Source organism: Micromonospora eburnea (assembly GCF_900090225.1).
Classification (GTDB): Bacteria; Actinomycetota; Actinomycetes; order Mycobacteriales; family Micromonosporaceae; genus Micromonospora; species Micromonospora eburnea.
The window spans coordinates 5,145,427-5,260,769 of record NZ_FMHY01000002.1; the positions used below are offsets into that span (position 1 = coordinate 5,145,427).

At 73.2% G+C, this 115,343-nt stretch carries 99 protein-coding genes, 1 tRNA gene and 1 pseudogene (2 of these 101 only partly in view); 36 read left to right on the forward strand and 65 right to left on the reverse strand.

What is annotated here, in order from left to right; genetic code table 11:
* Both GA0070604_RS22125 and pgl read left to right on the forward strand, forming a co-directional pair.
* On the forward strand, nt 1–617 hold the 3' portion of the coding sequence (locus tag GA0070604_RS22125; RefSeq protein WP_091121796.1) for a glucose-6-phosphate dehydrogenase assembly protein OpcA. Its footprint begins 400 nt before the window's first position; 617 of the gene's 1,017 nt are visible here — the last part of the coding sequence; the start codon falls outside the window, past its left edge; its stop codon occupies nt 615–617.
* Nucleotides 618–714: 97 nt separating this feature from the next.
* Nucleotides 715–1,488 (forward strand): 6-phosphogluconolactonase, encoded by a 774-nt coding sequence (pgl, locus tag GA0070604_RS22130; RefSeq protein WP_091121800.1) that lies wholly within the window; start codon nt 715–717, stop codon nt 1,486–1,488.
* An 83-nt stretch (nt 1,489–1,571) separates the two neighbouring features.
* On the opposite strand, the gene GA0070604_RS22135 is transcribed toward pgl, so the two are convergent.
* The 8 genes from GA0070604_RS22135 to rapZ form a co-directional block, all read right to left on the reverse strand.
* Entirely contained in the window at nt 1,572–1,916 is a 345-nt protein-coding gene (locus GA0070604_RS22135) for an RNA polymerase-binding protein RbpA (RefSeq protein ID WP_091121803.1), read from the reverse strand.
* A gap of 134 nt (nt 1,917–2,050) precedes the next feature.
* Complete coding sequence (gene secG, locus GA0070604_RS22140) at nt 2,051–2,311, reverse strand: preprotein translocase subunit SecG (protein WP_091121805.1); 261 nt, start codon at nt 2,309–2,311, stop codon at nt 2,051–2,053.
* A gap of 95 nt (nt 2,312–2,406) precedes the next feature.
* Nucleotides 2,407–3,198 carry a triose-phosphate isomerase gene (tpiA, locus tag GA0070604_RS22145; protein ID WP_091121810.1) on the reverse strand — a complete coding sequence of 264 codons (792 nt, stop codon included), beginning with the start codon at nt 3,196–3,198 and terminating at the stop codon, nt 2,407–2,409.
* Nucleotides 3,199–4,398 carry a phosphoglycerate kinase gene (locus tag GA0070604_RS22150; RefSeq protein ID WP_091121814.1) on the reverse strand — a complete coding sequence of 400 codons (1,200 nt, stop codon included), beginning with the start codon at nt 4,396–4,398 and terminating at the stop codon, nt 3,199–3,201.
* The gene (gene gap / locus GA0070604_RS22155; protein ID WP_091121817.1) at nt 4,395–5,399 is read right to left on the reverse strand and encodes a type I glyceraldehyde-3-phosphate dehydrogenase; all 1,005 of its coding nucleotides are present in this window, start codon (nt 5,397–5,399) and stop codon (nt 4,395–4,397) included. The genes GA0070604_RS22150 and gap overlap by 4 nt, the downstream gene beginning before the upstream one ends.
* 263 nt (nt 5,400–5,662) lie before the next feature.
* A complete protein-coding gene (gene whiA, locus GA0070604_RS22160; protein WP_091121822.1) occupies nt 5,663–6,643 on the reverse strand; it encodes a DNA-binding protein WhiA in 981 nt (326 codons plus the stop codon).
* A 54-nt stretch (nt 6,644–6,697) separates the two neighbouring features.
* The gene (locus GA0070604_RS22165; RefSeq protein ID WP_091121828.1) at nt 6,698–7,684 is read right to left on the reverse strand and encodes a gluconeogenesis factor YvcK family protein; all 987 of its coding nucleotides are present in this window, start codon (nt 7,682–7,684) and stop codon (nt 6,698–6,700) included.
* The gene (gene rapZ, locus GA0070604_RS22170; RefSeq protein ID WP_377592129.1) at nt 7,681–8,619 is read right to left on the reverse strand and encodes an RNase adapter RapZ; all 939 of its coding nucleotides are present in this window, start codon (nt 8,617–8,619) and stop codon (nt 7,681–7,683) included. Before rapZ ends, GA0070604_RS22165 begins: the two co-directional genes overlap by 4 nt.
* A 342-nt stretch (nt 8,620–8,961) precedes the next feature.
* Between rapZ and GA0070604_RS22175 the strand changes: the two genes are divergently transcribed.
* The 3 genes from GA0070604_RS22175 to recQ all read left to right on the forward strand — a co-directional run bounded on the left by GA0070604_RS22175 (nt 8,962) and on the right by recQ (nt 12,580).
* Entirely contained in the window at nt 8,962–9,369 is a 408-nt protein-coding gene (locus tag GA0070604_RS22175; protein WP_091127328.1) for a YciI family protein, read from the forward strand.
* A gap of 7 nt (nt 9,370–9,376) precedes the next feature.
* Nucleotides 9,377–10,528 carry an RNA polymerase sigma factor gene (locus GA0070604_RS22180; RefSeq protein WP_091121832.1) on the forward strand — a complete coding sequence of 384 codons (1,152 nt, stop codon included), beginning with the start codon at nt 9,377–9,379 and terminating at the stop codon, nt 10,526–10,528.
* A gap of 210 nt (nt 10,529–10,738) precedes the next feature.
* Nucleotides 10,739–12,580, forward strand: coding sequence for a DNA helicase RecQ (recQ, locus tag GA0070604_RS22185; protein WP_091121835.1), 1,842 nt, complete (start codon nt 10,739–10,741; stop codon nt 12,578–12,580).
* Nucleotides 12,581–12,640: 60 nt separating this feature from the next.
* Here the strand turns inward: recQ and GA0070604_RS22190 are convergent, their stop codons facing one another.
* The 5 genes from GA0070604_RS22190 to rsgA form a co-directional block, all read right to left on the reverse strand.
* A complete protein-coding gene (locus GA0070604_RS22190) occupies nt 12,641–13,291 on the reverse strand; it encodes a C39 family peptidase (protein WP_091121839.1) in 651 nt (216 codons plus the stop codon).
* A gap of 466 nt (nt 13,292–13,757) precedes the next feature.
* A complete protein-coding gene (gene uvrC / locus GA0070604_RS22195; protein WP_091121842.1) occupies nt 13,758–15,689 on the reverse strand; it encodes an excinuclease ABC subunit UvrC in 1,932 nt (643 codons plus the stop codon).
* Nucleotides 15,690–15,781: 92 nt separating this feature from the next.
* On the reverse strand, nt 15,782–16,273 hold the full coding sequence (locus tag GA0070604_RS22200) for a Rieske (2Fe-2S) protein (protein WP_091121845.1): 492 nt from the start codon (nt 16,271–16,273) through the stop codon (nt 15,782–15,784).
* Nucleotides 16,274–16,423: 150 nt separating this feature from the next.
* Entirely contained in the window at nt 16,424–19,369 is a 2,946-nt protein-coding gene (gene uvrA / locus GA0070604_RS22205; protein ID WP_091121848.1) for an excinuclease ABC subunit UvrA, read from the reverse strand.
* A gap of 204 nt (nt 19,370–19,573) precedes the next feature.
* Nucleotides 19,574–20,653 (reverse strand): ribosome small subunit-dependent GTPase A, encoded by a 1,080-nt coding sequence (gene rsgA, locus GA0070604_RS22210; RefSeq protein WP_091121852.1) that lies wholly within the window; start codon nt 20,651–20,653, stop codon nt 19,574–19,576.
* Between the two features lie 286 nt (nt 20,654–20,939).
* On the opposite strand from rsgA, the gene GA0070604_RS22215 reads away from it, so the two are divergent.
* Together GA0070604_RS22215 and GA0070604_RS22220 are read left to right on the forward strand one after the other, a co-directional pair.
* On the forward strand, nt 20,940–21,656 hold the full coding sequence (locus GA0070604_RS22215; protein WP_091121856.1) for a maleylpyruvate isomerase family mycothiol-dependent enzyme: 717 nt from the start codon (nt 20,940–20,942) through the stop codon (nt 21,654–21,656).
* Nucleotides 21,657–21,662: 6 nt separating this feature from the next.
* Nucleotides 21,663–22,316: an MBL fold metallo-hydrolase gene (locus GA0070604_RS22220; RefSeq protein WP_091121860.1), complete on the forward strand. Its 654-nt coding sequence runs from the start codon at nt 21,663–21,665 to the stop codon at nt 22,314–22,316.
* Between the two features lie 66 nt (nt 22,317–22,382).
* On the opposite strand, the gene GA0070604_RS22225 is transcribed toward GA0070604_RS22220, so the two are convergent.
* Nucleotides 22,383–23,006 (reverse strand): DedA family protein, encoded by a 624-nt coding sequence (locus tag GA0070604_RS22225; RefSeq protein ID WP_091121863.1) that lies wholly within the window; start codon nt 23,004–23,006, stop codon nt 22,383–22,385.
* Nucleotides 23,007–23,104: 98 nt separating this feature from the next.
* A complete protein-coding gene (locus tag GA0070604_RS22230; RefSeq protein ID WP_377592130.1) occupies nt 23,105–23,791 on the reverse strand; it encodes a class I SAM-dependent methyltransferase in 687 nt (228 codons plus the stop codon).
* 167 nt (nt 23,792–23,958) lie between these two features.
* Here GA0070604_RS22230 and GA0070604_RS22235 point away from each other — a divergent pair, with 167 nt between their 5' ends.
* Nucleotides 23,959–24,162, forward strand: a complete 204-nt coding sequence (locus tag GA0070604_RS22235; RefSeq protein ID WP_091121867.1) for a cold-shock protein — start codon at nt 23,959–23,961, stop codon at nt 24,160–24,162.
* Nucleotides 24,163–24,213: 51 nt separating this feature from the next.
* On the opposite strand, the gene GA0070604_RS22240 is transcribed toward GA0070604_RS22235, so the two are convergent.
* The 4 genes from GA0070604_RS22240 to GA0070604_RS22255 form a co-directional block, all read right to left on the reverse strand.
* Nucleotides 24,214–25,500, reverse strand: a complete 1,287-nt coding sequence (locus GA0070604_RS22240) for an MFS transporter (RefSeq protein ID WP_244162045.1) — start codon at nt 25,498–25,500, stop codon at nt 24,214–24,216.
* Nucleotides 25,497–26,072: an ArsR/SmtB family transcription factor gene (locus tag GA0070604_RS22245; RefSeq protein WP_091121871.1), complete on the reverse strand. Its 576-nt coding sequence runs from the start codon at nt 26,070–26,072 to the stop codon at nt 25,497–25,499. The genes GA0070604_RS22240 and GA0070604_RS22245 overlap by 4 nt, the downstream gene beginning before the upstream one ends.
* 134 nt (nt 26,073–26,206) lie before the next feature.
* On the reverse strand, nt 26,207–27,862 hold the full coding sequence (locus tag GA0070604_RS22250) for a CocE/NonD family hydrolase (RefSeq protein ID WP_091121875.1): 1,656 nt from the start codon (nt 27,860–27,862) through the stop codon (nt 26,207–26,209).
* A gap of 2 nt (nt 27,863–27,864) precedes the next feature.
* Nucleotides 27,865–28,356: a MarR family winged helix-turn-helix transcriptional regulator gene (locus GA0070604_RS22255; protein WP_208602332.1), complete on the reverse strand. Its 492-nt coding sequence runs from the start codon at nt 28,354–28,356 to the stop codon at nt 27,865–27,867.
* A 163-nt stretch (nt 28,357–28,519) separates the two neighbouring features.
* Here GA0070604_RS22255 and GA0070604_RS22260 point away from each other — a divergent pair, with 163 nt between their 5' ends.
* Complete coding sequence (locus tag GA0070604_RS22260) at nt 28,520–30,649, forward strand: MMPL family transporter (RefSeq protein WP_091121882.1); 2,130 nt, start codon at nt 28,520–28,522, stop codon at nt 30,647–30,649.
* Nucleotides 30,650–30,700: 51 nt separating this feature from the next.
* Here the strand turns inward: GA0070604_RS22260 and GA0070604_RS22265 are convergent, their stop codons facing one another.
* Nucleotides 30,701–31,585, reverse strand: coding sequence for a lytic transglycosylase domain-containing protein (locus GA0070604_RS22265; protein WP_091121886.1), 885 nt, complete (start codon nt 31,583–31,585; stop codon nt 30,701–30,703).
* Between the two features lie 32 nt (nt 31,586–31,617).
* Nucleotides 31,618–33,078 (reverse strand): DedA family protein, encoded by a 1,461-nt coding sequence (locus GA0070604_RS22270; RefSeq protein ID WP_091127331.1) that lies wholly within the window; start codon nt 33,076–33,078, stop codon nt 31,618–31,620.
* A gap of 129 nt (nt 33,079–33,207) precedes the next feature.
* Between GA0070604_RS22270 and typA the strand changes: the two genes are divergently transcribed.
* A complete protein-coding gene (typA, locus tag GA0070604_RS22275) occupies nt 33,208–35,076 on the forward strand; it encodes a translational GTPase TypA (RefSeq protein WP_091121889.1) in 1,869 nt (622 codons plus the stop codon).
* An 85-nt stretch (nt 35,077–35,161) separates the two neighbouring features.
* On the opposite strand, the gene GA0070604_RS22280 is transcribed toward typA, so the two are convergent.
* Entirely contained in the window at nt 35,162–35,830 is a 669-nt protein-coding gene (locus tag GA0070604_RS22280; RefSeq protein ID WP_091121892.1) for a class I SAM-dependent methyltransferase, read from the reverse strand.
* A gap of 73 nt (nt 35,831–35,903) precedes the next feature.
* On the opposite strand from GA0070604_RS22280, the gene GA0070604_RS22285 reads away from it, so the two are divergent.
* A complete protein-coding gene (locus tag GA0070604_RS22285; protein WP_091121895.1) occupies nt 35,904–36,767 on the forward strand; it encodes a serine hydrolase in 864 nt (287 codons plus the stop codon).
* Nucleotides 36,768–36,801: 34 nt separating this feature from the next.
* Here GA0070604_RS22285 and GA0070604_RS22290 read toward each other — a convergent pair whose 3' ends face one another.
* Complete coding sequence (locus GA0070604_RS22290) at nt 36,802–37,599, reverse strand: tyrosine-protein phosphatase (protein ID WP_091121899.1); 798 nt, start codon at nt 37,597–37,599, stop codon at nt 36,802–36,804.
* Nucleotides 37,600–37,643: 44 nt separating this feature from the next.
* On the opposite strand from GA0070604_RS22290, the gene GA0070604_RS22295 reads away from it, so the two are divergent.
* Entirely contained in the window at nt 37,644–38,741 is a 1,098-nt protein-coding gene (locus tag GA0070604_RS22295) for a mandelate racemase/muconate lactonizing enzyme family protein (protein ID WP_091121902.1), read from the forward strand.
* A 56-nt stretch (nt 38,742–38,797) separates the two neighbouring features.
* Nucleotides 38,798–39,715: a C40 family peptidase gene (locus tag GA0070604_RS22300; RefSeq protein ID WP_091121906.1), complete on the forward strand. Its 918-nt coding sequence runs from the start codon at nt 38,798–38,800 to the stop codon at nt 39,713–39,715.
* A 54-nt stretch (nt 39,716–39,769) separates the two neighbouring features.
* Here GA0070604_RS22300 and GA0070604_RS22305 read toward each other — a convergent pair whose 3' ends face one another.
* Nucleotides 39,770–40,768, reverse strand: coding sequence for a TerC family protein (locus GA0070604_RS22305; protein ID WP_091121910.1), 999 nt, complete (start codon nt 40,766–40,768; stop codon nt 39,770–39,772).
* 402 nt (nt 40,769–41,170) lie between these two features.
* On the opposite strand from GA0070604_RS22305, the gene GA0070604_RS22310 reads away from it, so the two are divergent.
* Complete coding sequence (locus GA0070604_RS22310; RefSeq protein WP_091121914.1) at nt 41,171–41,464, forward strand: antibiotic biosynthesis monooxygenase family protein; 294 nt, start codon at nt 41,171–41,173, stop codon at nt 41,462–41,464.
* 135 nt (nt 41,465–41,599) lie between these two features.
* On the forward strand, nt 41,600–42,358 hold the full coding sequence (locus GA0070604_RS22315; RefSeq protein ID WP_091121918.1) for an SDR family oxidoreductase: 759 nt from the start codon (nt 41,600–41,602) through the stop codon (nt 42,356–42,358).
* A gap of 57 nt (nt 42,359–42,415) precedes the next feature.
* Here GA0070604_RS22315 and GA0070604_RS22320 read toward each other — a convergent pair whose 3' ends face one another.
* Both GA0070604_RS22320 and uvrB read right to left on the reverse strand, forming a co-directional pair.
* A complete protein-coding gene (locus GA0070604_RS22320) occupies nt 42,416–43,390 on the reverse strand; it encodes a DUF5753 domain-containing protein (protein WP_091121923.1) in 975 nt (324 codons plus the stop codon).
* 185 nt (nt 43,391–43,575) lie between these two features.
* Nucleotides 43,576–45,684: an excinuclease ABC subunit UvrB gene (uvrB, locus tag GA0070604_RS22325; RefSeq protein ID WP_091127332.1), complete on the reverse strand. Its 2,109-nt coding sequence runs from the start codon at nt 45,682–45,684 to the stop codon at nt 43,576–43,578.
* A 298-nt stretch (nt 45,685–45,982) separates the two neighbouring features.
* Here uvrB and GA0070604_RS22330 point away from each other — a divergent pair, with 298 nt between their 5' ends.
* Nucleotides 45,983–47,983, forward strand: a complete 2,001-nt coding sequence (locus GA0070604_RS22330) for a hypothetical protein (RefSeq protein ID WP_091121927.1) — start codon at nt 45,983–45,985, stop codon at nt 47,981–47,983.
* A gap of 27 nt (nt 47,984–48,010) precedes the next feature.
* On the opposite strand, the gene coaE is transcribed toward GA0070604_RS22330, so the two are convergent.
* On the reverse strand, nt 48,011–49,189 hold the full coding sequence (gene coaE, locus GA0070604_RS22335; RefSeq protein WP_091127333.1) for a dephospho-CoA kinase: 1,179 nt from the start codon (nt 49,187–49,189) through the stop codon (nt 48,011–48,013).
* Between the two features lie 414 nt (nt 49,190–49,603).
* The gene (gene rpsA / locus GA0070604_RS22340; RefSeq protein ID WP_091121930.1) at nt 49,604–51,088 is read right to left on the reverse strand and encodes a 30S ribosomal protein S1; all 1,485 of its coding nucleotides are present in this window, start codon (nt 51,086–51,088) and stop codon (nt 49,604–49,606) included.
* A gap of 355 nt (nt 51,089–51,443) precedes the next feature.
* On the opposite strand from rpsA, the gene GA0070604_RS22345 reads away from it, so the two are divergent.
* From GA0070604_RS22345 to GA0070604_RS22365, 5 genes are all read left to right on the forward strand, one after another.
* Nucleotides 51,444–52,250, forward strand: a complete 807-nt coding sequence (locus GA0070604_RS22345; RefSeq protein ID WP_091121931.1) for a class I SAM-dependent methyltransferase — start codon at nt 51,444–51,446, stop codon at nt 52,248–52,250.
* A 39-nt stretch (nt 52,251–52,289) separates the two neighbouring features.
* Nucleotides 52,290–52,508, forward strand: a complete 219-nt coding sequence (locus GA0070604_RS22350; protein ID WP_091121935.1) for a hypervirulence associated TUDOR domain-containing protein — start codon at nt 52,290–52,292, stop codon at nt 52,506–52,508.
* Nucleotides 52,495–52,971, forward strand: coding sequence for a DUF3140 domain-containing protein (locus GA0070604_RS22355; RefSeq protein WP_091121938.1), 477 nt, complete (start codon nt 52,495–52,497; stop codon nt 52,969–52,971). Before GA0070604_RS22350 ends, GA0070604_RS22355 begins: the two co-directional genes overlap by 14 nt.
* Nucleotides 52,972–53,015: 44 nt before the next feature.
* Nucleotides 53,016–53,765 carry an SDR family NAD(P)-dependent oxidoreductase gene (locus tag GA0070604_RS22360; RefSeq protein ID WP_091121942.1) on the forward strand — a complete coding sequence of 250 codons (750 nt, stop codon included), beginning with the start codon at nt 53,016–53,018 and terminating at the stop codon, nt 53,763–53,765.
* Between the two features lie 87 nt (nt 53,766–53,852).
* On the forward strand, nt 53,853–54,227 hold the full coding sequence (locus GA0070604_RS22365; RefSeq protein ID WP_091121945.1) for a MerR family transcriptional regulator: 375 nt from the start codon (nt 53,853–53,855) through the stop codon (nt 54,225–54,227).
* A gap of 79 nt (nt 54,228–54,306) precedes the next feature.
* Here GA0070604_RS22365 and polA read toward each other — a convergent pair whose 3' ends face one another.
* The 11 genes from polA to GA0070604_RS22420 form a co-directional block, all read right to left on the reverse strand.
* Nucleotides 54,307–57,006 carry a DNA polymerase I gene (gene polA, locus GA0070604_RS22370; RefSeq protein ID WP_091121948.1) on the reverse strand — a complete coding sequence of 900 codons (2,700 nt, stop codon included), beginning with the start codon at nt 57,004–57,006 and terminating at the stop codon, nt 54,307–54,309.
* A gap of 138 nt (nt 57,007–57,144) precedes the next feature.
* Nucleotides 57,145–58,035, reverse strand: a complete 891-nt coding sequence (locus GA0070604_RS22375; protein ID WP_091121951.1) for an amino acid ABC transporter ATP-binding protein — start codon at nt 58,033–58,035, stop codon at nt 57,145–57,147.
* Complete coding sequence (locus GA0070604_RS22380) at nt 58,032–59,015, reverse strand: amino acid ABC transporter permease (RefSeq protein WP_091121954.1); 984 nt, start codon at nt 59,013–59,015, stop codon at nt 58,032–58,034. Before GA0070604_RS22380 ends, GA0070604_RS22375 begins: the two co-directional genes overlap by 4 nt.
* A gap of 6 nt (nt 59,016–59,021) precedes the next feature.
* On the reverse strand, nt 59,022–59,927 hold the full coding sequence (locus GA0070604_RS22385; RefSeq protein ID WP_091121957.1) for an ABC transporter substrate-binding protein: 906 nt from the start codon (nt 59,925–59,927) through the stop codon (nt 59,022–59,024).
* 30 nt (nt 59,928–59,957) lie between these two features.
* Nucleotides 59,958–60,668, reverse strand: a complete 711-nt coding sequence (locus GA0070604_RS22390) for an ABC transporter ATP-binding protein (RefSeq protein WP_091121961.1) — start codon at nt 60,666–60,668, stop codon at nt 59,958–59,960.
* Entirely contained in the window at nt 60,658–61,437 is a 780-nt protein-coding gene (locus GA0070604_RS22395; RefSeq protein ID WP_091127334.1) for an ABC transporter ATP-binding protein, read from the reverse strand. Before GA0070604_RS22395 ends, GA0070604_RS22390 begins: the two co-directional genes overlap by 11 nt.
* Nucleotides 61,438–61,537: 100 nt before the next feature.
* Nucleotides 61,538–62,593 (reverse strand): branched-chain amino acid ABC transporter permease, encoded by a 1,056-nt coding sequence (locus GA0070604_RS22400; RefSeq protein WP_208602334.1) that lies wholly within the window; start codon nt 62,591–62,593, stop codon nt 61,538–61,540.
* 103 nt (nt 62,594–62,696) lie between these two features.
* The gene (locus GA0070604_RS22405) at nt 62,697–63,647 is read right to left on the reverse strand and encodes a branched-chain amino acid ABC transporter permease (RefSeq protein WP_091121967.1); all 951 of its coding nucleotides are present in this window, start codon (nt 63,645–63,647) and stop codon (nt 62,697–62,699) included.
* A gap of 107 nt (nt 63,648–63,754) precedes the next feature.
* Nucleotides 63,755–64,915, reverse strand: a complete 1,161-nt coding sequence (locus GA0070604_RS22410) for a branched-chain amino acid ABC transporter substrate-binding protein (protein ID WP_091121970.1) — start codon at nt 64,913–64,915, stop codon at nt 63,755–63,757.
* 219 nt (nt 64,916–65,134) lie between these two features.
* Entirely contained in the window at nt 65,135–66,292 is a 1,158-nt protein-coding gene (locus GA0070604_RS22415) for a hypothetical protein (RefSeq protein WP_141721374.1), read from the reverse strand.
* A 57-nt stretch (nt 66,293–66,349) separates the two neighbouring features.
* Nucleotides 66,350–66,970 (reverse strand): ANTAR domain-containing response regulator, encoded by a 621-nt coding sequence (locus GA0070604_RS22420; RefSeq protein ID WP_091121977.1) that lies wholly within the window; start codon nt 66,968–66,970, stop codon nt 66,350–66,352.
* Between the two features lie 82 nt (nt 66,971–67,052).
* On the opposite strand from GA0070604_RS22420, the gene GA0070604_RS22425 reads away from it, so the two are divergent.
* Both GA0070604_RS22425 and GA0070604_RS22430 read left to right on the forward strand, forming a co-directional pair.
* A tRNA-Leu gene (locus tag GA0070604_RS22425) sits at nt 67,053–67,135 on the forward strand.
* 98 nt (nt 67,136–67,233) lie between these two features.
* Nucleotides 67,234–67,917 (forward strand): transcriptional regulator, encoded by a 684-nt coding sequence (locus GA0070604_RS22430; RefSeq protein WP_244162046.1) that lies wholly within the window; start codon nt 67,234–67,236, stop codon nt 67,915–67,917.
* Nucleotides 67,918–67,971: 54 nt separating this feature from the next.
* On the opposite strand, the gene GA0070604_RS22435 is transcribed toward GA0070604_RS22430, so the two are convergent.
* Entirely contained in the window at nt 67,972–69,129 is a 1,158-nt protein-coding gene (locus tag GA0070604_RS22435) for a trans-sulfuration enzyme family protein (RefSeq protein ID WP_091121983.1), read from the reverse strand.
* Between the two features lie 102 nt (nt 69,130–69,231).
* On the opposite strand from GA0070604_RS22435, the gene GA0070604_RS22440 reads away from it, so the two are divergent.
* Together GA0070604_RS22440 and GA0070604_RS22445 are read left to right on the forward strand one after the other, a co-directional pair.
* Entirely contained in the window at nt 69,232–69,711 is a 480-nt protein-coding gene (locus tag GA0070604_RS22440; RefSeq protein WP_091121986.1) for an Lrp/AsnC family transcriptional regulator, read from the forward strand.
* A 48-nt stretch (nt 69,712–69,759) separates the two neighbouring features.
* A complete protein-coding gene (locus tag GA0070604_RS22445; protein WP_244162047.1) occupies nt 69,760–70,770 on the forward strand; it encodes an LLM class flavin-dependent oxidoreductase in 1,011 nt (336 codons plus the stop codon).
* Nucleotides 70,771–70,946: 176 nt separating this feature from the next.
* Here GA0070604_RS22445 and GA0070604_RS22450 read toward each other — a convergent pair whose 3' ends face one another.
* Nucleotides 70,947–73,193 (reverse strand): rhamnogalacturonan lyase family protein, encoded by a 2,247-nt coding sequence (locus GA0070604_RS22450; RefSeq protein WP_091121993.1) that lies wholly within the window; start codon nt 73,191–73,193, stop codon nt 70,947–70,949.
* Nucleotides 73,194–73,408: 215 nt separating this feature from the next.
* Between GA0070604_RS22450 and GA0070604_RS22455 the strand changes: the two genes are divergently transcribed.
* The gene (locus GA0070604_RS22455; RefSeq protein WP_244162048.1) at nt 73,409–74,842 is read left to right on the forward strand and encodes a pyridoxal-dependent decarboxylase; all 1,434 of its coding nucleotides are present in this window, start codon (nt 73,409–73,411) and stop codon (nt 74,840–74,842) included.
* 188 nt (nt 74,843–75,030) lie between these two features.
* Here the strand turns inward: GA0070604_RS22455 and GA0070604_RS22460 are convergent, their stop codons facing one another.
* From GA0070604_RS22460 to GA0070604_RS22480, 5 genes are all read right to left on the reverse strand, one after another.
* On the reverse strand, nt 75,031–76,035 hold the full coding sequence (locus tag GA0070604_RS22460) for a sulfite exporter TauE/SafE family protein (protein ID WP_091122001.1): 1,005 nt from the start codon (nt 76,033–76,035) through the stop codon (nt 75,031–75,033).
* Between the two features lie 365 nt (nt 76,036–76,400).
* Nucleotides 76,401–76,886 (reverse strand): RrF2 family transcriptional regulator, encoded by a 486-nt coding sequence (locus GA0070604_RS22465; RefSeq protein WP_091122004.1) that lies wholly within the window; start codon nt 76,884–76,886, stop codon nt 76,401–76,403.
* A gap of 71 nt (nt 76,887–76,957) precedes the next feature.
* On the reverse strand, nt 76,958–77,842 hold the full coding sequence (locus GA0070604_RS22470; RefSeq protein ID WP_091122007.1) for an acyl-CoA thioesterase: 885 nt from the start codon (nt 77,840–77,842) through the stop codon (nt 76,958–76,960).
* Nucleotides 77,839–79,287: a pyruvate kinase gene (pyk, locus tag GA0070604_RS22475; protein ID WP_091122010.1), complete on the reverse strand. Its 1,449-nt coding sequence runs from the start codon at nt 79,285–79,287 to the stop codon at nt 77,839–77,841. Before pyk ends, GA0070604_RS22470 begins: the two co-directional genes overlap by 4 nt.
* A gap of 434 nt (nt 79,288–79,721) precedes the next feature.
* Nucleotides 79,722–80,087 carry a YciI family protein gene (locus GA0070604_RS22480; RefSeq protein ID WP_091122013.1) on the reverse strand — a complete coding sequence of 122 codons (366 nt, stop codon included), beginning with the start codon at nt 80,085–80,087 and terminating at the stop codon, nt 79,722–79,724.
* Nucleotides 80,088–80,339: 252 nt separating this feature from the next.
* On the opposite strand from GA0070604_RS22480, the gene GA0070604_RS22485 reads away from it, so the two are divergent.
* Complete coding sequence (locus tag GA0070604_RS22485) at nt 80,340–81,944, forward strand: GMC family oxidoreductase (RefSeq protein ID WP_091127335.1); 1,605 nt, start codon at nt 80,340–80,342, stop codon at nt 81,942–81,944.
* A 93-nt stretch (nt 81,945–82,037) separates the two neighbouring features.
* Here the strand turns inward: GA0070604_RS22485 and GA0070604_RS22490 are convergent, their stop codons facing one another.
* The 7 genes from GA0070604_RS22490 to gltB all read right to left on the reverse strand — a co-directional run bounded on the left by GA0070604_RS22490 (nt 82,038) and on the right by gltB (nt 94,953).
* The gene (locus tag GA0070604_RS22490) at nt 82,038–82,847 is read right to left on the reverse strand and encodes a lipase family alpha/beta hydrolase (RefSeq protein WP_091122016.1); all 810 of its coding nucleotides are present in this window, start codon (nt 82,845–82,847) and stop codon (nt 82,038–82,040) included.
* Between the two features lie 249 nt (nt 82,848–83,096).
* Nucleotides 83,097–83,360, reverse strand: a complete 264-nt coding sequence (locus tag GA0070604_RS22495) for a DUF6244 family protein (RefSeq protein ID WP_091122020.1) — start codon at nt 83,358–83,360, stop codon at nt 83,097–83,099.
* Nucleotides 83,361–83,553: 193 nt separating this feature from the next.
* Entirely contained in the window at nt 83,554–84,333 is a 780-nt protein-coding gene (locus GA0070604_RS22500; protein WP_091127336.1) for a hypothetical protein, read from the reverse strand.
* Nucleotides 84,330–86,858 carry an FtsK/SpoIIIE domain-containing protein gene (locus GA0070604_RS22505; RefSeq protein WP_091122023.1) on the reverse strand — a complete coding sequence of 843 codons (2,529 nt, stop codon included), beginning with the start codon at nt 86,856–86,858 and terminating at the stop codon, nt 84,330–84,332. Before GA0070604_RS22505 ends, GA0070604_RS22500 begins: the two co-directional genes overlap by 4 nt.
* A gap of 141 nt (nt 86,859–86,999) precedes the next feature.
* The gene (locus GA0070604_RS22510; RefSeq protein WP_091122027.1) at nt 87,000–88,523 is read right to left on the reverse strand and encodes an MFS transporter; all 1,524 of its coding nucleotides are present in this window, start codon (nt 88,521–88,523) and stop codon (nt 87,000–87,002) included.
* 210 nt (nt 88,524–88,733) lie between these two features.
* Entirely contained in the window at nt 88,734–90,245 is a 1,512-nt protein-coding gene (locus tag GA0070604_RS22515; RefSeq protein WP_091122030.1) for a glutamate synthase subunit beta, read from the reverse strand.
* On the reverse strand, nt 90,238–94,953 hold the full coding sequence (gltB, locus tag GA0070604_RS22520; RefSeq protein WP_091122034.1) for a glutamate synthase large subunit: 4,716 nt from the start codon (nt 94,951–94,953) through the stop codon (nt 90,238–90,240). Before gltB ends, GA0070604_RS22515 begins: the two co-directional genes overlap by 8 nt.
* 146 nt (nt 94,954–95,099) lie before the next feature.
* Here gltB and GA0070604_RS22525 point away from each other — a divergent pair, with 146 nt between their 5' ends.
* Complete coding sequence (locus tag GA0070604_RS22525; RefSeq protein ID WP_091122037.1) at nt 95,100–95,945, forward strand: GNAT family N-acetyltransferase; 846 nt, start codon at nt 95,100–95,102, stop codon at nt 95,943–95,945.
* A 16-nt stretch (nt 95,946–95,961) separates the two neighbouring features.
* Here the strand turns inward: GA0070604_RS22525 and GA0070604_RS22530 are convergent, their stop codons facing one another.
* On the reverse strand, nt 95,962–97,149 hold the full coding sequence (locus GA0070604_RS22530; RefSeq protein WP_091122040.1) for an FAD-dependent oxidoreductase: 1,188 nt from the start codon (nt 97,147–97,149) through the stop codon (nt 95,962–95,964).
* 11 nt (nt 97,150–97,160) lie between these two features.
* The gene (lgt, locus tag GA0070604_RS22535; protein ID WP_091122041.1) at nt 97,161–98,318 is read right to left on the reverse strand and encodes a prolipoprotein diacylglyceryl transferase; all 1,158 of its coding nucleotides are present in this window, start codon (nt 98,316–98,318) and stop codon (nt 97,161–97,163) included.
* A gap of 102 nt (nt 98,319–98,420) precedes the next feature.
* Here lgt and GA0070604_RS22540 point away from each other — a divergent pair, with 102 nt between their 5' ends.
* Nucleotides 98,421–99,014 (forward strand): NUDIX hydrolase, encoded by a 594-nt coding sequence (locus GA0070604_RS22540; protein WP_141721375.1) that lies wholly within the window; start codon nt 98,421–98,423, stop codon nt 99,012–99,014.
* Nucleotides 99,015–99,269: 255 nt separating this feature from the next.
* Here the strand turns inward: GA0070604_RS22540 and trpA are convergent, their stop codons facing one another.
* From trpA to trpC, 3 genes are all read right to left on the reverse strand, one after another.
* The gene (gene trpA, locus GA0070604_RS22545) at nt 99,270–100,073 is read right to left on the reverse strand and encodes a tryptophan synthase subunit alpha (RefSeq protein ID WP_091122044.1); all 804 of its coding nucleotides are present in this window, start codon (nt 100,071–100,073) and stop codon (nt 99,270–99,272) included.
* A gap of 153 nt (nt 100,074–100,226) precedes the next feature.
* Complete coding sequence (trpB, locus tag GA0070604_RS22550) at nt 100,227–101,453, reverse strand: tryptophan synthase subunit beta (protein WP_091122048.1); 1,227 nt, start codon at nt 101,451–101,453, stop codon at nt 100,227–100,229.
* Between the two features lie 36 nt (nt 101,454–101,489).
* Entirely contained in the window at nt 101,490–102,353 is an 864-nt protein-coding gene (trpC, locus tag GA0070604_RS22555; RefSeq protein ID WP_091122053.1) for an indole-3-glycerol phosphate synthase TrpC, read from the reverse strand.
* 427 nt (nt 102,354–102,780) lie between these two features.
* Between trpC and GA0070604_RS22560 the strand changes: the two genes are divergently transcribed.
* Nucleotides 102,781–103,053 carry a hypothetical protein gene (locus GA0070604_RS22560; RefSeq protein ID WP_091127337.1) on the forward strand — a complete coding sequence of 91 codons (273 nt, stop codon included), beginning with the start codon at nt 102,781–102,783 and terminating at the stop codon, nt 103,051–103,053.
* On the opposite strand, the gene GA0070604_RS22565 is transcribed toward GA0070604_RS22560, so the two are convergent.
* The 5 genes and pseudogenes from GA0070604_RS22565 to GA0070604_RS22580 form a co-directional block, all read right to left on the reverse strand.
* Nucleotides 103,046–103,618: a Trp biosynthesis-associated membrane protein gene (locus tag GA0070604_RS22565; RefSeq protein ID WP_091122057.1), complete on the reverse strand. Its 573-nt coding sequence runs from the start codon at nt 103,616–103,618 to the stop codon at nt 103,046–103,048. The two genes, GA0070604_RS22560 and GA0070604_RS22565, sit on opposite strands and share 8 nt — an antisense overlap.
* Before the next feature lie 124 nt (nt 103,619–103,742).
* Nucleotides 103,743–105,296, reverse strand: coding sequence for an anthranilate synthase component I (locus tag GA0070604_RS22570; protein WP_091122062.1), 1,554 nt, complete (start codon nt 105,294–105,296; stop codon nt 103,743–103,745).
* Nucleotides 105,293–105,727: a phosphoribosyl-AMP cyclohydrolase gene (gene hisI, locus GA0070604_RS33750; protein WP_091127338.1), complete on the reverse strand. Its 435-nt coding sequence runs from the start codon at nt 105,725–105,727 to the stop codon at nt 105,293–105,295. Before hisI ends, GA0070604_RS22570 begins: the two co-directional genes overlap by 4 nt.
* Before the next feature lie 186 nt (nt 105,728–105,913).
* Nucleotides 105,914–106,606 (reverse strand): annotated as a pseudogene (locus GA0070604_RS33755) (phosphoribosyl-AMP cyclohydrolase); the annotation flags it as partial.
* A gap of 221 nt (nt 106,607–106,827) precedes the next feature.
* Nucleotides 106,828–107,217 (reverse strand): MerR family transcriptional regulator, encoded by a 390-nt coding sequence (locus GA0070604_RS22580; protein ID WP_091122066.1) that lies wholly within the window; start codon nt 107,215–107,217, stop codon nt 106,828–106,830.
* A gap of 105 nt (nt 107,218–107,322) precedes the next feature.
* Here GA0070604_RS22580 and GA0070604_RS22585 point away from each other — a divergent pair, with 105 nt between their 5' ends.
* The 3 genes from GA0070604_RS22585 (at nt 107,323) to GA0070604_RS22595 (ending at nt 109,494) form a co-directional block, all read left to right on the forward strand.
* A complete protein-coding gene (locus tag GA0070604_RS22585) occupies nt 107,323–108,069 on the forward strand; it encodes an ABC transporter ATP-binding protein (RefSeq protein ID WP_091122070.1) in 747 nt (248 codons plus the stop codon).
* Complete coding sequence (locus GA0070604_RS22590) at nt 108,066–108,821, forward strand: ABC transporter permease (protein WP_091122075.1); 756 nt, start codon at nt 108,066–108,068, stop codon at nt 108,819–108,821. The genes GA0070604_RS22585 and GA0070604_RS22590 overlap by 4 nt, the downstream gene beginning before the upstream one ends.
* A gap of 67 nt (nt 108,822–108,888) precedes the next feature.
* Nucleotides 108,889–109,494 (forward strand): TetR/AcrR family transcriptional regulator, encoded by a 606-nt coding sequence (locus GA0070604_RS22595; protein WP_091122079.1) that lies wholly within the window; start codon nt 108,889–108,891, stop codon nt 109,492–109,494.
* A 73-nt stretch (nt 109,495–109,567) separates the two neighbouring features.
* Here GA0070604_RS22595 and GA0070604_RS22600 read toward each other — a convergent pair whose 3' ends face one another.
* Both GA0070604_RS22600 and GA0070604_RS22605 read right to left on the reverse strand, forming a co-directional pair.
* Nucleotides 109,568–111,343, reverse strand: a complete 1,776-nt coding sequence (locus GA0070604_RS22600) for an ABC transporter ATP-binding protein (RefSeq protein ID WP_091122083.1) — start codon at nt 111,341–111,343, stop codon at nt 109,568–109,570.
* A 133-nt stretch (nt 111,344–111,476) separates the two neighbouring features.
* A complete protein-coding gene (locus GA0070604_RS22605) occupies nt 111,477–113,354 on the reverse strand; it encodes an ABC transporter ATP-binding protein (RefSeq protein WP_091122087.1) in 1,878 nt (625 codons plus the stop codon).
* Nucleotides 113,355–113,485: 131 nt separating this feature from the next.
* On the opposite strand from GA0070604_RS22605, the gene GA0070604_RS22610 reads away from it, so the two are divergent.
* The 3 genes from GA0070604_RS22610 to GA0070604_RS22620 form a co-directional block, all read left to right on the forward strand.
* Nucleotides 113,486–114,115 carry a TIGR03085 family metal-binding protein gene (locus tag GA0070604_RS22610; RefSeq protein WP_091127339.1) on the forward strand — a complete coding sequence of 210 codons (630 nt, stop codon included), beginning with the start codon at nt 113,486–113,488 and terminating at the stop codon, nt 114,113–114,115.
* 129 nt (nt 114,116–114,244) lie between these two features.
* The gene (locus GA0070604_RS22615) at nt 114,245–115,195 is read left to right on the forward strand and encodes a terpene synthase family protein (protein WP_091122090.1); all 951 of its coding nucleotides are present in this window, start codon (nt 114,245–114,247) and stop codon (nt 115,193–115,195) included.
* Between the two features lie 125 nt (nt 115,196–115,320).
* On the forward strand, nt 115,321–115,343 hold the 5' portion of the coding sequence (locus GA0070604_RS22620) for an AMP-dependent synthetase/ligase (protein WP_091122093.1). Its footprint extends 1,804 nt past the window's final position; only the first 23 of its 1,827 coding nucleotides appear in the window; its start codon is at nt 115,321–115,323; its stop codon lies off the right edge, out of view.

The window sequence follows — 115,343 nt, forward strand, 5'->3', positions numbered from 1 at the left end:
TCCTCGGCGTGGTGGCGGACCGGCGGATCACCGACTCGGCGCAGGCCGCCGACCCGGTCGCCGCGCTGCGGCAGCGGGCCGTGGACTACGCCCCGGGCGACACCGACCTGGCCTGGACCCGGATCACCCCGTGGCGCACCCTGGTCGCCGGGGCGTTCGACACCGCCCAGTACGGGATCACCGAGGCGACGGTGGTGGCGCCGCGCCGCGACCCGACGGCGGCGCTGATGCGCGGCTGGCTCGCCGCCCGGCTGCACATCGACCCGGTCTGGGAGCCCACCGACGAGTACCCCCGGATGCGCGAGGTGGGGCTGCGCTGCGCCAACGGCGACGAGCTGGTCCTGACCCGGGAGGACAGCATGGCGACCTTCCGGCGTACCGGCCAGGAGGACCGCACCCTGCCGTTGGTCCGCCGCCCGCTCGGCGACGAGCTGGCCGAGGAGCTGCGCCGCCTCGACGCCGACCAGGTGTACGCGGAGGCGCTCGGCGCGGCCGCCGGCATCTCCGGGCTGGACCATCGCCCCGGCAAGCGGGTGCACGTGTGGAAGGATCCGGCGACCGCCCAGCGGGCCGAGGCCGGGGTGACCGCGCACGCCGGAACGACCGCCAACGGGTGAGCCGGCCCGCCGCCACGGCGGAGAGCATGGACCGCATGGCGGTCGGACAGCACAGGTTGACCGCCATGGGGCGGTCGGAACACGAGGGCAACCAGGGATGAGTGAGGCGAGTGTCGCCGTACACGCCGACCCCGACCTGCTGGCGCAGGCGGTGGCGGCCCGGTTGGTGGTGAAGCTGCTCGACGCGCAGGCGGATCGGGGCCAGGCCTCGGTGGTGCTGACCGGCGGGCGGATCGCCGCGGCGGTATACCGGGCCGTGGCGGAGCTGCCGGCCCGGGACGCGGTCGACTGGTCCCGGGTCGACGTCTGGTGGGGCGACGAGCGGTTCCTGCCGGCCGGCGACCCGGAACGCAACGAGACGCAGGCGCGGGCGGCCCTGCTGGCCGCGCTGCCGCTGGACCCGGCGCGGGTGCACCCGATGCCGGCCTCCGACGGACCGGCCGGCAACGACCCGGAGGCGGCCGCCGCCGGGTACGCCGAGGAACTCGCCCGGGCGGCCCGGCCGGGCAACGCCGCGCTGCCCCACTTCGACGTGCTGATGCTCGGCGTCGGCGAGGACGGGCACGTGGCGTCGGTCTTCCCGGAGCACCCGGTGCACCACGACAACCGGCCGGTCAGCGCGGTACGCGGCAGCCCGAAGCCGCCGCCGGTGCGGACCACCCTCACCCTGCCGGCGATCAACACCGCCGAGGAGGTCTGGCTGGTGGCCGCCGGCGCGGACAAGGCGCGGGCGGTGGGCATGGCCCTCGCCGCCGGGGCCGGGCCGGTGCAACTGCCGGCGGCCGGGGTGCACGGGGTGTCCCGTACCCTCTGGCTGCTCGACCGGGCGGCGGCGGCCGACGTGCCGCCCCGCTTCCGCAGCCTGCGCTGACCGGTAAGGAGGGGCCCCTTCTTAACGCCTGCGGTAGAGCAGGGGACCCTTCTCAACCGGCGACCTGGTGGCGACGCCGCGGCTCAGGCCCGGCCGCGACGGCGGGCCAGCGCGGCCAGTGCCTCGGCGAGAAGCGCCTCCGCCTGCTCCGGGGTGCGCCGCTCCTGCACGTACGCCAGGTGGGTCTTGTAGGGCTCCTGATGTCGGCCGCCCGGCGGGTTCCCCCGGTCCGGCCCGGCCGGCTGGCCGCAGCGCGGGCACTCCCACATCGGCGGGGTCTCCGCCTCGGCGGCGATGAGGAACTGGACCCGGTGGGCGTTGCGGCACCAGTAGGTGACCGGGCGGCGCGGGGCCGGCTCGGTGAGCCGGTCGAAGCGCTCGGGGGCAGATCCGATCCGGGTACCGCGGATGACGTTGCCACTCGGCACGGCTGCTGGCTCCTGTCGTCGGAGGGGACCGCCACGCGCGGGGGCGGGCGGCGGGCGACGCGGTGCAGCGCAAAAAAAATCTGCGCGCGGTCCGTGACGGACCGCGCGCAGATTGTACGACTCGACGGGCTGATTCAGGCGCCGCTGCTGAGCTGGAGGCGGAGCCAGAGCCCGATCCCGACGATGCACGCGAACCAGACGATCCCGACCAGAACCGTGTAGCGGTCAAGGTTCTTCTCGGCGACCGAGGAGCCGGCGAGGCTGGAGCTGACCCCGCCGCCGAACATGCTCGACAGGCCGCCACCCTTGCCACGGTGGAGCAGGATCAGCAGGGTGAGCAGGACGCTCGTGATGACCAGCAACACGATCATCGTGTAGGCGAACCAGATCGGCATGGCGGGGGTCAGTCCTCTCGTTGCGATCACTGCCCGTCCTAGTCGGGCACGGTGGCACCGACCGGTGGGCGGGCAGCGTCAAGGATAGCGAGCGATCAGCGAGTGATGTGCTCCGGGAACCGACAGATCTGCGCGAACTCCTCGGCGTCCAGGCTGGCACCACCGATCAGCGCCCCGTCCACGTCCGGCTGGGCCATGATCGAGGCGATGTTCGACGCCTTGACCGAGCCGCCGTAGAGGATCCGGACCTGCTGCGCGGTGGTCTCGTCGAAGGTCTCCGTCAGGCGCTTGCGCACCTCGCCGCAGACCTCCTGGGCGTCCTCCGGGGTCGCCGTCTTGCCGGTGCCGATCGCCCAGACCGGCTCGTACGCCACGACGACCTTCGTGACCTGCTCCGCGGTGAGGCCCCGGAGGGCGCCGTCGAGCTGGTCGCAGCAGTGCGGTACGTGCCGGAGCTGCTCCCGGACCTCCAGGCCCTCGCCGATGCACAGGATCGGGGTGAGCCCGTTGGCCAGCGCCGCGTTCACCTTGTCGTTGACCAGCGCGTCGTCCTCGTGGTGGTACTGCCGCCGCTCGGAGTGGCCGACCACCACATAGGTGCAGCCCAGCTTGGCGAGCATCTGCCCGGAGATGTCCCCGGTGTACGCGCCCGACTGGTACGGCGACAGATCCTGCGCGCCGTAGCCGATCAGCAGCTTGTCGCCGTCCACCGCGGTCTGCACGGTCCGCAGGTCGGTGAAGGGCGGCAGGACCACCGTCTCGACGTCGGTGAGCTGCTTCTCGGTGAGGCTCGCGGCCAGCTTCTGCACCAGCAGGTTGGCCTCGAGGTGGTTGAGGTTCATCTTCCAGTTGCCGGCCATCAGCGGCCGGCGGGGGTTGCTCGCCATTCAGCTCTCCAGGGCCGCGATGCCGGGGAGGGTCTTGCCCTCCAGGTATTCCAGGGAAGCGCCGCCACCGGTGGAAATGTGATTGAAGGCGGACTCGTCCAGGCCCAGCACCCGGACCGCGGCGGCGGAATCGCCGCCACCGACCACACTGAACGCGCCCGCCTTGGTGATCGCCTCGGCGACACCCCGGGTGCCGTTGGCGAAGGGAGCCATCTCGAACACGCCCATCGGGCCGTTCCAGAAGATGGTCTTCGCCTGGGACAGCGCGGCCGCGAAACCGGCCACCGTCTCCGGGCCGATGTCCAGGCCCAGCCGGTGGCTCGGAATGCCGTCGGCCGGCACGGTGTCGTGCGCGGCGTCCGGGGCGAAGGCGTCCGCGGCCACCACGTCGACCGGGAGCATGATCTTGCCGGGCGCGCGTTCCATGAGGTTGCGGCAGGTCTCGACCATCTCCTCCTCAAGGAGCGAGGAGCCCACCTCGTGACCCCGCGCCTTGAGGAAGGTGAAGCACATCCCGCCGCCGATGAGCAGCCGGTCGACCGTCGGCAGCAGCGCCTCGATCACGGCGAGCTTGTCGGAGACCTTGGAACCACCCAGCACCACCACGTACGGCCGGTCCGGGTCGCTGGTCAGCTTGCTGAGCACCTCCACCTCGCGCAGCACCAGCCGGCCGGCGACGTGCGGCAGCCGCGCCGGCACGTCGTAGACGCTGGCGTGCTTGCGGTGCACGGCGCCGAAGGCGTCGTCGACGTACGCCTCGCCGAAGGCGGCGAGCTGGTCGGCGAAGGCGCCCCGCTCGGCGTCGTCCTTGCTGGTCTCGCCCTTGTTGAAGCGGAGGTTCTCCAGCAGCGCGACCTGACCGTCGGCCAGCCCCTCCACGCAGGCGCGGGCGGAGTCGCCGACGGTGTCCTCGGCGAAGTGGACCGGGGCGCCGAGCAGCTCGCCGAGCCGGCCGGCGACCGGGCGCAGGCTGAACTGCGGGTCCGGCGTACCCTTCGGCCGGCCCAGGTGCGAGCAGACGACCACCTTGGCGCCGGCCTGGACCAGCGCGCTCAGCGTCGGCAGCACGGCCCGGATCCGACCGTCGTCCGTGATGTCCCCGCTCTGCTTGTCGAGCGGGACGTTCAGGTCGGCGCGCACCAGCACGCGCCGACCCGACACCCCCTCGGCGAGCAGGTCGTCGAGGTTGCGGATGCTCACAGCGAGCTACCCACCAGCTTGACCAGGTCCACCAGGCGGTTCGAGTAGCCCCACTCGTTGTCGTACCAGCCGACGACCTTGACCTGGTTGCCGATCACCTTGGTCAGCGGCGCGTCGTAGATGCACGACGCCGGGTCGGTGACGATGTCGGCGGAGACGATCGGGTCCTCGTTGTAGACCAGGATGCCCTTGAGCGGGCCCTCCGCGGCGGCCTTCATCGCGGCGTTGACCTCGTCCACGGTGGTCTCCCGACCGACCGTGACGGTCAGGTCGGTGGTGGAGCCGGTCGGGATCGGCACCCGCAGCGCGTAGCCGTCCAGCTTGCCCTTCAGCTCCGGCAGGACCAGACCGATCGCCTTCGCGGCGCCGGTCGAGGTCGGCACGATGTTGAGCGCGGCGGCGCGCGCCCGGCGCAGGTCCTTGTGCGGCGCGTCCTGCAGGTTCTGGTCCTGCGTGTACGCGTGGATGGTGGTCATCAGGCCCTGCTGGATGCCGAACGTGTCCTGCAGCACCTTCGCCATCGGGGCGAGGCAGTTGGTGGTGCAGGAGGCGTTCGAGATGATGGTGTGCTTGGCCGGGTCGTACTGGTCCTGGTTGACGCCCATGACCACGGTGACGTCCTCGTTCTTCGCCGGCGCGGAGATGATGACCTTCTTGGCCCCGCCGTCGACGTGCGCCTTCGCCTTGGTGGCGTCGGTGAAGAAGCCGGTGGACTCGATGACGACGTCGACGCCGAGCTCGCCCCACGGCAGCTTCGCCGGGTCCTTCTCGGCGTACGCCTTGATGGTGTGGCCGCCCACACTGATCTCGTCGTCGGTGGCCTTCACCTCGTGCGGGAGGCGGCCCAGGATGCTGTCGTACTTGACAAGGTGGGCGAGCGTCGCGTTGTCGGTCAGGTCGTTGACCGCAACGACCTCGATGTCAGCACCGGACGCCAGCACTGCCCGGAAGAAGTTGCGGCCGATGCGGCCGAAGCCGTTGATGCCAACCCGGATGGTCACAGGTCCCATCTCCTCGCGTTCTGGTCCGCCGGCGTCAGACCTGGGCCGGCGGAGGTGTGTGCGCCGACCGTTGGAGCCGGCCGTTGACGGTTCATCTCGGCCACCCCGCCGCGGTCCTGAGGACCTGACCGCCCGAGGCGGTGAGTACGGCGAGGAGTGCCTGTGCCGGCCCCCTTGCCGTACGCAGCGACCTTATCCGAGCGCGCGACGTCGCGCTCCGGCGGGTGGTGATCCCGCCGGCAGAACGACGCCCCACCGTCCTATCAGACCACGAGCATGTCGGGCGTGACGGCCGCTTCCGTATCCGGGATGCCCAGGTCCCTGGCCCGCTTGTCGGCCAGCGCGAGCAGCCGGCGGATCCGGCCCGCGATCGCGTCCTTGGTCAGCGGCGGCTCGGCGAGAGCGCCCAGCTCCTCCAGCGAGGCCTGCCGGTGCTCCAGACGCAGCCGCCCGGCCGAGGTGAGATGGTCGGGGGCGTCGTCGGCGAGGATCTCCAGCGCCCGGGTCACCCGGGCGGCGGCGGCCACCGCGGCCCGGGCCGACCGGCGCAGGTTGGCGTCGTCGAAGTTGGCCAGCCGGTTGGCGGTGGCCCGCACCTCGCGGCGCACCCGCCGCTCCTCCCAGGCCAGCACGCTGGAGTGGGCCCCGATACGGGTGAGCAGGGCGGCGATCGCGTCGCCGTCCTTCACCACCACCCGGTCCACGCCCCGCACCTCGCGGTTCTTGGCGGTGATCCCGATCCGCCGGGCCGCGCCGACCAGGGCGAGCGCCGACTCCGGCCCCGGGCAGGTGATCTCCAGCGCGCTGGAGCGGCCCGGCTCGGTCAGCGAGCCGTGCGCCATGAACGCTCCCCGCCAGGCGGAGACCGCGCAGCAGACGTTGGCGGCGACCACGTGCGGCGGCAGCCCGCGCACCGGACGACCACGCACGTCCAGCAGACCGGTCTGCCGCGCCAGCGCCTCGCCGTCCTTCACCACGCGTACGATGAAGTGGCTGCCCTTGCGCAGCCCGCCGGAGGCGAGCACGTGGATCTCGCTCGGATAGCCGTAGACCTCGGCGATCTCCCGACGGAGCCGCCGGGCGACCGCGCCGGTGTCCAGCTCCGCCTCGACCACCACGCGACCCGACACGATGTGCAGGCCACCCGCGAAGCGCAGCAGGGCGGCCATCTCCGCCCGCCGGCAACAGGGCTTGGGCACGTCGACCCGACTCAGCTCGTCCTTGACCGCAGCCGTCATCGCCATAGTGCGCCCCCTCACGGACCGGTACCGGCGTGTCGCCGGTGATTACGTACGTGTCTAACGATCGGCGCCCAGGACCGGCACCAGGGCGGCGCCGAGGGCGGCTGGATCATGGCGGGGCGTGCCGTCGCGGACGGCGATGGGGGCGAGGACCAGCCGGGCACCCAGCGATTCTGCCGCACCTTCGACCGCCACGGGGTCACCCACCGCCTTCGAGTCGGCCAGCACCATGTCCACCTTCAGCTCAGGCAGATAGCGCCGCAGGGTGTCCAGATGGTCGGCCAGGGAGAGCCCGAGGGTCTCCTTCTCCGCCACCAGGTTGAGCGTCACCAGCCGCCGCGCCCGGCTGGAGACGATCGCGTCGGCCAGCCCCGGCACCAGCAGGTGCGGCAGCACGCTGGTGTACCAGCTGCCCGGCCCGAAGATCAGCCAGTCGGCCTCGCGTACCGCGGCCACCGCCTCGGCGCAGGCGGCCGGCGCGACGGGGGTGAGCCGCAGCGCCTCGACCCGGCCGGTGGTGACCGCCACCTGGTGCTGGCCACGCACCGTGCGTACCTCGTCGGGGCGGTGCGGGTCGCCGCCGCGGACCCGGGCCTCGATGTCGACCGGCTGACGCGACATCGGCAGCACCCGGCCGACCGCGCCGAGCATCGCGCCGGCGTGGTCGAGCGCCGCCACCGGATCGCCGAGCACCTCCATCAACCCGTGCAGCACCAGGTTGCCGACCGCGTGCCCGATGAGCGCGTCGGCCGTCGCTCCGCCGTCGGCCGGGTCCGCCGCGGCGGCGAACCGGTGCTGGAACAGGCCGGCGGTGCGCCGGGTGGCCGGGTGGTCGCCGGCCAACGCGACCAGCGCCTGCCGGAGATCCCCCGGGGGCAGCCCGCCGCGCTCGGCCCGCAGCCGACCGCTGGAGCCGCCGTCGTCGCCGACGGTGACCACCGCGGTGATGTCCAGATCCAGTTCGGGTACGCAGTGCCGCAGCGCCCGCAGGGAAGCCGAGAGCCCGTGCCCGCCGCCGAAGGCGACCACCCTGGCCGCGCTCATTCCCGCCCCAGGTCCCGGTGCTGCGGGTTCGCGGCGATGCCGGACTGGCGCAGCCGGGCGGCCAGTTCCTCGGCGATCGCGACGCTGCGGTGCTTGCCACCGGTGCAGCCGACGGCGACGGTCAGGTAACGCTTGCCCTCCCGCTCGAAGCCGGCGGTGGTGGCGTTGACCAGGTCGGCGTACCCGGTCACGAAGGCCTCGGCGCCCTCCTGGCCCAGCACGTACGCGCTGACCGCCGCCTCGCGCCCGGTGTGCTCGCGCAGCTCCGGCACCCAGTACGGGTTGGGCAGGAACCGGGCGTCCATCACGAAGTCGGCGTCCGGGGGGAGGCCGTACTTGAAGCCGAACGAGAGCACGGTGATCCGCAGCCGGCGGGAGTCCTCCCCACCGAACAGCTCCTCGACCCGCCGCCGCAACTGGTTGACGTTGAGGTGGCTGGTGTCGATGATCACGTCGGCCTGCTCTCGGGCCTCCTCCAGCAGGGCACGCTCGACGGCGATCCCGTCGGCCAGCCGCCCCTCGCCCTGCAACGGGTGGGAGCGCCGGACGCTCTCGAACCGGCGGATCAGCACCTCGTCGTCGGCGTCGACGAAGACCACCCGGGGCTGGAAGCCGCGTTCGCGCAGCTCCCGGATCGCCCCGGCCAGGTCGGTGGAGAAGGCACGCGAACGCACGTCCAGCACCATCGCCGTACGCCGGGTCGCGCCGCCGGCCTTGAAGGCCAGCTCGGCCATGTCGAGCATGAGCGCCTGGGGCAGGTTGTCGACCACGTAGAAGCCGACGTTCTCCAGCGCCCGGGCGACCGTGCTCCGGCCGCCGCCGGAGAGGCCGGTGACCACCACCAGGGTGGTGTCCGCCTCGGCCGGCGCCGGCCGGCTCAGGGCTGTCTCCGTACCGGTCGGCACCAGGCCTCCCGCCGTCCGCGCCTCACTCACCTGATCCACCCCCCAAGCCGTGGCGCCGCGGCCGGTCGGCCGCGCGTGGTCAGTCAGCGACTCTAACGGCTGCGCGCCCGTACCGGATTCCACGGGTGACCACCGGAACAGCAGCTTGTCCGTTTTGCCGGCGCCTGGCCCCGCCCTGTCGCACTGCCGACACCGCATCCCCGCCACGGAGCGTCACGCCACCGCAGGGATACAGCAGTCGAACCGATTCATCTCTGCGGCATGAAAACGCAGAGCGAAAGTTCGGACGGTGATGTCGAGAACTGTTGACTGGCTCCGTCCCCGTGGTGAGCGTGACCAAGATGGGTCGCACCAGCACGGAGGAGAATGATCATGGCGAAGTACTTGCTGCTCAAGCACTACCGGGGCGCTCCGGCTTCGGTCAACGACGTACCCATGGACCAGTGGACGCCGGAGGAGATCTCGGCGCACATGCGGTACATGAACGACTTCGCGGCCCGACTTGAGGGAACCGGCGAGTTCGTCGACGGTCAGGCGCTCGCCCCCGAGGGGACGTTCGTCCGGTACGACGGCGAGGGGCGCCCACCGGTCACCGACGGCCCGTTCGCCGAGACCAAGGACCTCATCGCCGGCTGGATGGTGATCGACGTCGACAGCTACGAGCGTGCCATCGAGCTGGCCGGGGAGCTGTCGGCCGCCCCCGGGGCGGGCGGCAAGCCGATCCACGAGTGGCTCGAGCTGCGTCCCTTCCTGACCGCGTCGCCCACCATCACGGAGTGACCCGCAGATGAACGAGGCCCTGCTCCGGAGCCTCACGCCGAGCGTGCTCGGGATCCTCGGCCGCCGCGGAGCCGACTTCGCGGCGGCTGAGGACGCCGTCCAGGACGCGCTGGTCGAGGCGGTCCGGGTCTGGCCGGCCGACCCGCCGCGGGACCCGAAGGGCTGGCTGGTCACCGTGGCCTGGCGCAAGTTCCTCGACGCGACCCGGGCGGACGCCTCCCGCCGGCGGCGGGAGGACCTCATCGACGAGGAGCGCGCCCCCGAGCCCGCGCCCGCGGTGGACGACACGCTCCAGCTCTACTTCCTGTGCGCCCACCCGTCGCTGACGCCGTCGTCCGCGGTCGCGCTCACGCTGCGCGCCGTCGGCGGGCTGACCACCCGCCAGATCGCCCAGGCCTACCTCGTTCCCGAGGCGACCATGGCGCAGCGCATCAGCCGGGCCAAGCGCACGGTCTCCGGCGTACGGTTCGACCGGCCCGGCGACGTCGCCACCGTGCTGCGCACCCTCTACCTGGTCTTCAACGAGGGCTACTCCGGCGATGTCGACCTCGCCGCCGAGGCGATCCGCCTCACCCGGCAGCTCGCCGCCGCGATCGACCACCCCGAGGTGGCGGGGCTGCTCGCCCTCATGCTGCTCCACCACGCCCGGCGTGACACCCGGACCGCGCCCGACGGCAGCCTGGTGCCGCTCGCCGAGCAGGACCGCAGCCGATGGGACACCACGTCGATCGCCGAGGGCGTCGAGATCCTGCAGGCCGCCCTCGCCCGCGACCGGCTGGGCGAGTTCCAGGCCCAGGCCGCCATCGCGGCACTCCACGCCGACGCGCCCACCGCCGAGGAGACAGACTGGGTACAGATCGTCGAGTGGTACGACGAGCTCGCGCGCCTGACCGACAGCCCGATAGTCCGGCTCAACCGCACGGTGGCCGTCGGCGAGGCCGACGGACCGCGCGCCGGGCTGGCGGCGCTCTCGGCGCTGGACGACTCGCTGCCCCGCCACACGGCGGTAGCGGCGTATCTCCACGAACGCGACGGCGACCTGGCCACAGCGGCACGCCTGTACGCCGAGGCGGCCCACAAGGCCCCCAACCTCGCCGAGCGCGACCACCTGACGCGCCAGGCCGCCCGGCTCAACGCCCGCATCCGCTCATCGACGTGACCGGCTCGCCGATTCGGGGGTCCGTCGCACGCAAGGTCGCCGGCCGGCACCACCGGTGGACACGCAGTCAACGCCGCCGGCATCAGGGGGGCGGCCGGGCCGCCCGGCCCTGCGTCCACCGCGCGGCCGGCACGGCGGGCTCTGCTGGGGCGACGGGGACGGGACCGCGCCGTGACAGTGGGTGTCGGGGGCGGCTCGTAGACTGCGCGGATGGTCTCCCCCACCGATGAGCGGACCGAGGACGCCCTGCGGGTGCTGCGCCGGGTGTTCGGCTACGACGCCTTCCGCGGCTTCCAGCAGGAGGTCGTCGAGCACGTGGTGGCCGGCGGTGACGCGCTGGTGCTGATGCCGACCGGGGGCGGCAAGTCGCTGTGCTACCAGATCCCCGCGCTGGTCCGCGACGGCGTCGCGGTGGTGGTCTCCCCGCTGATCGCGCTCATGCAGGACCAGGTCGACGCGCTCACCGCGGTCGGCGTCCGCGCCGGGTTCCTCAACTCGACCCAGGATCTCACCGAACGGCGGCGGGTGGAGGCGGCCTTCCTCGCCGGGGAGCTGGACCTGCTCTACCTCGCCCCGGAGGCGCTCGCCGTCCGCTCCACCGTCGCCCTGCTGGAACGCGGGCGGATCGCGCTGTTCGCCATCGACGAGGCGCACTGCGTCTCCCAGTGGGGGCACGACTTCCGCCCCGACTACCTCAACCTCTCGATGCTGCACGAGCGGTGGCCGGGGGTGCCACGGATCGCGCTCACCGCCACCGCGACCAGGGCCACCCGCACCGAGATCGCCACCCGCCTCCAGCTCACCGACGCCCGCCACTTCGTGGCCAGCTTCGACCGGCCCAACATCCAGTACCGGATCGTGCCCAAGCGGGAGCCGCGCAAGCAGCTGCTGAGTCTGCTGCGCGACGAGCACCCCGGCGACGCCGGGATCGTCTACTGCCTGTCCCGCGCCTCGGTGGAGAAGACCGCCGAGTTCCTGGTGGCCAACGGCGTGCCGGCGCTGCCGTACCACGCCGGGCTGGACGCGGCCACCCGGGCGGCCAACCAGCAGCGCTTCCTGCGCGAGGACGGCCTGGTCATGGTCGCCACCATCGCGTTCGGCATGGGCATCGACAAGCCCGACGTACGCTTCGTCGCCCACCTGGACCTGCCCAAGTCGGTGGAGGGCTACTACCAGGAGACCGGCCGCGCCGGGCGCGACGGCCTGCCGTCGACCGCCTGGCTGGCGTACGGCCTCCAGGACGTGGTGCAGCAGCGCAAGATGATCGAGACCTCCGAGGGCGACCCGGCGCACCGGCGCAACCTGGCCGCCCACCTCGACGCGATGCTGGCCCTCTGCGAGACGGTCCGCTGCCGCCGCGCCCAGCTCCTCGAATACTTCGGCGAGACCGCCACCGAGGGCTGCGGCAACTGCGACACCTGCCTCGAACCACCCGAGTCCTGGGACGGCACGGTCGCCGCGCAGAAACTGCTCTCCACCGTCTACCGGCTGGACCGGGAACGCAACCAGCGGTTCGGCGCCGGGCACAGCATCGACATCCTGCTCGGCAGGCACACCGACAAGGTCGACCAGCACGGCCACCACTCGCTGAGCACGTTCGGCATCGGCAGCGAGCTGCGCGAGGCGGAGTGGCGGGGCGTGGTGCGGCAACTGCTCGCCGAGGGCCTGCTGGCGGTCGAGGGCGACTACGGCACGCTCGCGCTGACCGAGGCCAGCGCCGAGGTGCTGGGCCGCCGGCGTACGGTCACCATGCGGCGGGAGCCGGAGAAGCCGGCGGGCACCCGGTCGGCGAAGCCGCGGGGCGCGGCCACCGTCGTCGCCGAGCTCTCCCCCGACGCGGCGCCGGTCTTCGAGCGGCTGCGGGCCTGGCGGGCGGCCACCGCCAAGGAACAGGGCGTGCCCGCGTACGTCATCTTCCACGACGCGACCCTGCGGCAGATCGCCACCGAGGCGCCGGCCTCGCTGGCCGACCTGTCCCGGGTCAACGGCGTCGGCGAGAACAAGCTCGCCAAGTACGGCGAGGCGATCCTCGCCGTACTTGCCGAGGACTGACCGAAGACGCCGAAGGGCCCGACCCCGTTCGGGGTCGGGCCCTTCGACACCTGCCTCGGATCAGGAGCTGTAGCCGCGGCTGGCGATCCAGTGCGCCAGGGCGTCCACGTCCATCCGGTAGGAGGCCATGTTCGGGTCGGCCGAGTCGGCGATCGTCACGGTCTTCCCGCCGTCGCGGTAGCCCACCACGCTGATGTAGTGGCCACCCGCGAAGGAGTGGGTGTTGCCGTCGGTGTCGGTCGCGGTGCCGGCGATGTTGGCCACCACGGCCCGGCCGTCGTCCACGGCCTTCACGACGTCGGCGCGCAGCTTGTCGACGTGCTTGGCGTCGACCTTGTCAACCGGCAGCTCGGTGCTGTGGTACGCGTTGCGGCCGGTCTCCTTGTTCAGCACCGGGGTGATGTCGTTGATGCTGTCGGTGCCGTTCTCGGTGGTGCCCATCTCCTTGGCCATGGCGTCGACGTTGATGTCCTTGCCCTGGACCGAGAGGGCGTTACGGGTGGCGGCGGGGCCGCAGTAGTAGAAGTTCGGCTGCGCCTCGTAGCGCACGTTGAGCTCGCGCTCCCCGCCCTTGCGGTCGGTGGTCACCGACGACGCGGCCTTCTGGGACGGGGCGGCGTGCGCGGCGATGGCGGGGCCGGCGATGCCACCGGCGGTGGCGGCGACACCAGCAGCGGTCAGGACGGTCTTACGCAGCAAATCGGTACGCATGATGATCAAAGCCTTTCGCTCGGGGGTACGCGACACGCCCGCGAAGGGGGTGCGGGTGCCACGGGTGAAAGGAAATCTGGGGATCCGGTGCCCGGCGGCATGACCTGCTCGGGCGGCCCGGGGGATGTAACGACCGGCGGCGGGCGGTGATTCCCGCGGCCTCACCGGCTCGAAACCGTCGCGGTTCCCGGATGTAACCACCGGGGCGGGGCAGCGATTCCCACGAGGTCACCGGGGTGGGACCAGTGCCGCGGTCCCGGGGATGTAACGACGGCCGCCGGCCGGTCATTCCGACCCGGCCCGGCCGGCCGAGCGGGCCGACTCCGGCGCAAATCCAGACAGTCGACACATATGGCGCGCCTGCCTGAAGGGCGCTCAAGATGCGGCATGTTGTGGTCTTCGGGACGCCGGAGACCACAACATGCCGCACATGGAGTGGATCACGCAAAGGGGGTCGGGGTGGGCGTCAGGGGGCGGGGGTGGACTGGTCCAGGGCGGCCAGGATCGCCTCGGCGGTCCGCTTGCCCACACCGGGCACCTCGGTGATCTCCTCGACCGTCGCGGCGGAGAGCCGCTTGAGCGAGCCGAAGTGCCGCATCAGCGCCTTGCGGCGTACCTCGCCCAGCCCGGGGACGTTGTCCAGCGCCGACTCGGTCATCCGCTTCGAGCGCCGCTGCCGGTGGAAGGTGATGGCGAACCGGTGCGCCTCGTCGCGTACCCGTTGCAACAGGTAGAGCGCCTCCGAGGCACGCGGCAGGATGAGCGGGAACTCGTCGTCGGGGAGCCAGACCTCCTCCAGCCGCTTGGCCAGCCCGCAGAGCGCCACGTCGTCGATGCCCAGTTCGGCGAGGGCCTGCGCGGCCGCGGCCACCTGCGGCGCACCACCGTCGACCACGACCAGCTGCGGCGGGTACGCGAACTTGCGCGGCCGCCCCGTGGTCGGGTCTATGCCGGGCCGGTCGGGGTCAGCGGCGGTCTCCTCGCCGATCTCCCCGGTCTCGGCGCGCGCGTCGAGGTAGCGGGCGAAGCGCCGGCGCAGCACCTCCGACATGGCGGACAGGTCGTCGGTGGCGCCCCGGATGATGAACCGGCGGTACTCGCTCTTGCGGGGCAGCCCGTCCTCGAAGACGACCATGCTGGCGACGACGTCGGTGCCCTGGATCTGGGAGACGTCGAAACACTCGATGCGCAGCGGCGAGGTACGCATACCGAGCGCGTCGGCGATCTCGTCGAGGGCCTTGCTACGGGTGGTCAGGTCGCCGGCCCGCTTGAGTTTGTGCCGGGCGAGCGCGTCCTTCGCGTTGCGTTCCACGGTCTCCAGCAGTGACCGCTTGTCGCCACGCTGCGGGACGCGCAGCGACACCCGGCTGCCCCGGCGGGCGGAGAGCCAGTCGGCGAGCGCGTCGGCGTCGCCGGGTAGCTCGGGGACGAGCAGCTCGCGGGGGACGTCGGCCTCGCCCTGCTCGCCGCCGTAGACCTGGGTGCAGAAGTGGTGCACCAGGTCGCCGGTGGTCAGCTCCTCGGTCTTCTCCACCACCCAGCCGCGCTGGCCCCGCACCCGCCCGTCGCGGACGTGGAAGACCTGGACCGCGGCTTCGAGTGGATCCTCGGCGAAGGCCACCACGTCGGCGTCGGTGCCGTCGCCGAGCACCACCGTCTGCTTCTCCATCGCCCGGCGCAGCGCGGCGACGTCGTCCCGCAGCCGGGCGGCCCGCTCGAACTCCAGCCGCTCGCTGGCCTCCTGCATCTCCCGTTCGAGCCGGCGGACCATGGTGTCGGTGCGGCCGGCCATGAAGTCGCAGAACCCGTCGACGATCTGCCGGTGCCGCTCGACGGTCACGCTGCCGACGCACGGCGCGGAGCACTTGCCGATGTAGCCCAGCAGGCAGGGGCGGCCGACCTGGCCGGCCCGCTTGAACACGCCGGAGGAACAGGTCCGCGCCGGGAAGACGCGCAGCAGCAGGTCCAGCGTCTCGCGGATCGCCCAGGCGTGCGAGTACGGCCCGAAGTAGCGCACCCCCTTGCGCTTGGCGCCGCGCATCACCTGGAGCCGCGGGTATTCCTCGTCGAGGGTGACCGCCAGGTACGGGTACGACTTGTCGTCGCGGTAGCGGACGTTGAACTTCGGGTCGTACTGCTTGATCCAGGTGTATTCCTGCTGGAGCGCCTCCACCTCGGTGGCGACGGTGATCCAGTCCACCGACTCGGCGGTGAAGACCATCTGCCGGGTGCGTTGGTGCAGGTTGACCGGATCGGCGAAGTAGGAGTTGAGCCGGCTGCGCAGGCTCCGCGCCTTGCCGACGTAGATCACCCGGCCGGTGCCGTCGCGGAACCGGTAGACCCCCGGCGACTCCGGGATCGTGCCAGGTGCGGGACGGTAGGTCGAGGGGTCAGCCACGTCGCAAGCCTAGTCCGCACCACCGACACCCCACCGCCACCGCGCGCCCGCCCCGGGGCGGACCGGCGGGGCGGGGACGCCGCCGGCGACGGTCAGGCCAGGGTGATCTCGTCGCCGGTGACCTTGATGTTCTTCGGGGCCAGGGGCCGGGTGGCGGGACCCTGCTTGACGGACCCGTCGACGATCGAGAAGCGGCTGTTGTGGCAGGTGCAGTTGATGGTGCCACCATCGACGTTCGACACCGGGCAGCCCTGGTGGGTGCAGATCGGGTCGAAGCCCTTGAACTGGCCCGCCACCGGCTGGGTGATGACCACGCCCTTGCTGGCGAACACCGCCCCGCCGCCGACCGGGATGTCGGTGGTCCGGGTGATCGGACCGGCGCTGCCCTGGTTGCCGCCCCCGGCGTCGCCGGCTCCGGCGGTCGCGCCCGGGCCACCGCTGGTCGGGCCGGCAGCGCCCGGGCTCGTCTCGTCGTCGCTGCCACAGCCGGCCAGCACCACCGCCGCGCCGACCGCGCCGGCGCCCGCGAGCAGTGCCCGCCGGGTCTGCGTACCCGGCCCGGTCAGCACCTGATCGTCACTCATCTTCGGCCTCTCTCTTGCTGCCGCGCCCCGCGGCCTGCGGCTACAGCTGGTAACACGGATCACTGTGCCGCACGGTTCATACTGACGCGTCCCGAACCCCCGGTCGCGGGGCGGACCGGGGTCCCGGCCCGCCCCGCGTCGTACCGTCGCTCAGCGCGCCCCGGCCGGCACCTTTCGGGTACGCGGCTTCGCGGCCCCGCCGTTGGCCTTCGCCGCCCGGGTGGTGGCTGCCTTGGCGCCCTTGGCCGCGCCGTCGAGCTTGAGCATCGGGCGCAGGAACTGGCCGGTGTGGCTCTCCGGCACCTCGGCGACCTCCTCCGGAGTGCCGGTGGCGAGCACCGTGCCGCCCCGGTGGCCGCCCTCCGGCCCCATGTCGATGATCCAGTCGGCCGTCTTGATCACGTCGAGGTTGTGCTCGATGGTGATCACCGTGTTGCCCTTGTCGACCAGGCCCTCCAGAACCATCAGCAGCTTGCGGATGTCCTCGAAGTGCAGGCCGGTGGTCGGTTCGTCGAGCACGTAGACGGTCCGGCCGGTGGAGCGCTTCTGCAGCTCGGAGGCGAGCTTGACGCGCTGCGCCTCGCCGCCGGAGAGCGTCGGGGCGGGCTGGCCGAGCCGGACGTACCCGAGGCCGACGTCGACCAGGGTCTTGAGGTGCCGGTGGATGGCCGGGATGGCGGAGAAGAACTCGGCCGCCTCCTCGATCGGCATGTCCAGCACCTCGGCGACGGTCCGGCCCTTGTAGTGCACCTCCAGGGTCTCCCGGTTGTACCGGGCGCCCTTGCACACCTCGCAGGGGACGTACACGTCCGGCAGGAAGTTCATCTCGATCTTGAGGGTGCCGTCGCCGGAGCACGCCTCGCAACGGCCGCCCTTGACGTTGAACGAGAACCGGCCCGGGCCGTACCCCCGGACCTTGGCCTCGGTGGTCTCGGCGAAGAGCTTGCGGATGTGGTCCCAGACACCGGTGTAGGTGGCCGGGTTCGACCGCGGCGTACGCCCGATCGGCGACTGGTCGACGCCGACGACCTTGTCCACGTGCTCCAGCCCGGTGATCCGGGTGTGCCGGCCGGGCACCAGCCGGGCGCCGTTGATCTGGTTGGCCAGGACCGCGTGCAGGATGTCGTTGACCAGGGTCGACTTGCCGGAGCCGCTGACCCCGGTGACCGCGACGAGCTGGCCGAGCGGGAACGACACGGTGAGGTTGCGCAGGTTGTGCTCACGCGCCCCGTGCACCACCAGCTCGCGGCCCGGGGTCTGCGGGCGGCGCTGCCTCGGCGTCGGGATCTCCCGGCGCCCGGACAGGTACGCCCCGGTGACCGACTCGTCGTTCTCCAGCAGGGCCGGCACCGAGCCGCTGTGCACGATCCGACCGCCGTGCTCGCCGGCGCCCGGGCCGATGTCGACGATCCAGTCGGCGACCCGGATGGTGTCCTCGTCGTGCTCGACAACGATCAGCGTGTTACCCAGCCCACGCAGCCGCAGCAGCGTCTCGATCAGCCGGTGGTTGTCCCGCTGGTGCAGGCCGATGGACGGTTCGTCGAGCACGTACAGGACGCCGACCAGGCCGGAGCCGATCTGGGTGGCGAGCCGGATGCGCTGTGCCTCGCCGCCGGAGAGGGTGCCCGCCGGGCGGTCCAGGGAGAGATAGTCCAGCCCGACGTCGAGCAGGAACTTCAGCCGGGCGTTGATCTCCTTGAGCACCCGCTCGGCGATCATCTTCTGCCGGTCGGTGAGCTCGATGCCGGCGAGCAGCTCGGCCGCCTCGCCGACAGACAGGTTGCAGACCTCGGCGATGCTCTTGCCGGCCACCGTGACCGCGAGCACCTCCGGCTTGAGCCGGGTGCCGCCGCAGGCCGCGCAGGGCACGTCCCGCATGTAGCCCTCGTACTTCTCCCGCGACCACTCCGACTCGGTGTCCGTGTGGCGGCGCTCGATCCACTGCACCACGCCCTCGAAGCCCGTGTAGTAGGAGCGCTCGCGGCCGTACTTGTTGCGGTAGCGGACGTGCACCTGGTCGTCGGAGCCGTGCAGGATCGTCTTCTGCGCCCGGGACGGCAGCGCCCGCCACGGGGTGTCCAGGTCGAAGTGCTCGGCCTCGCCGAGGGCCTCCAGCAGGCGGAGGAAGTATTCCAGGTTGTGCCCGGTCGACCAGGGCTGGATGGCGCCCTCGCGCAGGCTGCGCTCCGGATCCGGGATCACCAGCTCCGGGTCGACCTCCTTCTTGGTGCCCAGGCCGGTGCACTCCGGGCACGCGCCGTACGGGGCGTTGAAGGAGAAGACCCGGGGCTCCAGGTCCTCGATGGCGAGGGGGTGGTCGTTGGGGCAGGCCAGATGCTCGGAGAAGCGGCGCTCCCGGTCGGGGTCGTCCTCGGCGAGGTCCACGAAGTCGAGCAGCACCAGGCCGCCGGAGAGGCCGAGCGCCGCCTCGACCGAGTCGGTCAGCCGCTGCTTGGCGCTCGGCTTGACGCTGAGCCGGTCGATCACCACCTCGATGGTGTGCTTCTCCTGCTTCTTGAGCTTCGGCGGCTCGGTCAGCGGGTGCACCACGCCGTCGACCCGGGCCCGGGCGTAGCCCTTGGCCTGGAGCTCGGCGAAGAGGTCGACGTACTCGCCCTTGCGGCCGCGGATCACCGGGGCGAGCACCATGAACCGGGTCCCCTCGGCCATGGCGAGCACCCGGTCGACGATCTGCTGCGGGCTCTGCCGGGAGATCCGCTCCCCGCAGACCGGGCAGTGCGGCTCACCGATGCGGGCGAACAGCAGCCGGAGGTAGTCGTAGACCTCGGTGATGGTGCCGACGGTGGAGCGCGGGTTGCGTGAGGTGGACTTCTGGTCGATGGACACCGCGGGGCTGAGGCCCTCGATGAAGTCGACGTCGGGCTTGTCCATCTGGCCGAGGAACTGCCGGGCGTACGACGACAGCGACTCGACGTAACGCCGCTGGCCCTCCGCGAAGATGGTGTCGAACGCCAGACTCGACTTACCCGAACCGGACAATCCGGTGAAGACGATCAAGGCATCCCGGGGCAGGTCGAGACTGACGTCACGCAGGTTGTGCTCGCGCGCGCCACGGATGATCAGTCGGTCGGCCACGGTCCGTGTACTCCCGGAAGAAGAATGTGAGGCGGATCTGTCCGCTCGGAGCATGGTCTGAGCGGTTTTCGAGGTTGTCGAGGCGCAGGAAACACGCCCCGGAAACTCTAGCCCCGAGGTACGACAACATTCGTCGCGCGCACATTCCACCAGGTCAGCCCGGTCGCGCCGACCGTGGGCAGGCCGACGCGACCGGGACTCGACTCAGTACCCGCCGGGCGAGGGAGGTGACGCCGGACGGGCCCGTCGCCGCCGCTCGCCCCGCCAGCTCCCCCGCCGCTCGGCTGCCAGCCGGGCCTCCCGGCGTCCGCTCTCGTACGCCAGCTCCCGCTGGAGCCGGCGCCAGTTCTCCCAGCGCCGCACGGGCAGCTCACCGCTCTCCAGGGCCGCCCGCACCGCGCAGGCCGGCTCGGCCTCGTGCGCGCAGTCGGCGTACCGGCAGCCGGCGGCGAGGTCGGCGATGTCCGCGAAAGCCTGGTCCAGGCCGGCCGAGCCGTCCAGCAGGCCGACCGCCCGGACACCGGGGGTGTCCAGCACCGCGCCGCCGCCGGGGATCGGCACCAGCGCCCGCCAGGTGGTGGTGTGCCGGCCCTTGCCGTCGGAGCGACGGATCGCCTGGGTACGCATCACCTCCGCCCCGGCGAGCGCGTTGACCAGGCTCGACTTGCCCGCCCCGGACGGGCCCAGCAGGCCGAGCGTCCGCCCCGGCGAGACGTACGGTCGCAACGGGTCCAGCCCGGTGCCCCGCTCGGCGCTGACCGGCAGCACCGGCACCCCGGGCGCGACGGCGGCGAGCTGGCGGGCGACCGCGGCCGGATCGGCCGCCAGGTCCGCCTTGGTGAGCACGACCAGCGGCTCCGCGCCGGACTCGTGGGCCAGGGCGAGCAGCCGTTCGATCCGTGCGGCGTCCGGCTCGGGGTGCACCGGTTCGACCACCGCGGCGGCGTCGATGTTGGCGGCGAGTATCTGCCCGCTGGCGTCCTTGCCGGCGGTCCGCCGCACCAGCGCGGTGCGGCGGGGCAGTACCGCCTCCACGGTGACCGGCCCGTCCGGCCAGGTGGCCAGCAGCACCCAGTCACCGGCGCAGGGCAACGCGGTCAGGTCCCGGGCCGCGGCGGCCAGCACCGCCCCGCCGAGGCTGGCCCGCACCGGCCCCTCCGGTCGCAGCACGGTGCAGATCCCGCGGTCGACCCGGGCCACCCGGCCCGGGCGGCGTTCGGTGTGTCGGGGTACGTGCGCCGCCCGGTCGGCGTCCCAGCCGAGGGCGGTCAGATCGAGTGTCATGGGGTCCTCATCGGTGTCGAGGGGGTTGCTGGTGGGACACGCGTGCTACGACCGGCATGCTCACCACCTCCGCTCCGACTCCCGGTGCCGCGTTCTGCGACGACTCCAGCTCGGCCGGCGGCCGCAAGTCGGCCTCCGCGCCGCCAGGCGGCGCTGCGGACCGAATGATGGCCGGCCTGACACCGCCCGCGACCTGAAGCCGTTGGGCCGACGGTAGGCCGTCCGCCGACGCGCCGAAAGCGATTTCCCCGGCGACGCGGCGGTGCCGGACCACTAGGGTCGATGCGTGACCAGTGATCCGCTGCTGCTGACCGGCGAGTTGGACGACGCCATGGCCCGGCTGCTGCGTACCGTGGCCGCCTTCGGTGCCGCGGACGTCGCCGCCGCCTCCCCACTGCCGGGCTGGACCCGCGGCCATGTGCTGACCCACCTGGCCCGCAACGCCGACGGCTTCGTCAACCTACTCACCGCCGCCCGCACCGGCGAGCCCATCCCGATGTACGCCAGCGCCGAGGCCCGGACCGCGGACATCGAGGCCGGGGCCGACCGGGCGCCGGCCGATCTCCTCGACGACCTGCGCCGCAGCGCCGAGCGGTTCACGGCGGCGGTCGACGCGATGCCGGTCGAGGCGTGGGCGGCCACCGTGCAGACCCGGCGCGGCCCATGGCCGGCGGCCACGCTGGTGTGGGGGCGGCTGCGGGAGGTCGAGGTGCACCACGTCGACCTGGCCGCCGGTTACCGGCCGGCCGACTGGCCGGACGCGTTCGCCCAGCGGCTGCTGCACGAGGTGGCGACCGGGCTGGCCGACCATCCCGAAGCGCCGGCCATGGTGCTGCGCTTCGACGGCGTCCGCCACAGGATCGTCGTGGGCGAGCCCGCAGGGGCGCCCACGATCACCGGCACCGCGCCGGAACTCGCCGCCTGGCTGATCGGCCGCAGCGCCGGCGAGGAGCTCACCGTCACCCCCGACGGTCCCCTGCCGACCCCACCGGAATGGATCTGAGTCACCATGACCTACACCGGAGACGTCACGCCCGGCGGCGCGCCGGCCGTCCGCGAACTCGACCGGCTCACCATCACCAAGGTGTCGGTGGGGCCGATGGACAACAACGCCTACCTGCTGCGCTGCCGCGACAGCGGCGAGCAGGTGCTGATCGACGCCGCGAACGAGGCGCCCCGCCTGCTCGAACTGGTCGGTGACGGCGGCCTGGCCGCGGTGGTCACCACGCACCGGCACATGGACCACTGGGTGGCCCTGGAGGAGGTCGTCGCCAAGACCGGTGCCCGGGCGCTGGCGCACGCCGACGACGCCGAGGGGCTGCCGATCGACGTCGAGCCGCTGCACGAGGGCGACACGGTCACGGTCGGGGACTGCGCCCTGGAGGTGATCCACCTCAAGGGGCACACCCCGGGCTCGGTCGCGCTGCTCTACCGCGATCCGGCCGGCGTTCCGCACCTGTTCACCGGCGACTCCCTGTTTCCCGGCGGGGTCGGCAACACCGAGCAGGACCCGGAACGGTTCGGGCAGCTCATCGACGACGTCGAGCACAAGCTGTTCGACCGGCTGCCGGACGAGACCTGGTTCTACCCGGGGCACGGCAGGGACAGCACGCTCGGCGCGGAGCGGCCCGCGCTGCCGCAGTGGCGGGCCCGCGGCTGGTGACCGACCAGCCGCCACGAGTCCGGACGGCCGGCGGTGGTCAGGACCCGCCGGCCAGGCCCGGCCCGCTCAGGAGGCGACGTCCGCGCCGGTCATCGCGCGGAGCCGGCGCCGGGTGCCGATCAGCACCGGACCGGCGAGCAGCAGCCCGACCGCCATGGTGAGCACCGCCGGGCTCGGCGCCCCGGGCAGCAGCCCGGTCAGCGCCCGCGCGGTGGTGCCGAGCACCACGTAGAGGCCGGCCCAGAGCACCGCGCCGAGCGCGGCGCACGACACGAACCTGCGGTACGACATCCGCAGCCCGCCGGCGGCCAGGGGCAGCAGCGCGTTGAACACCGGCAGGAACGGCGCCACCAGCACCATCCGGCCGCCGCCGCGGCTCAGGATCGCCTCGGCGGCCGCCCAACGCGACTCGCCGATCCAGCCGCCCACCCGGCTGCGCCGCAGCCGCTCGCCCCAGCGCCGCCCGGCCAGGAAACTCAGCGACCAGCCGGCGAGGCAGCCGGCCACCACCGCCGCGACGGTGGCCGGCCCGCTCGCCGGCCGGCCGCCAACGACCGCGGCGAGCACCGCGGCGTCGCCGGGCACGAGCACGCCGAGCAGCGGTACGGCGTCGGCGAGCATGACCAGGCCGAGCATCCCCATCAGCAGACTGGTGGGGAGATCCCCGATCCGGGCCAGCAGATCCGTCATGCCCGCGACCCTACTCAGCAACGGGCCGCGCGCACATCCGGTCCGATCCCCCACCTGTCCCCTGATTCCGGCTCGGGGTCGTCCCCACGCCGTCGCGTTCAGCGGGGGCGCAGCACCTGGACCCGGCGTACCGGGGAGTCCACCGAAGGCTCGGTGGTGGGCACCGGGTAGCTGGCCACCACCTCCAGCCGGCCGGGTGGCAGGTGTCCCCGGTCCGGATCGCCGACCAGCACCTCGACGCCCCGGTCGGCGGCCCGTTGCAGGAACGGCAGCACCCGCTCGGCCAGCGCCGCCTCGTAGAGCACGTCGCCGGCCAGCAGCAGGTCGGTGGGCACGGTGGCGTCCAGCAGGTCGTCGCCGGTGGCCGCCACGTCCACCCGGTTGGCTTGCGCGTTGAGCGTGACGGCGGCGACCGCGTACGGGTCGATGTCGTTGGCGACCACCCGGTCGGCGCCGGCGAGCGCGGCGGCGATGGCCACCAGCCCGGATCCGGCGGCCAGGTCGAGCACCCGCCGGCCGGCGGCCAACTCGGGGTGGTCGAGCAGGTGGCGGGCCAGCGCCTGCCCACCGGCCCAGACCGAGGCCCAGTACGGCGGTGGCAACGGGCGGCCGGCCGCCGCCTCCATCCGGGCCCACCAGAGGATCGCGTCCTCGGCGAGGTGCAGCCGTACCTCGGGCACGAACGGCGGGGCGACCAGCCGGAGGCGGTCCGGGCCGCCGCCGGGCGCGGCGATCTCCCGTTCCAGGTCGGCCAGCGCCGTCTGTGCCCCCACCGGGGAAAGCATGCCGGGTGCCGGCCGGGCGCGGAGGGATTTTCCCGCTCGGGGCGTATTCACGAGGCGCGCCGGCACTTCCGCCAGCGGATCCCGGTTCGGACGGTTACTGTCGAGAAGGTACAGGGGCGAGCATCGGCCACGGCCGGTGCTCACCCGCTTTGAACAGGGAGAGACGCATGGCAACCGGCACGGTCAAGTGGTTCAACTCGGAAAAGGGCTTCGGCTTCATTGAGCAGGACGGCGGGGGGCCCGACGTGTTCGTCCACTACTCGGCCATCCAGAGCAGCGGCTACCGGGAGCTGCAGGAGGGCCAGAAGGTCGAGTTCGAGGTGACCCAGGGGCAGAAGGGTCCGCAGGCGGACAACGTCCACCCGCTGTAGTTCCGTGCCGGCGGCGGCGGTCGGAGGCCCGGCCGCCGCCGCAGCGCATGCTCAGACCGGGGTCGTCGGCAGGTCACGACGCCGCCGCAGCGGCCCGACCAGCATGATCAGCGGGGTCAGCGCCAGCCAGGCGGTCATCACCCGGATCGCCCCGGCCGGTCCCCACGCCGCGCCGAGCGCGCCGGCCAGCACGGCGGCCAGCGGGATGGTCCCGTAGTTCAGCAGATGCATGCTCACCGTCACCCGCCCCAGCAGGGCGTGCGGGGTGTACGTCTGCCGGAAACTGCCCTTGACCACGTTGCCCACGGCGACTCCCAGGCTGACCAGCGCGCCGCCGAACACGAGCCAGGCCACCCGCGGGCCCGGACCCGCCAGCGGGATGAGCAGCGCGGGCGGTCCGGTGGTCCCGGCGGCGAGCAGCAACGCGCGGGCGGAGCCGAGCCGGCGGGCCAGGACGGTGGCGAGGCCGGCGCCGACGATCCCGCCCACACTGGCCAGTCCGACCAGCAGGCCGACCAGCCCCGCCGGAAGTCCCGCAGAGCGGACCAGGAAGACCACCAGGACGGCCTGGTAGCCGGCGAGCCCGATGTTGCTGGCCGCCCCGAACACCGTCAGCACCCGCAGGTACGGGTCCCGGACGACGAACCGCAGTCCGTCCGCCACCTCGCGCCGTAATGAGGAGGGTCCGTCGCGGCGGGCGGGCCGCGGCTCGACCGTCCGGATGCGCCCCAGGCAGGCGGCGGAGACCAGGAAGCTCAGCGCGTCGAGCAGCACCGCGGCCACCGCACCGGCGAGTTGGGCGATCAGGCCGGCCAGCCCGGGGCCGACGAGGTAGCTCGCGGTCTGCGTGGCGTGCAGCTTCGCGTTCCCCTCCGGCACCTGCTCGGGCCGCAGCAGGGTGGGCAGGTAGACCTGGTCGGCGGTTTCGAAGAAGACCCGGGCCAGGCCGGCGCCCAGCGCCACGACGAGGAGCTGGCCGACGGTGAGCACGTCGAGCACGGCGGCCACCGGGACGCTGAGGAACAGCGCCGCCGAGACCAGGTCACAGGCGATCATCAGCGGGCGGCGGCGGACCCGGTCCACCCAGGCCCCGGCGGGCAGCCCGAACAGCAGCCACGGCAGCCAGGCCGCCGCGGTGAGGAACGCCACCTGGAACGTGGTCGCGTCCAGCACCGACACCGCGGCCAGCGGCAGCGCCACGGCGGTCACGTTGCTGCCGAGGGCGCTGACCGTCTGGCCGGCCCAGAGCAGCCGGAAGTCGCGGTGCCGGAACAGGCCGCCGCGTCGCCGCAGCACCGGCGTACGCGCCGGCGCGGCCTCGGCGAACGGGGCGGTCACGGCTGCCCTGGGACGCCGTGCGCGAACAGGAAGACCGGTTCCCGCCGTCGCCCGTCGTCCGGGACCGGCCGCTCGGCCCAGCGGGTGAACAGCGCGGTCACCTCGCGCTCCAGCTCGGCCAGTTCCTCGGGCGTCAGGTGCAACCAGCGGTCGGTGCTGAACGGCCCGTCACCCCAGGCGGCGTGGACCTCGTCGGGGGCGGCATGCCAGTCCCGGACGAGAGCGACGTGCCGATCGAGGTTGAGCGAGTTGGCGGCGTCGGCCGCCGCGCGGGCGGCGGGGTCGCCGTCGAAGTCGGTCTGGGACCAGCGCACCCCGCGGTTACGCAGCCGCCACCAGCGTTCCCGGCGGTCCCGGGCCAGTTCGGGCGCCTCGTCCACCAGTTCGGCCACGGCCAGCACCTTCAGGTGGTGGCTGACGTTGGCCGGCGCCTGGCCGGTCCGCTCGGCGAGCTGGCCGACCGTCGACGGGCCGTAGACCTTGAGCACGTCCATGAGGCGGCGACGCAACGGATGGGCGAGCGCCGCGAGGACGCGGGAGTCGGTGACGTGCCGGACCTCGGAATTCTCCATGCGCAGACTCTGACATCCGCAAGAAACATTGCGCAAGAGCTATTGCGGAAGTGTTCGCGGCCGACGACACGGCGCGGTGCGGCGACCGGATCGAGAGGCCGGCAGCCGGGACAGTTCGTCGCGGCAGCGGGCGACTACGGGCGAGCGGTGGACGGCGACGGCGCGAGCGGGAGCACGATGGCCGACGGATGCGCCGGGTCGTGCAGGATCTCCCGCCAACCAGCCCGAAGAGTGACGGCGGTGCCGAGCGGCTCCCCCGTTCCCGGGTTGCGCGCGTAGCGCGGATGGGCACCGCCGGAGACCTGGACCCGTAGCCGGTGCCCGGACGCGAGGCGGTGCGCCGCCGGCCAGAGGGTGACCGGCACCCGGACCACGCCGGAGGGGTCGGCCGGGAATCGGCCGGGGGCGACCCGGACCAGGCCGTCGCAGACGTTCCACGACCGGCCCCGCCGATCCACGTCACAGAGCCGTACGAAGACGTCCAGGTAGGACAACTCGCTACGGAGGTGGACCTCGGCGTGGACCGGGCCGAGTACCTCGACCGGCGCGTCCAGCGGGGCGCTGGTGTAGGTCAACACGTCCGGCCGGGCCTCCACGGGCCGGTTGTCCACCTTGCCGGCCCGCTGGGCGACCAGCAGCGGCCCGCCGAGCGACGGGGTGGGGTCGGCCGGGTCGTACCAGATCCGGTCGGGTGGCGACGGGGTCGGCGCGGCGGTGCCGAGGGCCCGGTCGGCGTGCAGGTGCCAGCGGGTCGGTACGGCCGGCGGCGGCCAGTCGGGCAGGTCCCGCCAGCCGCCGCCGTCACCGCCGACGTGCACCCGCACCGGGGCGCGGGGCGGCGCCGGGCGGCCGGCCAGATGCTCGTCCAGCCAGTCGAGGCCCTCGCGGAGGGCCGCCACGAGCAGCCCCGGGCTGCCGTGGGTCCACGGGCCGACGGCCAGCCGGGGCCGGGCGCCCGCCGCGCGGAGCCGGACGTAGTCGTCGAGCTGGGCCGGGAGGAAGATGTCCTGCCAACCGCTGACCATCAACACCGGTGCGCGCACCTCGGCGATGCGGTCGCCGAAGACGCGAGGCCGCCAGTAGTCCGCGTCGGGGGTGTGGTGGCGCAGCCACTCCTGGAAGAACGGCACGGTCACCCCGGTGGCGATCCGGTCGGCCTCGGCCAGCGGTAGGTGGGTCAGCGCCCGGACCAGCCGCGGCTGCCCCCGCCGCAGTTCCCACTGCCGGGCCAGCCACGGCACGGTCTGCGCCTGGAGCAGCTCCGCCCAGGTCAGCACGGTGTCCAGGGAGAACGACTCACCCGCGTACGTCGAGTCCCGGGTGGCCGAGGCCGTCGCCACCGCGACCATCGCGCGCAGCTCGTCGGCCGCTTCGGCGGCGAGCGCCCACTGCACAAAGCCCTGGTAGCTGGCGCCGAACATGCCGAACACCCCGGACCACCAGCGCTGCCGGCGCAGCCAGTCGAGGGTGTCCAGTCCGTCGTCGCGTTCGTGCACCAGCGGCGCGAACTCCCCGCCGGAGCCGTGCGTGCCCCGGCAGGACTGGATCACCACGTGGTAGCCGCGTTCGGCGGTGAGCCGGCCCAGCAGCCGCATCGGCCCGCCCCGCCCGTACGGGGTGCGGATCAGCACGGCGGGCGCGCCCGGCAGGTCCGGGGCGTAGTGGTCGGTGCGGAGCGTGACGCCGTCGCGGACCCGGACCGGGATGTCCCGGGTCACCGCGATCCGCCGGATCCGCGCGGCGGGCAGCCGCAGCGCCGTGGTGGCGAGCCGGGTGACGAGCCGGTCCACGGTCAGTCCGTGCTGCTTCCCGGGTCGACGGCGGCCTCCCGCCGGGCCGCCCGGACGGCGTCCCGGTGCTCCCGTGTCGAGACCACCATCTCGCTGATGAACCGGTGTACGACCTCCAGTTCCTCGTCGCTGAACCGGGCCATCACCTCGTCGTTACGGCGCCCGAGCGGGGCGAAGAAGCTGCGGGCCAGGGCTGCGCCCTGGTCGGCGTAGCGCAAGAGCACCTTGCGCCGGTCAGCGGTGTCCCGGTCGCGCCGGACGTGGCCGGCCCGTTCCAGCCGGTCGATCAGCGCGGTCACCGAGCCGGAGGAGAGGTTGAGCTGCTCCCCCAGGCGGCCCGGGGTGATCGGGCCACCGAGCAGTTCGGCGTCCAGCACGGCGAACAGCGCGTGCAGGTCGGTGGCGTTGAGCCCGTGCAGGCCGGCGAAGGCATGCCCGATGTGCTGCGCGTCCACGGAGTAGCGCCGCAGGTCACGGGTGATGTCCGCGATCATCTGCCCGCGCCGGCCGTCCGGCCGCTGATACCCGCCCTGGGCTGTCACGTCTGGTCGATTCCCCCTGTCCCTTCGGTTGCAGCATAGAGCAGCCGCCGATAATCTCGCTTGTCAAGATACTTGACCAGCAAGAGTTATCCGGCCACGATCACGTGAGGCACCGATGTCACTGTTCACCCGCGTCGCCCGGGGCCGGCTGGCCGCCTGGCTCACCGTGGCCGCCGCGCTCGTCGTCGGCGCGGTCGTCTTCGGGCTCCCCCGGCCGGACAACCCCGCCCCCGTCTCCACCACCGGCCTCTCCGTACGGTGGCAGTCGACCCAGGTCGAACGCCTGCAGGACCAACTGCCGACCAGCGAGATCCAGCCCGCGGTCGTCGTGGTCAGCCGCGACGACCGGGCCCCGCTGAGCGAGTCCGACCGGGCCGCCCTCGCCGACCGGTCGGCCGACCTGGCCCGACTCGCCGCCGGCGGCCAGGTCAGCCCGGCGCAGGTCTCCCCGGACGGCACCGTGGCCCTCCTCGCCGTGCCGCTGTCCACCGCCGGCGGCCAGCAGGCCGTGGTCGACGAGATCGCCCGCCTGCGTACCGCCGTGGCCGACCTGCCCGACGCGCTGACCGTGGAGGTCACCGGCGCGCCGGCCTTCACCGCCGACCTCACCAGGGTCTTCGACGGCGCCGACGTCACACTGCTCGCGGTGACCGCCACCGTCGTCGCGCTGCTGCTGCTCGTCACCTACCGCAGCCCGTTCCTGTGGATCGTGCCGCTGCTGGTGGTCGCCGCGACCGAACAACTCACGTTACGCGCCGTCGACACGATCGTGCCGGCGCTCGGGATCCACCTCCAGGAAGGCCAGGTCACCGGCATCGCGAGCGTCCTCGTGTTCGGCGCCGCCACCGACTACGCCCTGCTGCTGATCGCCCGCTACCGGGAGGAACTGCGCCGCGAGGAGAACCGGTTCACCGCGATGCGGGCCGCCCTGCGCCGCACCGCGGAACCGATCCTCGCCAGCGGTTCCACCGTCGTCCTCGGCGTACTCACCCTGCTGCTGTCCGAACAGGAGACCAACCAGGCGCTCGCGGTCGCCTGCGCCACCGGCGTGGTGTTCGCCATGCTCTCCGCGCTCTTCGTGCTCCCTGCCGTCCTGGTGATCTTCGGCCGAGGGCTGTTCTGGCCGTTCGTCCCCCGGGTCGGCAGCCCGGCGCGGGAGGGCCGCCTGTGGGGCCGGCTCGGCAGCGCCGTCGTCCGCCGCCCGGCACCGGTCGCGGCGCTCGCCACGCTGCTCCTCGCCGGCCTGGCCCTGGGCGGCCTCGGGGTACGCAGCGGCCTGTCGGAGACCGAGCGGTTCCGGGTGAAGCCGGAGGCGGTGGCCGGAGCGGAGACCCTCGCCCGGGCCTTCCCGGCCGGCACCACCCAACCGGTGGCCGTGCTCACCAACCCCGGCGCGACGCAGGCCGTGCTGGTCGCCGCCAGCACGGTCGACGGGGTCGCCGCCGCCCGGCCCGGGCCCGTCGGAGACCGGGTCGCCCAGGTCGACGTGGTGCTCACCGCCGAACCCGGCACCGCCGCCTCGGACCGGGCCGTGACGGCGCTGCGTGACGCCGTAGCCGCCGTACCGGACTCGGCGCCGCCCACGGTGGCCGGCGCGGACGCCCCGACGGGCGCGCTGGTCGGCGGTACGGTCGCCGCCGGCTACGACGCGCAGCAGGCGGACACGAAGGACCTGTGGCTGATCCTGCCGGTCATCCTGCTGCTCGTCGGGGCGGTGCTGGTGCTGCTGCTACGCGGCCTGCTGGCCCCGGTCCTGCTGGTGCTCACCGTCATCGCGTCGTTCTTCGCCAGCCTCGGCGCGGCGTGGCTGCTCTTCGACCACCTGCTGGGATTCCCGGCGCTGGACAGCGGCGTGCTGCTGCTCGCCTTCGTGTTCCTGGTGGCCCTCGGCGTGGACTACAACATCTTCCTGGTCACCCGGGCCCGCGAGGACGCCCGCCGCACCGGCACCCGGGCCGGCATGCTCTCCGCGCTGCGGGTCACCGGCGGCGTCATCACCAGCGCCGGTGTGCTGCTCGCGGCGGTCTTCGCCGTTCTGGGCGTACTCCCGCTGATCACCCTCACCCAGATCGGGATCATCGTCTGCCTGGGTGTGCTGCTGGACACCCTGCTGGTCCGGACGGTGCTGGTTCCGGCGCTGGCGTTCGTGCTCGGCGACCGGTTCTGGTGGCCGGGCCGCATCCGGCGGGTACCCGACGCCCCGGCCGAACCGGTGCCCGCCCAGCCGATCGGCACCCGGGACTGACCCCGGGAACGAGTGCGGGGCCCCGGACGGGGCCCCGCACTCGTCGTCAGCTCAGTAGCTCAGGCACTCGCACGTGTTCATCAACTCCCGCACGTTGTACACGTACTGCGGGTTCGGGATGGCGATCGGCTTGCCCTCCCGGGCCACCGCGCCGTGCCCGTAGTTGTACGCCGAGATGACCGCGTTGAGCAGGCACGAGTTCAACTCGCCGGTGCACAGCGAGGCGTCCAGCCGGTAGCGCATCTCGGGGGGCTCGTCGCCGAAGTACATGTCACCGATGTACTTGGTGAGCCAGGCGAGGTAGTTCGCCCCCAGGAAGGCGTTGTCCCGGTAGTCGTTGATGTCGTACGACTGGCCGAAGCGCTGGTTCATCCAGGTCGCGGTGCCCGGCATGACCTGCATCAGCCCGATGCCGCCGTCGCAGGCCACGATGTTGGACTGCCAGCCGCTCTCCTGCCAGGCCGTGGCCTTCACCAGCTTCAGTGGGATCTTGATGTCGGGCGCCGAGGTCGGCCAGTACGTCTTCGCGGCCGCGTCCGACAGCGCCGCCTTCACCTGGCTGGTGGTCGCCTTGGTGCCTCGGTAGCTGGGCTTGCAGTCGCTGTCCACCGGCTTCGGCGGGGGCGGCGGGACCTTCGTCTCGGTCGGCGGCTTCGGCTTGGTGAGCGGCCCGGTGGACGTCCGGGTGGGCTTCGGTTTCGGGCTGGACTTCGGCGTGGCGCTCGGGCTGGGCTTGGTGCTGGGCGCCACGCCCATCGCCTCGACCGCCGGCGGCGCCTCGGTCGGCTGGTCGGCCGCGACCTCGACGGGCACCTCGCTGGGCAGGTCGGCCGCCACTTCCGAGGGTGGGCGTTCCTCGCCCCCGCACCCGGCGATCCCGACCGCCAGCAGCAGCGCCACACTCGCCGTGGCCCACCGGCCGATTCCCCGACGCATCCGGTCCCTCCCCTGTGGCTGTCCGCCGCACCCTAGCAAGGATCGATGGGCCGGCGGGGGTCCCGCGTCGCCGCCCGGGGCGGGGGCGGCCGGGTCGGGTGGGCCGGCGGCGCCACCTCACCCGCGCCCTCCGGCTCCGCTGTGGACGGCCGGGCGGCCGCGCGGAGCGCCCGGCGCCGGGTGGCCCAGGCGACCATGAACACCATGGTCCAGGCCGCGCCGAGCAGCACGGACGTGGCGGTGCCGCTGGCCGTGCTCCACCCCAGGTACAGGCGGGCGCCACCGACGGCGAGCACCCCGGCGACGGCGCTCGTCCACACCGCCACCGCCGCCGGCCAGCGTCGGCCCCGGGACAGCAGCCAGGCCAGCGTGCCGAAGCTCGCCGTCACCACCGCGTTCTGGGCGGGGAACAGGACCCGGTCGTCGCCCGGGCCGATCAGGTCGGCGACCACCGCCAGCACGACCAGCGGGACGAACGCCCCCACCGAGCCGAGCACGCTGAGCAGGTCCGCCCGCCAGGGCCGGTGCCGCCAGGCCAGCGCCACGGCGACGACCGCCACCGCGATGATCAGGACCGACCCACGCAGCACCGAGAGCACGGTCGCCGCCACGTCCGCCACCCCATGGGTACGCCGGGCCGCGAACCAGTGGGCGATCAGCCCGTCGAGCACGGCCAGCCCGCTGTGCCGGACCACCGCCTCCAGCAGCACGGCGACGGCCAGCCCGACGGCGAACAGCAGCAGCAGGCCGACGACCAGATCGAGCAGCAACGTCCAGGTCGGCCCGACCCGCTCGGCGACCGCGAAGAACAGCACCCCGTACCGGGCGCGCAGCCAGCGGACCGGGGGCAGGGCTGCGGCCCGAGCGGCCAGCGCCCGCGCCGGGTCGGGGTTACGGCCGAGCCAACGGCCGGCCAGCACCACTCCGGCCAGGCAGAGCAACAGCAGCAGCACCGCGCCGGTGGCCTGGCCGAGCAGCCGGGACACCTGCCGGTACGACTCACCGGCGGCGTACCCGGCCAGCACGGACGCGCTGACCCAGCTGGCCACCCCGGCCAGGTTCCACGGCGCGAACCGCCGGTACGGCAGGCCCGCCGCCCCGGCCAACCGGGGTGCCAGGGTACGGGCGACGGCCACCCAGCGGGCGGCCAGGACGCCCCGACCGCCGAGCCGGTGCAGCAGGGAGTGGGCCCGCCGCCACCGGTCGGCGCCGATCCGGGCACCGAGGCCGGAGGCGCGCAGCCGGGGCCCGTACCGGCGGCCCGCCCGGAAGGCGAGTGTGTCTCCGATCACGGCAGCGGCCGTCATCAGCAGCAGCGCCGGGGCAAGCCGTAGCGTCCCCGCGTACGCTAGGAAACCGACCAGCAGCAGGGTCGCCTCACCCGGCACCAACAGTCCGACGATCACCGCGGTCTCACCAGCGACGATCATCGCGGCGACCAGGTAGATCAGCGGGGCCGGCAGCCCCTGCAGCCACGTCAGCAGGTCAGGCATCGGTCCCCCGCACGGGGCCAGCATGCCAGTCGCTGAACCGGTCGGGACAGCAGTTTCGGCAGAGATCCGGGCGGTCTCGGGGTGACCCCGGGGCGTCCATCGGCAACCGCAGACAGGAGTATGGAGTCTATGCAGCTTCGCACCGACCTCCGCAACGTCGCCATCATCGCCCACGTCGACCACGGCAAGACGACCCTGGTCGACGCCATGTTGCGGCAGGCCGGCGCCTACGGAGCCCGTGGTGAGGTCACCGAGCGGGTCATGGACTCGATGGACCTTGAGCGGGAAAAAGGCATCACCATCCTCGCCAAGAACACCGGCGTGCACTACCTGCCGGCGGACGGGTCCGACCCGGTCACCATCAACATCATCGACACTCCGGGCCACGCCGACTTCGGCGGCGAGGTCGAGCGCGGCCTGACCATGGTCGACGGGGTGATCCTGCTGGTCGACTCCAGCGAGGGCCCCCTGCCGCAGACCCGGTTCGTGCTCCGCAAGGCCCTCAAGGCCCGGATGCCGATCATCCTGGTGATCAACAAGGTGGACCGGCCCGACGCCCGGATCAAGGAGGTCGTGGACGACACCTACGAGCTCTTCCTCGACCTGGACGCCGACGAGGAGCAGATCGACTTCCCGATCGTCTACGCCTGCGCCCGGGACGGCATCGCCTCCCTCACCCAGCCGGCCGACGGCTCGGTTCCGCAGGACAGCCACAACCTGGAACCGCTGTTCCGCACCCTCCTCGACACCATCCCGCCGCCCGCGTACGAGGAGGACGCGCCGCTGCAGGCGCACGTCACCAACCTCGACGCCTCGCCGTTCCTCGGCCGCCTGGCGCTGTGCCGGGTCCGGCAGGGCACCATCAACAAGGGCCAGACGGTGGCCTGGTGCCGCACCGACGGCAGCACCCAGCGGGTCCGCATCTCCGAACTGCTGATGACCGAGGGCCTGGAGCGCAAGCCGGCCGAGTCCGCCGGGCCGGGCGACATCATCGCCGTCGCCGGCATCCCCGAGATCATGATCGGCGAGACCCTCGCGGACGCGGAGAACCCCGTCCCGCTGCCGCTGATCACCGTCGACGAGCCGGCCATCTCGATGACCATCGGCACCAACAACTCGCCGCTGGTCGGCCGGGTCAAGGGCGCCAAGGTCACCGCCCGCATGGTCAAGGACCGCCTCGACAAGGAACTGGTCGGCAACGTCTCGCTGCGGGTGCTGCCCACCGAGCGCCCCGACGCCTGGGAGGTGCAGGGCCGCGGCGAGCTGGCGCTGGCGATCCTGGTCGAGCAGATGCGCCGCGAGCAGTACGAGCTGACCGTCGGCAAGCCGCAGGTGGTCACCCGGGAGATCGACGGCCGGACCTGCGAGCCGGTCGAGCGGCTGACCATCGACGCCCCCGAGGAGTACCTCGGCGCGATCACCCAGCTCCTCGCGACCCGCAAGGGCCGGATGGAGCAGCTGGTCAACCACGGCACCGGCTGGATCCGGATGGAGTGGCTGGTCCCGGCCCGCGGCCTGATCGGCTTCCGTACCGAGTTCCTCACCGAGACCCGGGGCACCGGCATCCTGCACCACGTCTTCGAGTCGTACGAGCCGTGGTTCGGCGAGCTGCGCACCCGGGCCACCGGCTCGCTGGTCGCCGACCGCTCCGGCGCGGTCACCGCGTTCGCCATGACCAACCTCCAGGAGCGGGGCCAGCTCTTCGTCGAGCCCGGCACCGAGGTGTACGAGGGCATGATCGTCGGGGAGAACTCCCGCTCGGACGACATGGACGTCAACATCACCAAGGAGAAGAAGCTCACCAACATGCGCTCCTCGACCGCTGAGGAGACCGAGAAGCTGATCCCGCCGCGCAAGCTGTCGCTGGAGCAGGCCCTGGAGTTCTGCCGCGAGGACGAGTGCGTCGAGGTGACCCCCGCCGCGGTGCGCATCCGCAAGGTGATCCTCGACCAGACCCAGCGCGGCCGACTGGCCGCCCGCCGCAAGCACGCCGGCTGACCCGGCCCACCCACCGCACCCCGGAGCCCGGACCGCCCCCAGGCGGCCCGGGCTCCCCCATCTCCGCCCCAGCCGCGGCGGTTGATCAGGCGGCGGGTTTGGTGGCTTGGAGGGCCAGGACGTCGGGGACGGGGGTGGAGCCGGACTCCTGGACGCGGGTCACGGTCAGGCCGGCGGCGGTGACGGCGTTGAGCAGGTCCGCCAGGGGTAGGTGCCAGGCGCCCACCCGGGCCCGCACCCCGGTCGTGTTCCAGGACCGGAAGGTGCGCTCACGCTCGGCGTACCCGCCGTCGATGACGATCCGCCCCGGATCGGACCGGTCGGCGAACGCGCCACAGAAACACGGGTGCACGCCGACGTGCACGAAGCGACCGCCCGGAGCCAACACCCGGGCCGCCTCCGCGATCACCGCCGGATAGTCGGGCAGGTCGGTGTGCCCGAGCACGCAGGTCACCGCGGGCACGCTCGCGTCGGCGACCGGCAGCCGGGCCGCGTCCCCCCGGGCCACCGGCAACCGCCCGCGGGCGTGCCGCAACTGCCCGGCGGAGAGGTCCACCCCGACCGGGTCCCAGCCCAGCCGGCGCAGCTGCGCGGCGTGCACCCCGGTACCGCAGCACAGGTCCAGGCAGCGGCCCGGACCGGTGCCGAGCAGGCCGGCGAGCTGCCGACGGACCCGGTCCATGTAGTCGGCCGAGGTGTCGGAGGCGTACTCCTCGTACCAGTCGGCGATGGCGTCGTACGCGGCGGTCGTCATTCGCGCACACTAGATCGGCCACCGGCCCGACCGCAGCCCCCACCGGCGGTGATGATCCGCTACGGTCACCGGCATGACCTGGGAGGATCTCGACGCGCGTCTCGACAGGGTGCCCGGCACCATCTCCGTGTACGTGGGCCGGCTGGGCGCCCGGCCCACGTGGACCCGGCGGGCCGACGCCACCCACTACGCGGCCAGCACCATGAAGGCGGCCGTGCTGGTGGCGCTGTACCGCGCCGCCGAAGCCGGCCGGCTGGATTTGGACGACCCGGTCCCGGTGCGCAACGGCTTCGACTCGGCGCTGGCGGGCGCACCCCGCTTCGCCAACGACCAGGACTACGACAACGACGAGGCGGTCTGGGCACGCGTCGGCGGCAACGCACCACTGCGCTGGCTCGCGGAACGCATGATCATCCGATCCAGCAACCTGGCCACCAACATCGTCATCGACCACGTCGGACTGCCCGCGGTGGCCGAGGCGTGGACGCTCGCCGGGGCACGGCACAGCGTCACCGGCCGGGGCATCGAGGACTCCGCCGCCCGCGAGTCGGGCATCGACAACCTGGTCACCGCCGCCGACCTGGCCGCCCTGCTCGGCGAACTGGCCCTCGGCGCGCGGCGACCCGGCCCGCTGGCCTCCCCCGCCGGCTGCGCGTCCATGCTGGACGTGCTGTTCGCCCAGGAACACCGGGAGGACCTCGCCGCCGGGCTGCCCGAGGGGACCCGCATCGCGCACAAGAACGGCTGGATACGCGGCATCCGGCACGGCGCCGGCGTGGTCTTCCCGGCCGACGCCCCGCCGTACACGATCGTCGTCTGCACCACCACCGACCTGGCCGACGGCGGCCCGAGCGGCGAGGAGACCGACGACGCCTGCCGCCTGATCGCGGACATCTCCGCCCAGGTGTGGGCGGCCCGGCACGAGCTGGCCGACTGACCCGACGCGGGCCGCCGACGCACCGGCGGCCCGCTCACTCCAACAGGTTCGCGCGCAGCGCGGCGACCGTCGCGTCGTCCACCCCCAACCCGTCCCGCAGATACGCCCCGAACGAGCCGTGCACCCGCCGCACCTCGTCGTACGCGGCGTCCAGATATTGCGGCCGCACCTCCAGCAGCGGCCGCGCGACCGCCGGATCCAGGTCCGACCGGTGACGGGTCATCGCCGCGAGCAGCACCTCGCGCAGGCTCTCGGTCAACTCGTTGTGCCGCAGGTAGTCGGCCCGGATCACCGCCTCATCCACGCCGAGGGCGGTGAGCAGCACCACCGACAGCCAGCCCGTCCGGTCCTTGCCGGCCGAGCAGTGGAACAGCAGCGGCAGGTTCGCCCCGTCGGCCGCCAGCCGCACCGCCGCGCCGAACCCGGCCCGGGCCGACTCCCCGGTGACGAACCACCGGTAGATCGCGGCCATCGCCGCCGGCATCCCCTCCCGGGCCAGCTCGTCGTACGCGTCCAGGTCGTGACCGAGCAGCACCGCCGAGACGTACGTGAACACCGGGTGGGCCGCGTCGTACACCGGCAGGTGCACCACCCGCGGCTCCCCGACGAGCCGGTCCGGCGGCGCGACCACCTGCTCGGTGCCGTGCCGCAGGTCCACCACACAGGCCGGCGCCAGCTTGCCCAGCACCGGCAGGTCGTCGTCGGTGAGCCGGCCCAGCGCGGCGGTGCGGATCAGCCGGCCCGGGCGTACCCGCCGCCCGTCCGCGGCGGGCAGACCGCCCAGGTCACGGGCGTTCGGCGCGCCCACCAGTTCCCAGTCCCGTGCTGCCATCGGCCCTCCCCGGTCCTCGGCCACCTGTTTATAGAGTGCAGCACATGACCATCGCCGCGGTACGCACCCATCGGCTCTCCGCCCCCTTACACACCCCGTTCGTCACCGCCCTGCGCCGCACGACCACGGTGGACACCCTGGTCGTCGAGGTGGTCGACGCAGACGGACGGTCCGGGTTCGGCGAGGCCCCCCAGGTCTGGCAGGTCACCGGGGCGTCCATCGCCGGCGCCGAGGCGTGCGTACGGGACGTCCTCGCGGCCACGTTGACCGGACGGGACGCCGACGACCTCCAGGCCCGCTGCACCGAGGTACGCCGCGCGGTGGCCGGCAACGAGTCCGCCAAGGCGGCCGTTGACGTCGCCCTGCACGACCTGGCCGCGCGGCGGCTCGGCGTACCCCTGGTGCGGCTGCTCGGCGGCACGTCGCTGCGGGTGCCGACGGACGTCACTTTGGCCGCCGGCGACGCGGTCGACCTGGCCGCCGCCGCGCAGCGGCGCCGGGGCGAGGGCTTCACGGTGCTCAAGCTGAAGGTCGGCACCGACGCCCGGAGCGATCTCGACCGGGTCCGCGCGGTCCGCGCCGCGGTCGGCCCGGACGTCCGTATCCGGCTGGACGCCAACCAGGGTTGGACGCCGCGCGACGCGGTCCGGGTCATCCGCGGCATCGAGGACGCCGGGCTCGACGTCGAACTGGTCGAGCAGCCGGTGCACCGCCGGGACCTGGACGGGCTCGCCTGGGTCAGCGACCGGGTCGACCTGCCGATCCTCGCCGACGAGTCGGTCTTCGACGTCCGCGACCTGGTCGAGGTGATCCGCCGCCGGGCCGCCGACATGGTGAACGTCAAGCTGGCCAAGTGCGGCGGCCTGCACGCCGCGCGGACGCTGCTCGACCTGGCCGCCGCCCACGGGATGGGCACCATCGTCGGCTCCATGATGGAGAGTCCGGTGGGCGTGGGCGCCGCGGCCAGCCTGGTCGCCGCGTACGGCACCAGCGCCGTCTCCGACCTGGACGCCGCCTGGTGGCTGGCCTCGTCTCCGGTGCGCGGCGGGATCCGGTACGACGGCGCGAACGTCCTGCTGCCGGACGCGCCCGGCCTCGGCATCTCGGACGTGAGTGAAGCTAAGGTTCAGCCGCAGTGTTGAGGGTTGGTAGTTTTCTTCATAGGCTCGCCACAGCGGGGGCGAGCTGAGGGGTGGACATGGAGCTGCAACCGGGCCGCGAGGCCCTCGTCCGGGTCCCGGTGGCGACCCTCTGGGCCGCACCGGAGGCGGTCCGGCCCGTCGACCGCCCCGCGCTGGCCGACCCGCCGGACATCGCCGCCTGGGTCGCCGGCATGAACCGCGACCAACAGGTCGACGAATGCATGCTCAGCCAACTGCGGCTGGGTGAACGGGTGCTCGTCACCGAGGTGCGCACCGACGGCTGGAGCCAGGTGATCGCCCTGGACCAACCCGCCGGCAAGCTCGACCGGCGCGGCTACCCCGGCTGGCTGCCCGCCGCCCACCTGGCCGCCGCGCCGGAGACCGGCTCGTCAACCAACCCGCTGGTGGTCGACGCCCTGCTCACCGCGCTGCGCGTCGCCCCGGACGGCCCGGTGGCGCTGCCCGGTGTGGTCCTCGGCACCCGACTCGCTCCGGCCGGCCGGCCGGTGGACGGGTGGCGGCCGGTCCACGTGCCCGGCCGGGTCGACCCGCTCTGGGCGCCCGAGGGCGACGTCGTGCCACTGCCCACCGAGCGGCCGGCGCCCAAGGAGGTGCTGGCCGCCGCCGAGCGGCTGCACGGCCTGATCTACCTCTGGGGCGGTGTCTCCAGCCACGGGATCGACTGCTCCGGCCTGGTGCACCTGGCCTGGGGGCGATACGCGGTGACGCTGCCCAGGGACGCCGACGACCAGGCCGAGGCGACCACTCCCCTGGCGCTGGGCGAGGAACGCCCCGGCGACCTCTATTTCTTCGCCCGGCCGGGCCGCCGGATCCACCACGTCGGCATCGTCAGCAGCGAGCCGCACGGGGAGGTCCGGCGGATGCTGCACGCCTGCTACCTCCAGCGCCGGGTGGTGGAGGAGCGGCTTCCCCCCGAACGGGAGGCCACGCTGGTCGGCGTCCACCGCGTCTGACCCCGTACCGGAAAACGGGCGCTCCCGACGGCGGGAGCGCCCGTGTCCGCACGGTCAGCCCCGGGCTCGGGCCAGTTCGCGGCGCCGGTCCCGGGCCGACTTGAACAGGCTGGCCGCGGTGGCGATCGCCAGCGTGCCGAGGATCACGGCCAGCGAGAGCCAGATCGGGATGTGCGGGGCCCAGGCCACGTGCCGGCCGTCGTTGATGAACGGCAGGTTGTTGTCGGCCAGGGCCTCCAGGACCAGCTTCACGCCGATGAAGCCGAGCACCACGGCGAGGCCGTAGCTGAGGTAGATCAGCCGGTCCAGCAGCCCGCCGAGCAGGAAGTAGAGCTGTCGGAGCCCCATCAACGCGAACACGTTCGCGGTGAAGACCAGGTACGCCTCCTGGGTGATGCCGAAGATCGCCGGAATCGAGTCGAGGGCGAAGATCAGGTCGGTGGTGCCGATGGCGATCATCACGACCAGCATCGGGGTGAACAGCCGCCGCCCGTTCTCCCGGGTGGTCATTCGCGCGCCGTCGAAACCCCGGGACAGCGGCAGCGCCTTGCGGCTCCACCGGATCAGCACGTTCTCCTTGAACTCGCCCTCGTCCGGCTCGCCCTGCCGGGCCAGGTTGATCGCGGTGTAGATCAGGAACGCGCCGAAGAGGTAGAAGACCCAGGAGAACTGGGCGAGCAGGGCGGCACCGGCGGCGATGAAGCCGCCCCGCATGAGCAGCGCGAGCAGGATGCCGACGAGCAGCACCTTCTGCTGGTACGGCCGGGGCACCGCGAAGCGGCCCATGATGATCACGAAGACGAACAGGTTGTCCACCGAGAGGCTGTACTCGGTGAGCCAGCCGGTGTAGAACTGGCCGGCGATGCTGGGCCCGGCGGTGAGCCAGAGCCCGCCGCCGAAGAGCAGGGCCAGCCCGACGTAGAAGGCGACCCACAGGCTCGACTCACGGACGCTGGGCTCGTGCGGGCGCCGACCGATGATGAAGAGGTCGGCGAGCAGCACCGCGGTCAACGCGACCAGGGTCCCGGCCCACACCAATCCGGACACGTTCAATTCCATCCTCCGGCAGACACGCAGCGTCGGGCACACCGTACGCCGGGTGAGGGGCCGGGGTGCGTCGACGCTGACTCTGGTGACTGTCGGAGGTCTCTTCCGCCAGCGACCCGGGTGCGGGCCACTGACCGACGGAGCCGGGTCGTAGCACCGGGGGCCGGTGTTTTCTTCCGTGCTGACGACTCCGTCGCGGGGGAATACTCCCCTCCTCGGGCGCCATTCTTCACCATCGACGCCGCGTCGCGCACCTCCGGGGGCGAGGTTTGCCGGTGAAGCAGGTTCGGGAGGCCACATCCCGCAGGGCGTCCTAGGAGGCTAGGTGCTGCCCCCGTCGGTGCCGATCCCCGGGACAGCACCTACCCGGGGCGTACCGGCCGGTGCGGGGCGTGCGAGGCTTCGCGCATGGTTCTTGAGGTCGCGCTGATCGACGTTACGCCCGGACACGAGGACGACTTCGCCGCCGCGTACGCGCAGGCGTACCCGATCCTCAGCGGCACCGACGGCTGCCGTTCGGTGCGGATGACCCGGGGTGTGGAGTCGCCGTCCCGGTTCGTGCTGCTCGTGGAGTGGGACTCGGTAGAGGCGCACGACGTCAACTTCCGGCAGAGCGAGCGGTTCCCGCAGTGGCGGGGGCTGATCGGCCCGTACTTCGCCAACCCACCGCTGGTCGAGCACTTCATCGACGTTCCGGCCTGAGGCTGTCGTACCCGTCGCATAGCCTGCGCGAGACGCGCCGGCCACCGATCCCGACGGCATCGGGGGCGCCGGGCCCGGTGGCCGCGCGGCGGTATTCGGTTGCGAGCCCGACCCGCGGCCGATTGACTGCCGGCCATGGATCGGGTGGCTCTGGTGACCGGCGTCAGCCGGCGGGTCGGCATCGGCGCGGCGGTGGCCCGCACCCTCGCGGCGGACGGATGGCGGCTGTCGCTGACCGGGCTGCCCGGCTACGACGACGCCCAGCCCTACGGCGGCGACCCGGACGGAGTGCCGGCGCTGCTGGCCGAGCTGGACGCCGACGTGGCCTACCTACCGGTCGACCTGCTCGACCCGGCCGCCCCGGCCGAACTGGTCACCGAGACGGTACGCCGGCACGGGCGGATCGACGCGGTGGTGGCGGTGCACGCGTACTCCACCGAGACCCCGCTGGGCGGGCTCGACGCCGCCGAGATCGACCGGCACCTGCTGGTCAACGTCCGAGCGACGCTGCTGCTCGCGGAGGCGTTCGCGGCCGCCCACCCCGGCGGGGACGGTGGCCGGCTGGTGCTCTTCTCCAGCGGACAGCGGCTCGGGCCGATGCCGGGCGAGCTGGCATACGCGGCCAGCAAGGCGGCCGTGGAAAATCTCGTGGTCCAGCTGTCGCCGCTGCTGATGCCGAAGGGCATCACGGTCAACTGCGTCAACCCCGGGCCGACCGACACCGGCTACGCCGATCCGCAGCGGCTGGCCGGGGTGACCCGCCTCTTTCCCGGCGGCCGATGGGGCACCCCGGAGGACGCCGCCCGGCTGGTCCGCTTCCTCTGCTCGCCCGACGCCGGCTGGATCACCGGCCAGGTGATCGACTCCGAGGGCGGTTTCCAGCGGCACACCTGACCGCCCTCCCGCGACAGCCACCCCCGGCCGCTCAACGCGCTCCGGGAGCGGACCACCTCACGGCTCGATGGCCGGGCCGTGAGGTGGATCGGCGGCCGGGCCGTCGCGCGGGTCGGTGGCCGGGTCGTCCCTTGAATCGGTGGCCGCGCCGTCGCGCGGGCGGGGCACGAGCACCTGTCCGAGCCGGCGCGCCAGCAGGTCGGCCGTCTCCTCCGCCGGCAGCGCCGCCGCCAGCAGCCAGTCGACCAGCCGCTCGTACCGGGCGACGTCGGCCTCGGCGATCAGCCGCAGGTCGGTGGTGAGGGTCTCCACCAGCACCGTGCGCGGATCCGCCGGATCCGGGTACGCGTAGTGGGAGAAGGCGGTCAGCGGATGGACACCCCCGTGCGGGGCGGCGTCCCTGGCCAACAGCCGGATGGTGACGTGCGGTCGATCGGCCAGCGCGAGCAGGTGCCGCAACTGCTCCCGCCAGACATCGGCCGGCAGGCCGCCCGGGTCGCAGACCCGCTCGTCGAGCAGGGCCGTGTAGTGGGGCGCGTCCGGTCGGTGCAGCGCCTCCTGGCGCACCGCGCGGGCCCGTACGTCCGCCTCCACGTCCACATCCTCGTGCAGCAGCGCCCCGGCGGCGACCCGCAGGCGGGTGTACGCCGGGGTCTGGAGCAGCCCCGGCACGACCGCGGGCTGGTATTCGACGATACGGGCGGCGCCCGCCTCCAGTTCCGCGTACGCCCGCTGCCGCTCGCCCATCTCGCCGAGGGCGCGGGACCAGCCCCGACCGGTGGCGGCGTCCCGGGCGATGACGATCAACTCATCTCGCTGGCCGGGCGGCACCCCGTAGACGTCGAGCAGGTCGAGCACGTCGGCCAGGTCCGGCCGGCTCTGACCCAGCTCGATGCGGGACAGCTTGGACGTGGACGCCCAGCCGAGCCGGCCACAGACCTGCTCCAGGGTGAGCGCCTGGCGGCGGCGCAGCCGGCGCAGCTCCGCGCCAAGCCGCGCCCGCCGCACGACAGGACTTGCTGACAACGGCATGCGAGCCTCCCATCGAGGGAGACTACGCACCAACAATCACGGACGGCAATACATTGATTGCGCAGTGCGATCGATGTGGCGGGGTCGACCGCCGGCCTCTCGGCACCTCGGCCACCGGGCTCCGGCGCGCACCCGTCGTAACCCCCGCTCGGCGGCCGGCCAGCCGGCCGCCCCGTCCCGTCCCGTCACTTCACACCGGCGGCGTCCATCCCGCGCAGTTCCTTCTTGAGGTCGGCGATCTCGTCGCGGATCCGGGCCGCCAGCTCGAACTGCAGCTCCCGCGCGGCGGCGAGCATCTGCTCGTTGAGCTCCTGGATGAGGTTGGCCAGGTCGGCCCGGGCCATCCCCTCCCGCGACGGGGTGGCGGCGCCGCCCCGTCCACGGCTGCGGGTCTCCTTGACCGGGGCCTTGCCCCGGGACAGCTGCCGAGCCGCCCCGCCGACCTGGGTGTTCTCGGTGTCCTCCGCCTCGCGGTAGATGTCGTCGAGGATGTCGTGGATCTTCTTGCGCAGCGGCTCGGGGCTGATCCCGTGCGCCTCGTTGTGCGCGATCTGCTTGGCCCGGCGCCGGTTGGTCTCGTCGATCGCGTCCGCCATCGACGGAGTGATCTTGTCGGCGTACATGTGGACCTGGCCGGAGACGTTACGGGCGGCCCGGCCGATGGTCTGGATCAGCGACCGGCCGCTGCGCAGGAAGCCCTCCTTGTCGGCGTCCAGGATCGCCACCAGGGAGACCTCGGGCAGGTCGAGGCCCTCCCGGAGCAGGTTGATGCCGACCAGCACGTCGTAGTCGCCCTTGCGCAGCTCGCGCAGCAGCTCCACCCGGCGCAGCGTGTCGACCTCGGAGTGCAGGTAGCGCACCCGGATGCCGTTCTCCAGGAGGTAGTCCGACAGGTCCTCGGCCATCTTCTTGGTCAGGGTGGTGACCAGCACCCGCTCGTCCCGCTCGGTACGCAGCTTGATCTCGTGCATCAGGTCGTCGATCTGCCCCTTGGTGGGCTTCACGACGACCTCCGGGTCGACCAGGCCGGTCGGGCGGATCACCTGCTCGACGAACTCACCCTGGGCCTGCTCCAGCTCCCATGGGCCGGGGGTGGCGGAGAGGAAGACCATCTGGCCGACCCGCTCCAGGTACTCGTCGAAGCGCAGCGGCCGGTTGTCGGCCGCGCTGGGCAGCCGGAAGCCGTGGTCGATCAGCATCCGCTTGCGGGAGGCGTCGCCCTCGTACATGCCGCCGATCTGCGGAATGGTCACGTGTGACTCGTCAACCACGGTGAGGAAGTCGTCGGGGAAGTAGTCGAGCAGGCAGTGCGGCGGGCTGCCGGGCAACCGGCCGTCGATGTGCATGGAGTAGTTCTCGATGCCGGAGCAGAAGCCGACCTGTCGCATCATCTCGATGTCGTACGTGGTGCGCATCCGCAGCCGCTGCGCCTCCAGCAGCTTGCCCTGCCGCTCCAGCTCGGCCAGCCGCTCGCCCAGCTCGGTCTCGATGTCGCGGATCGCCCGCTCCATCCGCTCCGGGCCGGCCGCGTAGTGCGTGGCCGGGAAGATCATCAACTGGTTGACCTCGCGGACCACGTCGCCGGTGAGCGGGTTGAGGTAGTAGAGCTTCTCGATCTCGTCACCGAAGAGCTCGATCCGGACGGCCAGCTCCTCGTACGCCGGAATGACCTCCAGCGTGTCGCCCCGGACCCGGAAGGTGCCCCGCTGGAACGCCATGTCGTTGCGGGTGTACTGGATGTCGACCAGCCGGCGCAGCAACTGGTCGCGGTCGAGTTCCTGCCCGACCGCGACCCGCACCGCGCGATCGAGATATTCCTCCGGGGTGCCCAGACCGTAGATCGCCGAGACGGTCGCCACCACGATGACGTCGCGCCGGGTGAGCAGCGACATGGTCGCCGAGTGCCGCAGCCGCTCGACCTCCTCGTTGATCGAGGAGTCCTTCTCGATGTAGGTGTCGGTCTGCGGAATGTACGCCTCGGGCTGGTAGTAGTCGTAGTAGGAGACGAAATACTCCACCGCGTTGTGCGGGAGCAGCTCGCCGAACTCCTTGGCGAGCTGGGCGGCGAGGGTCTTGTTGGGCGCGAGCACCAGGGTCGGCCGTTGCAACCGCTCGACCAGCCACGCCGTGGTGGCGCTCTTGCCGGTGCCGGTCGCGCCGAGCAGGACCGTGTTACGGTCGCCACGCCGCACGCGACGCTCCAGCTCGTCGATGGCTGCCGGCTGGTCACCGGCCGGCTGGAACTCGCTGACGACCTGGAAGCGGCCTTCGAGCCGGGGAATGTCGAGCGCCATGGCCTCAACGGTACGCCCGCGGTCCGACAGTTCCGGACGGAGCACCGCAGGTCCGAGACCTGCTTCGATATTCCCATTGTGTGCCCCATCTCGCCCGGCTACCCTGCTACCGTAGGCCGCTCGCGGCGGCCGTCCGGGCCGGTAGCCGCCCTTCCAGGGCCCGGCTGCCCCCGGCACGGGCGGTCGCAGCACCCGGGACGACCGGCGTGCGCACCGACGTGGTCGCGCTGAATGCGCAGACCGGCCGCCGCGAGCGCCACCACTCGTCACCCGATCCCCGCAGCCGCGTTCTCCATTCGTGGAGATCTCTCGCCGACGGCGGTTCTGGCGTGCCCCACCCGGCATCGGGCCGCTGTCCGCCGGGGGCACCCGTGCCGACCCGGCCGGCGCCTCGCCCGCGTGCCCGGCCACCACGCCACCGGCCCCTTCGGCCGCCGCGTCAACGCAGAGCCCGGCCACCGCCACGCCGGGCAGCCCGACCACCGAGGCCGCGGACCCGAGCACGCCACCCGAGAACCGGGACACCGCCTCGCCCACGAACCCGGCCACACCACCCGACAGCCGGGCCACCGCCGTGCCTGGCAGCCCCGCCGCGACAGAGCCCGCGAGTCCGCCCAGGCCATCCGAGAACCCCGACACCGCACCGCCCGCGAACCCGGCCACGCCATCCAAGAGCCGGGCCACGCCACCCGGGGGTCCGGCCGTCGCACCGCCCGAGGAGCCGGCGGCCACGGCACCGGCCCGTTCGGCCGGCGCCGCGCCACCCGAACCCGGTCGCGGCCGGCACCGGCGATACCGCCCCGGCACCGGGGCTCGGCCCTGGACCATTCAGGGCCAGCGGCGGGTCGATCGGGATACCGGCACAAGACCGGCCGAAACCCGTACCGATGCGGCGACGCCGGAGGACCACGACCCGGAGGACAGCGACGAGCCGCCCCGGCGGCGCGCCGCCCTCGTCGCGCTCGGGGTGACCGCCGTCGTCTCGGCGGCGGCCCTGATCGCCGGGCTGCCGGACTGGTCACCGCAGCCGGCCGGCCCCGCCCGGACGCTCACCGCGGCGGAGGCCGACCGGCTGGCGGCGATGCGGGTCACCAACCAACGGGACGTCCGCGCCGGGGTGCGCGTCACCATCGGCGCGGGCCGATCCGCCGCCGAGCTGGTGGGATGGGTCGACTGGGCCCGACCGCTGGTCTACCTGAGCGCGCGCGGGCCGGACCTGGGCACCGAGCCGGGTCTGGTCCAGGCCACCCGGTCGGCGGTGGTGGTCCGGCCCGACCCGGCCACGGCGTCCGCCCCGCCGCCGCTGGTGCCCCCGGCCGACCGCTGGCGGTTGCGGGAGCCGCCCGCCGGGCGCGGCGTGGCCGCCGTACGCGACCTGCTCCTCGGGCTGACCGCGGACCGCACCGACGCCACGCCCGGGGCGGCCCGCTGGGTGGGCCGGGACACCGTGGACGGCAGTCCTGTCGACATCCTCCAGACACCCCTGCCGGCATCCCCGGCCAGCCCCGCCACCGGCACGCCGGCCAACTCCGGCCCGGCCGGCGAGGCCGCGGCGGGCCGGTCGCTCCGCCTCTGGCTCGACCAGGACGCCCGGCTGCACCGGCTGCGGGGATGGCTGCCGGACGACACTCCGGTCACCGTCGACCTGGCCCGCAGCGACCGGCCCACGCTCCGCCCGGTGGACGCGCTCGGCGGCCCACCCGGACTACCCCGCGCACTCGCCGACGCCGAGGCGGACCGGCTCGCCCGGTTGCCCAGCCGGCTACGGGCCGCCGGGGGCGCCAAGCTGGCCCTGACCGCCCCGGTCGGGCCCGCCGCCAACCTGCGCGCCACCGGCTGGGTGAGCTGGGCCGCGGGCTCGGCGTACCTGGCCGTGGGCGAGGCCGACACCCCCGGGCGCCGGACCCTGCTGCGGTGGCACTCGGGGCGGGTGGCCCGGGTGGAGATGCCGGCGGACGGCGGTGCGGCGGAGGCTCCCGCCGCACCGCCGCTACCGCCACCGGCCGGGCTGGCCTGGCCGGCCGCCCGGCCGCCGGGCGACAACCTGGACCGGCTGTTGGAGACGGCGCTACGCCTCGGTGGGACCGCGGTGCCGGCCGGATCGGCGGTACGGCTACGCGGCGACCAGATTGCCGGCCGCGCCGTGGACGTCGTCGAGGTGCCGGCCGACCGGGCAGCCCTGCGCTACTGGATCGACCGGGACGGGGTGCTGCGCCGGCTGGAGCTGCCGGCCGGGGGTGTCTGGGCGCAGCTCGACCTCACCCCGGGCCGGGTGCCGGCGCTGCCCGTCGCCGCCTGACTTCTGCCGGCACGGCGCCGGGTCGGGTCAGGGCCGCCAGCCCGTCCGCGCGGCCCATTCCTCGGCGCGCAGGTGCTCCTCGTCGAACCAGGGCTCCTTGCCGGCGCCGTACGTGTCGCAGTCCGGGGCGGAGGCCGCCAGTTCCCGTTTCAGCCGCAGGTACGCGTCCCGCTGCCCCGGGTCGGCGCGCAGGTGGTCCCGCGTCAGCAGCGCGTACCGCCAGCCGGGCGAGCCGGCCTCCCGCAGGTGCAGGTACGCCGGGCGGGCCGGGTCGGCGCTGCCGTGCAACCGTTTCTCCCACCGAGCGCCGCCCGGCGGGCGCGGGTTGTCCCACCAGTCGCCGGACAGTCGCGGGAACCCGGCGTCGGCGAGCCGCTCGGCGAGCGGACCATCCGCCTCCGCCAGCGACGGCACGGTGAGTTGGATGTCGATGACGTCCTTCGCGGCCAGCCCGGGCACGGCGGTGGAACCGATGTGGTCCACGCGCGGGTCGGAGCCGACCGCGTGCCGGATCCGGGCGGCCAGCCGGGCGTACTGCCGGGGCCAGGTCGGGTCGGGTTCGGTGAGCACCGCCCGCTCCGGCCGGACCGCCCGGTGCTCGCGGACGTTGCGCTCATAGGGCAGCAGGCGGTCACGCCAGAGCGCGTCCACCGCCGCGTGCAGCTCGTCCCGGGTGCCATCGTTGGTGAGCAGCACGTCGGCTGCCGCATCGCGGCGCGCGTCGTCGGCCTGTGCGGCGATGCGCCGCTCGGCCTCCGCGCGGTCCATGCCGCGGTCGCGCGCCAGCCGCTCCACCCGGGTACGCATCGCCGTCCGCACCACGACCACCAGGTGGTACGTCGGCGCGAGCCCCACCTCGACCAGCAGCGGCACGTCGTTGACCACGATCGCGTCCGCGGGCGCGGCGGCGGCCAGCTCCACGGTCCGCGCCCGGACCCGGGGATGGGTGATCGCCTCCAACCGGCGGCGGGCCGCCTCGTCGGCGAAGACGACAGAGCCCAGCGCCGCCCGGTCGAGGGCGCCGTGCGGGTCGAGAACCCGTTCGGAGAAGGCGGCGACGATCTCGGCCAGCCCCTCGCTGCCCGGGGCGACCACCTCACGGGCGATCCGGTCCGCGTCGATGACCACCGCACCGAGCGCGGCCAGCCGGCTCGCCACCGCGCTCTTGCCGGACCCGATGCCCCCGGTCAATCCCACCATCAGCACCGGACCAGTCAACAGGATCACCGGCCGCCCGCCAAACCGGCGGCCGCGCGGGCCGGCGCGCCGCGCGGTCGGGCCGCTGGCGTGCCGCGCGGGCACATCCGGGGTGGACCGTCCGTCACGACCGACTCCGGTGTGCGACAACTCGCTGCCGTTCGGCGAACCGGGACACCCCGGCCTGCCGTACACCGAGTCGATCGAGGGCTGGCGCGGTACGCCGGCGGCGGCGTACCGCGACCGCAGACACGCGAGAGCCCCGCCCCCGGCGACCCGGTGAACCGGATCGCGGGGACGGGGCTCTTCGTCGTTCAGCGGCTACCCCAGGTCACGGCCTGCGGCCGCGCTGGAGTTGTCGTCCGACGGCGGCTCCAGGTCGCGGCGCGACGACAGACGTGCCGCGCTGGAGCCGTCGCAGGATCACTTACCGCCGGCGAGCTTCTCCCGCAGCGCGGCGAGCGCCTCGTCGGTGGCCAGGGTGCCCGCCGGCTCCTCGGCCTGCCGGCTCGGGGCCGAGGTCGAGGTGGTGGCGCCGGAGACGGCCGGAGCCGGGTTGGCAGCGGCCTCGGCGTCGGCGGCCCGGGAGGTCTGCACCTGCTTGGTGTGGGCCTCCCAGCGCTGACGCGCCTCGGCGTACTGCTGCTCCCACGCCTCGCGCTGCTTCTCGTAGCCCTCGAGCCACTCGCCCGTCTCCGGGTCGAAGCCCTCCGGGTAGATGTAGTTGCCCTGCTCGTCGTAGGTCGCGGCCATGCCGTAGAGGGTCGGGTCGAAGTGCTCCTCGCCCTCGACGAAGCCCTCGTTGGCCTGCTTGAGCGACAGCGAGATCCGGCGACGCTCCAGGTCGATGTCGATGACCTTGACCATGACCTCGGAGCCGACCTGGACGACCTGCTCCGGGATCTCCACGTGGCGCTCGGCCAGCTCGGAGATGTGGACCAGGCCCTCGATGCCGTCGTCCACCCGGACGAAGGCGCCGAACGGCACCAGCTTGGTGACCTTACCCGGCACGATCTGCTGGATCGCGTGGGTGCGGGCGAACTGACGCCACGGATCCTCCTGGGTCGCCTTCAGCGACAGCGAGACCCGCTCGCGGTCCAGGTCGACGTCCAGGACCTCGACCTCGACCTCCTGGCCGACCTCGACGACCTCGGACGGGTGGTCGATGTGCTTCCAGGACAGCTCGGAGACGTGCACCAGGCCGTCCACGCCGCCCAGGTCGACGAACGCGCCGAAGTTGACGATCGAGGACACGACGCCCTTGCGGACCTGGCCCTTCTGCAGCTTGTTGAGGAACTCGGTGCGCACCTCGGACTGCGTCTGCTCCAGCCAGGCCCGGCGGGACAGGACCACGTTGTTGCGGTTCTTGTCCAGCTCGATGATCTTGGCCTCGAGCTCGCGCCCGACGTACGGCTGCAGGTCGCGCACCCGCCGCATCTCCACCAGCGAGGCGGGCAGGAAGCCGCGCAGGCCGATGTCGAGGATGAGACCACCCTTGACGACCTCGATGACCGAGCCGCGGACGACGCCGTCCTCGTCCTTGATCTTCTCGATCGTGCCCCAGGCCCGCTCGTACTGCGCCCGCTTCTTGGAGAGGATCAGGCGACCCTCCTTGTCCTCCTTCTGGAGGACGAGGGCCTCGATGTGGTCACCGACCGAAACCACCTCGGCCGGGTCCACGTCGTGCTTGATCGACAGCTCCCGAGAGGGGATCACGCCCTCGGTCTTGTAGCCGATGTCGAGCAGGACCTCGTCCCGATCGACCTTGACGACGGTGCCTTCGACAATGTCGCCGTCGTTGAAGTACTTGATGGTCTCGTCGATCGCGGCGAGGAAAGCTTCCTCGGAGCCGAGGTCGTCGACGGTGACCTTGTTGGCGCTCGAGGTGGCCTCGATGCTGCTCGTCATGTGGGCGGTTGCTCCGGTCGGATGGGTTGTCACAGCAGGCGTGGCGTCGCGGTGACCTGTCCGCGCCAGCGGATCCGTCGCCGGGCACACCGAACGATCCAACCTGAGAAGATCATTAGTGGCTCCGGTGACCGCGCACCTGCTCCCTGCCGAGGCACACGATCCGCGAGCGCATCGTCTAGCCTACCCGCTGCATTACCACAGCGTGCAAGCCCTCCCGGGTCCTCACCGACCGCGTCAGCTGCGAAAGCGGAGATTTCGCGCGGTAAGGTGCCGTGCCTGTCTCGTCCGTCACATCTTTCCCACCCGACACACCGCGGACGGCGGCGTGCCGGGCTGCGGCTAACTTGAGCGGGTGGATGACGACAGGGTGACCCGGCGCCGGGTGGGCGCCACCGAGGTCCGCCGGGCCAACCGCGGCTGGTGGGACGCCGACGCCGACGACTACCAGGCCGAGCACGGGGCGTTCCTGGGCGAGGTGGACTTCGTCTGGTGCCCCGAGGGGCTGCGCGAGGCCGACGCCCGGCTGCTCGGCGAGGTGACCGGCCGCCGGATCCTCGAACTCGGCTCCGGAGCGGCGGCCGCCGCCCGTTGGCTGGCCGGCCAGGGTGCCCGGCCCGTCGCCCTGGACCTCTCCGCCGGCATGCTGCGGCACGCCACGGCCGCCGCCGCCCGCACCGGCGTACGCGTGCCCCTGGTGCAGGCCGACGCGCTCGCCCTGCCCTTCGCCGACGCCGCCTTCGACACCGTCTGCACGGCGTTCGGCGCGATCCCGTTCGTGGACGACTCGGCGGCGGTGATGCGGGAGGTGGCCCGGGTGCTGCGTCCCGGGGGCCGCTGGGTCTTCTCGGTCACCCACCCGATGCGCTGGATCTTCCTCGACGACCCGGGCCAGGGCGGCCTCACCGCGGTGCACTCGTACTTCGACCGCTCCCCCTATGTCGAGCAGGACGAGCACGGGGTGGCCACGTACGTCGAGCAGCACCGCACCCTCGGCGACCGGGTCCGCGAACTGGTCGGCGCCGGGTTCCGGCTGCTGGACCTGGTGGAGCCGGAGTGGCCGGAGGGACACGAGGAGATCTGGGGGCAGTGGAGCCCGCTGCGCGGCCGGCTCTTCCCCGGCACCGCCATCTTCGTCGCGGAGAAGCCGGCCCACGGGTAACCGTCGTTTCCGCTCGCCGGCCCCGGGTACGCCGAGAGCATGGCCGAGAAGGAGTTCCGCGAGGGCGACCACGTCTCCTGGGCCAGCCACAGCGGCCGGGCCCACGGCGTGGTCAAGGAGAAGTTGGTCGACCGCACACACGTACGCGGGCACACGGTGAACGCCTCGCCGGAGCACCCGCAGTACCGCATCCGCAACGACGACTCGGGGCGCGACGTCGCCCACCGGCCCGAGGTGTTGCGCCATGAGCCGGGCTGAGGACGGCCGGGACACCTACCGCGAGTTCACCGAGGCGGTGAACATGACCCCCGGTGAGCTGCGGAAGTGGCTGGAAACGGACGAGTCGCAGCGCGTCGGCTGGCGCAAGGGCGGCAAGGGCGGCGAGTCGGTCGGCCACGAGTCCGGCCGAAAGATCGTCGAACTGCTGCGCCGCCGGCGTGACCAGCTCTCCGAGGCCGACTACCGGCACATGCGCAAGGTCGTCGGGTACGTCCGGCGGCACATGGCCCAGCGGCCCAGCGGCGACGTACGCGCGACCCGGTGGCGGTACTCCCTGATGAACTGGGGCCACGACCCGGTCAAGGCCCCACTCCCGCCGCCCGGCGGCCAGTCCCGCAGGGCCCTGGAGCGGCACGGCACCCCGCCGACCGAGCGCCGGGGACCGGGCCGCGGACCGGCGCCCCGCCGGTCGAGCACCCGGAGCCAACCACGCGCACGCTGACGGCTTGACCCTGCCGTTGACGGCAGGGTCGGACCATCGGCGGCATGAACGATGCGCAACGCAGAGTCGTCGTCGTCACCGGCGCGGGCACCGGCATCGGCCGGGCCACCGCCCGCGCCTTCAGCGCCGACGGCGCCCACGTCCTGGCGGTCGGCCGCCGCACCGGGCCGCTGGCCGAGACCGCCGCCGGCCATCCGCTGATCACCCCGCTCGCCGCCGACGTCACCGCCGCCGACGCGCCGGGCCGGCTGGTCGACGCGGCACTCGACCGGTACGGCCGGCTGGACGTGCTGATCAACAACGCGGGAATCGCCGGGGACGCGGCCCTCGCCGAGTTCGACGAGGCGGCCGCCCGGCGGCAGCTCGACACCAACCTGCTCGCCCCGATCCGGCTGGCCCACGCCGCGCTGACCGCGCTGGCCGAAACCCGAGGGGTGATCGTCAACGTCACCACCTCCATCGGCCAGCGCGCCTGGCCCGGCTCCGCCGTCTACGCGGCCGGCAAGGCCGCCCTCGACTCGCTGACCCGCAGTTGGGCGGTGGAGCTGGCCCCGCAGGGCATCCGGGTGGTCTCGGTGGCCCCGGGGGCGATCGACACGCCCATCGGTGAACACCTGGGCCGGTCCCCGGAGCAGCTCGCGGCGGTACGCCGCTGGCAGCTCGCGCGCACCCCCCTGGGCCGGATAGGCCGGCCCGAGGACGTAGCGTGGGCGATCCGGCAGCTCTGTGATCCGGCGGCGGGCTTCGTCACCGGGGTGGTGCTGCCGGTGGACGGCGGCGCGGTGGTCGGCTGACCGGTTCGGTGTCGCCGAAGGCGACATCTCGCCATCGCGGGCCGGTGGCGCCGCGTCGACCACGGCGACGGTACGGAGGACGAGCACGTGCGGATCGGCGAGCTGGCCGGGGTGACCGGGTGCACTCCCCGCGCCCTGCGGCACTACGAGGAGCAGGGCCTGATCTCCTCGGAGCGGGCGGCGAACGGCTACCGCGAGTACGACGAGGCGATGGTCGTCCGGGTCCGCAACATCCGGCATCTGCTCGGCGCCGGGCTGACCCTCGAGGACGTCCGGTACTTCCTGCCCTGTCTGGACGGTGACGTGGCCGCGGCCACGCCCTCCCCCGACGGCCTCCGGGTCGCCCGGGAGCGGCTGGCCGCCCTCGACGCCCGGATCGCCGCACAGGTGGCCGTCCGGGACCGCCTCGCCGCCGCCCTACGCGACGCGGCAGCCGCCCTCCCATCCGGCACCTTCCGCTGATCATGAGGTTGGCGGCGATGTGGATCTCCGCCGCCGCCGTCAACCTCATGATCGACCGGGCGGGCCGGGGGTGCAGGGTTCAGTGGCCGGCGCTGTTCCAGTCGCGGCCGTCGCCGACGGACACCTCCAGCGGCACCGAGAGCGGGTACGCCTCCCCCATCTCCTTGCGGACCAGGGCCTCCAGGGCCTCCCGCTCGCCCGCGGCGACCTCGAAGACCAGTTCGTCGTGCACCTGGAGCAGCATCCGGGAGCGCAGCCCGGACTCGCGCAGCGCGGTGTCGACGTGCAGCATGGCGACCTTGATGATGTCGGCCGCCGAGCCCTGGATCGGGGCGTTGAGCGCCATCCGCTCGGCCATCTCCCGGCGCTGCCGGTTGTCGCTGACCAGGTCGGGCAGGTAACGGCGGCGGCCCAGGATGGTGGAGGTGTAGCCGTCCTGCCGGGCCCGGGCCACCACCTCGTGCAGGTAGTCGCGGACCCCGCCGAAGCCGGCGAAGTAGTTCTCCATCAGCCCGCGGGCCTCCTCGGCGCTGATCCCGAGCTGCTGGGAGAGCCCGAACGCGCTCAGCCCGTACGCCAGGCCGTAGTTCATCGCCTTGATCTTGCGGCGCTGGTCGGCGGTGACCTGGTCGATCGGGACGGCGAAGACCGAGGAGGCGGTGGCGGCGTGGAAGTCGTGCCCGGAGTTGAACGCCTCGATCAGCGCGTCATCCGACGACAGGTGCGCCATGATCCGCATCTCGATCTGGCTGTAGTCGGCGGTGAGCAGGCAGTCGTAGTCCTCGCCGACCACGAAGGCCCGGCGGATCCGGCGCCCCTCCTCCGTGCGGATGGGGATGTTCTGCAGGTTGGGCTCGGTCGAGGAGAGCCGGCCGGTGGCCGCCACGGTCTGGTTGAACGTGGTGTGGATCCGGCCGTCGTCGGAGACCGACTTGAGCAGCCCGTCGACGGTCGACTTGAGCTTGGCCACGTCCCGGTGGCGCAGCAGGTGCGCCAGCACCGGGTGCGGCTGCTGCGCGTAGAGCCACTGGAGGGCGTCGGCGTCGGTGGTGTAGCCAGTCTTGATCTTCTTGGTCTTGGGCAGGCCCAGCTCGCCGAAGAGGATCTCCTGGAGCTGCTTGGGCGAGCCGAGGTTGAACTCCCGCCCGATCTCCGCGTACGCGCCCTGCGCGGCGGCCTTCACCTCGGCGGCGAAGTGCGCCTCCAGCTCCGACAGGTAGTCGGTGTCGGCGGCGATCCCGGTGCGCTCCATGTTGGCCAGCACCCGCATCAGCGGCAGCTCCACGCCGGCCATCAGCCGGGCGGACTGCTCGCCGTCACGGGACAACTCGGCGTCGATCGCGTCGGCCAGGTCGAGGGTGGCCCGGGCCTGGAGCATCAGGTTCTGCTCGGCCTCGCCGTCGTTGCCCAGCCCCTCCAGGGTGAGCTGGCCGGTCTCCGGCACGTCGACCCGCAGCTCCCGGTGCAGATAACGCAGCGCCAGGTCGGTGAGGTCGTACGACCGCTGGTCGGGGCGGGCCAGGTAGGCGGCGATCTGGGTGTCCCGGGAGATGCCCCGCAGATCCCAACCGTGCGCGGCGAACGCCAGCACCGCCGGCTTGCTGTCGTGCAGCACCTTGGGGCGCTCACCGTCGGCCAGCCAGCCGGCCAGGGCGGACTCGTCGGCCGCGTCGAGGATGGCCGGGTCGAACCAGGCGGCCGCACCCCCGGCCGTGGCCAGGGCCATCCCGGTGACCGACGCCGTGTGCCGCCGGTTGGGGCCGGTGTCGAGCTTGACCGCGACGCCGACCGGCGTGCCGGCCGGGGCGTGGGTCTCCAGCCAGCCGGCGAGGCCGCCGGGCTCGGTGAGCACCTGCCCGGCCAGCTCGAAGCCGGCCTCGGCCTCCGGCTCCACCGCATCGAGGTACTGGTAGAGCCGGTCCCGCAGGATGCGGAACTGGAGGGTGTCGAAGACCTGGTGCACGGCCTCCCGGTCCCAGCCCTGCCAGCGGGCGTCCTCCGGACGCACCGGCAGCTCCAGGTCGGTCACCAGGCAGTTGAGCTCGTAGTTGCGGATCACCCGGGAGAGCTGGGCGCGCAGGTTGTCGCCGGCCTTGCCCTTGATCTCGTCGGCATGGGCGATGATGCCGTCCACCCCGCCGTACAGGTTGATCCACTTGGCGGCGGTCTTCGGGCCGACGTTGTCGACGCCGGAGAGGTTGTCGCTGTCCTCGCCGACGAGGGCAGCCAGGTGACGGTAGCGGTCCGGGGTGACGCCATGCTTCGCCTCGACCGCCGCCGGGTCCATCCGGGCCAGGTCAGAGACGCCCTTGCGCGGGTAGAGCACCGTGATCCGGTCGTCGACCAGCTGGAGCGCGTCCTTGTCGCCACTGCTGATCAGCACCTCCATGCCCTGGTCGCGGGCCTGGCAGGCGAGGGTGGCGATGACGTCGTCGGCCTCGTAACCCTCCTTCTCCACCACCGGGACACGCAGCGCGGCCAGGACCTCCTTGATCAGGCTCACCTGACCCTTGAAGTCGACCGGGGTCTCCTTGCGGCCGGCCTTGTACTCGGCGTATTTCTCCGTGCGGAAGGAGCGGCGGGAGACGTCGAAGGCGACCACGATGTGGGTGGGCTGCTCGTCGCGGAGCACGTTGATCAGCATCGAGGTGAAGCCGTAGACGGCGTTGGTCGGCTGCCCCGTTGTGGTGGAGAAGTTCTCCACCGGCAGGGCGTGGAACGCCCGGTATGCCATGGAGTGTCCGTCGACGAGGAGCAGGCGCGGCGTCGTAGCTGTCACGGCAGCGACTCTAGTCCGTACCGCCGACAAGCCCGGCCCGCGGCACGGCCGATCGGCCGCGACCTGCCCCGGATCGACGTGAATGTCCCGTTCCGCGGGTCCGGTGCGGCGACGGACGCCGCACCGGACCCCACCGGGTCACAGCACCTTGGCCAGGAACGCCTTGGTGCGGTCGTGGCGCGGGTTCGCGATCACCTCGCGCGGGTTGCCCTGCTCGACGACCACACCACCGTCCATGAAGACCAGGTGGTCGCCGACCTCCCGGGCGAAGCCGATCTCGTGGGTCACCACGATCATCGTCATGCCGTCCCGGGCGAGATCCTTCATCACCTCCAGCACCTCACCGACCAGCTCCGGGTCGAGTGCGCTGGTCGGCTCGTCGAAGAGCATCAGCTTCGGCTGCATGGCCAGGGCCCGGGCGATCGCCACCCGCTGCTGCTGGCCACCGGAGAGCTGGCCGGGGTAGTTGTTGACCTTGTCGGCCAGCCCCACCCGGGCCAACAGCGCCAGCGCCCGCTCGCGGACCTCGTCCTTCGCCTTGCGGGCCTGCTTCTTCGACGCCTGGACCGGCTCCGCCGGCTCCTGGGGCTGCTCCTTCGGTTCCTCGGGCTTCGCCTTCGGCTTCCGCACCCGCAGCGGGGCCTCCATGACGTTGGCCAGCGCGGTCATGTGCGGGAAGAGGTTGAACCGCTGGAACACCATGCCGATCGCCTGGCGCTGCGCGGCCACCTCCTTGTCCCGCAGCTCGTGCAGCTTGCCGCCGCGCTCCCGGTAGCCGATCAGGTCGCCGTCCACCCAGATCCGGCCGGCGTTGATCTTCTCGAGGTGGTTGATGCAGCGCAGGAACGTCGACTTGCCGGAGCCGGAGGGCCCCAGCAGGCAGCACACCTCGCCGGCGCGGACCTCCAGGTCGATGCCCTTGAGCACCTCCAGGGGCCCGAACGACTTGTGCACCTGCTCGGCCCGGACCATCAGGCCCGACTCCGCCGCCGGCGCCGCGGCCTGGGTGGGAACGATCAGCTCGGTCATGACGGATCCACCACCCCCGCGTTGCCTCCGGCTTCGGCCGTCATCCCACGCAGCCGCATCCGAGCCCGCCCGCTCGTGCCGTATCCCTTGCTGAAGTGCCGCTCCAGGAAGTACTGGCCGACCAGCAGAATGCTGGTCAGAAAGAGGTACCAGAAGACGGCCGCGACGTACATCGGGAAGATCTGGAACGTCCGCTTGCCCACCGCGTCGAGCTGGAAGAACAACTCCATGCTGTACGGCACCGCCATCAGCAGCGAGGTGTCCTTCAGCATCGCGATGGTCTCGTTGCCGGTCGGCGGGATGATCACGCGCATCGCCTGCGGCAGCACGATCCGCCGCAGGATCTGGCTCCGGCTCATACCCAGCGCCGAGGCCGCCTCACTCTGCCCCTCGTCCACCGACTGGATGCCGGCCCGCACGATCTCCGCCATGTAGCCCGCCTCCGACAGCGCCAGCCCGAGCAGGCCCGCCACGAAGCCGGTCAGCACGTCCCGGGAGGTGAACCCGAAGACCCGCAGCTCCAGGTTGTCGATCCCGAAGAGCTGGCCGATCTGGGTGTCGAAGGGCACGCCGAACTCGACCCGGCTCCACAGGATGCCGAGGTTGCCGAAGACGGCCAGCAGCACCAGTCGCGGCACCGCCCGGAACACCCAGGTGTAGAGCCAGGCGACCACCCGCAGGATCGGGTTGGTCGAGAGCCGCATGATCGCCACCACGATGCCCAGGGACACCCCGAGCAGCATCGCGCAGACGGTCATCAACACCGTGCCACGCAGCAGGCCCTCGATGACCGGCGGCCGGAACATGTGGTCGACCATGAACGACCACTGGAACTGGTCGTTCGTGACCAGCAGGTGTACGAACATCGCCGCCAGCACCGCCAGCACCGCGATGGCGACCCAACGGCCGGGGTGCCGTACGGGCACGGCCTGGATCGGCTCCGGCCGCGCCCGTACGGTTGTCGATTCCTCGGTTGTCATGACGCGTTACGGGTTGACCGCGGGGTCCGTGATCGCGCCGTCGCCGACCTGCCACTTGTCCAGGATGGCCTTGTACGTGCCATCCTCGATCAGCGCCTTCGTCGCGTCCCGGACGGCCTCGGCGAACGCGACCTGGTCCTTGGCCACCACGTAGCCGTACGGCGCCGCCTCGTACATCTTGTCGAGCAGCTCCAGCACGCCGTTGGACTGGGTCACCGCGTACACCCCGACCGGGTAGTCGGCGAGCATCGCGTCGTCCTTGCCGGAGGCGACGGCGGCGGTCGCCGCGTCCTGGCCGGGGAACTGCTCGATGGTGATCGCCGGCTTGCCGGCGTCGGTGCAGGCCTTCGACCGCTTCTCGATGTCCTCGACCTGGACCGTGTCCTTCTGCACCGCGATCTTCTTGCCGCAGGCGTTGTCGATCGAGACGCCGGCCGGGTTGCCCTTCTTGGTCGCCCACTGGGTGCCGACCTGGTAGTAGCTGACCATGTTGGCCTGGGCCTTGCGCTCGTCATTGATGGTGAACGACGAGACGCCGACCTCGTACTTGCCCGAGCCGACGCCGGTGATGATGGCGCCGAAGTCCGCGGAGACGAACTCCGCCTTCAGCCCCAGCTTCGCGGCGACCGCGGTGAACAGTTCGATGTCGAACCCGATGGCGGTCTTGCCGTCATTGTCGAGGAACTCGGCCGGGGCGTACGACGTGTCGCTGCCGACCACGATCTTGCCGTCGGCCTTGATGGCGTCCGGCACCTTCGCGGCCAGCCCCGAGTCCGCCGACGCGGTCACCGAGGGGCCGCCACCGGGCTGGTCGGAACTCTCCTTCTCGCCGCACGCGGCGAGGGAGAGCAACAGGACGGCCGCACCGGCGGCACCCATCGCCGCCCGCCGGCCACCATTGAGGTTGCGCATGGTTCAAACTCCTTTGAGGGGGATCGCCGGTCAGGCCACGCCGAGGTAGGCCTCTTTGACCGACGGGTCGTGCAGCAGCTCGGCGCCGGTGCCGCTCTTGACGATCCGTCCGGTCTCCAGAACGTACGCCCGGTGCGCCCGGGACAGCGCCTGCTGGGCGTTCTGCTCCACCAGCAGGATCGTGGTGCCCTGCTGGTTGATCTCGGTGATGATGGCGAAGATCTGCTGGATCATCATCGGCGCGAGACCCATCGACGGCTCGTCGAGCAGCAGCAACTTCGGCCGGCTCATCAGGGCCCGGCCGACGGCGAGCATCTGCTGCTCACCGCCGGACATGGTGCCCCCGGCCTGCTTGCGCCGCTCCAGCAACCGGGGGAAGAGCTCGTACACCTTCTCCATGTCGCTGGCGATGCCCGCCCGGTCGCGCCGGGTGTAGGCGCCCATCTCCAGGTTCTCCTGCACCGTCATGCCGGGGAACACGCCCCGGCCCTCCGGCGACTGCGAGATGCCACGTACGACCCGCAGGTCGGCACGCAGCTTGGTGATGTCCTCACCGGCGAACCGGATCCGGCCGGCGGACACCGGCCGCAGCCCGGAGATCGCCCGCATGGTGGTCGTCTTGCCCGCGCCGTTGGCGCCGATCAGCGCGACGACCTCACCCTCGTCAACGGTCAGCGAGATCCCGTGCAGCGCTTGGATGCGCCCGTAGAGCAGGCTGACGTCGTCCATCTCAAGCAGCATCGTCAGGAACCCCCAGGTAGGCCGCGATCACCCGGGGATCGTCCCGCACCTCGGCGGGCAGCCCCTCGGCGATCTTCTTGCCGAACTCCAGCACCACGATCCGGTCGGTGACTCCCATGACCAGGCGCATGTCGTGCTCGATCAGGAGCACCGTCACGCCGGTGTCCCGGATCCGCTGGATCAGCGCGAGCAGCTCCTCCTTCTCCGCCGGGTTGAACCCGGCGGCCGGCTCGTCCAGGCAGAGCAGGGTCGGCTTCGTCGCCAGCGCGCGGGCGATCTCCAACCGGCGCTGCTCGCCGTACGACAGGTTGCGGGCCAGGTCCCCGGCGCGCCGTCGGATGCCGACGAAATCCAGCAGCTCGTAGGCCAACTCGCGGCCCTCGCGCTCCTCCCGCCAGTGCCGGGGCAGGCGCAACAGCGCCGAGACCACGCTGGCGCGGTGGTGCGCGTCGGCGCCGACCAGCACGTTCTCCAGCGCCGTCATCTCCGGGAACAGCCGCACGTTCTGGAAGGTGCGCGCGATGCCGGCCTTGGTGATGGCGAACTTCTTCTTGCCCACCAGGGACTGGCCCTGGAACCGGATCTGCCCCGAGGTGGGACGGTAGACCCCGGTGATGGCGTTGAAGCAGGTCGTCTTGCCGGCCCCGTTCGGGCCGATCAGCCCGAGGATCTCACCCTTGCGGATCTCGAACGAGACCCCGTCGAGGGCGAGTACGCCACCGAATCGCAGGGACACGTCCGAGACCTCGAGCAGGGCCTCCGGTTCCACGGTGGACGTGCTGGCCTCGCTCGACGTGCGCTGCGCCGGAGCGGTCGTCCCGGCGGTCCTCGACCCGGTGCTCTCCGGGCCGGTGGCCGGCGTACCGACGTCACTCACCGACGGTCACCTCCTTCTCACGGTCCTTGAGCTCCTGCGTCCGTCTGCGGTTTGGAATGAGACCCTGCGGCCGGAAGATCATGACCAGGATCAGGATCAGGCCGAAGAACATGAACCGGTATTCGTAGGCATCCTGGCCGGCGATGCTGAGACCGCGCAGCCGCTCCGGCAGGTAGGCGATCAGCGCGCCACCGACGATCACGCCGGCGATGTTGCCCGAGCCGCCCAGCACCACCCCGGCCAGCACCAGGATCGAGAAGAACAGGTCGAAGTTCCGCGAGTTGATGAAGCCCTGCTGCCCGGCGAACATCACCCCGGACAGCGACCCGATCGCCGCCCCGACGGCGAACGCCCAGAGCTTGAAACGGAAGGTCGGCACGCCCATCGCCTCGGCCGCCTCCTCGTCCTCCCGGACGGCCACCCAGGCCCGGCCGACCCGGCTGCGGTCCAGGTTCCGCACCGCGAAGATCACAATGATGATCAGGCTCAGCCCGAGCCAGTAGTACGGCCGGGCGTCGATCACGCCGAACAGCGGCATGCCGTCGGACTTCTGGCCCGGCGGGTGCGGGATCTCGCCGAAGCCACGCTGCCCGCGCAGCTCCGGCTTGGCGGTCGCGAACACCCGGATGATCTCGGCGAAGCCCAGGGTGACGATGGCCAGGTAGTCGCCGCGCAGCCGCAGCGTGGGCCAGCCCAGCAGCACACCGGAGATCATGACGACCACGACGGCCACCGGCACGGTGGGCAGCCAGCCCCACTTCGTCCCCAGGACGCTGTCCGGCGAGGAGAGCAGCGCCGTGGTGTACGCGCCGAGCGCGAAGAAGCCCACGTAGCCCAGGTCGAGCAGGCCGGCCTTGCCGACGACCACGTTGAGGCCGAGGGCGAGCAGCACGTAGTACGAGACCGTGAACAGGGTGGTGGGCCAGTCGGACTCGGTGGTCGCGATGCCCGGAATGGCCATGTTGGGCAGCAGGTAGAAGAAGCCCGCCACCAGGATCAGGACCACCCAGCGCGCCGGTCCGGGCAGCGCCCGCCACCGGTCACCCAGGACACCCGTCCCGGAGCGGAGGCGTTCCAGCACAGTACTCACGCCGCCACCTCACGATTCTCGGCGCCGGCACGCGGCACCATGCGCCCGATGATTCGCTCGCTCATGCCCGGGCCCTCCCCAGCGACTCGCCGAGCAGGCCGGTCGGGCGGAACAGCAGGATCAGGATGAGCACCACGAACGCCACGACCGCCGTCCACTGCGTACCCAACAGCCCGGAACCCCAGCCCTCCAGCACCCCGAGCAGCAGGCCGCCGAGCAGCGCGCCGCGCAGGTTGCCGATACCGCCGAGCACCGCCGCCGCGAAGGCCTTGATGCCCAGGTCGAAGCCGGCGAAGAAGTGCGTGCCGGTGATCTTGATGTTGTACATCAGCGCCGCGGCGCCGGCCATGATCCCGCCGAGCAGGAAGACCAGGGAGATCACCCGGTCCTTGTTGACCCCCATCAACGCGGCCGTGTTCGGGTCCTGGGCGATCGCCCGGACACCGCGGCCGAGCCGGGTGCGGTTGATGAACACGTCCAGGGCGAGCATCAGGACGATTGCCAGCAGGACGAGGAACACCTGAAGGTTGGTGATCGTCGTCCCGGCGATGGTGAACAGTTCCTTCTGCCGGATCAGCGGCGGCGCGCCCCACGGCTTACGCCGGGTGGCGATGCCGACCGCCTCGGACATCACCACCGAGGCGCCGATCGCGGTGATCAGGAAGGTCAGCACGGGAGCGTTGCGCTTGCGCAGCGGCCGGTAGGCCACCCGCTCCAGCACGACCGCGGTGACGCCCGAGGTCAGACAGGCCGCCACCAAGCCGACCAGCAGGTAGAGCAGCAGCGGGCCGAACGCCGGCACGGGCGAGTTCTGGTCCAGGCCCAGCCAGCTCCAGGCGAGGATCGCCCCGAACGTGCCGACCATGAAGACCTCGGAGTGGGCAAAGTTGATCAGGCGCAGCACGCCGTAGACCATGGTGTAGCCGAGCGCGAAGAGCGCGTAGATGGCCCCCTGGGCCAAGCCTTGGACGCTCAGGTCACCAAAATTGGAGAACAACTGGTCGAAATTCACATCGGTCTCCGAACGAGATCGGACAGCGGACGCGGCCGGGAGGAAGCTCCCGGCCGCGCCATCCGTCAGCTGGCGGACCGCCCCTCACGCGACGATCCGGCCCCCAATCACTGCGTCTTGATCTCCTGGTCAGCAACGATCTCGCCGCCGGACACCTTGTACGCCCAGATCTTCAGGTACTGCGGGTCGAGCTCACCCTTGTCGGTGAACTTGTAGGTGTTGGCCACACCCTCGTAGGTGACACCGTTGACGTAGTTGAGCATCTTCTCCTTGGTGGTGTTGCCCTCGTCGATGCCCTTGAGGAAGATGCCCGCGATGTCGAACGCGATGTCGCTGTACGTACCGGCCTCCTGGCCCCACTTCGCCTTGTAGCTCTCGGCGAAGTTGCCCTTGGCCTCCGAGGCCGGCTGGCACGGGCAGGTCAGGATGGTGCCCTCGGCCTGCTCCTTACCGGCGGTCTCGATGTAGGCCGGGTCCTTGACACCGTCGGCCGCGACCAGCGTCGCGGTCACACCGGCGGCCCGCATCTGCTTCACCAGCAGACCGGCCTCCTGGTAGTAGCCACCGTAGAAGACCGCCGTCGCACCGCTGGCCTTGATCTTGGTGATAACCGGGTTGAAGTCCTTGGTGACGTTGCGGTCGACCTTGTCGTCGCCGACCTTCGCCGCGCCCAGGGCACCCCGGACCGCGTCCGCCAGACCCGCGCCGTACGCGCTCTGGTCGTCGATGACGTAGACCTTCTCCGCCTTCAGCACATCCTTGATGTACGCGGCCGCCGCAGGGCCCTGCGAGGCGTCGTTACCCAGACCCCGGTGGAAGATCTTCCAGCCCTTGTCCCCCAGGCTGGTACGGGTGGCGGACGGCGAGATGATCGGCAGCTTCGCCTCCTCCCAGATCGGGCCGGAAGCCTCGGTCTCACCGGAGAAGGCCGGGCCGATCACGCCGACGACCTTGCTGTCCTTGACCACCTCACGGGCGAGACCAGCAGCCTGCTTCTCGTCGCCCTGGGAGTCCTTCTCCACCAGCTCGACCTTGCAGTCGGCGTGCTTCTCGTTGTACTGCTCCACGGCCAGCTTGGCGCCGTCCTTGATGTTGATACCAAGGTTGGCGGCGTCACCGGTCAGCGCCCCGAAGAAAGTGATCTTGAGGCCGCACTTGCTGTCGGACCCAGAGCCACCACCGTCGCTGCTGCTACAAGCCGACATGCCCACCACAAGAGCGCCGGCGAGAGCGACCCCGCCGATAACCCGCACGAGCTTCTGCCTCAAGGCACGAACCCCTTCTCCCTCACCGCGGTCGAGTCGCACCACCGCCGACTTCTAGCTGGCGCGGACGTGACGAACCTAACCACGTTCCCAGTCTGGGGCGGGACGTTATCCCACCGGCGAACGACACGGATAGACCTGTGCGTGTGGGTTGACCTAACCGTTACACGACGTGCCCGATCGACCGGGAACGCTGTAAGAACCGGTCAAGGGTGGCGCTCGTCACGCCGCCCCGACCGGCAACGATGTGATCCAGGCCCCAACGGAACCGTCACCGCCGAAGATCGCGAGCAGCCGCCCGTGCTGGACCGCCAGCGCCGCCCGCGCGCCCCCCGACACCGGCGGCACCACCTCCCGCCAGGACCCACCCCGGTCCGGCGACCACCACAACCGGCACCCGCCACCCCGCGCCACGACCGCCCACAACTCGACACCGACCGCGGCGAACCCCCGCACCACCGGCGCCCCGGCCGAATCCGCGGCCCCGAACCGAGCCCCGGCCGACCACTCACCACCCGACCAGCGCCACGCCCGGAAACCGTCCCCGGAACGCCCCACCGCCACCGGACCGCCCCCGGCCCACGCCACCCGCTGCAACTCCGCCGCACCGTCCGGCGACGGCAGCGCCACCCGCCGCCAGTCCCGCCCATCACCCGAGCGCCACACCGAGCCGACCGGATCCAACCGACCCCGCCCGGTCACCGAACCGACCGCCCACCAGTCGCCGGCACCCGCCAGCACGTCGTACACCGCCGCGCCCGCCACGTCCGCATCCCCCGCCGCCGCCGGATGCCGCCGGAACCGGCGCCCGTCCGCGCTCGACCAGGACCCCGGAGCGTGTTCACCGCCGCCCACCACCAGCCAGCCACCGGGACCGCCACCCGCCAGCCGGGCCACGTCGCCGTCCGGCACCCCGCCGGACAGGTCACCCGACGAACTCGCCTCGACCAGCGGGCCACCATCCGGCCGGATCCACGCGCTCACCCGGGGGTTGCCGTGCGCGCCCCCGGCACGGGCGCCGAGCGCGGCCAGCCGGCCACCGTGGCAGGTGGCCGCGAAGAGGACATCCTGACGGCCGTAGTAGGACGCGGCGGCCACCGAAACAGTCCGCCAGGACAGGCCGTCGTCACTCGTCCACGCCGCCGGCCGCGTCCCGCCCGCCGCGTCGGCGACGGCACCCACCACGAACCAGCGACCCGCACAGGCGGCAGCATCGCCCAGGACCAGCCGACCAGGGGCACCGGGCGGCACGGGCAGGGTCACCGGCCGCCAGGCGGGGCGGATCGGCTCGGGGGCGGCCCCGGCGGGCGCGCCCTCCCGACAGCCGGCGGCCAACACGACGACCAGTCCCAGCACCGCCAGCACACGCCGTCCACGCATGACGGCGATCGTATCGATCGGTGCCGAACTACGGCAGTCGGCGCCGGCCGGGCCCGGTCAGGAGGTCGGCTGCGCCACCTCGCCGCCGGCGGTCTCGGCGAGGATCCGCTCGGCGACCTCCTTCATGGTCATCCGGTGGTCCATCGCCGTGCGCTGGATCCACTTGAACGCCTGCGGCTCGGTCATCCCGTACGTGGTCATCAGCGCGCCCTTGGCCCGCTCGACGGTCTTGCGGATCTCCAGCCGGTCAGTGAGGCCGGCGACCTCCGCCTCCAGCGCGGTGATCTCGGAGTAGCGGGACAGCGCGATCTCCACCGCCGGGACCAGGTCGCTCTTCTGGAACGGCTTGACCAGGTACGCCATCGCGCCGGCCGCCCGGGCCCGCTCCACCAGGTCACGCTGGCTGAACGCGGTCAGGATGATCACCGGGGCGATCCGCGCGCCGGCGATCCGCTCGGCGGCGGCGAGCCCGTCCATGATCGGCATCTTGATGTCGAGGATGACCAGGTCCGGCTTGAGCTCCTCGGCGAGCTTCACGGCGGTCTCGCCGTCACCGGCCTCGCCGACCACCTCGTAGCCCTCCTCGGCCAGCATCTCGGCCAGGTCCAGCCGGATGAGCGCCTCGTCCTCGGCGATCAGTACGCGCCTGCGCTCGGCATCCGTCTGCGTCTCCGCCACGAGCCTCTCCCACCATCGATCCTCGGCACAGTCACCACCCATGCTCCCGTACGAGCGTAGTCGGGTACAGTAAGCGGCACTCGCCGGGATGGTGGAACGGAATACACGGAAGTCTCAAACACTTCTGCCCGAAAGGGCTTGCGGGTTCGAATCCCGCTCCCGGCACTTCTGTCGTACGGGTGTTCGATGATGTCGTCGTGCACCCTCCCGAAATGCGGGCGCGCGCCCGCGCTCTTCGCGCTCGGGGCCACAACATCCAGTCGGTGGCCCGCACCCTTTCCCTGCCCTACGCCACCGTCTGGCACTGGTGCGTCGACCGACCAGAACCGGTCGTGCTCGGCAGCGCGGTGCGATGCTTCCGCTGCCGCCCCGATCAGGAAAGTCCGCTCGATCAGGCCGCCTACGCCTACCTGCTCGGCCTTTATCTCGGAGACGGGCATCTGGTCACGACCGACAAGGTGCCGGTGCTCCGCATCTACTGCTCCGACACCTGGCCCAACCTGATCGATCTGTGCGACACCGCCATGCGCGCCGTCCTCGCCAACGAGGTCCAGCGGATCCAGAAGCGCGGCTGCGTGGCCGTGCAGAGCACCGCCCGCCACTGGCCTTGTCTCATTCCTCAACACGGGCCGGGCAAGAAGCACGAGCGCGACATCGTCCTCACTCCCTGGCAGTGGGAGATCCTGACACCACACGCGGGCGACTTCCTGCGCGGTCTGTTCCACTCCGACGGTTGCCGGTTCAGCAACCGGGTCACCGTCCGCGGTAAGCAGTACGTCTATCCGCGCTACATGTTCACCAACGAATCCGCCGACATCATGGGCCTCTGCCAGTGGGCGCTCGACCTGCTCGGCGTCGCCTGGAAGATGAACCGCCGCAACTCGCTCTCCATCGCGCGGCGGGACGCGGTCGCCGCGCTCGACCGCCACGTCGGCCCGAAGTCCTGACGCCGGGCCGCGCCCGGGCCCACGACGGGACACCCGGGACGCGGCTGGAACGGGTCAGATCGCGGCGAGCGCCTGCGCCAGGTCGGCCCGCAGGTCCTCCGGGTCCTCCAGGCCGACGGAGAGTCGCAGCAGGCCCCCGACCGGCTTGGCGTCGTCCTCGACGGGCCGGTGGGTGAGCGAGGCGGGGTGCTGGATGAGGGTGTCGATCCCGCCGAGCGACACGGCGTGGGTGATCAGCCGGCAGGCGCCGGCGACGGTGGCCGCGGCGGGGGTGCCGCCGGGTACCTCGAAGGCGAGCAGGCTGCCGGTGCCGGACAGTTGGCGGCCGACCAGCCCGGCCGGGTCGTGCAGGGAGGGGTGGTGGACCCGTGTGACGGTGGGGTGGCCGGCGAGCCAGCCGGCGAGTTTCTCGGCGCCGGCCTGCTGGGCGCGGACCCGTAGCGGCAGGGTTTGCAGGCCGCGGTGCAGCAGGTACGCGCCGAGCGGGTGCAGGATCGCGCCGGTGACGGCGCGGACCTGGCGCAGCCGGGTGGCCCAGTCGGCGTCGCAGGCGACGGCGCCGGCGAGGACGTCGCCGTGGCCGCCGATGCTCTTGGTGGCGCTGTGCAGCACGAGGGCGGCGCCGTGCCGGGCGGGCTGTTGGAGCACGGGGGTGGCGACGGTGTTGTCGACGAGCAGCGGGACATCGCCGGCGGCGGTGGCGAGGGCGGCGATGTCGACGAGGTCGAGGGTGGGGTTGGCCGGGGTCTCGACGACGACCAGCGCGGTGTCGGGGCGGATCGCGGCGGCGACCTCGTCGGGGCGGGCCCAGGTGACCTCGGTGCCGAGCAGGCCGGTGGCGAGCACGTGGTCGGTGCCGCCGTAGAGGGGGCGGACGGCGACGACGTGCCGCTTTCCGTCGCGGGTGGCGGCGAGCAGGGTGGCGGTGAGGGCGGCCATGCCGCTGGCGAAGGCGACGGCCTCGGCGGTGCCTTCGAGGGTGGCGAGGGCGGTCTCGAAGCGGGCGACGGTGGGGTTCCAGAGGCGCTGGTAGACGGCGCTGCCGCCGGGCGGGAGGGTGCCGCCGGTGGCGAGGGTCTCGTAGTCGTCGCCGCCGCCGGCGACGGACGGCAGGGGGTTGGTGGTGGAGAGGTCGATGGGCGGGACGTGGACGCCGAGCCCGGCGAGATCGTCGCGCCCGGCGTGCACGGCTGTGGTGTCCACGGCGGTCATGGCCCGAAGCGTCGAACATGAGGGCGTTGGCGGGCAATAGGAACGAAGGAGATTCTGTCGACAGCTCTTCTGTTATCGCCAGATTCGGAGAATGATGCTCGCATGCCTGTCGCACCGAATGATGTACGGCCGTTCGCGGCCTTGGACGACGTCGACCGCGCGATCCTGACCGAGTTGGCGGCCGACGGCCGGCTGCCGAACAACGCGCTGGCCGAGCGGGTCGGGGTGGCGCCGTCCACCTGTCTGGCGCGTACCCGGGCGTTGCGCGAGAGCGGGGCGATCCGCGGGTTCCACGCCGAGGTGGACCCGGCGGCGGTGGGGTTGCCGTTGCAGGCGCTGGTGTCGGTACGCCTGACCGCGCACGAGCGGGCGGCGGTGGACGCGTTCCGGGCCCGGTCGGTGCGGCTGCCGGGGGTGGTGTCGGTGTTCCACGTGGCCGGCGCGGAGGACTACGTGCTGCACGTGCGGGCGGCGTCGGGGGATGCGCTGCGGGACTTCGTCCTGGACCATCTGGCGGTGGATCCGGCGGTGCAGCACACCCAGACCAGTCTGATCTTCGAGCAGGCGCGCGGCATGGGCTGAGGCCCGTACGGAGGAACAATTTCGCCGCGCGGCGGGTTGGTCAGGTTCGTGATCGACGTACCGCTCTCTGTTCTTGATCTTGCTCCGGTCGCCGCCACCGCCAGCGCCGGTGAGGCCCTGCGGCACACCACCGAGCTGGCCCGACGCACCGAGGAGCTGGGCTACCACCGGTTCTGGGTGGCCGAGCACCACAACATGCCGGCGATCGCGAGTTCCGCGCCGGCGGTGCTGCTCGCCCACCTCGCGGCGCACACCGCGACGATCCGGCTCGGCTCGGGCGGGGTGATGCTGCCCAACCACGCGCCGCTGGTGGTGGCCGAGCAGTTCGGCACGCTGGAGGCGCTGCACCCGGGCCGCATCGACCTGGGCATCGGCCGGGCGCCGGGCACCGACCAGGTGACCGCGCTGGCGCTGCGCCGGAGCATGGAGGGGCTGTCGGCCGAGAACTTCCCCCGTGAGCTGGCCGACCTGATGAACTACTTCAGCGGGGCGGAGCCGGGCCCGATCACCGCCACCCCGGGTCGGGGCCAGTCGCCGGTGGTCTGGTTGCTCGGGTCGAGCGGTTTCAGCGCCCAGCTCGCCGGGCTGCTCGGGCTGCCGTTCTCGTTCGCGCACCACTTCAGCGCGCAGAACACGCTGCCCGCGTTGCAGCTCTACCGGCAGAGTTTCCGGCCGTCGCAGTGGCTGGAGCGGCCGTACGCGATGGTCGCGGTCAACGCGGTCTGCGCGGAGACCGACGAGCGGGCGGAGTGGCTGGCCGGCCCGGCCGGGTTGTCCTTCCTGAAGCTGCGCTCGGGGCGGCCGGAGCCGCTGGTCACGCCGGAGGAGGCGGCGGCCTACCCGTACACCGAACTGGAGCGGGAGTTCGTGGCGCAGCGCCGGGAGGGCCAGGCGACGGGCTCGCCAGAGACGGTGGCCCGGCAGCTCGGCGCGCTGTTGGCGCGTACCGGCGCGGACGAGCTGATGCTGACCACGATGGTGTACGACGTGGCCGACCGGATCCGGTCGTTCGAGCTGATCGCCGAGCGGGTGGCCGGCGGCCTGCACCGAAACCGCTGAAACACGCTCTTCATAGGCACGTCACCCCACCGTCGCGCGGCGCCTCTAGTTTTGGTTCCGGTGGTGGTACGGCACTCCCGGTCGGGACGGGTCGGGGGTGCCGCGGTGTGGTGCACCGGGCCGCCGTCGCGGATTCCGCGGTCGGCGGCCCGGTGCTTTCGCCACCGGCTAGGGGTTCAGCGCAGGTAGATGTTCGGTGTGGGCGGGGTGGCCATGCCGTCGCCGAGGAAGAACCCGGTGTGCGGTGGCTGGTTGTAGGCGGTGTTCTGCCAGGCGATCGAGACCCGGTACTGCGGGTCGTGCATCAGGGTGTGGATGCGCAGGTTGGTCGGGGTCGGTGTGCTGTAGATGCGCAGCGCGGTGCTGTCGCTGGTGCGCCAGACCACCTCTTCGCGCCAGTCGCCGAGGATGTCGCCGGAGAGCGCCGGGGTGGACTTGGTGCCGTTGTTGGCGGCCACGCCGCTGCCGGTGAGCAGCCGGGTGTCGCCGCCGGTGCCGTACTTGTCGATCTTCGTGGCGTCGAGCAGTTCGCGGACCGGGTCGCCGTCCCACCAGACGAGGAAGTTCTGTGAGGACGGTTTGCGGCCGATGTTCTGCCCTCTGGTGTTGAGCAGGCCGTCGGCGGCGGCGGACCAGGACTCGGCGCCAGGGCTGCCGGCCCAGACGTCGTCGGAGACGCCCCGGCCGTTGTCGCCGTTCGGTGCGGTCTGCCAGAGCACCTGGCCGGTGCGGGCGTCGGCGAAGTACGAGCTGGGCTTGGTGCCGTCCTCGTCGACCTTGAACATCTCAAGCCCCGGCCGGGACGGGTCGAGGTCGCCGACGTGCAGGGCGTCGCCGTGCCCGTTGCCGGTGGACCAGAGCAGCCGGCCGTTGTCGTCGATGGTGGCGGCGCCGTACACGATCTCCTGGCGGCCGTCGCCGTCCACGTCGGCGACGGAGAGGTTGTGGTTGCCCTGGCCGGCGGCGGCGCCGTTGCCGCTGGCGTTGGAGTCGAAGGTCCAGCGCTTGGTGAGGGTGCCGGTGCGGAAGTCCCAGGCGGCGATCACCGCGCGGGTGTAGTAGCCGCGCGCCATGATCAGCGAGGGGCGTTCCCCGTCGAGGTAGGCGGTGGCGGCGAGGAACCGGTCGACCCGGTTGCCGTAGGAGTCGCCCCAGGAGGAGACGGTGCCGCGCGGCGGGTCGTAGTCCACGGTGGAGAGCGCGGCGCCGGTGCGACCGTCGAACATGGTCAGGTACTCGGGGCCGGCGAGCACGTAGCCGCTGGAGTTGCGGTGGTCGGCCGAGGACGAGCCGATCACCTGGCCGGTGCCGGAGCGGGTGCCGTCGGCGGTCTTCATGGCCACCTCGGCGCGGCCGTCGCCGTCGTAGTCGTAGACCTGGAACTGGGTGTAGTGGGCGCCGGCCCGGATGTTGCGGCCGAGGTCGATGCGCCAAAGCCGGGTGCCGGTCAGGGTGTACGCGTCGACGTACACGTTGCCGGTGTAGCCGGACTGGGAGTTGTCCTTGCTGTTCGACGGGTCCCACTTGAGCACGAACTCGTACCGGCCGTCGCCGTCGAGGTCGCCGACGCTGGCGTCGTTGGCCGAGTAGGTGTACGCCTCCCCGGTCGGGGTGGTGCCGCCGGGCGGTGGCTGGATCGGCACGTCGAGGTAGCCGTTGGGGAACTGCAGCGCGGGGGCGGATGCCGCCTGCTCCGCGCCGTTCACCACGGCCCGCACCGTGTACGCCGAGCCGGCCGCCGCGCCGCTGTCGAGGTAGCTGGTGGCGCCGGTGATCGGGGTGGTGTTGACCCTGGTGGTGCCCCGGTAGAGGTTGAACGCCACCCCGGCGGTCTCGGTGCCGAGCAGTCGCCAGGAGACCAGGTTGCCGCTGCCGGAGCGGACGCTGATCAGGCCCCGGTCCAGCTTCTCCAGCTGTTTGGCGCCGCCGGGCGGTGGGGTGGTGGGCGGGGTGGTGGTCGGGGGTGCGGTGCTGCTCGGCGGCGCGCTGGTGGGCGGGGTGGGGCCGGTGCAGGTGGTGCCGTTGAGCGCGAAACTGGCCGGGGCCGGGTTGCTGGTGTCGTTCCACGAGGCGTTGAAGCCGAAGGCGGCGGTGCCGCCGGTGCCGATCGCCGCGTTGTAGCCGGCGTCACGGGCGGTGACCTGGGTGCCGGACTGGGTGACGGTGGCGTTCCACGCCTGGGTCACCTGCTGGCCGGCGGTCCAGGCCCAGGTGAGCGTCCAGCCGTTGACCGGGTCGCCGAGGTTGGTGACGGTGACGTCGGCGCCGAAGCCGCCGCCCCACTGGTTGGTGACCCGGTAGTCGACCCGGCAGGCGGCGGTGGCCGCGGCGGCGGTCACCGTGGTGAGGATGCCGGCGAGGAGGGTGGCCGTCGAGGCCGCGGCGAGCAACGCGGTGCGGCGGCGCGGTGGGGTGGAATGCACGGAAGCTGCCTTTCGCGCAGGTCAGGCACGCGGCGGGGGCGCCGGCCTGCCCGGGCCGGCTGGAGGTACGCCGCGCTGACGGTGACGGTGGACGACACTGATCGACGTCCATGATTTGGCTCCGCGCACCGGCATCGTAGGACGGCACTTTCGGCGCGCACAACCACCACCGCCTCCCCTTGCCGCGACCAGGCCCACCTGATCGACTTCAGGGCATGGCTGAGCACATGGACCCGGAGGAGTTCCGCCGCGCCGGGCACGCCGTGGTGGACTGGATCGCCGACTACTGGGAGACGGTCGGACAACGGCCGGTGACCTCGCAGGATCCGCCCGGCGCGGTGGCCGCCGCGCTGCCCGCCGGGCCGACGGAGCAGGGTGAGCCGGTCGAGGCCGTGCTGGCCGACCTGGACCGGATCGTCGCCCCTCGGCTGACCCACTGGCAGCACCCGGGCTTCTTCGGGTACTTCCCGGCCAACACCTCCGGCCCGAGCGTGCTGGGCGACCTGGTCAGCTCCGGCCTCGGCGTGCAGGGGATGCTGTGGGCGACCGGCCCGGCCTGCACCGAGCTGGAGACGGTCATGTTGGACTGGCTCGCCGACCTGCTCGACCTGCCGAAGCGGTTCCGCTCGACCGGCCCCGGCGGCGGGGTGATCCAGGATTCGGCCTCGTCGGCGGCGCTGGTCGCCACGCTGGGCGCGCTGCACCGGGCCAGCAAGGGCCGCTGGCGTACCGACGGCGTCGACCGGCGCTACCGGGCGTACGCCTCCACGCAGGGGCATTCCTCCATCGAGAAGGCGGCCCGGATGGCCGGGTTGGGCGCCGACGGGGTACGGGCGATCGAGGTGGACCCGGCGACGCAGGCGATGCGTCCGGCGGCGCTGCGGGCGGCGATCGAGGCGGACCTGGCGGCCGGCGTGGTGCCGGCGATCGTGGTGGCCACCATCGGCACCACGTCCACCACCGCGGTCGATCCGGTGGCGGAGATCGGCGAGATCTGCGCGGAGCACGGCGTATGGCTGCACGTCGACGCCGCGTACGCGGGTTCCGCGGCGGTCTGCCCGGAGCTGCGCTGGTCGCACGCCGGGGTCGAGTACGCCGACTCGTACTGCTTCGACCCGCACAAGTGGCTGCTCACCGGCTTCGACTGTGACGCGTTCTGGGTGGCCGACCGGGGCGAACTGATCGAGGCGTTGACGGTGATGCCCGAGTATCTGCGCAACGCGGCGACCGAGTCCGGTGTGGTGATCGACTACCGGGACTGGCAGGTGCCGCTGGGCCGCCGGTTCCGGGCGCTCAAGCTCTGGTTCGTGCTGCGCTGGTACGGCGTCGAGGGACTGCGGGCGCACATCCGCTCGGGGGTGGCGCTCGCCGACCGCTTCGCCGCGCGGGTCGCCGCCGACGATCGGTTCGAGCTGGCCGCGCCGCATCCGTTCTCGCTGGTCTGCTTCCGCCTGCGGGCCGGCGACGAGGCGAGCGCCGAGCTGCTGCGTCGGGTCAACACCACCGGACGGGTGCTGCTGACCCACACCCGCATCGAGGGCCGCTACGCGCTGCGCCTGGCGGTCGGGTCGCCGCTGACCACCGAGCACCACGTCGACGAGGCATGGCATCTGCTCTCCACCGAGGCCGACGCCCTCCTGAGCGACTGACCGTCCCGCGCCGTGCCCCGCCAGGAACTTGATCGACTCGGTGTGCGGCAAGTGGTGGTCTCTGTGGAGCCGGAGACCACCACTTGCGGCACATGCAGTGGATCACTGATCCTGGTGCCGCCCCGGCCCAGCTAGGGCCCTGATCGTTCGATCCGGCAGCGGTTGCGCACGGCGGCGGGGTGCCGGGGTCAGCCCTCGACGGCGGCGGTGAGAGGCCGGGGCGCCTCCGGCGTCGCGGCGTCGGCCCCTCCCGTCGACGCGCCATCGGGCATGCCGGTTGCGGCCGTCGCGATCGCGGACGGCGCGGCGAGTGCCGCTGCGGCGACGGACCGGGCTCGGCGGGCCCGGTACAGCGCCCGCGCCGCCAGCGCCAGCGCGGCCAGCCAGCCCGCGCCGAGCAGCGCGTAGACCAGGGGCGGGACCGGCCCGCCCAGCTCGCCGGCGCGCAGCAGCGTGCGGGCGTTGGTCAGCACGATCACCCCGCCGATGACCGCGCCGAGCAGTTGGGCCGGGACGACGCGGACCAGCCAGGCGGCGATCGGTGCGGCGATCAGGCCGCCGATCAGCAGGGCGGCCACGGTGGAGAGCAGAAAGCCCTCGGAGCCGAGGCCGATGAGGAAACCGGCGCTGGCCGCCCCGGCCACCAGGAACTCGGCCGTGTCGACCGAGCCGATGACCTTGCGCGGTGCCATCCGGCCGGAGACCAGCAGCGCCGGGGTGGCGACCGGGCCCCAACCCCCACCGCCAGTGGCGTCGACGAAGCCGGCGAACAGCCCGAGCGGGGCGAGGAAGCGGCCCCGCAGGCGGCCGGCGGCCCGGTTGGGGCGCAGCGGCCGGGAGAAGCGGACCAGCAGGTACGCGCCCAGGGCGAACAGGATGGCGGCCATCCACGGTGCGGCGGCCTCGGTGGAGATGGAGCTGAGGAAGGTGGCGCCGGCGAACGCGCCGATCGCGCCGGGCACCGCGATCCGGGCGACCACCCGCCAGTCGACGTTGCCGAACCGCCAGTGCGACACCCCCGCCGCGAGGGTGGTGCCGATCTCCGCCAGGTGCACCGAGGCGGACGCGGTGGCCGGCGCGACCCCGGCGAAGAGCAGCAGGGTGGAGGAGGTGAGCCCGTACGCCATGCCGAGCGCGCCGTCGATCAGCTGCGCGGCGAGCCCGACCAGAGCGAGGATCAGCAGCTTGCGCACGAGCGTCCTCCGACTTTTCGGCATCTCCTATCGACTTGGTCGACATTGCGGCACGGAGGCGTTCCGGTCAAGCCCTCAACCCGATTGGTGGGACGCGCCGGACGGCGCGCGAATCGGCCGCGCCGCGATCAGTGCGCTGATGGCCCAGCGCGCCGCGCACCGGGCCGCGAATCGGCGGGCGGGCCCGCTGGGTGTTGCCGTGATCATGTACGCACCGCGGGGACCCTGACGGTTGCGCCCGGCACCCTGGCGGGTGCCGGCAGGCCGGCGGCCAGCGAGTCAGCGGAAAGCCGGCGGGCGGGCCGGCAGGGGCGAGTCGCCGGAAGCCCTGCGGGCGGGCCGGCGAGCCGGCGGTAGGAGGGCGGTCAGGTCCAGGCGGCCGGGTCGGCGGCGAGCTCGTTGACCCGGCCGGGCAGCCTGCCGCTGGCCACGTCGGCGATGGTGACCAGTTCGAGGATCTCCCGTTCGCTGGCCCGCAGGGCGATCCAGACCTCCTGCAACGCCCGGGCCGCCCCCTGGTAGCCGAGCTGCTCCGGGCGCTGGCCACGCACGTGCGCCAACGGGCCGTCGATCACCCGGATCACCTCGGCCAAAGAGATCTCCGAGGCGGGCCGGGCCAGCCAGTAGCCGCCCTCGGGGCCGCGCTGGGCGTGCACGACGCCGCCCCGGCGCAGCTGGAGCAGGATGCTCTCCAGGAACTTCGGCGGGATCTCCTGGGCGCGGGCGATCTGCTCGGCGGTCACCGGCCGGCTCCGCCCGGTCGCCGCACCACCGGCCGCCCTGCTGGCGTCCACCGCCGCCAGTTCGGCGGCAGCGCGAAGGGCGTAATCGACCCGGGCGGAGAGACGCATGCCGGCTAGGTTAGTCCGCTGGTCAGCCGGCCGATCTTCCGGCCCTCCGCCGAACGGTCACGGCCCGCCGGTCAGTCGCCGACCCGACGCAGCAGCCCCTCCTGGACGGCGCTGGCGATGTGCCGGCCGTCGGTGGTGAACATCCGGCCGGTGGCCAGGCCACGGGCACCGGAGGCGGACGGGCTCCAGCAGTCGTAGAGGAACCACTCGTCGGCACGGAAGGACCGGTGGAACCAGAGCGCGTGGTCCAGGCTCGCGCCCACCACTCCCCCGGGCCCCCAGACCTCGCCGTGCACCGAGAGCACCGAGTCGAGCAGGGTCAGGTCCGAGGCGTACGTCAAAGCGCAGGCGTGCAGCAGCGGGTCGTCGGGCAGCTTGCCGTCGATCCGCATCCAGACCCGCTGGTGCGGCTCGGCGGGCCGGTCGCCGGGGCGTACCCAGCCGGGCTCGCCCACGTAGCGGACGTCGATCGGGCGGGGGATCTGGCCCCAGATGCCGAGCCGCTCCGGGTAGCGGGAGAGCCGGTCGGTCATCGTCGGGACCCCGTCCGGGCCGGGCACGTCGAGGGGGGCTGGCGCCTGGTGGTCCAGCCCCTCCTCGTGCCGCTGGAACGACGCCGACATGAAGAAGATCGGCTTGTCGTGTTGGAGCGCGACGGACCGGCGTACCGAGAAGGACCGGCCGTCCCGGACGTTCTCCACCTGGTACTCGATCGGCTCGGCCGGGTCGCCGGGGCGGACGAAGTAGCCGTGCAGGGAGTGCACGAAGCGCTCCGGGTCGACGGTGCGCCCGGCGGCGACCAGGGCCTGGCCGGCGACCTGGCCGCCGTACACCCGCTGTGGGCCGACCGGCGGGCTCATCCCCCGGAAGGTCATCTCGCCCGTGTGGTCCAGGTCCAGCACCGCGAGGAGCTGGTCGACCGCGGCCTGCCCGGTCGCCCCGGCCAGCTCGGTCACTGCAACGCCCGCGCCGAGGCGAGGTCGACCAGCGAGCCGAGCTGGTGCACGCGCAGCGTGTTGGTGGAACCGGGGGTGCCGGGCGGGCTGCCCGCCACGATCACCACGTAGTCGCCGGGGTTGGCCCGGTTGAGGCCGAGCAACGCCTGGTCGACCTGGCGGAACATGTCGTCGGTGTGCTCGACGAAGGGCATCAGGAACGTCTCGACGCCCCAGGATAGGGCGAGCTGGTTACGCACCTCCGGCACCGGGGTGAACGCCAGCAGCGGCAGGTCGCAGTGCAGCCGGGCGAGCCGCTTGACGGTGTCACCGGTCTGCGAGAAGGCGACCATCGCCTTGGCGCCGATGGCCCGGGCGATCGAGGAGGCGGCGACGGTGAGCGCGCCACCGTGCGTACGCGGGTCGTGCTGGAGTCGGGGCACGGAGATCGAGCCGGACTCGGTGGTCTGGACGATCTTGGCCATCGTGCTGACGGTGAGCACCGGGTACTTGCCGACGCTGGTCTCACCGGAGAGCATCACCGCGTCCGCGCCGTCGAGCACCGCGTTGGCCACGTCGGAGGCCTCGGCGCGGGTCGGCCGCGAATTCTCGATCATGGAGTCGAGCATCTGGGTGGCGACGATGACCGGCTTGGCGTTCTCCCGGCAGAGCTGCACCGCGCGCTTCTGCACCAGCGGCACCTGGTCCAGCGGCAGCTCCACGCCGAGGTCGCCGCGGGCGACCATGACGCCGTCGAAGGCGAGCACGATCGCCTCCAGGTGGTCGACCGCCTCGGGCTTCTCGACCTTGGCCAGCACCGGGCGGAACACGTCCTCCTCGGCCATGATCGCGTGCACCAGCTTGATGTCGTCCGGCGAGCGGACGAAGGAGAGCGCGACCATGTCCACGCCCAGGCCGAGCGCGAAGCGCAGGTCCTCGGCGTCCTTCTCCGACAGGGCCGGGACGCTGACCGCCACGTTCGGCAGCGAGACGCCCTTGTTGTTGGAGACCGGGCCGCCCTCGGTGACCAGGCACCGGATGTCGTTGCCGGTGACGTCGCTGACCTCGACCGCGACCCGGCCGTCGTCGATCAGCAGCCGGTCGCCCGGCTTCACCTCCTGCGGCAGCTTGCGGTAGGTGCAGGAGACCCGCTCCTTGGTGCCGAGGATGTCGTCCCCGGTGATCACGACGGAGTCGCCGGTGCGCCACTCGTGCGGGCCGTCGGCGAACCGGCCGAGCCGGATCTTCGGGCCCTGGAGGTCGGCGAGCACCGCCACGGGCTGCCCGGCCGCCTCGGCCGCCTCCCGGACGAGCCGGCACACCGCCTCGTGGTCCGAGTGACTGCCGTGGCTGAAGTTGAGCCTCGCCACGTTCATGCCGGCCTCGACCAGGCCCCGGATGCGCTCCGGGGACGAGGTGGCGGGGCCGAGTGTGCAGACGATCTTCGCGCGGCGTGTCACGCCCATCAGGCTAGTCTCTCCTCCGGGTCGACCTGCCGGCCGGCCCCTTTCGGAATGCGGAACATTTGTCCAACGACGCGAGATTCCCGCCTTGCGGGCGGGTGCCCGATGGCACCCGGGGGCGTCGTGTGTGTGGCGGGCATCGGCGACCGCGCGGCGGAAATCGTACCGCCCGCCGTCATCCTCCGACGGAGCGCTCCCGACCCGCCCGCGAGCACGGCTCGATGCCGCACCGACCAGCGATCGACCGCCGTCATCCGGCGCGGGCCGGCCCACCGCCGGCAGGGGGCGACGGACACCCGGCCGGGAGCGGAACTGGATCCGGCTGAAGGTGCGCCGACGCCGACGCGCTCAACGCGCCGCTGGTCACCCGGTGGGCGCGGGCGGCCCCGCCACCGCCACCACCGGCGGCCGGTCTCCCGGGCCGGGTCGCGCCGCCGTCAGCTCTGCGTCTTGGCCAGCGGGAACTCCAGCGAGCCGGCCGGGCAGAGGAAGGTCAGCACGTCCACCCGGTAGAGCCCGGCCTGCACCGCCGGGTCGGCCTCCATGACGCCGCGTACGTCGTCGACCGAGCCGGTGCGGGCCAGGCCGAAGCCGATCGGCGGGTCCGGCTGCCGGGCCGGGCCGTCCACCGAGCCGGCGACCAGGATGACGCCGCGGCGTTGCAGCGCCCGCATGTGCTGGGTGTGCTCGGCCTGCAACCGCTGCACCGTCTCCTCCGGCAGGGCCCGGCCCGACGGCCCCGGGTAGAGCACGATGCACTCGTACGTGTCGAGCGCGAAGTCGACCTGCGGCATTCCGGCCATGTCGCACCTCCAGACGTACGCCCCGACTCAGCCTCGCACGGCGCGGACCGCCGTCGCGGTCGCTCGCCCCAACTGCCCGCGCCGGCGCCGGGTTGCCGCCCGGCCGCGCCCTTCGTCCTGTCGTACCCGCCGCCCGTGCACGCCGACATCGGCACGAACTGCCAGACGGAACGTCACCCTCGACACTTTCCGTTACATGATCGATTCGCTAACGTGTGAGGGATTTTCGCGCATGGGACAGTGGGGTCCGAGGTGGACGAATTCGACTACGTCATCGTCGGTGCGGGCGCGGCCGGGTGCGTGCTGGCCAACCGGCTCAGCGAGGACCCGGGCACCCGGGTGCTGCTGGTCGAGGCGGGCGGCTGGGACCGCAGCCCCTTCGTCCGCATACCCAAGGGCTTCTCCTACCTGATGGACGACCGGCGTACCGCCTGGCACTATCCGGCGACGACCGGGCCGGGGCGGGACGAGACGTGGCAGCGCGGGCGGATGATCGGCGGCTCGACCTCGATCAACGGCATGATCTACAGCCGGGGCGCCCAGCCGGACTACGACGCGCTGGAACGCCTCGGCAACCCTGGCTGGGGCTGGTCGACCATGCTGCCGATCTTCAAACGGCTGGAGGACAACCCGCTGGGCGCCTCGGAGGTCCGAGGCGTCGGCGGCCCGCTGCGGCTCTCCACCACCACCGGCACCGACGAACTCTGCGAGGAGATGATCGAGGCCGGGGCGAAGCTGGGCTGGCGCCGGGTCGACGACCTCAACGCCGACGACGACGAGCGGATCGGCTACGCCATGGCCACCATCCGCGACGGGAGCCGGGTCAGCGCCGCCCACGCCTTCCTGCATCCGGTACGCGACCGGCCGAACCTGACCGTCGCGGTCGACACCGTCGTGCTGCGGGTGCTGATCCGCGACGGCCGCGCGGTCGGGGTACGCGCCGAGCACCGGGGGCGGCCGGTCGACCACCTGGCCTCCGCCGAGGTGATCCTCGCCGCGGGCGCCCTCGCCACCCCGCAACTGCTGCAGGTCTCCGGCATCGGGCCGGCCGACACGCTGCGTTCCGCCGGGGTGGAGGTGCTGCTCGACCGGCCCCGGGTGGGCGCCGGCCTGCGGGAACACCGCTCGATGGCCCTGCAGTACCGGCTGGCCGGGCCGGGCGGCTACAACGCGCAGCTCGCCGGCCCGCTCGGGCAGGCCCGCGCCGCGCTCCGCTACCTGTTCACCCGGCGCGGCCCGCTCGCCCTGCCCGTGCTCGACGTGGCGGCCCACATCAAGTCCCGCCCCGACCTGGACCGCCCGGACGCCCACCTGCTGATGGCCCCGTTCTCGGCGGCGCCGCCCCGGCCCGGGCGGGCGTTGGAGCTGGAACGGGAGCCGGGCCTGATGTGCCTGGGCACGGTGACCCGCCCGGACAGCGAGGGAACCCTCGCCATCAGCGGGCCGGACCCGCGCACCCCGCCCGCGATCGTGGCGAACTATCTCGACTCCCCGCACGACCGCACCGTCGCGGTGGACACCTTCCGGCGGATGCGGGAACTCTTCGCCACCGCGCCGATCGCCGACCGGCTCGCGGCCGAGGTGCTGCCCGGACCGGCGACGCGGACCGACGAGGAGATCGTCGAGGCGGCCCTGGCGCACGGCTACTGCGGCTACCACGCCATCGGCACCTGCGCCATGGGCCCGGACGACGAGCACGTCGTCGACCCGCGGCTGCGGGTACGCGGAGTGGCCGGACTCCGCGTGGTCGACGCGTCGGTGCTGCCGCTGATGGTCGCCGGCTGGATCAGCGCGCCGGTGACCGCGCTGGCCTGGCGGGCCGCCGACCTGATTCTCGGCCACGGCACCCGGGACTGACCGACGGGCGGCACGGGGACCTCCGCGGCAGCGTCGTCCACCGCGCGGACGTGACCGGGCGTCGCCGCGGGGCCGCCCGCCGGCGCGCCCGGATCAGAGGGCGAAGCAGTCGGGCCGGACGGCCGCGTCGGCGAGCGCCTGCCGGACGACGGTGTACGTCGTACCGTCGAGGACGAGGCCGAGGTGGCCGACGACCCGCAGCGGGCACCACCCCTGGACCAGCACGTTGGTGGCGCCGTCGGCGAGCACCGCGTTGTCGACCGGCCGGACCAGTTCGTCCTGCCAGGTGCGCACGGTGGTCCAGCGGACCGCGCCGGGGGTCTCGTCGCCGTCGTTGAGGGCGGCGAGGAAGTCCGAGCCGATCGACATCTGCTGGCAGGCGACGACGCCGGCGCAACTGCCCAGCCCGACGAAGTTCATGATGTTGGCGACGTAGGTGCCCTGCTGCGGGGTACCCAGGCTGACGTAGTGGGCCACCCGGTCGGCGCCGCCCAGGAACTTGACGTACCAGCGGGAGACCAGGCCGCCCTCGGAGTGGGTGACCAGGTCCACCTTGGTCGCGCCGGTGGCGGCGCGCACCTGGTCCACGTAGGACGACAGGGCGCGGGCGGAGTCGCGGATGTCGCCGACGCCGAGCCCGGGGAGTTGGTAGATCCACACCCGGTAGCCGTCGGCCCGCAGCCGGGCGGCGATCGGCTCGTAGGCGATGGAGATGCCGATCAACCCGCCGACGACGATGACCGGGTTGGCCGAGGCCGCCGCCGCGATGGCGCGTTCGGCGGCGACGGAATCGGTCGGCGTGGCGGCGGTGGCCCCGGTCGGGGTGGCGGCCTGGGCGGCGGTGGCGGGGACGAGCAGGGCGGCGACGACGGCGGTCAGGGTGATGATCTTTCGGAGCAGCATGGCTGCACCTCCGGTGGGGAGGCACCCGGGAAGCCGGGAGGCACGGGCGGGGGATCCGATCGATCGTGGGAACGATGATGGGGCTTGCAATGTACGGCCGTCAATTGAAAGTTACGCTTTAGTAACAAGAAGTCGCAGTGGAGGCACGTTCCGGCATTCCGGGCGAAGGTGGGCCACGGACCGCCCGCGGATCGCGGCCGGTACGCCGCCGTCGCGGCCGCCGGATTCAGCGATGTCGCTCGTCGGTGCTCAGTTTCCCAACGCCTGGACCCTGGCGATCGTCTCCTGGACGTGTTGCCTGGCGGGCGCGCCGCCCTGGGCGGCCTGGGCCAACGCCTGCCGGTAGGCGTCGATCACGCCGATCAACGGTCCGGCCGCCGCACCCTCCAGCGCGCCCGCCACCAGCGCCCGCGCCTCGGCGGCGTCCTGCGCCGCGGCGGCCGACTTGGCCTTCGCCTCGTCCAGCTTCTGCGCCGCCGCCGCCAGCCGGGCGATGATCTGCGCCGCGCTCACGCCACCGCCTCACTACTGAACCCGATGGTCGGCTCGCTCACATGCCCTCCCCGACGTCGCCCGCCTCACTCGGCCCGCGCCACCACGGGCACAGAGGAGCCTACGAGACCGCGCGCACCCCCGCGAGCATGCGATCACCGGCAGTCCGGCCGCTCCCGGGAAGCAGGCGGGACCCCTTGGGGACGGAACCGGTTCAGGCGAGGCGGGCGGCCACCAGGACGGCACAGTAGAGCGACGGGGACAGCAGCGCGCAGATGACGAAGCCGAGCGGGACGTACCGCGACGACGGCGGGCCCGCGTCCATCACCGGCCGGCCCCAGCGGCCCAGGATCAGGTGACCGGCGAGGAACGACAACAGCGGAATCCCGGTGCAGCTCACCGCGAGCACCAGGCCGAGGCCGACCGCCTGGCTCGCCGGAGACAGCGCCGCAGCGGCCATCAGCACCGAACCGGCCAGCGCGCAGGCCGCGTAGACCGCGACGGCCCGGGCCGCCGCCGACCAGGTGGGCAGCAGCGTGGGCCGGTGCGCGATCGACTCGGCCTGCTGCCCGTACCGGTCGGCCTCGTCGGCGAGCTGTCGGGCCGCGGCCAGCTCCGCCACCGGGTCCGGCTCCGGCGTTCGCGGCGCGGGCACCGTCCCTTCCGGATACGCCCCGACCTCCGGCCGCCCCGGCGCGGCGGCTGCGCCGCCGGTCGCCCCCGCCCCGGCTCCGGACGGCGGCACGGCGCTCGGGGACGCCAGGGCGGCCACGGCCGGCGTACCCTCCGGGACCGCCAACGGACCGGCGGCGCCGATGGCCCGGCCGAGCTGATCGAGGCGCTGCCCCTGGGCGGTGAGCCGCTGGCCGAGCTGGTCGGCGGCGGCGTGCAGGCCGCGGCGGCGTTCCGCCTCGGCGGCAACGGCCCGCTCCCCGCCGCGCTGGCGGACGGACAGCTCCCGCACCAGGGCCGCGTACTCCTCGAATCCGGTCACCACTCGTCTCCGTCGCCGACGAAGGGCACGATCAGGTCGGTCCGCTGGTCGTGCCGGTCCACCAGCAGGGCCCGCCCGTCGCGCGGGGTGTAGGTGAGGTCGTGCACGCCGAGGTGCAGGCCGAGGTCGGCGCCGGGCACGTTCAACGCGACCAGGCAGGCCACGTCGTCGCGGTTCTGCGTACCGCCGAGGTCCTCGCCGAGCCGGCGTAGGCCACGCCACCAGCCGAGCAGGTGCACCCCGTGTGCCGGCCCCTCGCGCAGCACGACCCGCAGGTCGTCGTGGCCCGAACGGAAGGTGTCCGGGTCGGTGGCGGCGAGCGCGCCCGAGGCGGCGTCCACCCCGAACACCACGAGATAGGTCCGGCCGTCGGTCGAGGCGGGGTCGGCGGCCAGCTCGGCGAGCTGGGCGCGCAGGGCCGGGACATCGAGCCGGCGCACCGGGTGCCCGGCCGCGGCCAGGGTCATCGCCAGGTCGTCGGCGAGGCCGGTGGTGCCCGACGCCAGCGGGGCGAGCAGGAAGCGCACCGTGCCACGGGCGTGCTGCCGGGCCAGGCTGAGGGCGGCCGAGCGCAGCACGTCCGCCCCGGCCGCGGCGGTGCCGACCACCGCCAGGTGCCGGCCGGGTACGGGGTCGAGGCGGATCGCCGCGCTGCTGCCGGTCACGTCGACGGTCCGACCGAGCAGGGCGAGCGGCGCATCGGCGCCGGGTCGCAACCCGGCCCAGCCGGGGTCGTCGGCCAGCCGAGGCGTCTCGTATCCCCGGAAGACGACGGGGGGCGGCGAGCCCGCCGGCCGGGCCTGGAACAGCTCGTGCCGCAGCGCGGCCAGCTCGGCGCGGGCGCCGTGCGCGTCCGGGAAGCGGACTTCGGTGTTCGCGCCGGCCGCGCCGCCGGCGGGGTTGACCACGGCCGTCCCCACCGCCAGCGCCCTCGCGGCGTCGTTGACCGGGTCGAGCACGCCGCCCCCGCCGGGCAGCGCGATCCGCAGCGGGAACTGGCCGAAGATGGTCTCGGCCCGGCCGTAGAGGGCCTCGATCCCGGTGGTGCTCTGACTGGCCAGCACCAGGTGCAGACCGTACGAGCGGCCCTTGCGGGCCAGTTCCTCCAGCAGGTCGACGGCCTGCCGGGCGAGGGCGTCGTTGCCGGCGAAGAGGACGTGGAACTCGTCGACCACGGTGACGATCCGGGGCGGCCGGGCGTTCGGCGGCAGGTCGGCGAGCTTGGTGACGCCGTGCCGCTTGAGCAGGCCGGCCCGGCGGGTCAGCTCGGCGCGCAGCTCGCGCAGCACGGCGACGCCGTACTCCCGGTCGGACTCGATGCCGACCGCGCGGGCATGTGGCAGCCAGGACGGGTCGCGCTCGGTGGGGACGAACTCGGTGAAGCTGACCCCCTCCTTGAAGTCGAGCAGATAGAGCTGGAGTTCGGCCGGCGAGTAGCGGGCGGCCAGCCCGTAGAGCACGTCGAGCAGGAACACCGTCTTGCCGGCGCCGGTCCGCCCGCCGACCAGCCAGTGCGGGGTGGCGTCGTCGAAGGCGACGGTGACCGGCTCCCGCCCGACGGCTCCGGACGCCCGGCCCAGCACGGTCCGTAACCCGTCTCCGGACGACTCGGCCCAGCGCCGTGCCGGGAGCAGGTCGGTGAAGGTGATCGCGGCGGCCCGCCGGGTGGCCGCGCCGAGCTGCCGGGCCAGTCCGGAAACGGTGGCGTGCGACGGGTCGCCGTCGAGCACGACCGGGGCGGCCAGACCGGTGCCGTCGACGCTGAACGGCTGCCCGGGCGGATCACCGACCAGCGCGTACCGGTCGTTCAGCCGGAGGTGGGTGGTGGCGCCGAGCGGCGGTGACGGGTCGCCCGGGCCGGCGGCCGGGTAGCCGGCGAACAGGACGCAGACCGCCGCGGCGGGACCGGCGTGGGTGAGCGCGGCGAGCCGGGCCAGCTCCCGGGGCGGCGGGGCGGACGCGGCGACGAGCAGCAGCAGCTCCTGGTCGTCGCGGGCCGCCTGCTGAGCGGTCCGGGCGTGCCGTTCCGCGTCGTCGAGCAGCGCGGTGATCTCGGCGGCGGTGGTGGCGGCCGGGGCGAGCACGCCGGCGTCATGCAGCGGGCGCAGCGGCAGGAACGCGGCGCCGAACGCGGTTGGGTCGAGGCCGGCGACCCGCACCGTGCCGGCCGGTGCCGCGGCGAGCAGCCGTACCACCACCGCCCGCAGCAGCTCGCCGACCCGGGGGTCGCGGGCGTCGGTATCGACCGCCAGATGGTTGCCACCGGCCAGCGGCACCAGCACCGGGAAGCCGCCGTCCAGGGTGGTCGCCTCGCCGAGACGCACCGGGACGGGCGTGGTGACGGGCCGGGCCGGGCCGGGCGCGGCCAGCTCGACGCCGAGCCGGGCCAGCCGGGCGACCAGCTCGGGGCTACCGGGGGCCACCGGTCCGGCGGCGGCGAGCGCGCGCCGCACCGCCTGCCACCGGCGTACGGCCTGCCGATGGCAGGCGACCGCCTGCCCGTACACGGTCGCGAGCCTGCCCACCGTCCGCCCTCCGACACCGGTTTGCGATCAACGGAACCCTAACGGACCCACGCCGCCCCGGCACAGTACGCGGCGGGCGCCCGCACTCCGGAGATCGCGCTCGATCGTGGAAGCAGTGGCATCCCCCGGCGTGGCGGGCCACTACTTCCCAGGTCGAGCGTGGCCTTGCTGGGCCGGTGGCGCGCCCTCCCAGGCGGGGCGGGCGGGCGGGGCGGCCGCGAGGCGGCCGGGCCGGGGGCGTAGGCCGGCGAAGCGCGTACCGGGCGGACGCGGTCGCGCCAGGCGGGACGCGAGGACCGGGCCGGGGCCCTCGGCTACCGCCGGGTGGGCGGCGCCGGTGGTGGCCGCCGGGCGGACCACGCGGGCGGCGGTGGCCGCGAAGCGGCGTACCGGGCGGCGCACGGCGGGCGCGTTGAGCACCCGGGTGAGCCGGCCCCGCAGCCGCCGCTCGCGGAGCCGGTCGAGGGCCACCCCGGCCGCGACGGTGGCGACCGAGGTGACCGCGCCGGCCAGCACCAGCGTCTGCCGGGGGCCGGTGTGCTCGGCGAGCCAGCCGAGCAGGGGCGCGCCGACGGCGGCGGAGATCGACCCGGTGACCGCCAGGGCGGACAGCACCCGGCCCCGCATGGCGTAGTCGGTGTCGAGCTGGGCGCGGGTGCCGACCGTGGTGTCGATGATCACGGCCGCCGCCGCGACGGGCAGGATCACCGCGGCGAAGCTCAGCGTGCCGGGGGCCAGTCCGGCGACGATCTGCAGGAGGCTGGCCAGCAGGCCGGCGCCGACCAGCACCCGGTAGCCGAGCACCCGGCGGCGGGCCGCGACCAGCGCGCCGAGCACGGTGCCGACCGCGAAGACGGTGGAGAGGAAGCCGTACCCGGACGCGCCACCGCGCAGCGGCCCGTCGCTCATCGCGGCCATGGTGACCTGGTAGTTGCGGCCCAGGCTGCCGAGCACGAAGGACAGCGCCAGGGCCACCAGCACCACCGGCTGGCGTAGCAGGTAGCGGAAACCGGCCCGGATGCTGTGGTCGGCCGATGCCGCGTCGGCCTCCGACGGCTCCGGTCCGCCGGTGTGCCGCTCCCGCTCGCGTACGGCGAACAGGGCCGCGAGGACCGCGACGAAGCTGGCGGAGTTGATCGCGAAGAGCAGCGCGGGGCCGATGACGGCGACCACCACGGCGCCGACACTCATGCCGAGGATGCGGCCGGCGGAGTTGGTGAGCGAGCCGAGGGCGAGCGCGTTGCCGAGGCTCTCCCGGTCCACCAGGGTCGAGTACCAGCGCCCCATCACCGGGCCCTCGATCGCCGACACCGCACCGGTGGCCAGGGAGATCGCGTAGATCGCCGGCAGGCCGCCGGCGCCGGTGACGGCGACCAGGGCCAGCCCGGCGGCGAGGGCCGCGTGGGCGCCCTGGGCGACGATCAGCAGCGGCTTGGCGGGCAGCCGGTCGGCCAGCGCGCCGCCCCAGACGCTCAGCACCAGGCTGGGCAGCGCCTGCAGCAGGATGGTGAGCCCCATCGAGGTGGCGGATCCGGTCTTCGCCAGGACGTACCAGTTGACGCCGAGGACCTGCATCCAGGTTCCGATGACCGACACGAAGCCGGCGGCGGCCCAGATCCGGTAGTTGCGGTGGCGCAGCGCGGCGAACGTGGCGCCGAGGGCCATGAGGATTTCCCGTCCAGGTGATGGCAGAACGAAAGCCGGACCTCGCGGGTCCGGCCAGCCGCCAAGTCTGACCGCGGGTAAACCTCATCGCCGCAGTTCGTGAGGCGTTTCACGGGGTGCGTCCGGCATCCGGGCCGCGCCGGGCAGGAACCGGACCGCCCTGGTCCGGGCCGGATCGGCCCGGACCAGGGCGGCGGTGGTCGCGGGGGGTCAGCGGGCGGCGAGCGGCTGCCGGCCCGGGTCCACCGGCGCGGGCAGGGCACCCGCCCCGCCGAGGTACGCGTGGATCGCCGCGGCGGCGGCCCGGCCCTCGGCGATCGCCCAGACGATCAGCGACGCGCCCCGGTGCATGTCCCCGGCGACGAAGACCCCGTCGGCGTCGGTCTGCCAGTCCGGGCGGGCGTCGACCGCACCCCGGCCGTTGCGGGTCACCCCGAACTGGGCCAGCAGCGGCTGCTCCTCGGTGCCCTCGAAGCCGATGGCCAGCAGCACCAGGTCGGCCGGCAGCTCCCGCTCGGAGCCGGGCAGCACGGTGATGATCCGCCGGCCGTCCCGCCTCTGCACGGTCACCTCGGCGATCCGGACCGCCCGCACCTGGCCGGTGCCGTCGTCGACGAACTCCTGCACCGCCACGGCGAAGACCCGCTCGCCGCCCTCCTCGTGGGCCGGGTAGTTGCGCAGGATCCACGGCCAGGTGGGCCACGGGTCACTGGCGGCGTCCCGGTCGACCGGCGGCTGGGGATAGCGGTCGAGCTGGTACACGCCGGCCGCGCCCTGCCGGTGCGCCACGCCGAGACAGTCGGCGGCGGTGTCGCCACCACCGATGATCACCACGTGCTTGCCCGCCGCGTCGATCGGCGTGCCGTCGCTCAGGGTGGCCGGGGCGGGGCGGCCGTCACCCGCCGCCGCGGCGACCACCCGATTGGCGGCCACCAGGTGCGCCATCGCCTGGTGTACGCCGCGCAGCGCCCGGCCCGGCGTCTCCGGGGTGTCCCGGCCCTGCAACGCGCCGCAGGCCAGCAGCACCGCGTCGTGCTCGGCGCGCAACCGCTCGGCGGTCACGTCGACGCCCACGTTCACCCCGGTACGGAAGACCACGCCCTCGGCGGCGAGCTGGGCCAGCCGCCGGTCGATGTGGTGCTTCTCCAGCTTGAAGTCGGGGATGCCGTACCGGAGCAGGCCACCGAGCGCGTCGTCCCGCTCGTACACGGTGACGGCGTGCCCGGCGCGGGCGAGTTGCTGCGCGGCGGCGAGCCCGGCCGGGCCGGAGCCGACCACGGCGACGGACTTCCCGGTCGGGGCCGGTGCCGGGCGGGGACGCAGCCCACCGCGAGCCACCGCCGCGTCGGCGATCTCCACCTCGACCTGCTTGATGGTGACCGGCTGCTGCCCGCCGAGGCCGAGCACACAGGCCGCCTCGCAGGGCGCCGGGCAGAGCCGACCGGTGAACTCGGGGAAGTTGTTGGTGGCGTGCAGCGAGCCCACCGCGGCGTCCCAGTCGCCGGTCCGGACCAGGTCGTTCCAGTCCGGGATGCGGTTGCCGAGCGGACAGCCGTCGTGACAGAAGGGGATGCCGCAGTCCATGCAACGGGTGGCCTGCTCGCGGATCAGCTCCTCGCCGGCCGGCGGGTACACCTCCCGCCAGTCCATGATCCGCACCGGCACCGGTCGGCGGGCCGGCAGCCGCCGCTCGTAGCGCAGGAAACCGTTCGGGTCAGGCACTGGCCACCTCCTGGGCGACCGCCCGCGGGGCAGGCGGTACCGGCATGGACGAGTTGGACGGCGCCGCGAGGGCGCTCATCACCGCGTCGTCGACGTCACGGCCGGCGGCTTCGGCGGCCCGCATGATCTCCATCACCCGGCGGTAGTCCCGGGGCACCACCGCGGTGAACTCCTCCACCGCCTCCGGCCAGCGCTTCAGCAGCTCCCCGGCGACCGCCGAGTCGGTCTCGGCGAAGTGCCGCTGCACGAGGTCGTGCAGCCGGTCCCGCTCCTCGTCGCGCAACGGCGACAGGTCGACCAGCTCGGCGTTGACCAGCCGCCGGTCGAGCCGGTGCACGAACGCGGTGCCACCGGACATGCCGGCGGCGAAGTTACGCCCGGTCGGCCCGAGCACCACCACCGTGCCGCCGGTCATGTACTCGCAGCCGTGGTCGCCGACACCCTCGACGACGGCCACCGCGCCGGAGTTGCGTACCGCGAACCGCTCGCCGACCCGGCCACGCAGGAACATCTCGCCACCGGTGGCCCCGTACAGGATGGTGTTGCCGGCGATGATCTGGTCCTCGGCCCGCTCCCCCGGCCGGGCCGCGCCGTCCGCGAAGGGCGCGGCCGGGTCCGGACGGACGATGACCCGTCCGCCGGAGAGGCCCTTGCCGACATAGTCGTTGGCGTCGCCGTACAGCCGCAGGGTGACCCCGGGCGGCAGGAACGCGCCGAACGACTGGCCGGCGGTGCCGCGCAACAGGAACTCGATGGTGTCGGTGGGCAGGCCGGCGCCACCGAACCGGCGGGTCACCTCGCCGCCGAGCATCGCGCCGACGCTGCGGTGCTCGTTGCGGACCGCCACCTCGGCCCGGACCGGTACGGGCTCCGGCGTCTCGGCGTCGGCCGCCTCCGCCTCGGAAACCGGGGCCCGCAGCGCCGGCTCGGCCAGGGCGATGAGCTGGTTGTCCAGGGCCAGCTCCAGGCCGTGGTCCTGGGCCCGGACGCCGCGCCGGGCCGCGCCCTCGGGCAGCTCGGGCAGGTGCAGCACCCGGCTCAGGTCGAGCCCGTGGCCCTTCCAGTGGTCGATGGCTTCGGTGACGTCGAGCAGCTCGGCGTGCCCGATCGCCTCCTCGACGCTGCGGAAGCCCAGCTCGGCCAGATAGCCCCGAACCTCCTCGGCGAGGAAGAGGAAGAAGTTCTCCACGAACTCCGGCCGGCCGGTGAAGCGCTCGCGCAGCACCGGATTCTGGGTGGCGATGCCGACCGGGCAGGTGTCCAGGTGGCAGACCCGCATCATCACGCAGCCCTCGACGATCAGCGGGGCGGTGGCGAAGCCGAACTCCTCCGCGCCGAGCAGCGCCGCGATCAGCACGTCCCGGCCGGTCTTGAGCTGGCCGTCGACCTGCACGGTGACCCGGTCGCGGAGCCGGTTGAGCAGCAGGGTCTGCTGCGCCTCGGCCAGGCCCAGCTCCCACGGGGTGCCGGCGTGCTTGAGCGAGTTGAGCGGGGACGCGCCGGTGCCGCCGTCGTGGCCGGAGATCAGGATGACGTCCGCCTTGAGCTTGGCGACGCCCGCCGCCACCGTGCCCACGCCGACCTCGCTGACCAGCTTGACGTGCACCCGGGCGGCCGGGTTGACGCACTTGAGGTCGTGTACGAGCTGGGCCAGGTCCTCGATGGAGTAGATGTCGTGGTGCGGCGGCGGGGAGATCAGGCCGACGCCCGGGGTGGCGTGCCGGGTACGCGCGATCCACGGCCAGACCTTGTTGCCGGGGAGCTGGCCGCCCTCGCCGGGCTTGGCGCCCTGGGCCATCTTGATCTGGAGGTCATCGGCGTTGACCAGGTATTCGCTGGTCACGCCGAACCGGCCACTGGCGATCTGCTTCACCGCCGAACGGCGGCGTGGATCGTACAGCCGCTCGACGTCCTCACCGCCCTCGCCCGTGTTGGACTTGCCGCCGAGGCGGTTCATCGCGATGGCCAGGGTCTCGTGCGCCTCCGCCGAGATCGACCCGTACGACATGGCGCCGGTGGCGAACCGCTTGACGATCTCGCTGGCCGGCTCCACCTCGTCCAGCGGCACCGGTGGGCGTACGCCGGTGCGCAGGGTGAACAGGCCGCGCAGCGAGCCGGCCCGCGCGGCCAGCTCGTCGACCTTGGCGGTGTACTGCCGGAAGACGTCGTACTGGCGGCTGCGGGTGGCGTGCTGGAGCAGGAAGACCGTCTCCGGGTTGAACAGGTGCAGCTCGCCCTCGCGGCGCCACTGGTACTCGCCGCCGACCTCCAGCCGGTCGGTGGGCTGCGCGCCGGGCGCCGGCCAGGCCAGGGCGTGCCGGGCGGCCACCTCGGCGTGGATCTCGGCCAGCCCGACGCCGCCGATCGTGCTCGGGGTGCCCCGGAAATACCGCTCGACCAGGCGGGTGTCCAGGCCGACCGCCTCGAACACCTGCGCCCCGCAGTACGACGAGACCGTCGAGATGCCCATCTTCGACATGATCTTCAGGACGCCCTTGCCGAGCGCCTTGACGTAGTTGCGGACCGCCTTCCCGGGTTCGACACCGACCAACGCGCCGGTGGAGATCATGTCCTCCACCGACTCGAAGGCCAGGTACGGGTTGACCGCCGCCGCGCCGTAGCCGATCAACACGGCCGCGTGGTGCACCTCGCGGCAGTCGCCGGACTCCACGATCAGCGCCACCTGGGTACGGGTCTGCTCGCGGACCAGGTGCTGGTGAACCGCCGCGGTGAGCAGCAGCGACGGGATCGGGGCCAGGTCGGCGTTGGAGTCCCGGTCGGAGAGCACCAGGATCCGGACGCCGTCCTCGATCGCCTCGGATACGTGCCGGCAGATCTCGGTGAGCCGCGCCTTGATGCCCTTGGCGCCCTCCCGGAGCCGGTAGAGCCCGGAGACCCGGACCGCCTTGAAACCGGGCAGGTCGCCGTCCTCGTCGATGGAGAGGATCTTGGCCAGCTCGTCGTTGTCGATCACCGGGTACGGCAGGACGATCTGCCGGCAGCTCGCCGGGCCCGGGTCGAGCAGGTTGCCCTCCGGCCCGATGGTCGACGCCAGGCTGGTCACCAACTCCTCCCGGATCGCGTCCAGCGGCGGGTTGGTGACCTGGGCGAAGAGCTGGTGGAAGTAGTCGTAGAGCAGCCGCGGCCGGGTGGACAGCGGGGCGATCGGGGTGTCCGTGCCCATCGAGCCGATCGGCTCCGCGCCGCTGCGGGCCATCGGGGCGAGCAGGATCTTCAGCTCCTCCTCGGTGTAGCCGAAGGTCTGCTGCCGGCGGCGTACCGAGTCGTGGGTGTAGACGATGTGCTCGCGCGGCGGCAGCTCGTCCAGGCCGATCAGGCCGGCGTGCAGCCACTCGCCGTACGGCCGGGCGGCGGCCAGCTCCGTCTTGATCTCGTCGTCGTGCACGATCCGGCCGGCGACCGTGTCGACCAGGAACATCTTCCCGGGTTGGAGGCGGCCCTTGGCGACCACGGTGGCCGGGTTGAGGTCGAGCACACCCGCCTCGCTGCCCAGCACCACCAGCCCGTCGGCGGTGCGCCACCAACGGCCGGGGCGCAGGCCGTTGCGGTCCAACACCGCGCCGACGATCTCCCCGTCGGTGAAGGCGACCGAGGCGGGCCCGTCCCACGGCTCCATCAGGCTGGCGTGGAAGCGGTAGAAGGCGGCCTTGTCGGCGCGCATGCCCGGGTCGTTCTCCCACGCTTCGGGGATCATCATGAGCACCGCGTGCGGCAGGCTCCGCCCGGCCAGGTGCAGCAGTTCGAGGACCTCGTCGAAGTTGGCCGAGTCGGAGGCGTCCGGGGTGCAGACCGGGAAGACCCGGCGGAGGTTGCCGGGAATGTCGGCGGTACGCAACATCGACTCGCGCGCCTGCATCCAGTTCCGGTTGCCGCGAATCGTGTTGATCTCGCCGTTGTGGGCGATGAACCGGTACGGGTGGGCCAGCGGCCAGGACGGGAAGGTGTTGGTCGAGAAGCGCGAGTGCACCAGGGCGATCGCGCTGACCATCCGCTCGTCGGTCAGCTCGGGATAGAACGCGGGCAGTTGGTCGGGGGTGAGCATGCCCTTCCAGACCATGGTCCGCGCGGACAGCGACGGGAAGTACGCGGGCACGCCCCGTTCGGCGGTCTCCCGCTCGGCCTGCTTGCGTACGCAGAACGCCACCCGGTCGAGGTCGAGCCCGGTGAGTGGGGAGCCGGCCGGGCCGGCGGGCGCCGCGGTGAGCCGGTGCGCGACGAGGAACAGCTGCCGGACCCGGGGCATCGCCGCCAGGGCGGTCTCGCCGAGGCCGCTCGGGTCGGTGGGAACGTCCCGCCAGCCGAGGACCGCCGCCCCCTCGACCAGGGCGTACTTCTCCACCACCTGGCGGGCCCGGGCCTCGGCCGCGTCGTCGTCGGGGAGGAAGACCAGGCCGGTGGCGTACTGGCCGGCGGGCGGCAGCGGGAAGCCGGCGACCGCGCGCAGGAACGCGTCCGGCACCTGCATCATGATCCCGGCGCCGTCGCCGGTGTTGTGCTCCGCGCCCCGGGCGCCCCGGTGGTCCAACCGGCGCAGCGCCGCAAGACCCCGCGCGACCACCCCGTGCGAGCGGCGGCCGTGCAGGTCGGCCACGAAGGCCACCCCGCAGGCGTCGTGCTCGTAGACGGGGTCGTAGAGCCCCTTCTTCTCGGGGGTCGGCGGTGGGGTGAGAGGGTACGGAAAGGCCACCGGGCCTCCTGACGTCACTCAGTGGGATGTTGTTGCGGGACGACGTCGGCCCTTGCTGGCTAATTGAGTCTACGTTAGGGCGAGGGACGCAAGGCCAGTGCAGATTGATCACACCTTCCAAACTCTGGGACGTGTAGTCTCGCGCCGTGGATGTTGCACGCGCTGAGACGTTTGGCCGGTTGGAGCGCTTCTACGACGCGGTGCCCCGCGACGGCGCCCGTGTCGAGGAGTACGGCCCGCTGGTGCTCTTCGTCCGTGACGGTGCCGGATGGCCGTTCTACGCCCGCCCCCGGCTGGACGCGACCGAGCCGCCCACGCTGGCCGACGTGAACGCCGTCCGGGCCCGGCAACGGGAGCTGGGCCTGCCAGAGGCGTTCGAGTGGGTGCACGAGGTCAGCCCGGATCTGCTGGCCGTGGCCCGCTCGGCGGGGCTGTCCGTGCTGGAGGCGCCGCTGATGGTGCTGGACCCGGCCCACCTGCCCGACCCGGCGACGCTCAGCGACGTACCGGTGCGGGTCCTCGACCCGGCCGACCCGGGCTTCCCGGCGGACGTGGCGGCCCACCGGGCCATCGCGACCGTCGGCTTCTCCAGCGGCGGCACCGCCCGGGGCGAGGCCGGGCCGGCCGAGCGGGACGCCGCGATCCCCCCGCTGGACGTGGCCGCGCTGGAGGAGGAGGCCACCCGGATCGCCGACGGGCGGCGGGTCTCCGCACTCGCCGAGACGCCGGAGCAGGGCCCGCTGGCCAGCGGGGCGGCGATGCGGGTCGGCGACGTGGCGGAGATCGCCGGGGTGGCCACCCTCCCGGCGGCCCGTCGGCGCGGCCTCGGCGCGGCGGTCACCGCCACCCTCGCCCGCGAACTGCGTGCCGCCGGCACCGACCTGGTCTTCCTCTCCGCCGGCAGCGAGGACATCGCCCGGGTCTACCTGCGGGTCGGCTTCCGCCGGGTCGGCACCGCCTGCATCGCCGAGCCCGCCGCCCTCGTCGGCTGACCCGGCGGCGCCCCGATCAGGTGGGCGGCTGCCAGGAGGCGGCAGCCGCGGCGGCCGTGTTGCGCAGCCGCGGGCTGATCGTGCCGAGGGCGGCGTCGCGGGCGCGCAGCGCCAGCCGGCCCCGGGTCTGCAGCACGGCCGACATCCGCCGGGTCTGGCGCACCATGGTCGCCGCGCGGGGCCGGCGCAGCCGGTCGTACGCGGCCAACGCATCGGGCAGCCGGGACTCGCGCAGCAGTGCGGAGAGCGTCGCCGCATCCTCGAAGGCGAGGCAGGCGCCCTGCCCGAGGTGCGGCGGCATGGCGTGCGCGGCGTCCCCGAGCAGCACCACCCCGCCCGGCCCGGCCGGGAAGCCGTACGACCGGGGCAGCGGGCGCAGCTCGCGGATCTCCCGCTGCACCAGGTCGGCCGGGTCGGTGGCGTCGAGCAGCTCGGCGATCGGCGCGGGCCAGCCCGCGTACCAGCGCTTGAGCAGGGCGAGCTGGGTCTCCGGCGACTCCGGGCGGGGGGCGCCGGCGGCGGTGGCCACCCAGTAGACGCCGCCCCGGCGGGAGGTGCCCGCCGTGCCCCGTTCGCCCAGCGAGGCGGCCACGAAGCGGTAGCCGGCGCCCAGCGTCTCCCCGAACACCGGCTGGTCGACCGCGAGCTGCGGGACCCGGTACCAGGGGATGACGGCCCGCCAGGCGGCGCAGCCGGAACTGACCACCGCCGCCTCCGGGGCGAGCTGCCGGCGGAGCTCGCTGTCGGCGCCGTCGGCCACGATCACCAGATCCGCCGTCACGGTGTGCCGGCCGTCGCCGACCCCGGGGCGCTCCCCCGGCACCGCCCGCACCGTCCGCACGGTCACACCGGTGCGTAGCTCCACCTGGTCGCCCAGGCCGGCGATGAGCGCGTCGTGCAGGTCCTCCCGGTGCACCACCACCGGCATCCGCTCGGCCGGCATGGGGCGGGGCTGCGCCAGCCAGTGCCCGTCGGGCCGGCGTACCCCGCCGTCGGGGACCGGGGTGGCGATCGCGTCCAGCCCCGCGCCGAGGCCGAGGGCGCGCAGCGCGCGTACCCCGTTGGGCCAGAGCATGACGGCGGCCGGCTCCGGGCGGACCCGGTCGGCCCGTTCGAGGAGGGTGACCCGCCACCCGGAGCGGGCCAGCGCGCCGGCCACCGCCAGGCCGCCGAGGCCGGCGCCGACCACCACCGCGGTTCGCATGGCTCCCCCGCTCAACTGTCCCGGTCGCGGGCCGCCGCCGGGGCTTCGTCGCCCGTCTCGGCACCGGTGCGGGCGACCGCCTCGGCGCTGGGCTCGGCGTCGCCGTCGGCGTCCGTCGGCGGCTCCTCGTCGGCCACCGGCGGCTCCTCGTCGGGAACCGCACCGGTCTCCCGGTACGCGCGGAACGGCTCCTCGCCGACCACCCGGTAGCCCTCCGGCGCGACCGTGCCCGACCCGGCCTCCCGGGCGGAGAGATCGACCTGCGACACGTCGCCGCCTGCGGGCGGAACCGGGGTGGCCGGGGCGCCGAGCGGGATCAGGTACTCGCGGGGGCCACGGACCCGCACGAAATAGGCCAGCGCGCCCAGGAAGACCAGCCCCGCGGTCCACACGTTCAGCCGCAGGCCGAGGAGGTGGGTGGCCTCGTCGGTGCGCATCATCTCGATCCAGAACCGGCCCGCCGTGTAGCCCATCACGTAGAGCGCGAACGCCCGGCCCCGGCCGAACCGCAGCTTCCGGTCGAGGAAGTAGACCAGCGCGGCGACGCCGACGTTCCAGAGCGCCTCGTAGAGGAAGGTCGGTTGGTAGAGACCCGGCAGGAGGACGGCGTTTCCGGCGTCGTCACGCAACGCGTGGCCCGGATTGTCCGGATCCATCACGTGCACCTGGAGGCCCCAGGGCAGGCTGGTGCGGCCGCCGTACAGCTCGTTGTTGAACCAGTTACCGAGCCGGCCGACCGCCTGGGCCAGCGGCAGGCCCGGGGCCAGCGCGTCGGCCGCCACCGTGAGCGGGAGGCCGAGCTGGCGCACCGCGATCCAGGCCCCGAGCGCGCCACCGGCGATCGCGCCCCAGATACCGAGCCCACCCTCCCAGATGGCGAACGCCTTGAGTGGCTCGCCACCGGTGCCGAAATACTTCTCCGGCGAGGTGATCACGTGGTAGATCCGGGCGCCGACGATGCCGGCCGGCACCGCCCAGACGGCGATGTCGAGCACCGCACCGGGGGCGACGCCGCGCTGGCGCAGCCGGTACTCGGTCACCACACCGGCCAACACGATGCCGGCGATGATGCAGAGCGCGTACGCCCGGATCGGAAACGGTCCGAGCTGCCAGACGGCGGTGCTGGGGCTGGGCAGGGCCGCCAGTGGGGTCATCGGGGCGAGGGTCACGGGTGAACACGCTACCCGTGCGGAGGGCACTTCCGGCACCCCGGTCGGCCCGCTTCGCGGGTCGCCTGACTTCTGCCTCGCGCGGTCGTAGGCTCGTTCTCCGTGAGCACGCTCATCTGGGCGGTCGCCGTGGTCGTCACCGACCGGGCCGGCCGGGTGCTGCTCTGCCGGCGCTCTGCGGGCGGCCGGCGCTGGGCGTTGCCGGGCGGGCGGCTGCGCCGCGACGAGAGCCCGATCCCGGCGGCCGTACGCGAGGTCCGCGCGGAGACCGGCTGGCACGTCGAGCTGGTCGACCTGGTGGGCCTCTACCGGCTCGACGACCCGGCCGCTCCCCCACCACCGGCGGGCCGTCGCGGGCCCCTGCCGGACGTGCTGGTGCACGTGTTCCGCGCCCGGACCCGCGGCGACGCGCCGGCCGCCACTGGGATCGGCGGCTGCCAGTCGGGCTGGCACCCGCCGGACGCGCTGCCCGAGGCACTGACCCCGACCACTCGCGCCGCCCTCGCCGACGCCCTGGCCGGCCGGGCCGGGGTGCTGAGGGAGTCCGTACCGGAGCCGCTCCCCACCGGCGTACAGGAGGCCGGCGGGGACACCGACCCGGCCGGCCACCCGGGTCCTGCGCCCGACCCGCGTCCTCCCGGCCCGCGTCCTCCCGGCCCGCGGTCCCCCGGCCCGCTGGGGTCCGGTCGGCGCTGAGGCCGGCGCTCAAGGGGGCGGGTCCGGGTCGACGCCGGGAGGCGGCGGGCGCGGGTCCAGGTCGACGCCGGGAGGCGGCGCCGAATGCGGCAAGTCGTGGTCTTCCGGAGCTCGGATACCACCACATGCCGCACCTGGAGTGGATCACGCCGTTCGGCGGCGGGCGCGGGCGGCGGGCGGCGGGCGCGGGCGGCGGCTCCGGCGCCGAAAGGCGATGCCCCGTGCCAGGCAGAGCCGGCCGGGCCGGGGCCGAGGTCAGCGGGCCGGGTTGCGGACGCCTTCGGCCAGTTCGGCGCTCAGCGCGCGCAGCGCGGCCAGCCCGGTGGCCTGGTCGGGGGCGTCGAGCAGGCAGCGGATGAGCGCGCTGCCGACGATGACGGCGTCGGCGTACCCGGCGACGGTGCCGGCCTGCGCGCCGGTGCCCACGCCCAGCCCGACGCCGACCGGCAGGTCGGTGACCGCACGCGTCCGGGAGACCAGGATCGGTGCCGCCTCTGAGGTCTGCGCCCGGGCACCGGTGACGCCCATGATCGCGGTGGCGTAGACAAAGCCCCGGCAGTGCTCGACGGTCATCCTCAGCCGCGCGTCCGTGGACGACGGGGAGACCAGGAACGTCCGGTCCAGGCCGTACGCGTCGGAGGCGGCCAGCCACTCGCCGGCCTCCTCGGGGATGAGGTCCGGGGTGACCAGGCCGGTGCCCCCGGCGGCGGCCAGGTCGCGGGCGAACGCGTCCACGCCGTACTGCTCGATCGGGTTCCAGTAGGTCATGGTGACCACCGACGCGCCGGTCGCGGCCACCGCCTCGACGACCCGCAGCGTGTCCCGGGTACGCACGCCCCCGGCCAGGGCGATGTCGCTGGCCCGCTGGATGACCGGGCCGTCCATCACCGGGTCGGAGTACGGGATCTCCACCTCGATGACGTCCACGCCCGCCTCGACCATCGCCTTCATCGCGGCGATGCTGCCCTCCACGGTCGGGAACCCGGCCGGCATGCAGCCGACCAGCACGGCCCGACCGTCCGCGCGGGCCTTGTCGAAGGCCACCCCGATCCGGCTCACGCCACCGCCTCGCTTCGCTCCGCGGCGGCGCGAGCCGCCAGGCTGCTGAACCGAATGGTTCGCTCGCTCCGCTCGCTCACGCCACCGCCTCGCTTCGCACCACGGCGGCGCGAGCCGCCAGGCTGCTGAACCGAATGGTTCGCTCGCTCACGCCTACTCCTTGTCGAGGATGCCGAAGAACTCGCCGGCGGTGTGCACGTCCTTGTCGCCCCGGCCGGAGAGGTTCACCACGATGACCGGCTCCCGGCCCAGCTCGGCGGCGAGTTGCGGGGCGATCTTCAGGGCACCGGCGAGCGCGTGCGAGCTCTCGATCGCCGGGATGATCCCCTCGGTGCGGCAGAGCAGCTCGAACGCGGCCATCGCCTCGTCGTCGTCGACCGGCAGGTACGTCGCCCGGCCGGTGTCGTGCAGCCAGGCGTGCTCCGGCCCGACGCCCGGGTAGTCCAGGCCGGCCGAGATCGAGTGCGACTCGATCGTCTGCCCGTCGGAGTCCTGCAACACGTACGTACGGGTGCCGTGCAGCACTCCGGCGGTGCCGCCGGTGATGCTGGCGGCGTGCCGGCCCGTGGCCACGCCCTCGCCGCCGGCCTCGAAGCCGTAGAGACGGACGCCGGTGTCGGGCACGAAGGCGTGGAAGATGCCCAGCGCGTTGGAGCCGCCGCCGACGCACGCCGCGACCGCGTCCGGCAGCGTGCCGGTCAGGTCGAGGCACTGCCGGCGGGCCTCCTCGCCGATGCCGCGCACGAAGTCCCGGACCATCTCCGGGAACGGGTGCGGCCCGGCGGCGGTGCCGATCAGGTAGTGGGTGCTGTCGACGTTGGCGACCCAGTCCCGCATCGCCTCGTTCATCGCGTCCTTGAGGGTCCGCGAGCCGGTGGTGACCGGGACGACGGTGGCGCCGAGCATCCGCATCCGGGCCACGTTGAGCGCCTGCCGCTGGGTGTCGACCTCGCCCATGTAGACCACGCACTCAAGGTCGAACAGCGCGGCGGCGGTGGCGGTGGCCACGCCGTGCTGCCCGGCGCCGGTCTCGGCGATCACCCGGGTCTTGCCCATCCGCTTGGTGAGCAGGGCCTGGCCGAGCACGTTGCGGACCTTGTGCGCGCCGGTGTGGTTGAGATCCTCCCGCTTGAGCAGGATCCGCGCCCCGGCCTTCGCGGACAACCGCCGGGCCTGGTAGAGCGGCGAGGGGGTGTCGGCGTAGTCGCGCAGCAGGGCGCCGAACTCGGCGAGGAAAGCCTCGTCGGTCATCGCCTTCCGGTACGCCGCGTCCAGCTCGTCGAGCGCCGCGACCAGCGCCTCCGGGACGAATCGCCCACCGAACCGGCCGAAGTGACCGGCGGCGTCGGGGACCCGGGCGGCCGGGGCGTCAGCGGTCATCGCGCTGTCCTCTCGCTGCGTGTGGACCGGCGCGGCTCAGCGCACCGGGCGGGGCGTGGCCGGGTGGTTGCCGGCGTTGACCAGCTCGGCGACCGCCTCGCGGGGGCTCTTCTGGGTGACCAGGCCCTCGCCCACCAGGACCGCGTCGGCGCCGGCCGAGGCGTACCGGATGAGGTCGTGCGGGCCGCGTACGCCGGACTCGGCGATCTTGACGACGCTGCTCGGCAGGCCGGGCGCGATCCGCTCGAACACCGAGCGGTCGACCTCCAGGGTACGCAGGTCACGGGCGTTGACGCCGATCACCTGCGCGCCGGCCTCCAGGGCCCGGTCGGCCTCCTCCTCGGTGTGCACCTCGACCAGTGCGGTCATGCCGAGCGACTCGATCCGCTCCAGCAGGCCGACCAGCGCGTTCTGCTCCAGCGCCGCGACGATCAGCAGCACCAGGTCGGCGCCGTGCGCCCGTGCCTCGTGCACCTGGTAGCTGGAGACCACGAAGTCCTTGCGCAGCACCGGGATGCCGACCGCGGCCCGCACGGCGGCCAGGTCGGCCAGCGACCCGCCGAACCAGCGGCCCTCGGTGAGCACGCTGATCGCCCGCGCGCCGCCGGCCGCGTAGTCGCCGGCCAGGTCGGCCGGGTCGGCGATCTCGGCCAGCCGCCCCTTGGACGGCGAAGAGCGCTTCACCTCGGCGATCACCGCCACCCCGGGCCGGCGCAGGGCCGCGTACGCGTCCAGCGGCGGCGGCGCGGCGGCGGCCAGCTCACGGATCCGCTCCAGCGGCACCTGCGCCTGTCGCCGGGCCACGTCCTCGCGCACCCCGGCCAGGATCTCGTCCAGTACGCCTGTGGACGCCGCCGGACCGGCGTCGTCCCCCTCCGCGTGCGCATGCTCAGCAGTCACCAACGGACTCCCCTCTCCGGGTGTCATGGGCCGATGCTAGGGGGCGCCACCTGGCGACAAGTGCCGGGGGTATGGCGCTCCTCACCACATGGGCTGTGGCATGATGACCAGCCTCGGTGAACGGGATGTCACACAGTGCCACCTCGGCCGGCGGCCGGCGCCACCCCGGCCACGCCGCGACCCGACCGCCGCATCGATCAACGCCCATGCCCTATCTCACCACGGGCCACCCCGGGCGCGCAGGACCGTGATCATCCTCGATGTTGTGAGCAAGCTCAAGGACGAACGCCCCTGCCCAGGTCGCCCCCGCTGTCGGACTGTTGACCTGGACGTCACGGCGGCGAAACGCGAGCCCGGCAGGATTCCGATCGGGCAGACTCGATAGGGCGCCCGTCAGCCGGCGTCAACGAACTCGTGCGGGGTGACCATGAGCGCCAACGGGCCGAACCACATCGGGCTCACCACCATCTCCCGGACCGTCGCGTCGCTCGCCGTCGGCGTGGTGCACACGGTCGAACGCGCCGTGATCGGCGACAGCCGGATGCGGACCGCCCGCGGCAACGCCTGGGAGGCGGTCTGCGCCGACCGGGCGCGCGCCGCGCAGCGCCGCGAACTGGACCGCCTGGTCGCCGAGCTGGGCGCCGCCCGGGCCGCGGCTCGGAAGCGCCGCGACGCGCGGGACGACCTGCCGGTCAGCTGACCGTCGGATCCTCGCCCCGGTCGAGCGCCTCCCAGGCGTCCCGGGTGCCCCGTTCCACCACCGGCCGTCCGGCGCCCGCCGGGTCCGGCGGGCGGGCCGACCGCTCGTATCGGGCACCCATCGCCGGCCAGCCGCCGCCACGCAGCGCGGTGAACCCTCCGCCGACCGCCGCGATCAGCCCACCAAGCAGCACCAGCGCCGGCCACTGCCGGCTCACCCCGCCGCCGAGGTCGGCGGTCAGGCCGTACCCACCGCCGGCCGCCACGGCCAGCCCGACCAGGGTCAGCAGGCCGCCCAACAGGCGCCGGACCCGGCCCCGGGTGGCCAGCACCGCGCCACCGCCGGCCAGCCCGACCAGGGCCAGCGCCGAGGCCCAGGGCAGCAGGTCCGCGCCGGTGCGGGCGTGCCGCACCGGCGGCAGCGGGCCCCGGGCGACCAGCTCGACCGACCAGGTCCGGGTCACCGCCCACAGCGCCAGGCCCGCCCCGGCCAGGCAGAGCAACACCGCGTACGTCAGCTCGCGCCGGCCCCGCGCGGCCGGAGTCCTGGTGGCGGACGCCGTCATCTGTTCCGCCTTTCGTTCGCGACTGCGGGGCTCCGCTCCGCTGCACTCCTCGCGCTCACCGGTACCGCCTTCCGTTCGCGACTGCGGGGCTCCGCTCCGCTGCGCTGCGCTGCACTCCTCGCGCTCACCGGGCTGGCCTCAGCGTCTCGGCGGCGGCGATGGCGGCGAGCACCGCGGCGGCCTTGTTCCGGGTCTCCTGGTCCTCGGCGGCGGGATCGGAGTCGGCCACCACCCCGGCCCCGGCCTGCACGTAGGCCCGGCCGTCGCGGATCAGCGCGGTACGGATCGCGATGGCCATGTCCAGGTCGCCGCCGAAGCCGAAGTAGCCGACGGTGCCACCGTAGAGGCCGCGCCGGACCGGCTCCAACTCCTCGATGATCTCCATGGCCCGCACCTTCGGCGCCCCGGAGAGGGTGCCGGCGGGGAAGGTGGCGGCGAGTGCGTCGAAGGCGGTGCGGTCGGCGCGCAGCTCCCCCACCACGGTGGAGACGATGTGCATGACGTGGCTGTACCGCTCGATGGTGGCGAACTCCGGTACCTCGACCGTGCCCGGCCGGCAGACCCGGCCCAGGTCGTTGCGGCCCAGGTCGACCAGCATGACGTGCTCGGCCCGTTCCTTCGGGTCGGCGAGCAGCTCGGCGGCGAGCCGGGCGTCCGCCTCCGGGGAGCCGCCGCGCGGCCGGGTGCCGGCGATCGGGTGCAGCAGCGCCCGCCGCCGCCCGCCCGCGCCGGCGCTCACCTTCAGGTGGGCCTCCGGCGAGGAGCCGACGATGTCGAAGCCGTCGAAGCGCAGCAGGTACATGTACGGGCTGGGGTTGGTGGTGCGCAGCACCCGGTAGACGTCAAGCGGATCGGCCTGGGTGTCCCGCTCGAACCGCTGGCTGAGCACGATCTGGAAGCACTCGCCGGCCCGGATCGCCTCCTTGGCCGCCGCCACCGCCTTCGGGTAGCCGCCGTCCGGAGTACGGCTGACCACCTCGCCGGCCGGGGGCCGGGCCACCGTCGAGATCATGGGCGGAATCGGCCGGGACAGGGCGCTGGTCATCGCGTCCAGCCGCCCCACCGCGTGGTGGTACGCCGCCGCGACCAGCGCCTCCCGGCCCGGCGCGTCCAACGGTGGCAGGACCGCGTTGGCGACCAGGATCGCCGACCCCTCGTAGTGGTCGAGCACCACCAGGTCGGTGGCGAGCATCAGGCCCAGCTCGGGCACGTCCAAGTCGTCCTCGGTCAGCTCGGGCAGCCGCTCGAAGCGCCGGACCAGGTCGTACCCGAGGTAGCCGACCATGCCCCCGGTGAGCGGCGGCATACCGCTGGCCGGGTCCCACGCCGGGCCGGCGAGGGCGGCGACGGTCTCGCGGAGCACGACCACCGGGTCGCCGGAGGCCGGTACGCCGGCCGGCGGCACACCGGTCCAGGCCGCCGCGCCGTCCCGCTCGGTCAGCGTGGCGCTGCTGCGTACGCCGATGAACGAGTAACGGGACCAGGCCATCCCGGCCGAGCCGACGCCCTGCTCGGCGGATTCCAGCAGGAAGGTGCCGGGGCCGCCGGCGAGCTTGCGGTAGACGCCGACCGGGGTCTCCGCGTCGGCCAGCAGCCGCCGGGTGACCGGCGCGACCCGCCAGCGGGACGCCAGCTCGGCGAAGCCGCTCTGGTCCGGGCTGACCGTGCCGTCCGTCATGATGTCGCCTCCGGGAAGCTGACCGGCAGCTCGGTGAAGAAGCAGGTGCGGTGCCCGGTGTGGCAGGCCGCGCCGACCTGGTCGACGCTGACCAGCAGGGCGTCCCCGTCGCAGTCCAGGGCGACCGAGCGGACGTACTGGTGGTGGCCGGAGGTGTCGCCCTTGACCCAGTATTCCTGGCGGCTGCGCGACCAGTAGGTGGCCCGGCCGGAGGTCAGGGTGCGGTGCAGCGCCTCGTCGTCCATCCAGGCGACCATCAGCACCTCACCCGAGTCGTGCTGGCGCACCACCGCGGCCACCAGACCGTCGGGGGTGCGGCGCAGCCGAGCCGCGATGGCCGGGTCGAGCCGGGACGGGCGGGCCGGGCCGGAGGCCGCGGCGTCACCGGAGCTGGCGGGGGCGCCGGTCACCGGCGCATCAGAGGCGGGCACGGTGAGCCATTCTCCCGCACGCGGCGTCGGCACCGCCGACGTGTCCCGAGAGGTGGCCCCCGGACGGCCGAGGGCGCGGGTCAGTTGCGCCAGGTAGCGGTCCAGCCGGCCGTCGACCAGGGCCTCCGCCAGGTCGGCGCCGGCCACCGCGGCGATCTCCTCGGCGTACGGGCGGACCAGCGGGACGGCCCCGGTGACCAGCCGGCCGGCGGCGGCGGCGACCTCGCCGGTGGTGCCGGGGCGCAGCCCGAGGCAGCGCAGCATGTCGTCGCGGTAGCCGGGCGGGGCGACCGGTAGGTCCAGCGCGGCGGCCAGGGCGTCCCGGCGGGACACCACCCGGACCGACGGGTTGACCAGCCGCAGCACGGACGGGCAGAGCCGGGCCAGGTCGGCGGCGGCGAGCCGGACGCCGAGCGGGTCGTCGGCCCACCGGGCGGCGGCGATCTTGCCGAGGGTGGCGATCAGCTCCTCCAGCCGGGGCTCGTCGGCGGGCTGGCAGAGCACCGGCAGGTCGATCCGCCGGCGCCACTCCGGCGTGGCCCAGATCAGCCGGGCCGGCGCGGTGACCGGCAGCCCGAACGCCCAGTCGGCCGGCTGGCCGAGCCGCTCGACCCAGGACCGGACGTCCCGGGCGGCCACCGAGACGTGCACGAGGCGGCCCTCGAACTCGGCCAGGTAGGCCCGCCGCACGGCGTACGGGTCGGCGGCCCGGGAGGCGACGCCCGGCGGGACCGCCGGCCGGGGGATCGACGGGCCGTCCGCCGCTCGGTCAGCGCCGGACAGCAGGTCGCCGTTCGGCTCCTCGGTGGCGACCAGCACGTCGACGTCGACGTCGCTGTGCTCGGTGGCGGCCCGTCGGGCGTGGCTGCCGCGCAGCATGATGCCCACCACCGGGCGATCGGCGGCCTGCCGCAGACGGGCGGCCCACTCGTCGAGGAATCCGGTCTCGGGCAGCGCAGGGGGACCCACCGCGACATGGTGCCGGAGTCCGATCTTCGACGCAATGACCGTTGCCGGAGCTGGTGTCCGGTGAGATGGCTAGTGCCCGACCCAATCGCATTGCTGCCCGGGGGTACCTTTCCCCGGGCCCGCCGGCCCGATCAGGCCAGCTCCGCCTCCGCCCGGCGATACGCGTCGATCTTGTAGTCGAGCACCTTGAGGTCCTCCCTCAGGTCGGCCATCCGGGCCAGCACCCGGGCCCGATGCGCCTCGAAGAGCGCCCGCCGGGCGCCCAGCGTCCGGTCGCCCTGCCGGGCCAGCTCGGCGTAGCGGCGCATGTCCCGCACCGGCATCCCGGTCCGCCGGAGCCGGGTGAGCAGGAACAGCCAGTCGACGTCGGACTCGGTGTATCGCCGACGACCGGCGGAGTCCCGTCCGACCGGGGCGACCAGCCCCTCCTGTTCGTACCAACGCAGCGTGTAGGTGGTCAGGCCGACCCGTTCCGCCGCCTCACCGACGCTGAGGCTCGTCTCCCGCGTGCTGATGTCCACCCGTCAAGGGTTCCAGTTCGAGCGCGCTCGAAGTCAACCGTTGCGCGGAAGGATGAAACTCAACTAGCGTTGAGTTCAACGCATGGTGAGTTCTTGGAGGCGGGCATGGACGGCACAGTCGTGGTCCGTGACCTGGTGGTCGACCGGGGCCGGCGGCGGGTGCTTCAGGGCATCTCCTGCGCGGTGCCCCGGGGCACGGTCACCGGGCTACTCGGACCGAGCGGCAGCGGCAAGACCACCCTGATGCGGGCGATCGTCGGGGTGCAGACGATCAGCTCGGGCACAGTGACCGTGCTCGGCCGGCCAGCCGGCGCGGCGGAGCTGCGACAGCGGGTCGGCTACCTGACCCAGGCGCCCAGCGTCTACGCCGACCTGACCGTGCGGGAGAACGCGCGCTACTTCGCCGCGCTCCACGGGCGCGGCCGGGCCGAGGCGGACCGCGCGGTGACCGACGTCGGGCTGACCGACGCCGCCGACCAGTTGGTCGGCACCCTCTCCGGCGGGCAGCGCAGCCGTGCCTCGCTGGCCTGCGCCCTGGTCGGCGACCCGGAGCTGGTCATCCTGGACGAGCCCACCGTCGGGCAGGATCCGGTGCTCCGGGCCGACCTGTGGGCCCGGTTCCACGCCATGGCCGCCGCCGGCACCACCCTGCTGGTGTCCAGTCACGTGATGGACGAGGCGGCCCGCTGCGACCGGCTGCTGCTGATCCGGGACGGTCGGCTGATCGCCGACGACACCCCGGACGCGATCCGCGCCACCACCGGCGTACAGGACCTGGAAGAGGCGTTCCTGCGGCTGATCCGAGCGAGCGAGGCGGGCCGCGACGGCCACGCCGGGGCGGAGTCGTCGTGAACCCACGGATCCTGGCCGCGACCATCGGTCGCATCCTGCGTCAGCTCCGGCACGACAAGCGCACCATCGCGCTGCTGGTGGCGGTGCCGATCGTGCTGCTCACCCTGGTCTACTTCATGTACGTCGACCAGCCCCACCCGCCGGGGCAGCCCACGGTCTTCGACCGGGTGGCACTGGTCATGCTCGGCTTCTTCCCGTTCATCATCATGTTCCTGGTGACCAGCATCGCCATGCTGCGCGAGCGCACCACCGGCACCCTGGAACGGCTGCTCACCACGCCGCTGGGCAAGCTCGACCTGCTCTTCGGCTACGGCATCGCGTTCGGGCTGGCCGGCGTGGCGCAGGCCACCATCGCCTCGGCCGTGGCGTACTGGGTGTTCGGGCTGAGCACCGCCGGCAGCAGCGGGCTGGTGATCATGATCGCCGCGGTCAACGCGGTGCTCGCGGTCGCGCTCGGGCTGTTCTGCAGCGCCTTCGCCCGCACCGAGTTCCAGGCCGTACAGTTCATGCCGATCGTGGTGGCGCCACAACTGCTGCTGTGCGGGCTGTTCGTGCCCCGGGACCAGATGGCCGGCTGGCTCCAGGCGATCAGCGACGCGCTGCCCCTGTCGTACGCGGTCGAGGCGCTGCAGGAGGTCGGCGCGCACGCCGAGCCGACCGGGACCATGTGGCGGGACGTGGCGGTCGTGGCCGGGGCTGCGGTGGCGGCCCTGGTGCTCGCCGCGGCCACCCTGCGCCGGCGCAGCGGTTGACGCCGCCGGTGGCCCGCCCCGGGCGGGGCGGGCACCGGCGCGGTGACGGAACGAACGAAGGGCGGCGATGGCGCGGCGTACCGGACGACGACCGGGCAACCCGGGCACCCGGGAGGCGATCCTCGACGCGGCCCGGTCCGCGTTCGCCGAACGCGGCTTCGACGGCGCGTCCATCCGGGGCATCGCCGCCGCCGCCCAGGTGGACCCGGCGCTGGTGCACCACTACTTCGGCACCAAGGACCAGCTCTTCCTGGCCGCCATGAACTCACCGTTCGACCCCCGTGAGCTGCTGCCGAAGGTGTTCGCCGGGGAGCGCGCGAGCATCGGCGAGCGGCTGGTCCGGCTGTTTCTCGGGTTGTGGGACTCGCCGGCCGGCACCGCCGGAGTGGCGCTGCTGCGCTCCGCGCTCAGCAACGAGTGGACCGCGCGGCTGCTCCGGGAGTTCCTGACCACCCAGGTGCTGCGCCGGGTGCTCGACAACCTCGACGTCGACCCGGCCGAACTGCCGCTGCGCGGGTCGCTGGTGGCCAGTCAGCTGATCGGGCTGGCCATGATGCGGTACGTCATCCGGCTCGAACCGGCCGCCTCCGCCGACCCGGAGACCCTGGTCACCGCGATCGCACCCACCATCCAGCGCTACCTGACCGGCCCGCTGCCCGCCCCGCCGGGTTGATCAAGGAGTTCGCGTCTCCGGGCGGCCGGATTCCGACGCGAACGTCTTGATCAACCCGACGGGGGGCGCCGGGTCAGCGGGTCTGTTCGAGCCAGGAGGCGTAGAGCAGGGCGTAGACGGAGTCGGGGTCCTTGACCAGCTCGTCGTGGGGACCACGCTGGACGATCCGGCCCCGGTCCACCACGATCACCTCATCGGCGGCCTGGGCGGTGGAGAGCCGGTGGGCGATGGCGAGCGTCGTCCGTCCCCGGGTGACCGCGTCCAGGGTGCGCTGCAGGCGTACCTCGGTGGCCGGGTCGACAGCGCTGGTCGCCTCGTCCAGCACCAGCAGGTCGGGGTCGGCGACGTACGCCCGGGCCAGCGCGACGAGCTGCCGCTCGCCGACGCTGAGCGCCTCACCGCGCTCGCCGACCGGAGTGTCCAGCCCGGCCGGCAGGCCGTCCAGCCAGTCCCCCAGCCCCAGCTCGGTGAAGGCGGCGGTGAGCTGCGCGTCGGTCAGCTCCGGGCGGGCGAAGCGAACATTCTCCCCGACCGTGGCATCGAAGAGGAAACCGTCCTGCGGCACCATCACCACCCGGGAGCGCAGCGAGTCGAACCGCACCTGGCGCAGCGACACGCCGGAGAGCAGCACCTCGCCCTCGGTGGGATCCATCAGCCGGGTGAGCAGCTTGGCGAAGGTGGTCTTGCCGCTGCCGGTCTCGCCGACCACGGCCACCCGGCTCTTCGCCGGGATGTCCAGGGTCACCCCGTGCAGCACCGGCGGCCCACCGGGGTAGGCGAAGGTCACCTGCGCGAAGCGGATGTCCAGCGGGCCGGGCGGCAGCTCCCGCCCCTGCTCCCCCGGGTCGGCCACGTCCGGCGCGACGTCCAGCACGTCGAGCACCCGACGCCAGCCGGCGATCGCGTTCTGCGCCTCGTTGAGCACCTCGGTGGCGATCTGCACCGGCTGGATGAACAGGGTCACCAGGAACAGGAACGCGGTGAGCTGGCCGATGGACAGGGTCCGGTCGACGCCGAGGTTGACCCCGACCACCACCACGCCGGCCAGGGCCAGGCCGGCCGCCAGCTCCCCCACCGAGCTGCCCAGAATGCTGATCCGGATGGCCCCCTGTTGGGCCCGCCGCTGCCCGTCGATTGCCGCGTCCAGCCGCCGGGCGGTCCGCCCGGCGATCCCGTACGCCCGGATCACCGGAGCGCCCACCACGCTCTCGCCGATGGCGCCGAGCATGGCGCCCGTCCGCTGGCGGACCACGCCGTACGCGGTGGCGAGGCGGCGCTGCAGCACCCGGATCACCAGCACCGCCGGCGCGAACGCGGCGATCACCACCAGCGTCAACTGCCAGGAGTACGCCAGCATGACGGCCGTGGTCACCAGGAGCTGGCCCAGGTTGACGATCAGGATCACGCCGCCCCACTGGAGGAACTGGGTGATCTGGTCAACGTCGCTGGTGACCCGGGAGACCAGCGAGCCGCGCCGCTCGGACTGCTGGTGCAGCATCGACAGGTCGTGCACGTGCCGGAAGGCCCGGGTACGCACCCCGGCGAGGGCGGTCTCGCTGACCGTGAAGAGCCGGCGCATCATCAGATAACCGCAGGCGGTGGTGACCACCAGCACGGCGGCGGTGGCGATCACGGTCAGCGAGATCACGTCCACGTCGAGGCCGCCCACGATGCCGTGGTCGATGCCGCGCTGCACGGCCACCGGCACCGCGACCCGGCCGACCATGTAGACCAGCGCCAGCCCGAGCGTGCCGGCCAGCCCGGTCTTCAGCTCCGGGGAGAGGGCCAGGCCGCGCCGCAGCGTCCGCCAGGTCGACTCGGTCTGCTCCGCCGACTGCCCGGCCTCCACGGTCGTCCTCGCGCTCACCGGCTGAGCCTTTCGTTCGCGACTGCGGGGCTCCGCTCCGCTGCACTCCTCGCGCTCACCGGTGCCGACCTCTCGTTCGCGACTGCGGGGCTCCGCTCCGCTGCACTCCTCGCGCTCACCGGTCAACCTCGACTTCCAGGCCGGAGGTCAGCTGGGGGTTGACCTCGTCGTACGGGTGGTTCTGCTCGCGTTCCTGCTCGGCCTGCTCGTACGCGGTGACCAGGTCGGCGTAGCCGGGCACGGTGGCGAGTAGGTCAGCGTGCGTTCCCCGGGCCACCACCCGCCCCTGCTCCACGTAGATCACCTCGTCGGCGAGCGCGATGGTGGCCCGCCGGTATGCGACCACCAGGATCGACGCGGGCGCGACGCCATCCGTGGGGGCGCGCAGCCCGGCCAGGATCGCCGCCTCCACCCGCGGGTCGACCGCGCTGGTGGCGTCGTCGAGCACCAGCAGCCGGGGACGCCCGGCGAGCGCCCGGGCCAGGGTGAGCCGCTGCCGCTGGCCGCCGGAGAGCGAGGTGCCCCGCTCGCCGACCATGGTGTCCAGCCCGTCGGCCAGCGCGGCGATGAACCCGTCCGCCTCGGCCAGCCGCAGCGCCGCCCAGACCTCCTCGTCGCCGATCCCGGGCCGGTCCAGGGTGATGTTGGCCCGGACGGTGTCGTCGAAGACGAACGGCACCTGGGCGACCAGGGCCACGTTCGCGGCGAGCGAGGCGGCGGTGAGGTCGCGGACGTCGACACCGTCCAGGGTGACCGTTCCCTCGCCCGGATCGACCAGCCGTACGGCCAGCGAGGCGATGGTGGACTTACCGGCCCCGGTCGGCCCGACCAGGGCGACCGTCTTCCCGGCCGGCACGGTGAAGGTGACCTCGCCGAGCACCTCGACGCCGGGCAGGTGCGCCTCGGCCGGCTCGTACGCGAAGTGGACGTCGTGGAAGGCGAGGGTGGCCGGCGTCGGCGTGGCCGGGTCGAGCGTCGCCTCGCCGTACGGCATCTCGCCGGTGGCGTCGAGGACCCGGCGTACCCGGTCCCAGCCGGCGACGCTGCGCGGCAGCTCGGCCAGCACCCAGCCGATGGCCCGGACCGGGAAGGCCAGCACGGTGAACAGGAAGGCGACGCTGACCAGCTCGGTGACGGTGATCGCGCCCTGCCGGAGCCGGATCGCGCCGACCACCAGCACGGCGAGGGTGCCGAGGCTGGGCAGGGTCTCCAGCATCGGGTCGAAGACCCCGCGCAGCCGGCCGACGGAGATCAGCGCGTCGCGCAGCTCACCGGCACGGGCGGCGAACCGGTCGGTCTCCTGTGCCTCGCGGCCCATCGTCTTGACCACCAGCGCGCCGTCGAAGCTCTCGTGCGCGATGCCGCTGACCTCCGCGCGCAGCCGCTGGGCGCGTGCCTGACGGGGCGCCATCCGGCGGGAGTAGACCACGTTGAGCGCGAACAGCGCCGGGAAGACGGTGAGGCCGACCAGGGCGAGCGCCCAGTCGGTGAGGAACAACGAGACCACCGCGCCGACCAGCATCACCACCGTGCCGACCGCGAACGGCAGCGGCGCGATCGGATACCAGGCGGCCTCCACATCGGAGTTGGCGTTGGACAGCAGGGTGCCGGTGGAGTTGCGGTGGTGCCAGGACAGCGGCAGGTCCAGGTAGCGGCGGGTGACCCGGCGGCGGTAGGTGGCCTGCATCCGGTACTGCATGTAGCCGGCGCCGAGCCGGCGGCCGAAGATGCCGACCACCCGCAGGACGCTGATCCCGAACAGCGCGGCCGCGGCGAGCGCGAGCGTGCCGCGGGCCACCGAACCGCGGGCGATGGCGGGGACCACCACCTCGCCGACGACCGCGCCCACCACCGCCGCGCTGGCGATCACCATCAGGCCGAAGAGCACGCTGCCGGTCACCGCGACCGCGAAGATCCGCGGTTCTTCCCGGATGGCCCGACCCAGTACCCGCAGCCCTCTGCCGAGGACGTCCCGACTTGTCCCGCTCGCCACGCTCTCCCCCGCCGTAAGCCGCAAGTTTCTCCCACATCCTTACCGGTCCGGACCACCTCCGCCGACCCGGGCCGGATATGTCCACCGTCACGTCCCACCGGCCGGGGCGGCGGCGGGCCTACGATCGAACCATGCCGCGGTACGCCCGATCGGAGCGCGAGGCGCTTGCCGATCTGCTGCTGGACCTGGGACCGGACGCGCCGACGATCGACGCGGGATGGACCACCCGTGACCTCGCGGCGCACCTGGTGGTGCGGGAACGCCGGCCGGACGCCGCCGCCGGCGTCCTGCTGCGTCCGCTGCGCCGGCACGGCGAGGCGGTCCGCCGGCGGGTGGCCGCCGGGCCGTACCCGGACCTGGTGGCCCGGGTCCGCCACCCGCCGGTGTGGAGCCCGGTGAGCAACCCGCTCACCGACGAGCTCGCCAACACCCTGGAGTTCTTCATCCACCACGAGGACGTACGCCGGGCGCGGCCGGGATGGCTGCCCCGTGACCTGCCGGCCGGCCTGGCGGCGGCGCTGTGGAGGCGGGGCGCGACGCTGGCCCGCCTGGCGTTGCGACGCTTCCCGGCGGATCTGCTGATCCAGGCGCCCGGCCACGGCGAACGCACCGCCGGCCGCGGCGGCGAGCGGCTGCGGGTGGTGGGCAGCCCCGGCGAGTTGGCGCTGTTCCTTTCCGGCCGACAGCGGGTGGCACGGGTGCAGGTGGACGGGCCGGCGGCACCGGCGAAGCGGCTGCGGACGGCCCGCCTGGGCTTCTGACCGGATGGGCGGAACCGGTCACGGGGAAGGGTGAGTCGTCCGTCACCTGACCGACCGTCGCCGATCTCTGCTGCCGTACGCTGCATTCCCATCGCCGCACTGGCAAGGCGACGGGACAGGGGGCCGGGGATGCGGAGCTTCGCGGTCGCGGCACTGTGCGAGCCTCCCTTCCCGACACGCCGGCACGACGCCGTCGAGCTGGTCGCCGCCGAGAGCGCCGGGTGGGTACGCGAGCTGGGCCTGATCGACCGCCCGGCGGGGCTGCGCCGGCTCGCTGAGGCCAACCCGGCGGAGCTGGCCGGCCGGGCCTGCCCGGAGGCGCCGGCGGAGGCGCTGCGCCTGCTCACCGACCTGATCTCCTGGCTGTTCGTGATGGACGACGCCTGCGACGAGGACGGCCTGGGCGCCAGCCCGACCCGGCTCGCGCCCACCGTGGCGGAGTTGCTGGCGGTGCTCGAACGGCACGGCGACCGATCGGTGCCGGCCCCGACCGGGGTCGGACCGCTCGGGGTCGCGCTGGACGACCTCTGCCGGCGGGTACGCGCCCGGCGCCGGCCGGCCCTGCTGCTCCGCCTGGTCTCCGAGCTGCGGGAGTACCTGCTGGCGCTGCTCTGGGAGGCGGCGAACCGGGAGCACCGCCGAATCCCCGGGGTGGCCGAGTACGTGCAGATGCGCCGGCACACCGGCGGCGCCCGGCCCAGCTTCACCCTCACCGACCTGGCCCATGACGGGCTGCCGGGGGCGGGCCGGTGGGCGGACCCGACGCTGGCCGCGCTGGACGCCCTCGCCGCCGACCTGGTCTGCTGGTGCAACGACGTGTTCTCCTACGGCAAGGAGCGCACCGGCACGCCGGACGCGCACAACCTGGTCGCGACGATCGTCGGCGAGACCGGGCAGGGCGAGGCGGCCGCGCTGCGCGAGGCGGCCACCCGGTTCAACGAGGCACTGGCCGAGTACGCGGCGCGGGAAGCGGCGCTGGCCGCCGGGGCCGACGAGGCGGTCCGGGCCGTCCTCACCACCCGGCGGAACTGGATCCGGGCCACCTACGACTGGTCGCTGGCCGCGACCCGGTACGCCTGACCGCGACGCACGACGTCCCGATGCGCCAGGACTAGCCGCTGGCCGGGTACAGGCAATACTCTTCGGTAACCGCAAAATGTCGTGACCCCCGTCACGTCCGTCCACCCCCGAAGGCGGCTACCGCGATGGCGCTCGATATTCCATACCG

Excerpts from the sequence above, each read along its gene's own strand:
- pgl (WP_091121800.1), top strand. The coding sequence starts at position 715 with ATGAGTGAGGCGAGTGTCGCCGTACACGCCGACCCCGACCTGCTGGCG.
- secG (WP_091121805.1), bottom strand. The coding sequence starts at position 2,311 with ATGCCGATCTGGTTCGCCTACACGATGATCGTGTTGCTGGTCATCACG.
- tpiA (WP_091121810.1), bottom strand. The coding sequence starts at position 3,198 with ATGGCGAGCAACCCCCGCCGGCCGCTGATGGCCGGCAACTGGAAGATG.
- whiA (WP_091121822.1), bottom strand. The coding sequence starts at position 6,643 with ATGGCGATGACGGCTGCGGTCAAGGACGAGCTGAGTCGGGTCGACGTG.
- GA0070604_RS22165 (WP_091121828.1), bottom strand. The coding sequence starts at position 7,684 with ATGAGCGCGGCCAGGGTGGTCGCCTTCGGCGGCGGGCACGGGCTCTCG.
- GA0070604_RS22175 (WP_091127328.1), top strand. The coding sequence starts at position 8,962 with ATGGCGAAGTACTTGCTGCTCAAGCACTACCGGGGCGCTCCGGCTTCG.
- GA0070604_RS22180 (WP_091121832.1), top strand. The coding sequence starts at position 9,377 with ATGAACGAGGCCCTGCTCCGGAGCCTCACGCCGAGCGTGCTCGGGATC.
- recQ (WP_091121835.1), top strand. The coding sequence starts at position 10,739 with ATGGTCTCCCCCACCGATGAGCGGACCGAGGACGCCCTGCGGGTGCTG.
- GA0070604_RS22190 (WP_091121839.1), bottom strand. The coding sequence starts at position 13,291 with ATGCGTACCGATTTGCTGCGTAAGACCGTCCTGACCGCTGCTGGTGTC.
- GA0070604_RS22200 (WP_091121845.1), bottom strand. The coding sequence starts at position 16,273 with ATGAGTGACGATCAGGTGCTGACCGGGCCGGGTACGCAGACCCGGCGG.
- rsgA (WP_091121852.1), bottom strand. The coding sequence starts at position 20,653 with ATGACACTCGATCTGACCGCCCTCGGCTGGGACGCCGACCGGGCGGCG.
- GA0070604_RS22220 (WP_091121860.1), top strand. The coding sequence starts at position 21,663 with ATGACCTACACCGGAGACGTCACGCCCGGCGGCGCGCCGGCCGTCCGC.
- GA0070604_RS22225 (WP_091121863.1), bottom strand. The coding sequence starts at position 23,006 with ATGACGGATCTGCTGGCCCGGATCGGGGATCTCCCCACCAGTCTGCTG.
- GA0070604_RS22230 (WP_377592130.1), bottom strand. The coding sequence starts at position 23,791 with ATGCTTTCCCCGGTGGGGGCACAGACGGCGCTGGCCGACCTGGAACGG.
- GA0070604_RS22235 (WP_091121867.1), top strand. The coding sequence starts at position 23,959 with ATGGCAACCGGCACGGTCAAGTGGTTCAACTCGGAAAAGGGCTTCGGC.
- GA0070604_RS22245 (WP_091121871.1), bottom strand. The coding sequence starts at position 26,072 with ATGGAGAATTCCGAGGTCCGGCACGTCACCGACTCCCGCGTCCTCGCG.
- GA0070604_RS22255 (WP_208602332.1), bottom strand. The coding sequence starts at position 28,356 with ATGATCGCGGACATCACCCGTGACCTGCGGCGCTACTCCGTGGACGCG.
- GA0070604_RS22260 (WP_091121882.1), top strand. The coding sequence starts at position 28,520 with ATGTCACTGTTCACCCGCGTCGCCCGGGGCCGGCTGGCCGCCTGGCTC.
- GA0070604_RS22265 (WP_091121886.1), bottom strand. The coding sequence starts at position 31,585 with ATGCGTCGGGGAATCGGCCGGTGGGCCACGGCGAGTGTGGCGCTGCTG.
- GA0070604_RS22270 (WP_091127331.1), bottom strand. The coding sequence starts at position 33,078 with ATGCCTGACCTGCTGACGTGGCTGCAGGGGCTGCCGGCCCCGCTGATC.
- typA (WP_091121889.1), top strand. The coding sequence starts at position 33,208 with ATGCAGCTTCGCACCGACCTCCGCAACGTCGCCATCATCGCCCACGTC.
- GA0070604_RS22280 (WP_091121892.1), bottom strand. The coding sequence starts at position 35,830 with ATGACGACCGCCGCGTACGACGCCATCGCCGACTGGTACGAGGAGTAC.
- GA0070604_RS22285 (WP_091121895.1), top strand. The coding sequence starts at position 35,904 with ATGACCTGGGAGGATCTCGACGCGCGTCTCGACAGGGTGCCCGGCACC.
- GA0070604_RS22290 (WP_091121899.1), bottom strand. The coding sequence starts at position 37,599 with ATGGCAGCACGGGACTGGGAACTGGTGGGCGCGCCGAACGCCCGTGAC.
- GA0070604_RS22295 (WP_091121902.1), top strand. The coding sequence starts at position 37,644 with ATGACCATCGCCGCGGTACGCACCCATCGGCTCTCCGCCCCCTTACAC.
- GA0070604_RS22300 (WP_091121906.1), top strand. The coding sequence starts at position 38,798 with ATGGAGCTGCAACCGGGCCGCGAGGCCCTCGTCCGGGTCCCGGTGGCG.
- GA0070604_RS22310 (WP_091121914.1), top strand. The coding sequence starts at position 41,171 with ATGGTTCTTGAGGTCGCGCTGATCGACGTTACGCCCGGACACGAGGAC.
- GA0070604_RS22315 (WP_091121918.1), top strand. The coding sequence starts at position 41,600 with ATGGATCGGGTGGCTCTGGTGACCGGCGTCAGCCGGCGGGTCGGCATC.
- GA0070604_RS22320 (WP_091121923.1), bottom strand. The coding sequence starts at position 43,390 with ATGCCGTTGTCAGCAAGTCCTGTCGTGCGGCGGGCGCGGCTTGGCGCG.
- uvrB (WP_091127332.1), bottom strand. The coding sequence starts at position 45,684 with ATGGCGCTCGACATTCCCCGGCTCGAAGGCCGCTTCCAGGTCGTCAGC.
- rpsA (WP_091121930.1), bottom strand. The coding sequence starts at position 51,088 with ATGACGAGCAGCATCGAGGCCACCTCGAGCGCCAACAAGGTCACCGTC.
- GA0070604_RS22350 (WP_091121935.1), top strand. The coding sequence starts at position 52,290 with ATGGCCGAGAAGGAGTTCCGCGAGGGCGACCACGTCTCCTGGGCCAGC.
- GA0070604_RS22355 (WP_091121938.1), top strand. The coding sequence starts at position 52,495 with ATGAGCCGGGCTGAGGACGGCCGGGACACCTACCGCGAGTTCACCGAG.
- GA0070604_RS22360 (WP_091121942.1), top strand. The coding sequence starts at position 53,016 with ATGAACGATGCGCAACGCAGAGTCGTCGTCGTCACCGGCGCGGGCACC.
- GA0070604_RS22375 (WP_091121951.1), bottom strand. The coding sequence starts at position 58,035 with ATGACCGAGCTGATCGTTCCCACCCAGGCCGCGGCGCCGGCGGCGGAG.
- GA0070604_RS22380 (WP_091121954.1), bottom strand. The coding sequence starts at position 59,015 with ATGACAACCGAGGAATCGACAACCGTACGGGCGCGGCCGGAGCCGATC.
- GA0070604_RS22385 (WP_091121957.1), bottom strand. The coding sequence starts at position 59,927 with ATGCGCAACCTCAATGGTGGCCGGCGGGCGGCGATGGGTGCCGCCGGT.
- GA0070604_RS22390 (WP_091121961.1), bottom strand. The coding sequence starts at position 60,668 with ATGCTGCTTGAGATGGACGACGTCAGCCTGCTCTACGGGCGCATCCAA.
- GA0070604_RS22415 (WP_141721374.1), bottom strand. The coding sequence starts at position 66,292 with ATGCGTGGACGGCGTGTGCTGGCGGTGCTGGGACTGGTCGTCGTGTTG.
- GA0070604_RS22435 (WP_091121983.1), bottom strand. The coding sequence starts at position 69,129 with ATGACCGCCGTGGACACCACAGCCGTGCACGCCGGGCGCGACGATCTC.
- GA0070604_RS22440 (WP_091121986.1), top strand. The coding sequence starts at position 69,232 with ATGCCTGTCGCACCGAATGATGTACGGCCGTTCGCGGCCTTGGACGAC.
- GA0070604_RS22455 (WP_244162048.1), top strand. The coding sequence starts at position 73,409 with ATGGCTGAGCACATGGACCCGGAGGAGTTCCGCCGCGCCGGGCACGCC.
- GA0070604_RS22465 (WP_091122004.1), bottom strand. The coding sequence starts at position 76,886 with ATGCGTCTCTCCGCCCGGGTCGATTACGCCCTTCGCGCTGCCGCCGAA.
- pyk (WP_091122010.1), bottom strand. The coding sequence starts at position 79,287 with ATGGGCGTGACACGCCGCGCGAAGATCGTCTGCACACTCGGCCCCGCC.
- GA0070604_RS22480 (WP_091122013.1), bottom strand. The coding sequence starts at position 80,087 with ATGGCCGGAATGCCGCAGGTCGACTTCGCGCTCGACACGTACGAGTGC.
- GA0070604_RS22490 (WP_091122016.1), bottom strand. The coding sequence starts at position 82,847 with ATGCTGCTCCGAAAGATCATCACCCTGACCGCCGTCGTCGCCGCCCTG.
- GA0070604_RS22510 (WP_091122027.1), bottom strand. The coding sequence starts at position 88,523 with ATGGCCCTCGGCGCCACGTTCGCCGCGCTGCGCCACCGCAACTACCGG.
- GA0070604_RS22530 (WP_091122040.1), bottom strand. The coding sequence starts at position 97,149 with ATGCGAACCGCGGTGGTGGTCGGCGCCGGCCTCGGCGGCCTGGCGGTG.
- trpB (WP_091122048.1), bottom strand. The coding sequence starts at position 101,453 with ATGACCGCTGACGCCCCGGCCGCCCGGGTCCCCGACGCCGCCGGTCAC.
- GA0070604_RS22560 (WP_091127337.1), top strand. The coding sequence starts at position 102,781 with ATGAGCGCCAACGGGCCGAACCACATCGGGCTCACCACCATCTCCCGG.
- GA0070604_RS22565 (WP_091122057.1), bottom strand. The coding sequence starts at position 103,618 with ATGACGGCGTCCGCCACCAGGACTCCGGCCGCGCGGGGCCGGCGCGAG.
- GA0070604_RS22570 (WP_091122062.1), bottom strand. The coding sequence starts at position 105,296 with ATGACGGACGGCACGGTCAGCCCGGACCAGAGCGGCTTCGCCGAGCTG.
- GA0070604_RS22585 (WP_091122070.1), top strand. The coding sequence starts at position 107,323 with ATGGACGGCACAGTCGTGGTCCGTGACCTGGTGGTCGACCGGGGCCGG.
- GA0070604_RS22595 (WP_091122079.1), top strand. The coding sequence starts at position 108,889 with ATGGCGCGGCGTACCGGACGACGACCGGGCAACCCGGGCACCCGGGAG.
- GA0070604_RS22610 (WP_091127339.1), top strand. The coding sequence starts at position 113,486 with ATGCCGCGGTACGCCCGATCGGAGCGCGAGGCGCTTGCCGATCTGCTG.
- GA0070604_RS22615 (WP_091122090.1), top strand. The coding sequence starts at position 114,245 with ATGCGGAGCTTCGCGGTCGCGGCACTGTGCGAGCCTCCCTTCCCGACA.